The organism is Pantoea sp. Fr+CA_20, assembly GCF_024520835.1.
In the GTDB taxonomy this organism is placed as follows: domain Bacteria; phylum Pseudomonadota; class Gammaproteobacteria; order Enterobacterales; family Enterobacteriaceae; genus Pantoea; species Pantoea allii.
In genome coordinates this window covers 173015-288357 of sequence record NZ_JALNPN010000004.1, presented here as the reverse complement: position 1 = coordinate 288357, position 115343 = coordinate 173015, and the positions used below count along the sequence as shown (strand labels likewise).

Sequence of the window (115343 nt, the reverse complement as noted above, 5' to 3'; positions counted from 1 at the left end):
TGGGGGCTTCGGAACGCATTCTTATCCCCACGGGCCTGCATCACATCCTGAACGAAACCGTGCGCTTCACGCCCATTGGCGGCATGGCTATCGTGGACGGACAGACGATTGTCGGTGCGTTAAACATCTTTAATGCCTCGCTCACCCATCCCGGACTTATCCCGGACGCGACGCTTCGCACCGCCACCCAGTTCCTGGCTCAGGGAAAAATACCGGTCATGATGTTTGGTCTGCCTGCTGCTGCCCTGGCGATTTATCACACCGCGCGGCCTGAACACAAACAGCGCGTCAGGGCGCTGGTGATGGCTGGAGCACTGACGTCATTCACTACTGGCATCACCGAACCGCTGGAGTTTTGCTTTATCTTCGTTTCGCCGGTGCTTTACCTGCTGCATGCATTTTTAACCGGCCTGTCATTTATGCTGATGTCGATGCTGCATTTGATGATTGGAAATGTGCAGGGCGGTGTGATCGATCTGGTGGTCTTTGGCATGCTTGGCGGCAGTAAAACCCACTGGTGGTGGACGCTGGCGCTTGGGGTGATTTACGCCCCGGTTTATTACTATTCTTTCCGCTTTATTATTACGCGTATGCATGTCGAAACGCCGGGACGTGAAACGGATGATGAAAAACCACAGCTGGTTGAAGGCAGCGAGCGCACCAACGTGATCATCAGTGGTTTGGGTGGGGCAGCCAATATAGAGGATGTCGATTGCTGCTTCACGCGTTTACGGGTTCGGGTCAAAGACATGAAAGAAGTGGTGGATCAGACGCTAATGAGCACCGGCGCCAATGGCATCAACCGCGTTAGTGAACATGATGTGCAGGTGATTTACGGCCCACAGGTAGAGAAAATCGCACAAGAGGTGAAAGCGGCCCTGGGCGTCGGATAATCACCATTCACCCAGTAAAGGTACAAGTGGGGGCCAGTCCCTTCAGCAAGTGAGACCGGTCGTTCGATTTTGAGGATAAAACAATTATCGAACGTCCGTCCCAGCCTGTACCTACTGCAGCTCTCTTTAAACGCTCTTGTAATCTCCCCCGTCACCGTCCTGATAAACGTGCAAGGATTCACCCAATAAACGCCCTGGCTTTCAACGTCATCCTAAGCCGCTCTGCGCTTTCGTTTTAAGCCGTATGGCCCACCAGGTTCCTGTCACAGCAGCAAAGATGATTGCGGTTGCAGGTAAGCCGATGAATAAAAGTGCTGCGTTCGCAGACATTTGATCTTCACCCTTTACCGGGCCATTAATGAAGCGGGCAAGTGATGGGAATACAATAATAAAGAGACCCGCGCCAACCGCCAGGCCAGCCAATGACGCCAGACATATTTGCAAAGAACGCTTCATATAATCTTCCAGAACCAGATTTCACGGGAGTTGAAGAAATCGCTGAGCACACCTTCCCAGTGTAGTCCCCACTGAATTCGGAGATAGCTTGATCTTGATGTCACTCGCTCGCCATTCCACAGGTCGATATGGTCTCCTGACCGGTTAGCAAAGCTCTCGCTTCCTCTGCGCCAGTAATCTTTAAAAAAAATGATGCCGGTCTGTCCGCGCAGCGTCTGTTCGAAGTTTTCAGGGTTTACTTTCACCGCACTGAAAACACCCGGAATTGCCGTTTTCTTAAGGGCGTTGGCCAGTTCTTCAGCCCTTAGCACATGACCAGCCTCCTTAGGATGATACCAGCACTGTGCTACTTTCAGGCGGCTTACATCGTATCCGCAGCGGGTTAATGCAGTGCCAATACGGATTGCGCACTGGTCATCAAAGGCTTTATGTCCATCGGGTTTGCGGCATGGATTGACATCGCCTTTTACCTCAGGGTGTGCCTCCCAGAGCTGGGAAAATTTAATGGTCACTTGAAAATCCCTTATCAGTTCGAACCAGAAAAGATATTACCGGGAAGTTGGCTTTAATTACTACTCATACTGTCACGTTATAAAACCCGTCATCGACAGAAAAAAAGTCCCGTAAAAAAGAGCTGGGCAGAATGTGGTGACTGACTTTTTACGGCGTCGATGACTTTAGATATCAGCATGGGTAACACATCGGCTTCGTAAATTTCTTTGAAGGTGGCAACGATTTCACGGATGGTCATGCTTTTGGCATAGAGGGATACGATCCGGCTGTTCAGGTGCGTTACGCACCTTTGATGCGTCTTAATCAACTGCGGTTCGAAGGTGTTTTCACGGTCACGAGGCGTATTCAACTCCATCTCGCCGTCATCACACAACAAGGTAGTTTTGATTTAGCCAGTTCAGCCACAGGGGGTTATGTTTTTTGTTAATAAATTGCCTGTATGGGCAGGGGGAGTGAACACACTAAAACAGGCAATTACACAATATTAATTACAGTCTCCGCAGCTGCCGTGCAGCCGTTCGAAAGCCTGGTGTGTTATCTGCCTTCACCATAATAATCTCCGTCAACGGTCTCTCCTCACGTTTGGTTTCTATGTCTTTAACAAATTCATTACAATACATAAGCAATACTTTATGTTTCATTTTGTGATCAGGACTTGTACTTTACCGGTAACACTCTAAGGTAAGAGGTGAATGTCAAATACACGCAATGAGCAGGGGGTTATTTATGGCTAAACACAGTCTGATTAAAATCTTTGAAATATCAGCAATTGTTATCTTCGCTTTGGTGGTGATCTACTTATTGGTCACGGGCGTCCTCTCTTCCACTGGCGTTGATCACGCCTGGCCTTATCCGCACAAGTAAGCACCTGCAACACCAGGGAAACACCAATAAAAATTACAAATTAACGCGTTTATGAGATCACTAACACCGGTATTCACCTGTGAATGCTGACAACGCTCCCCGATTATCTGACCTGCCATTGTGACAGCCACCTTCATAACCTTATTGCGCTCTGAATATGTTGCGTCTGTTTAAAGCCTTCGCTGTATTGGTTACGGCACTATCTCTGACTGGCATTCTGTTAATCCATCGGCACATAATAGGTATTCATAAAAACGGTGTTACGGCGGGTAAAGAAAATCGACATCAAACAGCTCATCTATCTCTGCAATCTCGAACGCGAGCGCCATTTTGGTCGTGCCGCCGAAGCCAGCTTTGTCAGCCAGCCTACCTTATCGATGCGGTTAAAAAACCTGGAGCGTGAGCTGGGTCTGTCGCTGATCAACCGCAGCAACAATTTTGCGGGTTTTACGCCGGAAGGCGACAGGGTACTGGCCTGGGCGCGGGAAATCGTTTCGGTTTATCAGGGGCTCAAGCTGGAGGTCGAGTCGTTAAAACACGGGGTGAACGGTACGCTTCGTCTTGGTGTTGTCCCGCAGTGCAGCGTTTCGCTGGCGCAATTGTTAAAAGCGGTGCAGGCGCGCTATCCACAGCTGGATTACCGTATTGCCGTATTAAGCGCCGATCAACTGCTGGAGGCGCTGAACAGCCACACGGTCGATGTGGGCATTGGCTTTTTTGAAATGGCGACGTTGCGGGAACTGCATTTTCAGGCATCCCTGCTGCCGGATAGTGGCGTGGAAGCCGTTTTTCATCCCGACCATTTTCAGCACTTATGCGCGCATGAAACACTTGACCTGCCAACGCTGGCACAGCAGCCGCTGTGTCTGGCGGAGCCAACCCGCTATTTTCGCCGCTATCTGGATATGACCTTTCGCGACGTCGCGCTGGTGCCGCGCGTGGTGGTCGAAAGCGCGTCCATCATGCAGTTGTTACAGTGCACCCAGGTCGGTCTTGGCGTGCTGATCTCACCACGAGGACATTTACTGCCCGCCTCATTACATGGACTGGAAAAACGGACCATTGCAATGCCTAAAATGGCGCGCCAGGCGGCGCTGGTTGTCGCCGAACCCGGCCGGGCAACGCCGCTGGCGCAACATTTTTACGATGAAGCGCGCAGTCATCTCGATAGCTAGCGGGCTTCACCGCAGGCATAAAATAAACGGCTGTTCCAGTTGGCCAGCGCGATGGACTGAATCACGCTGAACCGCGCGGCATGTGACCAGCCTGCCTCAGCCAGCGGCTGAAGATCGCGCGCGTTAAAGCGCTCCGGCTGGCGGGTCAACTGCGCGGCCAGGGTCATAATGACTTGCTGTTCACCCGGCCGCTGCGCCGCATCCACCTCATCCAGCAGATTTTTAGCGTCTGCAGCCTGCTGACAGAGCCAGCGGCTGCCCAGAATCCTTGCCGCAGTGGCCTCTACAGATGAGGTCAGTGTATTTTCAAGCTCATGACGCAGGGCAAACCAGCTCTGCAATAACCCGGCAGCGTGCGCCAGCAGCCAGACCGCATCCTGAAGTGCGGGCGAGCCCTGACACTGCGTGACCGCAGCATGTTGCTCCTCGCTGGCATAACGCGGCTCCAGCGGCGTCAGGACCGGCTGCCACTGCCAGGGCTGATCAAACGTCGCTGCCTCGGCATCCGGGGCAGGTGACATCCCCGGCATCCAGCGTACCGGCAATTCCAGCAGAGCATGAATACCGGCAATGACACGCGCCTGATAGCAGACAAAGCCCACTAAATGGTTAAGGGTGACGATATCGGCTTCGCTCAGCCCGGCCGCATGCAGCGCACGAATACTTTCAGCCGTGATTAGCGCAGGCTGCATCGCCAGCAAGCGCGCATATTGCGTAATTTGTGTCAGGCGATTGTTACTTTCACGGGAGGAATCTGGACCCGGCAGGGGATTCAGTCGGGCGGAATAGTGATTACACAGGCGCTGAATGCCTGTCACCTGGGCGACGGTCAGCGCGGTACTTAACCGATCATACAGCGTGAGCGTATGCGTCAGCGTGGTATTCACCTGGTCGGGAAACAGCTGGAGAACGACGTTGTGGGCGATCTGTATCGCGGGCTGGTCTGTCTGGAGTAAAGGCTGAATAACGGAGGCTTCCTGTGCTAACCCCAGTAAAAACCGGTCATCGATATGGGCGGCTTCAGGAAAAAGTGGGGCAGCCTGTACGGTCCGCGGGCGGGTCTGACTTTCGTAAAACCAGTGATCCTGGCCGGGATAGCGGCGTTGTTGCATCATCCGTCCTTTTGCAAAATCTGATGCGGCGCAGGCGGTGATTCAGTCGCAGGCCGCAGGGCTGACTTATCGTCGCCCACGGGCAGGTCAGGGCAAAAGACCAATCGGTGATAAATAATAGCGATAAGGAATAACGAGGCAATCGGGCGGGTACAGCACAGGGCGAGCAAGGCTCGCCCGTGAGGAAACTTATTTCAGTTCCAGTTCGTTCATGGCGGCGATGCTGAAGCCACCGTCAACGTGAACGATTTCACCGGTGATACCACCCGCCAGATCGGAACAAAGGAAGGCAGCGGAGTTACCCACGTCTTCGATAGTTACCGTACGGCGAATAGGGGTTACCGCTTCACAATGGGCCAGCATCTTACGGAAATCTTTAATGCCTGACGCTGCCAGCGTACGAATCGGACCCGCAGAAACGGCATTAACACGCACGCCTTCTGGACCCATCGCGTTAGCCATGTAACGCACGTTAGCTTCCAGAGACGCTTTTGCCAGGCCCATAACGTTGTAGTTAGGGATAGCGCGTTCTGCACCCAGGTAAGACAGGGTCAGCAGAGCAGCGTTCGGGTTCAGCATGGCACGACACTCTTTAGCCATTGCAACAAAGCTGTAGGCGCTGATGTCGTGCGCGATTTTGAAACCTTCGCGGGTTACGGCATTAACGTAATCGCCATCCAACTGGTCGCCAGGCGCGAAACCGATGGAGTGCACGAAACCGTCAAATTTTGGCCAGGTCTTTGCCAGCTCAGTGAACAGGGATTGGATGCTTTCATCTTCTGCAACATCACAAGGCAGCACGATGTCGGAACCCAAATCTTTGGCAAACTCTTCCACACGACCTTTCAGTTTGTCGTTTTGGTAGGTGAAAGCCAGTTCTGCGCCCTGTTTGCGCATCGCCTGTGCAATACCGTAGGCGATGGAAAGTTTACTGGCAACACCAGTAATCAGAATGCGCTTACCGGAAAGAAAACCCATAGCTGTAATCCTTATGGTCATGGTAGTTGGCGGTCGTGTTGTTTAAATAATAGACGACCGACGTTAATCGACGTGCGGATTCTAGCACGTCTGTTTGAAATCAGGAAAAACGCGCAGCGTTTTCCACTATATGCCGCAAAATCAACGCTCCCGCCGCCAGGCTTCAGCCGTTAAGGCCTCACCAAAATGGCTGTTGATCAGACGTTTTGTCATCTCATGCAGTGGCGACGCAAGCACGTCTGCCGTGCCGCCGCGCTCCACCACTTCGCCGTGATGCATGACCAGCACTTTATCGCTGATATGCTTCATCATACCCAGATGCTGGGTCACATAAATGTAAGCGATACCGTGCTTTTCTTGTAGCTCCAGCATCAGATTGACCAGTTGTGAACGCATGGTCATATCCAGCGAGGCAAGGGCCTCATCGGCCACAATCACTTTAGGTTGCAGGATTAACGCACGGGCCAGGCCAAGACGCTGCTTTTGGCCCGGTGCCAACATATGCGGATAATAACCGGCGTGATCGCGCAGCAATCCCACCTGGCGCAGCGTGGTAATAATGCGCTTTTCCCGCGCCTCAGCATCCAGATCGGTATTCAGGCGCAGCGGCAGGTCCAGAATCTGGCTCACGCGCTGGCGTGGATTCAGCGAGGTTGATGGGTCCTGGAAGATCATACGAATGCGCTGGCTGCGATAGCCGTAATCGCCAAAGCTCAGCGGGTGATCGTCGATAATAATCTGGCCGTCGCTGGGAGCAACGGTGCCGCTGAGCATTTTTGCCAGCGTGGATTTGCCTGAACCGTTTTCGCCAATAATCGCCAGAGTCTGCTTTTCACGCAGCGTAAAGCTGACGGATTTCACCGCCTCAACATGCTGACGACGAAACAGGCCGGTGCGGTAACGAAAGGTTTTGCTGAGATTGCGGACTTCCAGCAACGTTTCCATCTTATTGGCCCTCAACGTTGAGCGGGAAGTGGCAGGCATACAGGTGCGATCGCGTGCCGGTGAGCCGTGGCGCTTCTACACATTTGCGTTGTGCGTAGGGGCAGCGCGGCCCCAGACGGCAACCGATAGGCAGGCTTTCCAGCGATGGAATCGCACCGGATAAGGTATTGAGACGGCTCTTATGCGGAAGCGGACGACCAAAGTCAGGCATGGCACGAATCAATGCCTGCGTGTAAGGATGATGCGGTGTGCTCATCAGGTCTTCGCTTTGCGCCGTTTCTACGGTCTGACCGCAGTACATCACGTTAATGCGGTTTGCCCACTGGCTCATGGTTCGCAGGTCATGGCTAATCAGCAAAATGGTGGTGTTATTGTTCTGGTTAAGCCGGCTCAGCAGGCGGAATATCTGCGCCTGCGTGGTCGGCTCCATCGCGTTAGTCGGCTCGTCAGCAATCAGCAGGCGGGGTTGATTCGCCAGGGCGATGGCGATCATCACTTTTTGGCATTCGCCCTCGGTTAACTCGTAAGGAAAACTGCGCATAATGTCGGTGTGATCTTTAATGCCCACCCGATGCAGCAACTCAATAGCCCGGCTTTTACGCCAGAACCAAAAGCGCTTCATCCACGCGCCTTTATAGGTCCAGCGAGGAATCGCCTGCATCAGTTGACGGCCGACGCTTTCCGACGGATCGAGACAGGATTGCGGCTCCTGAAAAATCATCGAAACGTTATGACCCACGATGCGACGTCGCTCGCGCGGGGACAGGCGCAGCAGATCGACGTCATCAAATACCATACGGTCTGCGGTAACACGCCAGTTATCGTTGGTCACGCCACAGATGGCTTTGGCGACCAGACTTTTGCCCGAACCGGACTCACCGACCAGACCGCGGATTTCCCCTTCACTGAGCGACAGGTTAATGCGGTCCACCGCTTTAACCGGGCCATCAGCGGTCATGAACTCAATCGTCAGATTACGAATATCCAGTAACGGCATTATTCTACTCCCGCCTCAACGGCCCGACGAATGCCATCACCAAGCAGGTTAACGACTAATACACTGACCATCAGGGCGGCACCGGGCAGCATTACCGTCCAGGGAGCCACATAAACCAGTTCCAGTGAATCACCCAGCATCGCCCCCCATTCCGGCGAGGGCAACTGGGCACCAAGGTCAAGAAAACCCAGAGCGGCAATATCAAGAATAGCCATGGAGAGCGCGCGCGTAATCTCACTGATCAACATCGGTAATACATTAGGCAAAATCGCGTGCCACATAATATTGATGCTGGTCGCGCCGTCGAGACGGGCCGCCACCACATACTCTTTTTCCAGTTCGTCGTGTACGGCGCTGTAAATTTCGCGCACCAGTCGTGGCATCAGCGCCAGCCAGACCGCCAGCAGCGCATGTTCAAGGCGCGGGCCGAGAAAGGCCACCACAATGATGGCCAGCAGCAGAGAAGGTATCGACAGTAACGTGTCCAGCACGTGGTTCAGCACCGCAGAGCGCACGCCGTGCGTCATACCCGCCACAATACCCAGCACCAGCGCCCAAAAGGTGGCAAACAGCGTCACCAGAATGGCAGAACCTACCGTCGGGGCAACGCCATTGAGTAAACGGCTCAGTAAATCACGCCCCAGGTCGTCAGTGCCGAGAAAGAATGAGACTTCACCATAGCGCGACCAGGAGGGCGGCAGCAGCTGATAACCCAGAAACTGCTGGTCGATGGGATAGGGTGCCAGGAAATGCCCAAACAGGCAGAGCAGCAGCAGTGCGCCAAAACCGTACAGGCCAATCATCGCCGGCATATCGCCATAAAAATGGTGCCAGCTTTGACGAAACGCGCTGGGCAGGCGCTTTTCGGCGTAGATGTTATCGGACGGCATACCATTCCTTATGTTTCAGCGGATTCAGCGCCGCACCGACAATGTCAGAGAGGACGTTCACCACGATCACCACGCCACCGGTCACCATCACACCGGCGGATATTGCCGCATAGTCCTGCTGGCGAATCGCGTTAATCAGCCAGCGCCCCAATCCGGGCCAGTTAAACACCATTTCCGTAATCATCGCCAGGGTTAACATGCTGGAAAACTGTAAGCCAAGACGCGGAATCACAGGGGGAAGCGCGTTGTGTAACACGTGGCGGCGAATCACGGTAAAGCGGGATAATCCGCGAGTGGCGGCCGCCTTCACATAGTTCTTATCGACGACGTCGCTGGTGCTGATGCGCAGCAAACGCACGATCTCGGTGGTGGGGGCCATCGCCAGAACGGTAACCGGTAAAATCAGATGCATCAGTACGCTAATCATCATCTCATGTCGCCATGGCGAGTGACTGAGCCAGGCATCAATCAACGCAAATCCGGTAATGTTTTGAACAGGATACAGCAGGTCATAGCGCCCGGATACGGGCAACCAGCCCAGCGTCAGTGAGAAGAACAGGGTAAACAGCAGCGCGAGCCAGAACACCGGAATAGAAAATCCCAGCAGGGCCAGCGCGCTGATCACCTTATCCTGCCATTTATGCCGCATGGCACCGGCACAAATTCCCAACGGAATGCCGACGATCAGAGCCAGGGTGAACGCCATCAGGCACAGCTCCATCGTAGCGGGGAAGACTTCGCGCAGCTGTACGCCAATCTCCTGACCATTGGTGCTGGACACGCCAAAATCCAGCTGCAGCATGCCTTTAAACCAGAACCACCAGGCGTCAAACAGCGATGCGCCTTCCAGCGGTGCATTCGGCGTGAAATAGCTCAGGCTGAAACTCACCAGGGAAAGAAAAAACAGGGTAATGACCAGCAACACCAGGCGACGCAGAATATAGATGATCACTTAACGATCCTCTCGCTCATCACGATAAACGCCGGCAAACGAAGCGTTACCAAACGGACTTAATACCAGACCTTTAATATCATGCCGATAGGCTTGCAGGCGCAGGGATGAAGCCAGTGGCAGCACGGGCAGCTCGCGCGCCAGAATCTGCTGCGCCTTATCGTAGTTGTCAATGCGGCCAGACAGCTGCTGTGACAGCAAGGCATTTTTTAACGTGTCGTCAAACGCGGGCGAACACCAGTGAGCATAGTTGGTCTGGGAACTGATGGCCGCACAGCTCAGCAGGGGGCGAAAGAAGCTGTCAGGATCGTTACTGTCGGTTGCCCAGCCTGCCAGCGTCAGATCGTGGTTCATCGCCATCAACTGCGCCTCCTGAAAACGGCCTTCAACCGGGACGATAGTGACGCGCACGCCAATTTGCGCAAGGTCAGCCTGAATAAGTTCGGCCGTTTTAAGCGGTGCAGGGTTCCAGGACTGCGAGGCGGAAGGCACAACCAGACGCAGATGAAGATCTTTTACTCCCGCCGCCTCAAGCGCTTCTCTGGCTTTTTTGGGATCGAAACCCGTAATGCTGGCATCGGTATCATAAGCCCAGGACGCGCGAGGTAAAATCGAGGCGGCCGTCTCGGCGGTGCCGTAGTAGATGGATTCCATCAGGCGCTCATTATTGATCGCCAGCGCCAGCGCGTGACGAACGTCTGGCCGGTCGAGCGGCGGTTTGCGGGTGTTAAATGCCAGATAAGCGATGTTCATGCCGGGCCGCAGCGTCATACGCAGCCGGGGATCGTCGCGCAGAATCGAGATTTGGCTGGCGGCGGGATAGGCAAGAACGTCGCATTCGCCCGTGAGCAATTTCGATAACCGTCCTGTTCCCCCGGCACCAAGATCGATAACCACCTGCTGCAGGCGCGGCACGCCCTTCCAGTAATGCGGGTTCCGCGCCAGACGAATATATTGCCCGCTGCGGTATTCGCTCAGCTGGAACGGGCCTGTTCCCACCGGTAGCCGGTCCAGCTCTTCCTGATGGCCCACTTTATCCAGACTGTCGGCGTACTCTTTCGACAGAACGGGCGCGTAATGTGTCGCCAGATGCCAGAGAAACGAGGCGTCCGGGCTGTTAAGGCGGAACTCGACGGTGTCGTTATCGATTTTTTTAATGCTCTGAACCGAATCGGCAAACTGCAGGCTGTCGAAATAGGGGTAATAGCCGCCGTTAACATTATGCCAGGGATGTTTGCGATCAAACATGCGGGCAAAGCTGAAAACGACGTCATCGGCATTCATCGCGCGCGTGGGTGCAAAGTTTGAGGTGTGCTGAAACTGTACCCCGTGGCGCAGGTGAAAACGGTAGGTCGCGCCGTTATCACGCACTTCCCAACTGGCGGCCAGATCGGACTGCAAACGGTAGGTGTAAGGATCGACATCCAACAGGCGGTCATATAACTGGGCAGCCAGCGTATCCACCGTTAAGCCACTGCTGGCCATCTGCGGATTAAACGTGTTCAGCGTGCCATTAACGCAATAGACGAATCCGCTTTGACGAATATCTCCAGCCGGTGTTGGCGCAGACCAGACAGGCGCGCTTAACACGCTGAGACTCAGTAACAGCGAAGGAATTAGTTTTAACATAGAACTCAACGATTCTCAGGCATTAGGCAGAGTGTATCGCAAAGCGGGCGCGGCCCCAAATACGCATCGTCGATTGCCGGTTTTTCGCGCACCTGAGCGTAGAAAGAAGCGGCTAATGCTTCCTGGCCCGATTCCGATGGGGTTGTACCCAGGCGGGTTAGGACAGGTTGGCGGCGTGAAAGACATCACCGTCGTCACCTTGTTAAATTCAATGCAAAGTGAAGCGCGACCAGCCCGTTGCAGCAGGGTAAAGGCGACGGGTGCGTGGTAATAAAGGCGCAGCATTGGTGTGGAAATGAGAAAAATTCTCAACAACCCCTTTACAGATGCGAACAGGAATGATTATTATTCAGTTGCGCTTCGACGGTGGCTCTACCGAAGAAGAGCACGACATTGCTCACATTGCTTCCAGTTGCCCGCTTCGGCGGGCCCTTTTTTCCCGCCCCCATCCTTTTGGCTCCACCCGCCCGGTCTCAGCCGTACAATGATCATTGCTTACCACAGCAACAACCCAGCGTTTATCTGCAATTTAATCCGGTCGATCGTCCGTTATGCCTGGACGTCCCGCGCCTGGATACCGTGCTTTTTCATGATGGCTCTGAGCTGGTGGTAGGTGACGCCAAGTAAGCTGGCAGCGCGGCGTTGATTATACTTCGCCTGTTGCAGACTGATTTCCACCACATCGCGCTCCTGCTGGTTTTGCCACTGGCGCAGGTCGAGCGGCAGAGACGGCAGGGCAGCGGGTGCATCTGGCGTGCTGGCAGGAAGCGGAGCTTCTTCAGGGGCCGTACGACGCGCAAACGGGTTGATGATAATCTCATCCAGCGGTTCATCGCTGGTGTTGTGGCGGTACACCGACCGCTCAACGACGTTTTTAAGTTCACGCACATTACCCGGCCAGTGATGATCAAGTAAGGTGTTTTGCGCCTGCTGTGTAAAGCCTGGAAACAGGGGCAGCCCCAGTTCACGACACATCTGGATGGCGAAATGATCGGCCATGACCAAAATATCGCTACGGCGCTCGCGTAACGGCGGCAGTTGAACGACATCAAACGCCAGGCGGTCCAGCAGGTCTGCGCGAAACTGCCCTGCGGCCGCGAGCGCCGGTAAGTCTTCATTGGTGGCGCAGATCAGGCGCACATTGACCTGAAAGACGTGGTTGCCGCCGACGCGCTCCAGCTGACCATATTCAATGACCCTCAGGAGTTTTTCCTGTACCAGCATTGGTGCGGTAGCCAGCTCATCAAGAAACAGCGTGCCGCCGTCTGCGCGCTCAAAACGGCCCAGATGACGCTTCTGCGCACCGGTAAATGCTCCGGCTTCGTGGCCAAAAAGCTCAGAATCCAGCAAGTTTTCATTCAGCGCAGCGCAGTTGAGTGAGATGAAAGGGCCCTGCCAGCGGTCTGAAAGATAGTGCAGACGGCTGGCGATCAGCTCTTTACCTGTACCGCGTTCGCCCACTACCAACACGGGTTTTTCCAGCGGAGCGAGTTTCGACACCTGTTCCAGTACTTCCAGAAAGTTGTTCGATTCCCCCAGCAGGTTGTCGTTATTAACGGACATGATGAATTTCGCCACGGATTAATCAATTTAACTATCTTAGAACAGTTTAAAAAAACTGCAAAGCCACCAATGCAAATAAAATCAATAAGATAAAAGTTGGCACGCATCTTGAATCAGGTATCACCAGCAAGATGAAACCATGACAAATAAGAGGAACATCATTATGGGTATTTTTTCTCGTTTCACTGACATCGTTAATGCCAACATTAATTCACTGCTTGAGCGTGCAGAAGATCCGCAGAAGCTGGTGCGCCTGATGATTCAGGAAATGGAAGACACGCTGGTTGAAGTCCGCTCCACCTCTGCCCGCGCCCTGGCTGAAAAGAAACAGCTGTCACGCCGAATCGACCAGGCCGAGATTCAGCAGGTGGAATGGCAAGACAAAGCCGAACTGGCCCTGCGTAAAGATAAAGAGGATTTGGCCCGTTCAGCGTTAATCGAAAAACAGAAACTGACCGATCTGATTGCCTCGCTGAAGCAGGAAGTTGCGCAGGTAGAAGAGACGCTGGCGCGTATGAAAGGTGAAATCACTGAGCTGGAGAAAAAGCTGAGCGAAACCCGTGCACGTCAGCAGGCCCTTACGCTGCGTCATCAGGCCGCGTCTTCTTCACGTGATGTGCGTCGCCAACTGGACAGCGGTAAAATTGATGAGGCGATGGCCCGCTTCGAATCATTTGAACGTCGCATCGACCACATGGAAGCGGAAGCAGAGAGCCACGGTTTTGGTAAACCTAAAACGCTGGATCAGCAGTTCACCGACCTGAAAGCGGATGATGAAATCAGTCAACAACTCAACGCGCTGAAAGCCAAAATGAATCGCAGCGAATAATAAGCCGCTTTCTGCTGGAAAGGATTAAGGAGAGTCAATGAGCGCACTATTTTTAGCCATACCTTTAACAATATTTGTGCTGTTTGTGGCACCTGTCTGGCTATGGCTACATTACAGTAACAAGCGCAACGGCGGGGCAGATTTGTCGCAAAGCCAGATGCAGCGCCTGCAACAGGTGACCAAAGATGCACAGCGCATGCGGGATCGTATTGATGCCCTTGAAGCCATCCTTGATGCTGAACATCCTAACTGGAGGCAACCATGATGAAAGGCCGCACGCTATGGCGCAAGCCTGACGACGGGAAACTGATGGGGGTTTGTGCCGGCTTAGCCGAATACCTTGATGTGCCGGTGCGACTGCTTCGTGTCATTGTCGTATTGTCGCTGTTCTTTGGTCTGTTCGTGTTTACGGTGATTGCCTATTTCGTGTTGGGTTTTGTCCTGGACGTCAAACCGGCAGGTGCAGACAACGGGGAACATCAACCCAGCCCCGGCGAATTGCTGGACCAACTGGAAACTGCACTGCAGCAGGACGAACGTAATGTCCGGGACATCGAACGTTACGTCACCTCTGAAACCTTTAGCGTGCGCAGTCGTTTCCGTCAGATTTAACCGTTGTCCTGCGGCGGGCCAGACTGGCCCTCTGCGGACCGTCAGGAGGAAGTGATGACTGTTTCACGCACCGCGGCTTTTCGTCATCGTGCAACACCTGCATTGAAGTCAGCCGCCAAATTTATCATTATCAATGCGGTAACCTATGGTCCTGCTGGCGTGACCGGCTGGGCCGTAAAATCGGTGGCGCGCCGTCCACTTCGTCTTCTGTTAGGACTGGCGCTTGAGCCGCTGCTGAAACGCGTGATGAGCCGGTTTGCATCACGCTTCATCAAGGAGAAAGATGAAAAGACTGCAAACTGAGTTGCTGGCATTGATGAACCGCGGCGTCGATCGACATCTTCGTCTGGCGGTGACGGGACTGAGCCGCAGTGGTAAAACGGCCTTCATTACCTCGCTGGTTAACCAGCTCCTTTCTGTACACAGCGGCGCACGACTGCCGCTGTTTTCTGTGGTGCGCGATGAGCGCCTGTTGGGCGTGAAACGTGTGCCGCAACGGGATATGGGCACCGCCCGTTTCACCTATGATGAAGGACTGGCGCAGCTGTACAGTACGCCGCCCGCCTGGCCCACGCCCACGCGAGGCGTCAGTGAAATGCGTCTGGCGCTCCGTTACCGTCCCAATGATTCATTGCTCCGCCATCTCAAAGATACCGCCACGCTCTATCTTGAAATTGTTGACTACCCAGGTGAGTGGCTGCTCGATCTGCCTATGCTGGCACAGGATTACCTCACCTGGTCGCGGCAGATGAACGGCTTAATGCAGGGCGATCGCGCAGACTGGGCCGCACCCTGGCGCGAACATTGTCAAAAACTCGATCCGCTTGCCCCCGCCGATGAAAACCGCCTGGCCGGGATCGCCGCGGCCTGGACTGATTACCTGCATCGGTGTAAAGCGGAAGGACTGCACTTTATTCAGCCGGGGCGTTTTGTGCTGCCCGGCGAGATGGCGGGCGCGCCAGCGCTGCAGTTTTTTCCGTGGCCGACAGCTGATGAAGCCCAGGCTGCTAAGCTGGCGCAGGCGGACAAAGGCAGTAACTTTGCCATGCTGCAGCAGCGATTTAATTACTACTGCCAGCACGTGGTGAAAGGGTTCTATAAAAATCATTTTCTGCGCTTTGACCGCCAGATCGTACTGGTGGATTGTCTGCAGCCGCTCAACAGCGGGCCGCAGGCGTTTAACGATATGCGCCTGGCGCTAACCCAGTTGATGCAGAGCTTCCACTACGGACAGCGTACGCTGTTCCGGCGGCTGTTTTCACCCGTGATTGATAAGCTGTTATTTGCCGCCACGAAAGCCGATCACATCACCAGCGATCAGCATGGCAATATGGTCTCGCTGTTGCAGCAGCTGGTGCAGGATGCCTGGCAAAACGCGGCATTCGAAGGCATCAGCATGGACTGCATCGGCCTGGCCTCGGTTCAGGCCACGCAAAGCGGGCTGGTCGATCATCGTGGCGAAAAAATTCCGGCACTACGAGGTCATCGCCTGCAGGACGGCGAGGCATTAACCGTTTATCCGGGTGAGGTTCCGCCGCGGCTGCCAGGCAGCGCGTTCTGGCAGCAGCAAGGCTTTCAGTTTGAGCAGTTTCGCCCGCAGCAGCTGGATATCGATCGCCCCGTACCGCATATCCGCATGGATGCGGCACTGGAATTTTTACTGGGAGATAAATTGCGATGAGCGATCCGTTGAAACCGCGCATTGATTTTGCCCGGCCTCTGGACGATAAGCCCGACGCGGTGTTGCGTCCGGCTCAGACGTTTGAAGCCGATTCACAGGCCGCCTTTTTAGCCGTGCAGGATAACGAGGCGGCGGTTGAAGAAGAAAGTGCAGGCGAGCGGGCGGTCGAGGCGGCCTTAAAACCCAAACGCAGCCTGTGGCGTAAAATGGTGGGCGCTGGCCTGGCGCTGTTTGGCGTCAGCGTGGTGGCGCAGGGCGTGCAATGGAGCCACAATGCCTGGCTGGCTCAGGACTGGTTTGCGCTGGGCAGCGGCATGGCGGGCGGGCTGATTGTGCTTGCTGGCGTAGGCGCGCTGACCAGCGAGTGGCGTCGTTTGTATCAGCTTCGTCAGCGGGCCGAAGAGCGCGATCTGGGCCGGGAACTGCTCAACAGTCACGGCATTGGGAAAGGACGTGCCTTTTGTGAAAAGCTGGCACGCCAGGCCGAACTCGATCAGGCGCATCCTGCCTTGCAGCGCTGGCATGCTGCGCGCCATGAAACCCACAATGACGGGGAAACGGTCCGGCTTTATGCCCAGATGGTGCAGCCTGTTCTTGACCGCCAGGCGCGGCGGGAAATCAGCCGTCATGCGGCCGAATCCGCGCTGATGATCGCGGTTAGTCCCCTGGCACTGGTCGATATGGCGTTTATCGCCTGGCGTAACTTACGACTGGTCAACCGGATTGCCGCCATCTACGGCATTGAGCTGGGGTATTTTAGTCGGCTGCGTTTGTTCCGACTGGTGCTGCTGAACATGGCCTTTGCCGGGGCTTCCGAGTTGGTGCGTGAAGTTGGGATGGACTGGATGTCGCAGGACATCGCCGCCAGGCTTTCGACGCGTGCTGCGCAGGGCATCGGCGCGGGATTGCTGACGGCGCGTCTGGGCATTAAAGCGATGGAGCTATGCCGCCCTTTACCCTGGCTCGAAAACGATAAACCGCGCCTGGGTGATTACCGTCGTGAGCTGTTGGGGCAGTTAAAAGACGCGTTACAAAAGGGCGGCGAGAAACGCCAGTAAATGAAACAGGATGACGAGCGCTGTGGCCCAACGGCGCGGTCATGTCATTCTGCGGTACGTGAAAGAAGGCGCATCAGCCGTATTGTGCCATGCCTGCCGGTGCGTGTTCATTCCCAACCAACTCAGCACGCGTAAGGCCGTCATCCTGGCTGATGCCGTTTACGCGTTTAAAAAAACGCGTGTGCGTTAGCGCTGTCAACTTTTCCTGACAGCCCTCTTTCTGCGGGCGGGTTATTTAGCGTATTATCGCCAAATATCAAACGGATTAAGGCCTACGCAATGCGTTTAGAAGTGTTTTGTCAGGACCGTATCGGGCTGGCGCGCGAATTGCTCGACCTGCTGGTAGCGCGCAGCATCGATCTTCGCGGCATTGAAGTCGCCGCCTCAGGCCGCATCTATCTTAATTTCTCTACGCTGGAATTCGAACAGTTTAGTAATCTTATGGCGGAAATCCGCCGTACGCCGGGCGTGACTGATGTTCGCACTGTGCCCTATATGCCTTCCGAACGTGAGCACCGGGTTCTGAGCGCCTTGCTGGTGGCCATGCCGGAGCCGGTATTTTCGGTGGACCTGAGAAGTAAGGTTGAGCTGGCAAACCCGGCGGCACAAAACCTGTTTAATCTTGATGAAAACAAGATCCGCAACGTGACGGCCGACCATCTGATCAACGGCTTCAACTTTATGCGCTGGCTGGAAAGCGACCGCGTTCAGGCTCAGGCACAACATGTGGTGATAGAAGGGCGCGATTTCCTGATGGAAGCGCATCCGATCTACCTGTCAGAAGAAAATGATCAGGCAGAACAGCTTGTCGGTGCGATGGTGATGCTGAAGTCCACCGCTCGCATGGGCCGCCAGTTGCAGAGTCTGGTCGTCACCGACGAAACCGAGTTCGATCATATCGTTGCGGTCACGCCCAAAATGCGTCAGGTCGTGGAACAGGCGCGTAAGCTGGCGATGCATGATGCGCCGCTCCTGATCATCGGTGACACCGGTACGGGCAAAGATATGCTGGCGCGGGCCTGCCACTTACGCAGCGCTCGCGGGAAAATGCCTTTTCTGGCACTCAACTGCGCATCCCTGCCGGATGATGTGGCGGAAAGTGAGCTTTTTGGTCACGCCGCGGGTGCCTATCCTAATGCGCTTGAGGGAAAAAAAGGCTTTTTCGAGCAGGCCAACGGCGGGTCGGTACTGCTGGATGAGATTGGTGAGATGTCGCCGACCATGCAGACCAAACTGCTGCGCTTTCTCAACGACGGCACGTTCCGGCGCGTGGGTGAAGAGCACGAAGTTCACGTCAATGTCCGCGTGATTTGCGCGACCCAGAAGAATCTGTTTGAGCTGGTGCAACGTGGCGAGTTCAGGGAAGACCTTTTTTACCGGCTCAACGTGCTGACGCTAAACCTGCCGCCCCTGCGCGAGCGGGTTCAGGACATTATGCCGTTAACGGACATGTTTGTGGCGCGCTTCGCCGATGAACAGGGCATTCCGCGTCCACGGTTGTCCTCACAGCTGAATGCTTTTCTGATGCGCTATAACTGGCCTGGAAACGTGCGTCAGCTCAAAAACGCGCTGTATCGTGCCTTAACGCAACTGGAAGGCCACGAATTACGGCCTCAGGATATCGTTTTACCTGAACAGGCACTGGATGTGTCACTCGGGGAAGAGGCGATGGAAGGGACGCTGGACCAGATCACCAGCCGCTTTGAGCGGTCAATTCTGACGCGTTTATACCTTTCTTATCCCAGCACGCGCAAACTGGCAAAACGCCTGGGCGTTTCCCATACGGCCATTGCCAATAAATTGCGCGAGTACGGTTTGGGGCAAAAACGCGGCGACAGCGAATAAAACAAACGCAGCGGATAAGTCTGGCTTATCCGCTGTGGTCATTATTTCAGCGCAGCGAGTGCGGAGTCATAATCGGGTTCAGTGGTGATTTCATTCACCAACTGACTGTAAAGCACTTTGTCATGCTCATCCAGAACGATCACTGCACGTGCGGTCAGGCCTTGCAGGGCGCCATCGGCAATTTCCACACCAAAATCACGTTTGAATTCACCCCCGCGCAGCGTGGAGAGCGTAACCACATTGTTCAGGTTGTCCGCGCCACAAAAACGCGACTGGGCAAAGGGCAGATCAGCGGAAATACATAACACCACGGTATTACTCAGTTCACCCGCCAGCTGGTTAAACTTACGTACCGAAGAGGCGCACACGCCGGTATCGACGCTGGGAAAAATATTCAGAATCTTGCGTTTTCCTGCATACTCAGAGAGTGAGACGTTAGCCAGGTTTTTAGCCACCAGAGTAAACGATTTAACGCTGTCGCCCGGCTGCGGGAACTGACCTGCAACCGCGACCGGGTTGCCCTGAAAGTGAACAGTCTGAGACATAAGCATTCCTTCTAATGATGTGATCTGACAAAAATAACGCGTCAGTACAGGTATAGCCATTGTTTATGACATAAATTTTAAGGGTTTACGAGAGCATTTGTTGCCTAAAGTTAAATGACAGTGATGAATCACCAACAATAAGGAGAGGTAATGAGAACGGTAAAATGTTATCCCGAAGCATGGCCGCTGCACACGCCGTTTGTCATTGCTCGTGGCACTCGCACCGAAGCTAAAGTCGTCGTCGTGGAAATTGAAGAAGATGGCGTGAAAGGCATTGGTGAGGCCACACCTTACACGCGCTACGGCGAAAGCGAAGCACTGGTGCTGGAGCAAATTGCTACCGTTATGCCACAACTGCAGCAGGGGTTGTCACGAGATGCCTTACAGAACCTGTTGCCGGCAGGCGCGGCAAGAAATGCCATCGACAGTGCGCTCTGGGATCTTGCTGCACGCCAGCAGCATCGGAGTCTGGAGCAGTTAGTTGGCGTCGAACCGACCCGTTCTGTGATCACTGCCCACACGGTGAGCATTGATACACCGGAGGCGATGGCCAGCAGCGCGCAGGCTTTATGGCAACATGGCGCCACCCTGCTCAAAATCAAAATGGATAATAACTTTATTACCGAGCGGCTGATGGCGATTCGTGCCGCCGTACCAGAGGCGACATTACTCATCGATGCTAATGAATCATGGCACGCTGAGGGCCTGGCCGCGCGTTGCCAGCTATTAGCCGATCTTGAGGTTGCTATGCTCGAACAGCCCTTACCGGCAGGGGAAGACGAGGCGCTGGCCAACTTTATTCATCCTCTCCCCATTTGTGCCGACGAGAGCTGTCACACGCGTGAAAGCCTGCCTGCACTGCGTGGGCGCTATGAGATGGTGAATATTAAACTCGATAAAGCGGGCGGACTGACCGAAGCACTAGCCCTGGCGCATGCTGCGCGACAGCAGGGCTTTACGCTCATGGCGGGCTGTATGATCTGCACATCAAGGGCGATTCGCGCCGCACTGCCGCTGGTGCCGCTGGTGCGTTTTGCCGATTTAGACGGTGCAACCTGGCTGGCTGTCGATGCCGAACCGGCCCTTAAGGTGCAGGACGGTGCGTTGATTACGGCTGCCAGCGCAGCAGAGTGAGCATCGTCTCCAGATAGGTTTCAGTGGCTTCATCCACGGAAATGACAGGCATCTCGGCGGTCACGCACGGCAAACTCAGGTCGTGACACCAACTGCCAAAGGAACCCGGCGTGGCGTAGCCCACGCTGCTGACGCGAGGTAAACCGGTCTGTGCCGCCAGCCAGGCGCCGATTTCCGTCTGATCGGGATCATCAATGCAGGCCAGCGGTTCGTGCCAGGAAACCACCCAGGCCGGTTTAAGCTGATGAATCAGCGCACACAGCGCCTGGGTTTCTGGCTCGGATGCCGGATGTGTGCCCGTCGACAGCGTTACGTCCCGTTCGTCTGCTGCGCTATTCCAGCGATAAACCGTATCCCCTGACTGCCAGTTAGCGGCCGGAAAGTTGCGGTTCAGATCGACACCTTTCGCATTGGCTCGCAAACCCAGCTGACAGCCGTCAGGATTCATCGCCAGCACCACATGATGGCGACGCTGAGCCTCCGGCAACGTCCGCAGTGCAGCGGAAAGGGCCGCTATTGCCGCGTTTTCATCGCCGTGCGTACCGGCCAGAATCAGGCCACTGTCGCTGTCTGCCTGCACGGCCGGAAACCAGAGCAGCGGGGCGCCCAGAACCGATCGGCCATACTGCTGCCAGGAAATAGCCAGTTTGCCGCGTAGCGGTCGCGGGTGAAGGGATGACATAGTGACTTTCTCCTGAGGGTTTATGTCAAAGTAGCGGAAAAGCGGGTCAGGGAAAATAGCTATTTATCAATCAGCGATTTGCGATAAAGTGACCGTTAACAGGCTGAGTCAGTAATATGCTGATTCAGCGCTTCTTTATTATAAAGGGGTGATAATGGTAATCCGCTTTTCGTTGACGCTAACGGCCCTGAGCCTGCTTAGCGCGTCCATGCCGATCTTCGCAGCCGATGTTCCCGCCGGTGCCCAACTTGCCGCTAAACAAGAAATTGTCCGCCATATTAAAGATGAGCCCGCCTCGCTCGATCCCGCTAAAGCCGTAGGTCTGCCTGAAATACAGGTAATGCGCGATCTGTATGAAGGGCTGACCAGCCAGGATGCGCACGGCAAAATTGTGCCCGGCGTGGCACAGAGCTGGAGCAGCAGTGACAACAAAGTCTGGATCGTTACCCTGCGAAACAATGCCCGCTGGTCTGATGGCGAACCGGTGACGGCGCAGGACTTTGTCTACAGTTGGCAGCGCGTCGTCGATCCTAAAACCTCTTCTTCTCAGGCGTCCTTTATTGCGCTGAGCGGCCTGAGCAATGCGGCAGCAATCACCAAAGGCGACATGCCACCGGATAAGCTGGGTGTGACTGCGCTGGATAAAAATCGCCTCAGGATTACGCTGACGCGTCCGGTTCCCTGGTTTCCTGCCATGCTCTCCAGCGTTGCTTTTTATCCTGTGCCGCAAGCTGTGGTTGAAAAAGAGGGTGCGCAGTGGACGTTGCCGGGCAAACTGGTGGGCAACGGCGCTTACCAACTCAGCCAACGGGTTGTGAATGAAAAAATTGTCCTGGAGCGTAATCCGCATTACTGGGACAACGCCCACTCCGTCTTAACCAAAGTGACCTTTGTGCCCATCAATGAAGAGTCCAGCGCCACCAAACGCTATCGTGCCGATGATGTGGATATCACGGAATCTTTCCCTAAGAACATGTATGCGCTGTTGAAAAAGACGCTGCCGGGCCAGGTCTTTACGCCCGATCAGCTGGGAACGTACTATTACGCCTTTAATACCCAGAAAGGGCCAACCGCCGATGTTCGTGTCCGCAAAGCGCTGTCGTGGAGTATCGATCGCGCCGTCATTGCCGAAAAAGTCTTAGGCACGGGGGAAAAACCGGCATGGCATTTCACGCCGGACGTGACGGCAGGCTTTAAACCGCTGCCCACGCTGCAGCAACAGCACAACCAAAAAGAAATGGATGCCCAGGCCAGAGCGTTGCTGGCTGCCGCCGGCTACGGCCCCGGGAAGCCGCTCAAGCTGACGTTGCTGTATAACACCTCTGAAAGCCACCAGAAAATAGCGATTGCGGTGGCCTCAATGTGGAAGAAGAATCTCGGCGTGGACGTGAAGCTGCAAAACCAGGAGTGGAAAACCTACATAGACAGCCGTAACAGTGGCAACTTTGACGTTATTCGCGCCTCCTGGGTAGGGGATTACAATGAACCCTCGACCTTCCTGAATCTGCTTACCTCAGGCAACAGCAGCAATATTCCGCGTTTCAGCAATGCCGAATATGATGCGGTACTTGCAAAAGCGAGCATGGAAACCAGTGAGCAGGCACGTAACGCTGACTACAACCGGGCAGAACAAATCATCGCTGATCAGGCACCCATCGCGCCACTTTATCAGTACACCAATGGTCGTCTGATTAAGCCGTGGGTGAAGGGTTATCCGATTACCAATCCCGAAGACGTTGCCTACAGCCGCGAGCTGTGGATAGAGAAGCATTAAGAGATAGCGGCCAACATGCGGCCGCCTTTTGACATCTTTGTATACAGGCTGAAGATTGCAACTCAATCCCGTCACGCTAGACTGTATCGTATTGATTTTGATAGTGGGGTGACGTTGTGGATGTGATTCAAGGAAAAGCGCTGAAGGTGACCGATGCCATCATTTCCTGCCAGTTGGATGGCAAGGGCGGCATGGTGCCGATTGACGAAACGCAGGTGCTGCACGACGAGCATCCGTGCTGGTTACACCTCAACTATACGCATCCGCGTAGCGCAGAATGGTTGCAGTCAACGCCGCAGATTCCGGATGCCGTGCGCGATGCGCTTGCCGGTGAAAGCATGCGCCCGCGGGTTAACCGCCTGGGCGATGGTTTTATGATCGTTCTGCGCAGCGTGAACCACAACAGTGACGCACGTCCCGACCAGCTGGTGGCGATGCGGGTTTTTATCAACGATCAGCTGATTGTATCTACCCGCCGCCGCAAAGTGTTTGCCGTGGACGAAGTGCTGACCGATCTGCAAAACGGCAACGGGCCGGTTAACTGTGGCAGCTGGCTGGTGGAGGTTTGCGATGCCTTAACCGGTCACACCAGCGAATTTATCGAAGATTTACATGACAAAATCATTGAGCTGGAAGATGCCTTACTGGACCAGCGTATTCCACCGCGCGGTGAGCTGGGCCTGTTACGCAAGCAGCTGATCGTGATGCGACGTTATATGGCACCGCAGCGCGATGTCTTCTCCCGTCTGGCAAGTGAAAAACTGCCCTGGATGGACGACAGCGAACGCCGTCGAATGCAGGAAATTGCCGACAGGCTGGGACGCGGCCTTGACGATCTTGATGCTGGCGTAGCCAGAACCGCCGTACTGGCAGATGAAGTCGCCTCGGTAATGGCAGAATCCATGAATCGCCGAACCTATACCATGTCGCTGATGGCGATGATCTTTCTGCCTGCTACCTTTTTGACCGGCCTGTTTGGTGTCAACCTGGGCGGCATTCCCGGCGGAGCATGGCGCTATGGTTTTAGCGTCTTTTGTCTTTTACTCGTGCTGCTGGCGTTGGGTGTAGCAGGCTATCTGCGTAAGCGACGCTGGCTATAAGGCCGTGGGAAGAGGTGCAGGGGGCGTTGCGCAGGAAAATCACATTAACAGGGCTAAAGCTGATCGACATCAATATCTGCGATGCGCAAAGCGCGCAAAATCACTCCCGCAGGTGAATGCAACGTCAAGCGATGGGCGTTGCGCTCCATATTGTCTTACTTCCTTTTTTAGAATTATTGCATAGCATTTTTAATTCGAAATACGCCGGCTAACTCGCCGGCTTTTTTTTGTCCGCTGGCTGAGATGTCAATTCTTTCCTAAGCTTAAAATCCATTCGCTACAGAGGAGAACGGCATTATGGCGATACACAGCAGCGAGCCAATTCCGACCGATCCGCCCCCCATTCCGCAGCCGCAACCCGATCCGCCACCGGATCCTGAGTTTCCGCCGGTAATGGACCCGCCCCCTCACCGCAACGTATAAAAAAAGGGCACGCGACATGATGCGTGCCCTTTGCCTTTAACGAATAGATAAACGTTACTTAATTTCCAGCACGTTAAGACGTTCGCTGACAGCCGGGGTTTCTTCCTCATCGGCACGCCAGCCAACCGGGTTGACCGGTAGCGTTTCACGATCAAATGCCAGATCGCCACCGTCGACTACCGCGTCACCGTGTTGAATGCCTTTGAAATCAAACAGGTTGATATCGGCAAGGTGAGAGGGCACGACGTTTTGCATGGCGCTGAACATCGTTTCAATACGTCCAGGATAGCGCTTGTCCCAGTCGCGCAGCATATCGGCGATAACCTGGCGTTGCAGATTAGGCTGTGAACCGCAAAGGTTGCACGGGATAATCGGGAACTGACGGGCTTCTGAGAAACGAATGATATCTTTCTCACGGCAGTAAGCCAGAGGACGGATCACGATGTGCTTACCGTCGTCGCTCATCAGTTTCGGCGGCATACCTTTCATCTTGCCACCGTAAAACATGTTCAAAAACAGCGTTTGCAGAATGTCATCACGATGGTGACCTAACGCAATTTTGGTACAACCCAGCTCCGTGGCGGTGCGATACAAAATTCCACGGCGCAGACGTGAGCATAGAGAGCAGGTCGTTTTACCCTCGGGAATTTTATCTTTAACGATAGAGTAGGTGTCTTCTTCAACGATCGTGTACTCAACACCTTGCGCTTCAAGATACTCGGGCAGGATATGACCTGGAAATCCTGGCTGTTTTTGATCCAGATTAACCGCCACCAGGCTGAATTTCACCGGCGCACTTTTTTGCAGGTTACGCAGGATTTCCAGCATGGTGTAGCTGTCTTTGCCGCCCGACAGGCACACCATGATGCGATCGCCTTCCTCAATCATATTAAAATCAGCAATAGCCTCGCCGACGTTACGACGCAAACGCTTCTGAAGTTTGTTGAGGTTGTACTGCTCTTTCTTATTAATTTCCTGATCTTGTTGCATTTTATTCAATCTCTAAAACCAAAAGGGGCATGCAGGGGGCAACGTTTTTAAAGGGCAAGCTGACTGTTGAGCATCTGCACCTGATCGGCGTCCAGTTCATGTATCCACGAAGTATCGACTTCATAAACCCTTAGCGCGTTTTCATGCCCCAGCTGACTCGTAATAAATGATGGATTTGCGCTAGCGGCAGTAAACAGCCTGCAGGCAAAAGTATGCCGCGTATGGTACGGATTCCGGCGACGAATGCCAGCACGTTTTACTGCTGCGTTCCAAAGATGAGCGATGCGTGTTACGCCATAAGTGCGGATGGTCTGAAACAGGAATCGGTTGAGATGGCAGGGGAATGACTGCCTACAGCACTGAAACAGCTGAGGCAGTTCAGACAGACTACATCGTGCCTGTTCGCGATGGCTGGACTCTCCTCAGCCCTGGAACAGACTTTGATAAAGGGAATGGGGCACGTGGGAACGGATAATGAAGCGCAAAAGAAATCGGCCACTTTATGCTGCTTTTTGAAAAACTCAGTAAACACTTTACACAGCCACAACTGCCGCCGACAGACTTACCCACTAAAGCGCTCATGCATAACATTACCATTTTAAATATTTTACAAATATAAACATGATGAATATAGCAAATATACCAACAGGCCATAGAGGCCCATCAGGGAATACCTGAAAAAAAGCAACTGCAAATATTAAAACGCAAATTGGTGGCGCATATAGCGAAAATAGCTGTTGAAACAGCCACAAAAAAGCTTTCTTAATAAATGACATCATGGCTACCTAATCATTCTTTCAATGATTTTAGCAATATCTGCATCTGATGCCCATTGAGCCCGGAACGCGTCGGCACGAATAAATATGGGCTCAACCAGGAAATAAAGCATTTCAAGTTCATTAGCATATAGCGTTGAAAAGAATGTTGGATAGCTAGTTCGAAGACGATCAGCGCTATCTGCGGCCTTCTGCACAATGCCATACATTCCCGCATATGCAACTGCTACTCTCGCTGTACGACCAGCAATAGAACCCATGTTAAGGCTAAGATTCAAGCCGATTGAAACACATGTTGCCGTTGCCAAAGCAAACCCGGATTTAGTTAAAGCGTTTGCAGCAATGTAAATATTAACAGCCATCAGGTTTTTTTTAATGTATTCTAATTGATCTGATGTTTTTTTCTTGAATATTTCTTCAAAATAAATATGCAATATCTCATAAACAATATCTTTGCGCTGTAAGAAATGGTAGAGACCTTTAGTAAATCTTACATCTTCATTCAGCTTTTTTTTACACACGTCTTGGTATTCTTGAGTAAAGCACGATGTATAATAAATTGCACGTTTTGCACCTGCACTAATCGTATCTATCTGGTCTGAAACTAAATCCATGACACCTGTTAACGCACGATCTAATTTAGAAGCCAATATGTTATTGGTTTGCAAATAATTTATTATTTCATCCCTGTAATACATTTTCTTATCCTTTTCGTTGTCCTTAATGTTCGTGCTATCGATCCGCCGTTACTAAATGAAAGCCATAGTAATGAGAAAAATTTAACCATGTATAATTTATGGTTATTGAGTTTTTAAGTAAACAGTAAAATTGCTCATAGAAGAGTATTCACGCTAAAAATTATTGGAATTCATAGGCTCCACAAATCTCTCAACCGTAAAGCTTGATCAAAATCATGAATTGATATTGCAGTATTTATATACAGATAAAATTGGAGCGCAAAAAAATGCACCGTGACTACGAAATCATGATTGCTTTTCGCCAGGCTATTAAGCGCGACTGCAAAGGGCGCTCCACACTCAGCACGATTGATTTTGTTCGGGAACTTGATCGCTTAAACTGGTCTTACACGCTACACGCTACACGCTACACGCTGCAAACAAATGGATTGAAACGCACACTACAACCTTTCGCGATATTTCAACGTTAGCGGGTGAGGAAAGGGTGTTCCAGGTTTTCAACCCTAATGGTGGCGACTGTGGTTCGCCCTGGTTGACGTTAATTCGTTTTATGCCAGCTGTCAGACAGTATCTAGACCAGACCTGCGCAGAAAACCCATAGCTGTACTGAGTCATAACGATGAGTGTGTAATTGCCCGTTCTGCAGAAGCAAAGGCGGTAAAAATCTCAATGAGTGCACCATATTTCAAGCTTGAGAACGAATTGTTAGGGAGTTGCGCGGCAAACCCTGTTTAGAGCTTGAGGAATTCGCACCAACCAAACAGCAGATTATGGGTTCACGGTCAGTTACTGAATCAGCTTTGCCGGTTGCGGATAATAAAAAGCCCGGCATTCCGGGCTGATAGTCATTTGATTTAGTCGTAGCCGCCTTCCTGATATTGCGGGCTATCGCCTGGTCGATCCTTTAACCAAAATACAATCCCTACAGCTATAAGAATGGCCAGAATTATAATTATATAAGTCATCATACATTCCCTCGTGTCAGCAACCATTCAATCTTATAGGCGTACAGTTTGTGTGTGTAATCGTATGTGCAGATCAATTATGCAAAAACGATCGGTAAAAACGATCAATCACAGATGCTTTAACCAAAAAAAATCACTTATACATCATAGAGATTACAATTCTCACAATTGATGTGTATTGATTAATACAGATAATGGCTGATGCTGGGTATCAGTAGAGAAAGAAAGGGATACAGGAAAATGCTCCGTGACTACAAAACGATGATTACCTTTCGTCAGATCTTGAACGCGACAGCGGGGCAATACACCGTCAGCTTTCATTAAAGTAAAAAACCACAAATCAAAAGTTAATATAAGCGAAGATTTTTAACCAAGGTTATGTGAGCGTTAACAGTATCCAGTATTTTTGTTGGAGCCAATCTTAATTTCTGTCAAGTAATTAATTCTTTTCAGGGTGCTGTGATTAATTATTGAGTTTAGTTTTTTTTGCTTTATCTTTCTTCGCTGTAATATACATATGAAGTTGATTAGCTTCCTTGTTGCAACGAACTGAAAACAAATATGGCAAATAGAATAACAGATAAGCAGCATATAAAACTTACTTACATAACACATTTTTATTGCAATCAAGATAATATTGATTCTGTAATAAGCCTTCTCAGGAAATACGAAAAGATGCCTGAAGAAGTATTGCAGGTCACAGAGTTTGTAATAGTAGACGACTGCTCTCCTTTAAAGTATGAAGTACCTGAGTTTAGACTGAATCTGACCTGGCTGTGTATAGACAGTGATATTAAGTGGAATCAGGGTGGCGCAAGAAATTTAGGGGTCACTTATGCCAAATCATACAAAGTATTAATAACTGATCTCGATCATGAGTTACCGGAAAAAACGTTCCGTTATCTCATCAATCATAAAAATCCAGATCGAAATTTTTACAAGATTTATCGAAAAAATCAGCGAGGTTTTTACAAAGACCACAGTAATTTGTTCTTTATTTCTCACGCAAGATTTATGCGTTTTTGGGGTTATGATGAAGAGTTTTCAGGACACTATGGCGCTGAGGATTACAGGTTTGTAAAATTTCATAAATATCATGGTTCACGTCAGCGTTACCTTCCGAAGGCTTATTTTTGTCTTGAGCGGAACCTCGACAGGAATGATTCATATCATTCACTTATCAGGGATTTAAGCACTAACACACCTGTAGACAGCAAGAAACATTACGAGGTTTGCACATATGGCTATGAGCACGGCCACAGTAGATGTTTTCTTAACTTCACATGGCACATTGTAAAATCGACATCAATTCCTGCTCCAGCTTTTAAAAGAGATGTTGTCTGGCAAAAATTGTGGTGGTTTCGTTTCTTATTTAAAGCGCTAGCGAGATAACATTTTATAACTAAGGAAAGCCCGGCAAGCGGGCAATGGCTCAACAGCATCTGCCTAAGTTGCACTCGGGGGAGTACGATTAAACTCTGGTCATACTCCCCCGTTTTGGCTTACGTCATTGGAGTTTTTATCATCTTTTGAAGACAGCGATGAGCTTTCTACAAGCGGCATAGAGTATGAATGAATAAACGAGAAGGACCGCGACCAACGTTGCAAAAGTAATCGGATCTGATCCGCTTTCATAAGTATCTGTTATAAGACCATGAAGGTGCGAATATGACCAGCCGACTATTGTCTGGGTTAACGCGTTCAGAGGCATTTTGTATGCTGAAAGCCAGAAGGCTAATAAGAAGCACACGATAAACAGCGCAGTGTTTTTAATGAATCTGGCATTTTTCAAAATCATATTTCCCTAATACAACTATGCTTCCCTATACAGACAGTGGCAGACTTCGACGATGAATAGTGGTTTTGCGTCCGCCCAGCAGAGAGCGCACATATTGAACCTCATGAGTACTTTCAGAGTCTATCAATCTATGCGACACCTGAGCAAAGTTATCCCGTCAATGTGGCTTGGTCACTCAACGTTGTTTGCACAGGTGTCAAGGGTAATGATCTGATGCCAGCCTACACCGATTACATCATTTCCAGCGACTGCACGCCTTTAACTTCCATAATTTTGTCATACAGATGCGCATCGCTGGATTTGCGGGACAAGGTCACCTGCACGCTTAATTCACACAGGCCGCTTTCTTCATCCCGGTTAATCACCGAAATATTACCGTAGCGAATGCCTTCGCGTTGCATCACCAGCAGAACCAGTGGCACGCTCTTGGCCTTAAGATAAACAATCAGCGTGTGATGTTTGCCAATCAATAAATGGCTCAGGCGGCGGAACACCTCCAGCACCACCAGGGCCAGTACCGTACCGTAAATCCCAATCTCATACATGCCGCTCCCGATTACCAGTCCGATAGCGGCGGTAACCCACAGTCCGGCCGCCGTGGTCAGGCCTTTTACCACCTGTTTTTGAATCAGGATGGTGCCTGCGCCAAGAAAGCCCATCCCGCTCACCACCTGTGCCGCGACGCGGCTGGGATCGAGGGCGACATGATCTTTTATCAACATATCCGCAAAGCCATATTTGGACACCAGCATAAACATGGCGCTGCCGATACCGACCAGGATGTGGGTCCGCAATCCGGCTTCTTTGGCGCGCATCTGGCGTTCCAGGCCAATCAGACCGCCCAGAATCCCAGCCAAGGCGATACGAATCAGCATATCCATTAACATTGTTTTTCTCCGGTAATCATCATGCTTAGATAAGTGCAGTTACGTGACAGTGTGATAACAGGATAATTCTGCTTGCAATTAGCCGTCATATTTTTTGTAAAAAGCTGTTTCTTCTATCGACCCCACGTCGGGCCTGACATATTCTTGCTTAGCCTTTAACTCACCTTCCCGGAGTCTGATTGATGAAAGCCGCTACTTTTCTGCTGGCTGGTGCCGCGTTGCTACTGTCTGCCTGTAGCAGTAACAGCGACGACAACGAGCCACCACAGCAAGCTACTGCCGCCCATGTTCAGCCACACGTGGTGATGTCGTCTATGGCAGAGGCAAACTGTGCCAATGCAGGAGGTACCCTGGCGTTTTCAAGTCAACTGGACGGTTCGCGCATCGGGATGTGCCAGTTAGTTAACGGCCGTCGCTGCAGTGAGCAGGCGTTGATCGGTGGCAACTGCGCACGCTAAATGAAGCAGGCCGGATGGCACCGGCCCACCGCGTCATGCGATAACTTGATTTTGACAGGATTCTCCCCGGTTGAGCTGACTGATATTTTCCAGCGTGGTTTCTGAAATCGCGGTCAGGGCTTCGGCTGTCAGAAAAGCCTGATGGCCGGTAAACAGCACATTGTGACAGGCTGACAGACGGCGGAAAATATCATCCTGAATCACATCATTCGATTTATCTTCAAAAAACAGGTCCCGCTCATTTTCATAAACGTCCATGCCGAGCGCACCAATTTTTTGCTGTTTCAGCGCGTCAATTGCGGCCTGAGAATCAATTAATCCTCCCCGGCTGGTATTGATGATCATCACGCCATCGCGCATCTGTGAAAAAGCCTGCGCATTCAGTAAATGGTGATTTTCCGGCGTGAGTGGACAGTGCAGCGTTATCACGTGCGACTGTGCAAACAGGGTTTTCAGATCGACATACTCCGCGCCGAGCGCTAAAGCCTGCTCGCTCGGATAGGGATCGAAAGCCAGTAAACGCATGCCGAATCCTTTTAATATGCGCAGAGTGGCAATGCCAATTTTGCCGGTGCCGATGATTCCGGCGGTTTTGTTATGCATATTAAAACCGGTCAGGCCATCCAGGGAAAAATTGGCATCGCGGGTGCGTTGGTAAGCGCGATGAATCCGGCGGTTTAGCGTCATCATCAATCCCACCGCATGTTCGGCGACGGCTTCCGGGGAATAAGCCGGTACACGCACGACCTGCAGTCCCAGCGCCGCAGCGGCATCAAGGTCGACGTTATTAAATCCCGCACAGCGCAGTGCAATGTATTTGACGCCAAGCGCGGCCAGCTCTTCCAGTACCGGACGGCTACCGTCATCATTCACAAAGATACAAACCGCATCACAGTCTACAGCCGTCTTCGCTGTGGTTTCGTTGAGTAAAAAATCAAAGAAGACCAATTCGAAACCATACTGTTGGTTGACCTGTTCAAGATACTTCTGGTCATAGTGTTTAGTGCTGTATACGGCGATTTTCATCGTTGTGCTCCTGAAAAGGGGATGCAACAAGAATAACGTTTTCTGTTACTTTTTGCTGATACCTGTTTACCTTAGGGGGTGAAACCTTCACCTTCCCGGCGTTACGTGCCATCATTATTCTCAGGATATTGAGAAAAAAAGGATTCTTGTTTTCATGCCGCGGATTTTCCGTCGACGTCTCGCCGCTGTCCTGGCGCTGATTGTGTTGCTGCTGGGATTATTGCTGACCATTACACAGTGGCTGCCGCGTCTGGTTGGCATTTGGCTGCCTGTCGGCACGCGCGTCGAACTGGAAGGCGCGCCGCGCTGGCGCAACGGACAGGTCGTGTTTCCCCAAATCCATTACCAGGTGGGGGACTGTCGTCTGGCAAGTGTCAACCACGCTGCCCTTGGCTGGCAGCACTCGCGTTGGCAACTTAATGCGGCGCAGGTGACGCTACAGAGCGAATGTCTTCAACGGCTTCCTGAAACGGAAAACGCGACGGACGCGCCCAAAACGCTGGCCCAGTGGCAGGCAATGTTACCGGGCGCTGACATCCATATTGGCAAACTCACGCTCTCTCCCTGGCAGGATTATGCCGGGGGGCTGAATTTGACGCTGGATTCATCCCGCCAACAGTTGCACTACCGCGGCACCAACTTGCAGCTCGATGCCACCTTACAAGGCCAGCAGTTGAATATTAGCCAACTGACCTTGACGCATCCGGCATTACCCGAACCGCTGAGCCTTAATGGTCACTTCGAACTGCCTGAATATGCCAACGGCTTACCCGTTAACGGCGAGATTACCGGCACGCTGGCGTTGGCGGCTTTTCCACAGCCGGTGCAAGCTGCATTAAGCTGGCAGCATCAGCGTGGTGTGCTCAATATTACTACGGCGGGAACTGACCAGCCCTTGCTCCATCTTCCCTGGCAGGCCAGCCGCGATCGCATAACGATTGAACGCGGGGAATATTACTGGCCACTTGCGGCGCAACCGCTGTCTGGCTTTGTGAATCTGACGCTGAACAACTGGCAAGCCGGCCTGGATGCCACCGAGATCAGTGGGCGTCTTAATATGTTAACCCAGGGACGCGGCGGCAAAGGTAATGTGGTACTGGGAATAGGGCCGGGCCATCTCAGCCTCACGCAAAGCCAACTACCTTTACAGCTGACGGGTGAAAGCAAATTCTCTGCGATGCAGCTTTTTGGCACTATTCCTGGCGAGCTGAACGGCTCGTTACTCAACCCGCAACTGACGGTAAAACCCAAAGCGCTTTTACGCCTGCGCGGGCGTTTACTCTCCACGCTGGAAGTCGATGAAGCGCGCTGGCCGCTGGCAGGTATACGTTTATCCTCACAAGGGATCTCCGGACGCCTGCAGGCAATTCTGCGTGCCCACGATCCCAGCTTTGGCCGGTTTACTCTGCATCTTGATGGTGGCGCGCATAACTTTTGGCCCGATTCGGGTGTGTGGAACTGGCGCTATTGGGGTGAGGGCGAAATGCGCCCCTTGCAGGCGAAGTGGGATGTGAACGGCACCGGCGGCTGGCGCGATACGCTGATTCATCTTGATCGCTTGTCTACAGGGTTTAACCAACTTGAATACGGTGGCGTTCGGGTTGAAAAGCCCCGCTTAACGCTGACGGCACCGGTCAACTGGCAGCGTGATGAGCGCCATCCATCATTTAACGGTAAGTTCCAGATGCAGGCAGGGGAAACGCGCTTTAGCTACGGCGGCTGGCTGGCAGATTCCACCCTCGACTTTGCGGCGACAGGCCGCGATCCAGGTCATTTCGTCTGGGGCGGACAGCTGAAAGCGGGCAAGGTCGGACCGGTGCGTGTTAACGGTCGCTGGGACGGCGAGCGTTTACGTGGACAGGCCTGGTGGCCAACCCAGTCGCTGACGGTATTTCAGCCGCTGCTCAGTCCTGAACTGAAAATGAAGATTCAGTCAGGTGAGTTGCGCGCCCAGGTAGCATTTTCTGCCGCGGCTAAGCAGGGCTTTCAGGCTGGCGGACACTGGACCGTGAAAAACGGCAGCGTCTGGACACCCGACAGCCAGGTCAACGGTATCGATTTTTCCCTACCTTTCCGTCTACAACATCAGCAGTGGCATTTTGGACGTCGCGGGCCGGTTTCATTACGTATCGCTGAAGTCAAAAACCAGTTTGCCATGCAGAATATTCGGGTCGATTTACAAGGTGCTTATCCTTGGCGTGAAAGCGATCCGCTATGGTTACAGGATGTCAGCATGGATCTGCTGGACGGCCAGATCACGATGCCGTCATTACGGCTGCCGCAGCACAGCCCGGCGCGCGTTTCTCTGCGAAACATCAGCCTGAGCAAGCTTGTCAGTGCTATTGATCCCAAACAGTTTGCCATGTCAGGAAGCGTGAACGGCGAATTACCGCTGTGGATCAATAATCCTCGCTGGATCGTTGAAAACGGCTGGATAGCCAACAGCGGGCCACTAACCTTCCGCCTGGATAAAGACATGGCCGATGCCATTACCCGTAATAACATCGCCGCTGGTGCGGCAATGGACTGGCTGCGCTATATGGAGATTTCGCGTTCGTGGGCCACCCTTAATCTGGATAATCTCGGGGAGCTAACCATGGAGTCGCAAGTGAAAGGCACCAGCCGTTTCAGTAATCGCACTCAGACCGTGAATTTAAACTATCGTCATCAGGAAAACCTGTTCCAGCTGTGGCGCAGCCTGCGTTTTGGCGATAATTTGCAATCCTGGGTGGAGCAAAACGCCACCTTGCCGTCGAAAAAGGATCAATCACCATGAGCCTCAGGGCTGTACTGCTGATGGTAGCCTGGCTACCGCTAACGGGTTGCGTGCCGCGCATTGAAGTGACCGCACCGAAAGAGCCCATCACCATTAATATGAATGTGAAAATTGAGCATGAGATCCACATTAAAGTGGACAAGGATGTCGAAGCCTTACTGAAAAATCAGAGCGGCCTGTTCTGAGGAGAGCCAGCATGAAACGCATCGGTATTGCACTTTTACTGGCGACGACGATGAGCCAGCCCGCCTGGGCTTTAACGCTTGATGAGGCGCGTCAGTCAGGTCGGGTGGGTGAAACCCTGTCGGGCTATATTGCGCCGCGATCAGACGACAGTGAAACGCTGGCGCTGGTTAAACGCATTAATGACGGACGAAACGCCGAGTACCAACGTCTTGCCGAGCAGAACAACCTGAAAACAGACGACGTGGCCCGAATTGCGGGACAAAAGCTGGTCACGCGTGCGGCTGCGGGTGAATACGTGCGCGGCATTAACGGTCAATGGCTAAAGAAATAACCTGGCCGGGCGATACATTTCAGGCATAAAAAAACCGGGCGGGTGCCCGGTTCTGGATCAAAACAGCATAATTACGCCGTGACGATCTGCTTAATCGCGTCTTTGGCTTCGCTGGTTGCTTTGGTGGCGACTTCAGGGCCGTAAGCGATGCCTTCAGCAAACACGAACTCGACATCGGTGATACCGATAAAGCCCAGGAACAGCTTAACGTAAGGGGTCAGCAGGTCAGATGCGGTGTCTTTGTGAATACCGCCACGGCTGGACAGAATCACAGCACGCTTACCTTTCACCAGGCCTTCAGGGCCCGCTTCGGTATAACGGAACGTAACGCCAGCACGGGCGATCAGATCGAAATAGTTTTTCAGCTGGGTAGGAATGTTGAAGTTGTACATCGGGGCTGCAATCACCACGACGTCGTGCGCCTGCAGTTCTGCAATCAGTTCATCAGACAGCGCCAGTGCATCCTGCTGGCGGGGTGACAGTGGCGCATCAGAAGGGCGTAACGCACCGACTAACTCACCGTCGAGTACCGGAACCGGGTTTGCTGCCAGATCGCGAACGGTGATCTGGTCACCTTTAGCCTGAGCCTGCTCAATGTAGAAGTCAGCCAGCTGGCTTGACTGAGAATATCCCGCAAGAATGCTTGATTTCAGAACTAATACTTTGCTCATGGTAGTTTCCTGTCTGTTATGCGGAAGGCTTTCCGCTCAATGATTTACACTCTACAAACATCAGGCCGAGGGTGAAAGCGCAATATTTCGAGAGCTATATTCGAATTAATTGAACAAGCTGGTTTTGCCGACGGCCACGACGCGAAAGGGAATGTGCTATGCTAGGCGCAATTATTATCGTTAATCAGCCGGTTATCTTAGCGCCGTGCGCTGAGTCCACCCCGTCTGAGTAGGGTACGTCATCACTATGTCTTCTCCGGTTTCATCGCCATTAACGCCGCTCTGGTCGCGGCTTGATGGGTTAATGCTGCGCGACCGTCAACGCTTACAGCGTCGGCTACACGGCGCTAAAAAAATCAAAAATCCTGAGGCACAGCAAAGTCTTGCTGCCGAGCTAGAGCAGGATATCATCGCTGCAGAACAGCGTGTGACACATCGTGTTGCGGCGACGCCGCGTATTACGTTTCCGGAAAACCTGCCGGTCAGCCAGAAGCAGCAGGCCATCGCTGACGCGATTCGTGACCATCAGGTGGTCATCGTGGCGGGTGAAACCGGCTCGGGAAAAACCACCCAGTTACCGAAAATTTGCCTGACGCTGGGGCGCGGTATAACCGGTTTAATCGGTCATACCCAACCGCGTCGGCTGGCGGCACGTACCGTTGCCAACCGCATCGCCGACGAGCTCGAAACGTCGCTCGGTGGCTGTGTGGGTTACAAGGTGCGTTTTAACGACCAGGTCAGCGAAACCACCCAGATTAAACTCATGACAGACGGCATCCTGCTGGCGGAGATCCAGCAGGACCGGTTGCTGATGCAATATGACACCATCATCATTGATGAAGCCCATGAACGCAGCCTGAATATCGACTTCCTGCTGGGCTATTTGCGTGAACTGTTGCCCCGTCGTCCCGATCTCAAAGTTATCATCACCTCAGCGACCATCGATCCACAGCGCTTCTCGCGGCATTTTAATAACGCGCCGGTGATTGAGGTGTCGGGCCGCACCTATCCGGTAGAAGTGCGTTATCGCCCGGTAGTAGAAGAGGCTGAAGATGTTGACCGCGATCAGCTTCAGGCTATCTTCGATGCGGTGGATGAGCTTGGGCGTGAAAGCCGGGGTGACATCCTGATTTTTATGAGCGGGGAGCGTGAAATCCGTGATACCGCCGACGCGCTGATGAAGCGCGATCTGCCCCATACCGAAGTGCTGCCGCTGTATGCCCGTCTTTCTAACAGCGAGCAGAACCGGGTGTTTCAGTCGCACAGCGGGCGGCGTATTGTGCTGGCGACCAATGTCGCTGAAACCTCGCTAACCGTACCGGGGATTAAATACGTTATCGATCCCGGCACCGCGCGTATTAGCCGCTACAGCTACCGGACAAAAGTCCAGCGCTTGCCGATAGAGCCGATTTCTCAGGCATCGGCTAATCAGCGTAAAGGACGGTGCGGGCGCGTATCCGAAGGGATCTGTATCCGGCTTTACGCCGAAGATGATTTTCTCAGCCGCCCGGCATTTACCGATCCTGAAATTCTGCGCACCAATCTGGCGTCCGTTATTTTGCAGATGACGGCGCTGGGGCTGGGGGATATCGCCGCTTTCCCGTTTGTGGAAGCGCCGGATAAACGTCACATCCAGGACGGCGTAAGGCTGCTGGAGGAACTGGGGGCATTAACCCTCAGTGAAGACGGGCAGTATAAGCTTACCGGATCGGGCCGCCAGCTGGCGCAGTTGCCCGTGGACCCGCGCCTGGCACGCATGGTGCTGGCCGCGCAGCAGTATGGCTGCGTCCGGGAAGTGATGATCATCGTCGCTGGTTTATCCATTCAGGACCCCCGCGAACGTCCCGCAGACAAGAAGCAGGCCTCGGATGAAAAACACCGTCGCTTTGCGGATAAAGAGTCGGATTTTGTCGGGTTTGTGAATCTGTGGAACTACCTCGGCGAGCAGCAAAAAGCGCTGTCCAGTAACGTATTCCGTCGCCAGTGCAAAACAGACTTTTTAAACTATCTGCGGGTACGGGAATGGCAGGATATTTATACCCAGCTTCGCCAGGTCGTGCGTGAACTGGGCATTCCCGTTAACAGCGAGCCAGCGGAGTACAGAGAGATTCACTGTGCCTTGCTGACCGGATTGCTGTCACACATCGGTCAGAAAGATGCCGATAAACAGGAGTTTACGGGCGCGCGCAATGCTCGCTTTGCCATCTTCCCAGGGTCCGGTCTGTTTAAAAAGCCGCCTAAGTGGACAATGGTGGCAGAACTGGTTGAAACCAGCCGCCTTTGGGGCCGCATCGCGGCGCGTATCGATCCCGAGTGGATTGAGCCGCTGGCTCAGCACCTGATTAAACGCAGCTACAGTGAACCCCACTGGGAGAAATCGCAGGGCGCCGTGATGGCCAGCGAAAAGATTACCCTGTACGGTTTGCCGATTGTGGCCGCGCGCAAGGTGAACTACGGCACCATCGATCCGACCCTCAGCCGCGAGCTGTTTATTCGCCATGCGTTGGTTGAAGGCGACTGGCAAACGCGCCACGCATTCTTCCGTGCCAATCAGAAACTGCGCAGTGAAGTCGAGGATCTGGAACATAAATCCCGTCGCCGCGATATCCTGGTGGATGACGAAACTCTGTTTGCGTTCTACGACCAGCGCATTGGCAAAGACGTTGTTTCAGCCCGCCATTTTGATAGCTGGTGGAAACAGGCCAGCAAAACCAATCCTGAGCTGCTGAATTTTGACAAGCAGATGCTGATCAAAGAGGGCGCAGATAAGGTTAGTCAGCTCGATTATCCCAACGTCTGGCATCAGGGAAACCTCAAACTTAAACTGAGTTACCAGTTTGAGCCGGGCGCGGATGCTGATGGCGTCACGGTCCATATTCCGTTACCGCTGCTTAACCAGGTGGATGAAGCCGGCTTTGAGTGGCAGATCCCCGGCGTGCGGCGTGAGCTTATCATCGCACTGATCAAATCCTTGCCTAAGCCGCTGCGGCGCAACCTGGTGCCTGCACCTAACTATGCTGAAGCCTTCTTAGGCCGGGTTACTGCAATGGAGATGCCATTGCTCGATGCGCTGTCGCGGGAATTCCGCCGGATGACCGGCGTGACGCTGGAACGGGACAACTGGCAATGGGAACAGGTGCCCGATCATCTGAAAATGACGTTTCGTGTTGTCGATGAACACAACCGCAAACTGCAGGAAGGTAAAGATCTGGCCGCGCTGAAAGTGCTGTTAAAAGGCAAGGTACAGGAAACGCTGTCCCAGGTGGCGGACGATGGCCTGGAGCAGAGCGGTTTACATCTCTGGAGCTTCGGCGATTTACCCCGGAGTTACGAGCAAAAACGCGGCAACTATCAGGTTAAAGCCTGGCCAGCCCTGGTGGACGAGAAGGACAGCGTCGGCATCCGTTTGTTTGACAGTGAGCATGAGCAGCAGAAAATGATGTGGCGCGGTCAGCGTCGTTTACTGTTACTGAATATCCCGTCACCAGTGAAGTATCTGCACGAAAAATTACCCAACAAAGCCAAACTGGGGCTGTATTTTAACCCTTACGGCAAGGTGATGGAGTTGATCGATGACTGCATCGCCTGCGGCGTGGATAAGTTAATCGCAGAGGCCGGTGGTCCGGCATGGGAACAAACGCAGTTTGAAGCGCTGCGTGAGAAAGTGCGCGCCGAGCTGAATGACACCGTGGTCGCGATTGCGAAGCAGGTTGAGCAGATTCTTACAGCGGTGTTTAACATCAATAAGCGTCTTAAAGGACGCGTTGATATGACGCTGGCACTGGCGTTGTCGGATATTAAAGCGCAGATGAATGGCCTGGTTTACCGGGGTTTTGTCACCCAGAACGGCTGGCAGCATCTGGCAGATACGTTACGTTATTTACAGGGCATTGAGCGTCGGCTGGAGAAGGTGCCTGTCGATCCTCACAGCGATCGTGCCCGTATGCTCAAAGTGCAGGCCATTGAGCAAGCATGGCAGGCCTGGCGTAACAAACTGCCGCCACAGCGTCAGGATGATGAAGACGTGCAGCATATCCATTGGATGATAGAAGAGTTACGTATCAGCCAGTTTGCTCAGCAGCTTGGCACGCCTTATCCGATCTCGGATAAACGCATCTTACAGGCGATGGAGCAAATTGCAGGGTAGCTATTGATGCCTGATGTGATGAGCGAAAAAAAGCCCGCACCTTGATGGATGCGGGCTTTTTTATGCGTTCAGAGCGTGTAACCCCTCAGGCAAGCTACTGGGCCAGCGCTTCAAGCCGGTCTTTAAACGAGGTCACGGCAATGGCCCGGTTGTCGGCAAGATAGCGGTCTTTTGCTGCCGGTGCCGAACTCTGTACGGCAATGAGCTGCCAGCCTTTATCGCCTTTCAACAGTAAAGGCGAACCGCTGTCGCCTGGCAAGGTATCACACTGGTGCGATAATACGGCGCGTTGCGCCCAACCTGTTATCAGGCAGTCGCTGTGCGAATACAAGGTGTCCAGATGATCGGCCGGATAGCCAGCCTGCGTGACTTTACGTCCAGCGTCTTTCAGCGCTTCCGTTAAATCACTGCGTGAACCGTCAAACAGGGGAATAGGGGTGATGGCAGAAGGCGGATTACGCAGAATAACCAGACCGTAGTCGAACGGTGCCGCGCTGCTGGGCACGATCCATCCCTCGCCATCGGCCTTCAGTTTGTTAACCAAAGAGGGTTCAACACGGGCATCAATATCATGAATTTCGTAGCGCCACCCTTTTTTGGTGGACATAAAACGCAGCGCAACCGGCTTATCAAACTTGCCCGGTGGCGTCAGTAAACAGTGACCCGCCGTCAGGGCCAGATGGGGAGAGATCAGCGTGGCGGTGCACAGGTTACCGCTTTCGGTTTCCAGTTGGCCTATCGCATCCCAGGGCGCGGAACTGACGTCGGTAATCGCCTGACGGTGATCTTTACCGAAAAACAGCATTTTTATTTCGGCAGGCGTCGGCGAGTCGTCATCATCATCGGCATGAACACAAGCGGTGAAACTGAAAAGTCCAACGATTAACAGGGTAGCCAGGCGCATAGAACTCTCAATAGCGAGAAAAAGAAAACGTTTTTGTTATAGCTGAAGTGACATAACTATAGTCAGTGAGCGGTAAAAAAGGGAGTTTTTTCAGTTAATCAGTACGCTACAGCGACTAAATAAAAAAACTGGCCGCGATAACGCCACATAAGATCATCACAATCAGAATAATTTCGAAGCGATAGCGACGGACCATATTAGCCACTCCAGTAAAGAAACACCCGGCAGAACCGGGTGTTTTTAATGATTAACGCTTACTCGGAACCCTAAGGGGTAGCCTTATTTTTTAGCGGCTTTTTTGTGGTGTTTTTTAGCAGCCTGGGCTTTCTGAGCTGGTTTAGCTTTGTGGTGTTTTTTAGCGGCCTGAGCTTTCTGGGCTGCTTTAGCTTTATGGTGTTTTTTAGCAGCCTGAGCTTTCTGGGCTGGTTTAGCTTTGTGGTGCTTTTTAGCAGCCTGGGCTTTCTGAGCTGGTTTAGCTTTATGGTGTTTTTTAGCAGCCTGCGCTTTCTGAGCGGTATCTTTCTTAGCTACTTTCTTTTTAGCAGCCTGAGCTTTCTGCGCGGTGTCTTTCTTAACGGCTTTCTTCTTAGCAGCCTGTGCTTTCTGTGCAGCTTTGTGATGCTTCTTGTGAGCAGCAGCTTTGTGTTCAGTTTTAGCAGGTGCAGCGGTAGTAGTAGTGGTTGCAGCAGCTGCTGGAGCAGCAGTTGTCTCGGCAGCGAAAGCAACTGAAGACAGACCCATAGCAGCGGCGATTACCAGTGCAAATAATTTTTTCATTGCAAAACCCTCGGACTATTTTTTCATGTGTAGCCCACTGCGGGGCCGGTGAAATGACTATATGAGAAAATAAGCAGCGCGTCCGTGGGTCATTGGTATCGCCGTGTAACCGATTGTACAACATGTGGAAGGGGACAGAGAAAGGCGACCCTCAGGTCGCCTGCTACCTTAACTGTTCAGGTAACGCTGCTCAAGATGTTTGCGGAAATAGTGCGGATTAAGCGCTTCGCCCGTGGCGTTAAGCATCAACTGCTCGGTAGAGAACCGGCTACCGTGTTGCCAGATATTCTGTTGCAGCCAGTTAAAGACGGGCTGTAACTCGCCATGTTGAATCAGCTCGGCCGACTGCGGAATGGCTTTTTGCAAGGCCTGAAACAGCTGTGCGGCGTACATCGCGCCTAACGTGTAGGTCGGGAAATAGCCAAATGCACCGTCAGTCCAGTGAATATCCTGCATACAGCCATTGCGATAGTTTCCGCGCGTATCAATACCAAGGGACTGTTGCATCTTCTCATCCCACAGGGCGGGAATATCCTCAACCTCAATATCGCCTTCGATCAAGGCACGTTCGATTTCATAACGCAGAATAACGTGCGCGGGGTAGCTGAGTTCGTCAGCATCAACGCGTATTAAACCGGGTTTAACCTGTTGAGTCAGGCGCACGAAGTTATCGGCCTGCAGTGCCGGCTGGTCACCCATTTTGCTGATAACCTGCGGCAGGATGCGCTGCAGGAACTGGCTGCTGCGGCCCAGCTGCATTTCCATAAACAGGCTCTGCGACTCGTGGATCGCCGTGGATCGCGCCAGCGCGACCGGCTGGCCACGCCACTGTTTTGGCAGGTTTTGCTCGTAACGGGCATGACCTGTTTCATGAATCACACCCATCATCGCGCTCAGGAACTCATCCTGATTGTAACGCGTAGTAATGCGCACATCTTCCGGTACACCGCCGCAGAACGGATGTGCGCTGATATCGAGCCGACCATGGTTAAAATCGAATCCCAGCTCCGCCATAATGCTAAGCCCCAGCTCGCGCTGCGCATCAATAGCGAACGGTCCCTGAGGTTTTACCACCGGCTGCTGCGCCTGTTTTTTCACGACCTGTTGTAACAGCTGGGGCAACCAGGTTTTTAACTGCCCAAAGGTTTCATCCAGCCGGGCGCTGGTCATCCCCGGCTCAAAAACGTCAAGCAGGGCATCATAACGGGAACAGCCATTGGCCTGCGCACGTAGCTGCGCTTCTTCACGGCTTAAGCGCACCACCTCTTTTAAATTCGGGGCAAAACCCTGCCAGTCATTCGCCGGACGCTGGCTGCGCCAGGCATGTTCGCAACGGGAACCCGCGATGGATTTCGCCTCGACCAGTTCAGCGGGCAGCAAGGTGGCCTGCGTCCAGGCGCGACGCATCTCAAACAGGTTGGCGCGCTCTACATCATTCAGCGGTTGCTGCCCGGCCTGTTCCAGCCACTCGCCCAGACGTTTGTCCGTCAGAATCTGGTGTTGCAAAACACTCATCTCTGCCAGCGCTTCGCCACGTGCGGCGCTGCCACCGGCGGGCATCATGGTTTGCATATCCCATCCGGCGATGGCGCTGACGTGACTGAAGCGCGACAGGCGCTGAAAAGTGGCACAAAGTTGTTGATAAGCTGAAGTCACACAAAGCTCCTGAATGCGTTAATGTCGTGGGAGTTCCCGAAAGGGAAGATCCAGTGGCCAGCAGAGACGGACGCTGGCCCCGCCAAGCGGGCTGGTTTCAATGGAAACCCTGCCGCTGAGCGCGTGGGCGATAGAGTGAACGATGGCAAGGCCAGGTCCACAGCCGCCGGTTGCGCGATCACGGCTCGGGTCGAGCCGCACAAAAGGTTCGAATACGCGTTCACGTTCGTCAAGAGGAATGCCAGGGCCGTCATCCTCAACCTGCAGATTTCCCTGGGCACCATCAAACCACAGGCTGACCCGCAACCGCTGACTGGCATAGCGCAGGGCGTTATTCACCAGATTATCCAGCACACGCTCCATGAGCAAGGTATCTGAAATGGTTGCCAGCTACCTTAACCCTCAGTAAATTATCTGACAACAGCGGAATGTGCAGTATGCTGGCGAAATGGAAGAGGAAGGTCAACAAAGCCACATAACGTAATGACTATTGCATTTAATATTGGGGCAGAGTAATAGAGGTTCGTAAGTAACGCTCACGATTTCTTGATTATTATCACCACTTGTCCTTTTTCTCTTAACAGCCTCCCAAATATCCTGTGATATCTAAGGATATGTCAGCATTATGACTGATGAGCCGTAAAATGAACCCGTTTTTCCCGGGTTTGTGATTTTTGCTGTTAATTTTACCAGCTCACGACCTTTTGACGGTACATTATGAATTGATGAGCCATCCAGGCCTTTTGAATTGTCAGTAACGGCTACTGAACCACCGTTTGAGAGCGCTATAATGCCTCTGTTGGCTTCACTTAAACTGACTTTAGTCGCATCGGTACAGTATATAGAGATATTTTCGCTAAGGGAGGCATTAGCCGATTCGGCTTTAATTACATTGCCAAAATCAAATTTTACCGTAGCGGTTTCTATATGGCAACTCGTTGCAGCGGGGGGTATTTGAGAACAAATTGGTTGCACATTCAGGATTGCTCCGGCTGTTACTGATGACCAGGCATCCTGAATTGTCGAACCAGTGGCTGAGTGTAAAACTCCATTCGATAAGACAATCCCCTGACATTTGTCTACTTCGCCGGAACTACCCCATGAGAGAACGAGACTTCCAGACATTAACCCCGCATTATAAAGACGCTCAACATAGTCTCTGAACGTCTCCCCATTATTCGCTAAGGGAAAAACAGAATATACCCCGTCCCAATTGTCGTCCGACGGCATAACTCCACGATAAGGCTTTCCTATTGTATCAACATACCCTATTCTCAAACCATCTCGCTTTGTCAATTGCTGATTGGCAATACTCTCATCTATATTCATCAATTGAGGCGAATAAGTCGTTTTAGTACTGAGTGACGTTGGCCATATGAGTGATGTAATCACCGGGAGATGGACAACTGCTGCAATGCATCCAGATGAGCATAATAAAAACAACAAGCTAATAAACTGAAAGTTTAGCGTTTTAATTCTCATTTGATGTACCTGAATATTGTTTAGGGAATTGTTTAGCACTACCCATTGAGAAATAGTACAAGTTTATAGCTGACAACCTCTCAGGCAGGAGTTGCGATTTTATATTAATAACCAGATCAATTACACCTAAATATAGAAACAAAGCATTGTACGATATAATCACCTGTCAAATTTTATTTAACGATAAATAATTCGGGTGATAAATAAGCCTGGTGCAGGAAGGCGTTTAACTAATGTTAAAGCCCATAGTTTTATCAGTTCTAAGGGATGGATATTACCCGGAAGCTGGTTGATCTAATATTTGACTCTTTTGAAAGAAATAATTTGGTCAGTGGAACCTATAATCGGACACACCCGATCCTTTTACATGTCCATCGATTGAATTATCTGAAGTTATTTATGGCGAAAGTTTTTCAAGGTAACTAATTAATTTGCTGGAATTTTTTCGAATATCTAATAGCAGTACGGCTTTTATTTGCGGGACGCTAATAAGAATTACTTCTTATGTAAAAAGAGATGCCATGATGGCGTTTTTTTGATTAATTATCAATCGATTATGTTATTGGAAATTGTTAAGAGAAAAAGTTCGGGCAATAATAATCAAGAAATAGCTACGCACCGTGCGGCGCTGCCATCGGCGGGCATCATGGTTTACATATCCCATCCGGCGATGGCGCTGAGATGACTGAAAAGCGACAGGCGCTGGAAGGTCTTCCAAAGGTGTTCACAGGCTTAAGTCATACTAAGTTCCTGAATGCGTTAATGTCGTGGGAGTTCCCGAAAGGGAAGATCCAGTGGCCAGCAGAGACGCACGCTGGCCCCGCCAAGCGGGCTGGTTTCAATGGAAACCCTGCCGCTTAGCGCGTGGGCGATAGAGTGAACGATGGCAAGGCCAAGCCCACAGCCGCCGGTTGCGCGATCACGGCTCGGGTCGAGCCGTACAAAAGGTTCGAATACGCGTTCACGTTCGTCAAGGGGAATGCCTGGGCCGTCATCCTCAACCTGCAGATTTCCCTGGGCACCATCAAACCACAGGCTGACCCGCAACCGCTGACTCGCATAGCGCAGGGCGTTATTCACCAGATTATCCAGCACGCGCTCCATCAGCCGGGTGTCCGAGATGCCGTAGTTTTCACGCTGGGGCAAATCCAGGTCAATTTGCGTCTCCGGGTTGATTGCCCGGAAGTCTTCCATGCGTTCACGTAACCAGTTCGCCAGATCAAGCGATTGCAAATTAAGATCGACGCGCGGCCGGTCAAGGCGAGCATAGGTCAGCAGCTCTTCAATCAGGCTCTCTAACTGACTGACGTCGCGGTTTAATGCCGCCGACTCCGCTTCCGTCAGGTTATCGCTCATCTCCAGGCGATAACGCAGGCGCACCAGCGGGGTACGTAATTCGTGGGCGATACCGTCAATCAGCTGCTTTTTACTGGCGACCAGTGTATTGATGTTCTCTGCCATTTGGTTAAACGCCACCCCAACCCTGAACAGGCTGGAGGTGCTGTCAAAATGGGTTCGGACATCCAACTGCCCCTGGCCGAAACGCTGGGCGGCGTGTTCCAGTCGTAGCATCTCTTTCCAGTGCGGGCGCAGCCAGATAAAGACCGGCAGCCCCAGCGACATGCCGATAAACACCACCAGCGCCATATCCAGCAGGCGCATCTGATGCAGGTAGAAGAGATAAGGGATTGGCCCCACGGTCAGAACGTAGTGACTGCGCGGAATGTGCTGCAGGAAGGTGTACTTATCATCCAGTGCGACGATTTCGCCTGCGCGCAGCCGACGAAGTTCGTTTTCATCCAGTTCAAATTTACTCATTGGCTCGATATGCAGCTCAAACGACAAGCCGAGATCCAGACTTTTAATGGTCTTGTTCCAGTCGCGCGGGGGGATTTCACGCAGCTCACTGCGGATCAGATAGAGCGAACTGGCCATTAAGTCGTTCATCGACTGGCGACCGGCGCGCTCGGCGGTAAATTTGTATACCAGCCCGACCATCAGCGACATCACCAGGAAACAGACAAACAGCAGCAGGTAGAACTGAATAAAAAGTTTTTTCATACCGAACGCGTGTCCCAGGCCTGCGGCGCAAACAGATAGCCTTTGTTACGGATAGTTTTAATACGAAAGGGTTCAGTGGCGCTGTCGTGTAGCTTTTTACGCAGGCGCGAAATCGCCACGTCAATACTGCGATCCATCCCGTCATAGCTGACGCCGCGCAGGGTTTTCAGCAGGGCGTCACGATTCAGAATTTGCCCGGCATGACTTGCCAGTACCCAAAGCAAATCGAAATCCGCCGTAGAGAGGGCAATGTTTTCATCAAACAGCACGACCTGGCGATTGAGCGCATCAATCGTCAGTGAACCAAAGCGCAACATGCGGTTGTTTTTCGCCGGCGCAGGGGCTTCTTCACTCTGCCCCTGTTGGGACTGCCGCAGATGCAGCCGCAGCCGAGCCAGCAACACCGCTGGGGGAGCCGTTTTGAGGATATAATCCTGCGCGCCCATCTCCAGCGCCAGAATATGGTTCATGTCGCTGTCGAGAGAGGTCAGTAGCACAATCGGCCCCTGCCATTCTGCGCGTAAATCACGACAGATGGACATGCCATCCTTACCGGGCAGCATGATATCCAGCATGACCAGGTCGGGTTGCTGTTCGGCAATGGTCGCTTCCGCCCGATCGCCGCGCGTCTCCACAATCACTTCAATATCATGCCGTCCAAGATAAGCGGCAATCAACGAACCGACTTCGGGTTCATCTTCTACGTAAACGATTTTGTGCATGATTCTTTCTAACGTAAAAAGGAGGAGTAAAGCATAACTTTTCCTGGCGCAGAGCTCTATGCAATCACACGAAATATCCTTGAGTAACTGGGATATATTCCGCAAAATATGCAATCATTAACCCTGCGTTTAACGTGAGTTCCGGATTCATTGTGATCACCTTGAGGAGCCAAAGTGTTTGATAAAGAGCTGGCATCAGCGGTATACCGCGATCGCATCTGCTTTAATTACAGTGATTTCCTGTCGGCATCCTGTAAAAAACGATGGAGCTTTGTGGATGCGATCTACGGCGTACTGCCTATATTCGGCATGGTGACACGCAAATCTGCGCACAGCTTGCAGGCGAGTGAAGATCAGCTTAAAGAATTAGCATTACAAATCATTTCAACCCAGGTCAGCGATGAAATTAACATCGCCCGTCTGATCACGCTTGCTGAGCAGCAACAGATTTGCCGCTTCGATATCCAGCTGCCGTATCCGTTGTCGGATAAACAGCTGGAGGCGATTCATGAAGAATACCGCAAGCCTGTTGCGCTGACACAGCAGGATGACCTGCTGTGTGTGGTTCTGGGGCAGTCTCACTAAGCCAGCAATTCCCACATCGCAGGAAGGGTTGCCGCTACGATTAGCATCATGGCAACCCGTTCTACCGGCTTCAACGCCACCTCATGTCCGCCACGTCGCGCAAAAATAAACAGTAAAATACCTGGAGCATACAGCACCACCGACATAAACAGATGCAGTGGGCCTGATGCATACAACAGCCAGATACCATACAGGCTGGCACCGACACCCACGGCCAGTGCCCAGGGCTTTTGCTGTCCTTTAACGACCTTAATCAAATACAGGCCGACCAGCAGATAGGGCACCAGAATCATTTCAGACGCAATGGTTAACAGGGTGTTGTAATCCGCACCGGTCAGGGCGATAAGGATCAGGCAAACCTGAATGCTGCCGTTGGTCAGCCACAATGAGGCGGCAGGCGCGTTACGTGCGTTCTGGCGGGCAATGCTGCGTGGAAACGCACCTTGCTGTGCCGCGATCAGGGGCACTTCAGCCGCCATAATGGTCCAGCTCAGATAGGCACCACAAACAGAAATAATCAGGCCCACCACGATAATGGCGTTGCCCCAGCTCCCCGTCAGCCGCGTCATTAAGCCTGCCATGGAGGGATTGCGCATTTCCGCCAGCTCAGCGCGGGGAACCACACCCAGTGACAGCAGGGTAACCAGTAAATAGACCAGCAGGGCAGCCAGCACGGCCAGCAGCGTGGCGCGTCCGACATCTTTTTTATGACGGGCGCGTGATGACACAACCACCGCACCTTCAACGCCGATAAACACCCACAGGGTAATCAGCATTGTCTGTTTAACCTGTTCCCACAACGGTACGCCCAGACTGAGCCCGGAAAAATCAAACCGGAAGCGGTCATAATTAAAGGCGATCACGGCCAGCACAATAAACAGCAGCAACGGGACCAGTTTGCCCAGGGTCGCCAGCAGATTAATGCTGGCTGCGGTTTGCACGCCGCGCAGCACCAGCCAGTGCACCAGCCACAGCAATACCGATGCGCCCAGCATGGCCTGCCAGGTATTACCATTGCCAAAGAGGATTCTGTCAGGCGTGTCGGTGAAGAAACTCAGCGCAGAAAAAACAATGACTAAATACGAAACGTTAGCGATAACCGCGCACAGCCAATAACCCCAGGCGGAACAAAAACCAGTGAGTTCGCCAAATCCGGCGCGGGCATAGGTAAAAATGCCACCGTCCAGTTCGGGTTTCAGTCGCGTCAGTAACAGCATGGCCAGCGACAGAAAAATAATGCCCGCGCCGGTGATCAGCCAGCCGATTAACAGGGCTGCCGGACCTGCAACTGCCGCCATGTTTTGCGGCAGGCTGAAAACACCGGCTCCCAGCATTGAGCTGAGTACCAGCGCTGTCAGGGCACTGAGGCCTAATTTTTTCTCCAAAACGTTCTTCCTGCTAGTATAAGTGGCTGGATAACCAGCATAAACACAACGTTATATCGTGATTGTGTTACGTATAACGCGTTTAATACTCTGAAAAACAGGCGGAGGATTTTACGGAGTGCGGTGCGGGATGGCAATGCGTGGTTATGCAAAATCGAGCAGGAATTATGCAAACAGACAGCAGGGCGGCGATCGCCGCCCTGGCGCGTGTTACTTAAACAGGTCAGCCGTTACGGTCAGGTTACCACCGCTCTGGTTCTGCCACTGACGCGTCACATGGTAGAATTTAGCCCCTTTCGCGCCTGCGCGCTTGGCGGTTTCCTGTGAGACTTCAGTCGGCGAACCGAAATGTCCACTGAAGGTCACGGTATCAAACGGCTGCATCTGCGCCGCGGTCACCGCATTCACTTCCTGAATTTCCTTGCCGTCCGGCAACGTTACCGTATAACGCTTACCGGTTGAGCTTTGGGTCTCAAAGAAACGGCCCACGGCGTTGCTTGGGGTTTCGGATGAAGCCACGCCCGGAATTTCAACTTTCTTCGCTTCGGCTCCGCCTGCGGCCAGAGCCGCTTTACCTGCCTGAGAGTCGGCCGGGATGGTGTCCGGACTCTGTACCACACGTTGTTTGGCATCGGCCTTATAGATGTAGGCCGTCACAAACTGATTGCCGCCAGTATTGGCATCAACCTGACGCACAATAAAGAAGGAGGCTGCGCCTTTTTCTTTCGCGGCTTTGGAAATGGCTTCATTTACCTCAGGCTGGCTTGGGAAAAAGCCGCTGACGGTAACGGTATCGAAAGGCTCCAGACGATAAGCTTCCGCCTTCGGCAGCTCTTTCAGGCCATTGAACATCCGATAGTCGGTTTCCTGGCTGGCTTTAGGGGCATTAGCCTTGTACAGATCGGCGGTCACACGCCAGTTACCGCTGTTACCGTTGCTGTCGTTAATGCCTTGAATGTAATAGGAATCTGCATTCATTTCATCAGCACGCTTTGATACAGCATCAGCCGCATCGCCAATTGCATTAAAACGACCGGTGATATTAATACGTTCGAATGGCTTCAACGCGGCCGCTTGTTCTGGCGTCAGCTCTTTAGCCGCAAACGCATTTGCTGCCAGCAGAGATAACAGGGTAGATGCCAGAATAGTGTTCTTCAGCTTCATAAAAATGATCCTTCGCCTTACGCAAAATGAGTACGAAAACGTGCTGGACTCTTGATGTATAACAGATTAGCCGCTGATTATTACATGTTATAAACACGCTGTCGCAGCCATTTTTTGCGATATCTCTCTTGTTGTGAACCAGATTATTTAATCACAGCGTCACGCGACGCTATTTTGCCTTACGCTTACGACAATAAGATGAATTGACCAGTAAATGTATCGATAAAGTGGTTAATGCATTGTTAATTTTGGCTTTTTCCAAAAGGAATATCAGGGCGGAACAGGTGATATTTAGCAGATTATCTGCTGCGAGAGTCTTCATGCAGTGCGGACAGGCGGAATTGCCGTGCTTCAACTGGATATTACGGCAAATGTGACAGATGTGGGTCTGTGTAGTAGATCGTCCGTAACAATTTCAGTAGGTTTAGATACGATTAGATTATTGCATTTCATTCACAACGCCTGAAAGCGGGTGTCGTCACGGCATTGTGTACCACAAGGATCATCCTCCTTTAATCGATGAAAGGGAAAACTATGTTAATTGGAATACCCAAAGAGCGATTGGCTAACGAGTCGCGCGTGGCAGCCACGCCCAAGACCGTTGAACAGCTCATCAAGCTGGGTTTCAGCGTGACCATTGAACATGATGCAGGTAAGCGCGCCAGCTTTGATGATGACAGCTACAGGGCCGCTGGCGCTGCGGTGAGTGACAGCCAGCAGGTCTGGCAGGCCGATATCGTGCTAAAGGTCAATGCACCGGATGACGAAGAGATCGCGCTCACCCGCGAGGGCAGTACCCTGGTAAGCTTTATCTGGCCCGCCCAACATCCTGAGCTGCTTGAAAAGCTGGCTGCGCGTCATGTCACCGTCATGGCCATGGATGCGGTGCCGCGTATTTCTCGCGCCCAGTCACTCGACGCGCTCAGTTCCATGGCAAATATTGCCGGTTATCGCGCCATCGTCGAGGCCGCTCATGAGTTTGGCCGCTTCTTTACCGGGCAAATCACGGCGGCGGGGAAAGTCCCACCGGCTAAAGTCATGGTGATTGGTGCAGGCGTTGCCGGCCTGGCGGCGATTGGTGCGGCAGGCAGCCTTGGTGCCATCGTGCGCGCCTTTGATACGCGCCCTGAAGTCAAAGAGCAGGTCCAGAGTATGGGGGCGGAATTTCTCGAACTGGATTTTGCAGAGGAGGCCGGCAGCGGCGATGGCTACGCCAAAGTAATGTCCGATGCCTTTATAAAAGCTGAAATGGCGCTGTTTGCTCAGCAGGCTCAAGAGGTGGATATCATCGTCACTACGGCGCTGATTCCAGGTAAGCCGGCGCCAACGCTGATTACCGAAGAGATGGTTGCCAGCATGAAGCCGGGCAGCGTTATTGTTGACCTCGCGGCGCAAACCGGCGGCAACTGCGCACTCACCGTTGCCGATCGGGTGACGGTCACAAAGAACGGCGTGAAAATTATTGGCTACACCGATTTACCCAGCCGTTTGCCGACCCAGTCCTCACAGCTTTACGGCACCAACCTCGTCAATTTGATGAAGCTGCTGTGTAAAGAGAAAAACGGTGAGATCGATATTGATTTCGATGACGTAGTTATTCGTGGCGTAACGGTCGTGCGTGAAGGCGATGTCACCTGGCCTGCACCACCAATTCAGGTGTCAGCCGCTCCGAAAGCCACCACCGCTGCACCTGTGCAGAAAAAGAGCGAGGCTACGGCCGCATCACCACTGCGTAAGTATCTGCTGCTGGCCGTGTTTATCGTGCTGTTTGGCTGCCTGGCCAATGTGGCACCCAGTGAATTTCTCTCGCATTTTACGGTGTTCGCGCTCGCCTGCGTGGTGGGTTACTACGTGGTGTGGAACGTGAGCCATGCGTTGCATACACCGTTGATGTCAGTCACCAATGCCATTTCCGGCATTATCGTGGTGGGGGCCGTATTGCAAATGGGTCATGGCGGCTGGGTCAGTTTCCTTTCTTTTATTGCCGTATTGATCGCCAGTATCAATATCTTCGGTGGCTTCACCGTCACGCAGCGTATGCTGAAAATGTTTCGTAAGGGGTAACCGATGTCTGGCGGATTAGTGACTGCAGCATACATTGTTGCCGCAATACTTTTTATTATGAGCCTTGCGGGTCTTTCAAAACATGAAAGCTCAAGACAAGGGAATATCTTTGGCATCAGCGGCATGGCAATTGCCTTGTTCGCCTCCATCTTCGGCCCGGACAGCAGCAATGTCGTCTGGATTTTGCTGGCAATGATCATCGGCGGCGCCATCGGCATCCGGCTGGCAAAACGGGTTGAAATGACTGAAATGCCCGAACTGGTCGCAATACTGCACAGTTTTGTCGGCCTGGCCGCGGTGCTGGTGGGGATTAACAGTTATATCGATCATGCGCCCGGTCTGCCTGCGGTGATGGAAAACATCCACCTCAGTGAAGTGTTTATCGGCATTTTTATTGGCGCGGTCACCTTTACCGGTTCCCTGGTCGCCTTCGGTAAGCTGTGTGGCAAACTGTCGTCGCGGCCGCTGATGCTGCCACACCGCCATAAGTTGAATCTGCTGGCGTTGGTGGTGTCGTTCCTGCTGTTGGTCTGGTTCGTTAACACTGACAGTCCCGGCGCGCAGGGATTTGCCCTGTTTGTCATGATGGTCATCGCACTGGCGTTTGGCTGGCATCTGGTCGCTTCCATCGGCGGGGCAGATATGCCGGTGGTGGTGTCCATGCTGAACTCCTATTCCGGGTGGGCGGCGGCGGCGGCTGGTTTTATGCTCAGCAACGATCTGTTGATCGTGACAGGCGCGCTGGTGGGGTCGTCGGGGGCGATTCTCTCTTACATTATGTGTAAGGCCATGAACCGGTCGTTTATTAGCGTGATTGCAGGCGGTTTCGGCAGCGACAGCAGCGCGGTAGCGGACAGTGAAGAGGCTGGAGAGCACCGTGAAATCAGCGCGGAAGACACGGCTGAAATGCTTAAAGCATCCAGTAGCGTCATTATCACGCCCGGCTACGGCATGGCGGTGGCGCAGGCGCAATATCCGGTGGCGGAGATCACGGAAAAGCTGCGTGCCCGTGGCATAAAAGTACGATTTGGTATTCATCCGGTCGCCGGGCGTTTACCCGGTCATATGAATGTGCTGCTGGCAGAGGCAAAAGTGCCTTATGACGTGGTACTGGAGATGGACGAAATCAATGATGATTTCAGCGACACGGATACGGTGCTGGTCATCGGGGCCAACGACACAGTCAATCCCGCCGCTCAGGACGATCCCGGTAGCCCGATTGCCGGTATGCCGGTGCTTGAAGTCTGGAAGGCGCAGAATGTGATTGTGTTTAAGCGCTCAATGAATACCGGCTATGCCGGCGTCCAGAATCCCCTGTTCTTTAAAGAAAACACCCATATGCTGTTTGGTGATGCCAAAGCCAGCGTGGAAAATATCCTGAAAGCGCTGTAATAAAAAAGGGCGACTCACCGGGTCGCCCTTTTTGCAGTAAGAAGGATCAGTCGTTCTCGTCTTCGTCATCCAGCGTAATTGGTGAAACAAAATCATCCGGTTTTATCGCCAGCAGGTCACAGCGCAGATGATCGATGACCTGTTCAGCCGTGTTACCCAGGAAAGCCGCAGACAACCCGGTACGGCCGATAGTGCCTAAGACAACAATTCCCGCGTCCAGATGTAACGATAATTCGGGGATCACTTCTTCCGGTAAGCCTTTTTCAACATGCGTAAATTCTTCACTGATGGAGAATTTCTGCCGCAAGGCTTTCATCGCCACCAGGTGTTGACCGCGGATGGCGTCGTTGTACACGCTGGGATCAAAGTCGGGCAGCTCAATGGCGATATTGATAGGCGTAATGGGATAGGCGCCGACCAGGTGAACTTCGGTATGGTTAACGCTTTCTGCCAGTTTGACGGTTTCGCGGATTAATTTCTGATTCAGTGCATCATGGTGAGGTTCTTCACTGGCAAGGTTAACCGCCACCAGTGCTTTGCCGCCTTCGGGCCAGGGCTGATCTTTAACCATCCACACCGGGCAAGGGCACTTGCGTAACAAATGCCAGTCCGTCGGGGTAAAAATTACCGCCTCCAGCCGATCGTGTTGATGTGCCATCTTAAGCACTAAATCATGCTGGTGCGCCAACACTTCCTGGATAATGGCCTCATAAGGGCGATTGTGCCAGATCACTTTGATATCGATATCCACGCCAGCATCCAGATAGGCTTTGGCCTGTTCACGTATCCACTCTGAGCGCTGGCTGATCACGCCCTGACGCATGGAGGTACGCTCATCCGGTGAGAGCAGGGTGGTCATTTCATATGAGAAGTCGTAGATAGGCAGAAAAGCTTTGATTTTGCCGCCGATAAGCTGGTTGAGATATACCGCACGTCGCAGCGCGGGCTGGTCATCCTGTTGCGGATCGATGGCGACCAGAATATTTTGATACTGGGACATAGGCTACTCTCCTTAAACCAAAGCGACTGGATTAAAGATAGCCTATGTTAAGTGCACTAAGAAAGTGAAAAAGATATAGCCGGATCAATAAAATAAGATTTATTAACCCGGCTTATCTGTCAGGCGGCCTGGTGACTTTGACCCGCCAGACCTTCCAGCATGGCGTGGTTCTCAATGGTGATATATTTGCCTTTCACGGCCAGCATGCCGGATTTCTGAAAGCGGCCCAGTAAACGGCTAATGGTTTCAACGGTTAAACCCAGATAGTTGCCGATATCGCCACGCGTCATGGTCAGACGGAACTCACGCTGGGAGAAACCACGCTGGCCGTAACGGCGGGATAAATTCCAGATAAAGGCCGCCAGGCGCTCCTCTGCGTTTTTCTTCGACAGCAACAGGATCATGTCCTGATCGCCTTTGATTTCGCCACTCATCAAACGCATCATCTGCTGACGCAGAGCAGGCATTTTGCCCGACAAATCATCCAGCGTATCAAAGGGGATTTCACAGACCATCGCCGTTTCCAGCGCCTGGGCAAAGCTGGGATGGCTGGCATTCATAATGGCATCAAAGCCGACCAGATCGCCGGCAAGGTGGAAGCCAGTAATTTGCTCATCGCCCTGTTCGGTAATGGTATAGCTTTTAATGGTGCCGGAACGAATAGCATAAAGCGATCGTAGGTCGTCACCTGCTTTGAACAGCGTATGGCCTTTTTGAATGGGTTTCTTTCGCTCAATAATATTATCAAGCTGGTCCAGCTCATGTTCGTTAAGTGTGAAAGGGATGCATAACTGGCTGATGCTGCAATCCTGGCAGTGAATCGCACAACCGCCTGACTGTATACGTTTTTCAGGGAACATAATGGTTTGCTCGACGATAATTGACTGCGGTCAATTTTACCATTTTTTGGTCGTAAAGGAACTCATCCGAGCAGTTTTTAGGCCTACAGAAAGTGTGGTTTGTTAACGGCAGCTAAAGGCTGTTCTGACGGGCTTTTTTGATGTCAAAGTGTAACCTCCGTAAATAAATGTTTACGCTTTTTTGATCTCAAACAGAATCCATCTTCACTGTCATGCCTGGCGAAAACGTTAAAAACGGGATTAGCGCAGACTTTCCCGATTTTGCTACTATTCGGGTTATATACAATTTTGCGTCATATCATTTAACAGGGGCGAGCCATGAACCTTGACGATGACAATCTGTTCCGTGACGCGATGAATGACGTTACGCCACTGAAGGATGCGGATAATACGCTGTGGAATAATCTCTCCGCCAGCAAGAAAACCCGCCAGCCGCCGCCAGAACAGGAAGATGAAAATTTTTTAACCCGCGGCTATCTGGACATTATTCCGCTTGATCAGCCGCTGGAATACAAAGCTGAAGGTATTCAGCAGGGTGTGCTAGATAAATTACGCAAAGGCCAGTATGCGCTGGACGCCAGCCTTAATTTACTGCGTCAACCCGTGGAAGCCTGCCGGCAGAACCTGTTTACGTTTATTCGGGACGTGCGACAAGCCGGGTTTCGCAACCTGCTAATCATTCATGGTAAAGGGCGCGACAGCGAATCCCACGCCAATATCGTGCGCAGTTATCTTGATCGCTGGCTGCGCGAACTGGATGAGGTACAGACGTTTTGTGTGGCGCAAAAGCAGCATGGCGGGGCGGGCGCGCTTTACGTCGGATTGCGTAAGACCGAAAAAGCGCGCCAGGAAAACTGGGAGCGACATGCAAAACGCAGTCGCTAGCTGTGAAACTTACGAATGGTGCTCATAAGCACTTCAGCGCTCAGGCTTAAAGTATCGCCAGTGCGGGTGATTATACCGACCGGTTCGCCAGGCCCGGGAGAGGTAATCGGCAGCGAGAACAGGGCATTGTGGCTGAGATCTTCCTTAATGGCACCTGAAGGCACAAACCAGATGTAGTCATAGCGCAGCGCCAGCTGGCGTGCCAGTGAGGTTGAGGATGTCTCAACGCAGTGCGGCGGCAAACAACAGCCTTGTTCATCCAGCATCTGCTGCGCAAGACGGCGCGGTGCAGTTCCTTCGGGAGAGATGACCACCGGCCACTGCATCGCGCGCGACAACGTGACATTGTCACTTAACAGAGGATGTTCGGGTCTGACGACCAGCTTTAACGACTCCAGAAACAGAAGCTCATACGTTAAGCCGGTCATCATCTCTTTGTCGGCCATGCGACCAATACCAATGTCAAATTCACCAGCTCTTAGCCCGGCCAGCAACACATTGTTATGTAAGGTGGCAACCTGAATGGTGGTATTGGGGCGCAGCTGATGAAAGCGATCGAGAATCTGTGGCAGCATGCCCATGGCGGCCGTGGTCAGCGCGCCAAGGCGGATAATCACCGGACGCTCATTAATCTGTTCGTTAAAGCTCTGACCGGCATGGTTCAGTGCATCCAGCACTTTTACCGCATGGGTCAGAAACTGCTCCCCCATGGTGGTGAGCTGTGCGCCCAGTCGGCCACGTTCAAACAGCCTGACGCCTGTCAGTTCCTCTAATTCGTTAAGGGTTTTAGAGAGTGCAGGCTGGCTGAGACTCAATGTCTCGGCTGCACGCCCCAGCGTTCCCTGCTGCGCAACGGCAACAAAGGCATGTAAATGACGCAAGCGAATGCGCTGATTGAAAAGGATATTTTTTTCCATTTCCCAAACTTAATGACATTGCCAGGTGACTGGCAACTATTTAAACCGGATTTTGTTAACTTTGCTGCAAATATTTATTAACAAAGTGTACTTTTTAACGGTAATCCCTGTAAGTTATTGATAATAAATACCTGCGCTACGATTCCTTCCGTCATGGCCTGCGCGCAGTCGCTGTAAAATCATCGACTTAATTATTCGCTTGTTGAATGATTATTATTTGCATGCAAAATTCTGCGTTTTATCATTAACGATCGGCTATCATAAGCGCCGTTTTTTCTACCAAAACTGATGGTTTATTTCGTTAAGGAGAGGTTGCCCGTGAGCAGCGTTGAGGCGGTAGATGTTCGCCGGTTAATCAATCAGGGTAGCCTGAGCGGTGGCCAAATTCGATTGATTGTCCTCTGTTTTATCGTGGTCGCCCTTGATGGCATGGATATCGCCATTATGGGATTCATCGCCCCCTCGCTGAAAACGGCCTGGAACGTGACCAATTCGCAGTTGGGCGTGGTGATCAGCGCGGCACTCATCGGCCTGGCGCTGGGCGCAATGGTTGCCGGGCCGCTGGCCGACCGCTTTGGCCGTCGCTTAATGATTATTTTCAGCGTGCTTTTTTTCGGCCTGTGGACGCTGGCCACCGCGTTTTCCCATTCCATTGAACAGATGGTACTGTTCCGCTTTTTGACCGGGCTGGGGCTGGGCGCAGCCATGCCGAACGTCAGCACGCTGGTTGCCGAATATGCCCCTGAACGCCGACGCTCGTTTATTATCACCGTGGTGTTCTGCGGCTTCACCTTTGGTGCAGCCAGTGGCGGATTTGCCGCGTCCTGGCTGTTGCCGCGCTACAACTGGCATTCCGTCCTGTTATTAGGCGGCATTCTGCCGCTGTTGGTGCTGCCGGTGTTAGTAAAGCAGCTTCCTGAATCCGTGCGTTTCCTCATTAGCCGGGGTGCGCCAGCAGAACGCATCCGAACCATTCTGGAACGTATTATCCCCGGCAGCACCCACTCGCATAGCCAGTTTCACGCCTCTGAAGCGGACGCTGCGCTGCCTGAAAAGAATGCCATCACGACGGTGATTTCCCCCCGTTATCGCACCGGCAGCCTAATGCTGTGGGGCGGCTATTTTATGGGGCTGTTTCTGGTCTATCTGATAGGCAGCTGGCTGCCTTCTTTGGTGAGCAAGCAGGGGATGACCGTTACCCAGGCCGCGATTATTACTGCGATGTATCAAGCGGGCGGCACGCTGGGTTCCTTATTTGCCGGATGGTTGATGGACCGGTTCAATGCCAACATGGCGTTGGCCGTCATCTACTTTTGCGGTGGCATTGCCATTGTGGCGTTAGGGTTCTCACCGGCACAGGTCACCATAATGAGCAGCATTGCCTTCTTTAGCGGCTTCTGTTTTAACGGGGCCAACACCGGCATGAATGCCTTATCAGCCAGCTATTATCCCACTCATGCCCGCGCGACCGGCTCCAGCTGGATGCACGGTGTTGGACGACTTGGTGCCATCCTGAGCGCGTTTGTGGGGGCCGAAATGCTGACGCTGGGCTGGTCTTTCAACCTGATCTTTTTACTGCTGGCGATTCCGGCCGTGCTCACGACGATAATGCTGGTGATTAAAAACCGTTATGGTTTTAAGCCGATCACAAATTCATGATATTTTCCGCTGGCGACAACGCGTTGGATTACATTAGCTGCAACGCTCACGCTGTCAGGTGGTTATTATGGATAACTTTTTAAGTGCGGATGCCATCCGTACCGGCTTTTCAAGGGCAATGTCGGACATGTATCAGCAAGAGGTGCCGCTCTACGGCACGCTGATGCAGTTAGTCAAAGAGGTTAATCAGGATACGCTGGCGGCAGATAGTGCATTGCAGCAACGCTTAACCCAGGCTGATGAGATGAGCCGCTTAAACCTGGAACGTCACGGCGCGATTCGCGTCGGCAGTGCTGAAGAGCTGGCCATGTTGCGCCAGATGTTCGCTGTGATGGGCATGTTCCCGGTAGGCTATTACGACCTTTCTCAGGCGGGCGTGCCGGTTCACTCAACCGCTTTTCGTCCCATTGATGACGAGGCACTGCGGCGCAATCCCTTCCGTATCTTCACCTCATTACTGCGACTGGAACTCATCGAGGATCAGGCGCTGCGCGACGACGCCACAACTATCCTGGCTTCGCGGGATATTTTCACCGCAGGCTGCCGCGCGTTGATTAAACAGCATCAGCAGCAGGGCGGACTGACCGAGGCGCAGGCGCAGCAGTTTATCGACGAGGCGTTAGAAACCTTTCGCTGGCACTCACACAGCCTCGTTGAGAGTAAAACCTATCAGGCGCTCAATCAGCAACACCGGTTGATTGCCGACGTGGTGTGTTTCCCTGCCTGTCATATCAACCATCTTACGCCACGCACGCTGGACATTGACCGCGTCCAGGCGTTAATGCCGACACGCGGTATCGATCCCAAAGCGGTTATTGAAGGCCCACCACGGCGCAGCGTCCCCATTTTACTGCGTCAGACCAGTTTTAAAGCGCTGGAAGAACCTGTGGTTTTCAAAGATGGCTATCAGGGCACCCACACTGCACGTTTTGGTGAGATTGAACAGCGCGGAGCCGCCTTAACGCCGCCAGGGCGCGCGCTTTACGATCGGCTGCTGAATGAGGCCGGTAGCGGGGCTGACAATCAACAGCATCAGCAGCAGTTGACCGCCGTATTTCAGGCTTTCCCGGATAACGAAATGCAACTGCGGCAGGCGGGACTCGCCTGGTTTCATTATCGCCTCAGTGACAAGGGGCAGGCGGAACCGCCCCGGCACGGTGAATCACTGGATAGCCTGATCGACCAGGGCCGGGTGCTGGCCGATCCCATTATTTATGAGGATTTTCTGCCGGTGAGTGCGGCAGGTATTTTTCAGTCTAACCTTGGGGATAAAACGCAGGCGCGTTCTGCGGGTCAGGCAAGCCGCAGCAGCTTTGAAACCGCACTGGGCTGTGCCGTACTGGACGAAATGGCGCTGTACGCCGCACGACAACAAGCCTCACTACAGCGGTGTGGCATACAGGCATAACAATATCGGGGCGGCTATCGCCCCGATTTACTCAGCTACTGCAACCGGGAATCGCGTATCAGCGTATATTTCCCCGGGCCCAGCAACATAATGATAAAGGCTCCCAGCAGGAATAGCGCTTCGGTTTCCAGCGCCCAGGCTCCCACGTCCGTGCGGTGCCAGACCGCCCCGGTTTTTACCAGCAGCGTCGCCACCACCATATTTACCGCAATAATAAACGCCGCAGGCCGCGTCATGAATCCCACAATCAGCATGAGCGGAGCAACTATTTCACCCAGCCATGCGCCCCAGGCAAGAAAGCCCGGCAGGCCGTGCTGTCGCAGCAAGTGAGCAATCCAGCCCACGCCGTGTACCAGCTTGAACTCACCGTGAAACAGCAGTAATCCACCTAACGTCAAACGTAACAACAGCTTGCCAAAATCAGGATGATCGGTCATTCGAACAAAAAGTTGATTGATACCACTGAACATTTTCCCTTCCTCTAACGGGTTAAACGATACGCTGTACTAAAAACACGTTCGCGGGTAGCGGTCAACGACGGCGTGCGTAACCGGTGCGTTTTAGGCGTATTTACCGTTCCCCTTTCTGGACAACGGCAAATTGCCTGAAATAATGACAGCGGACGCAGACAAGGAACAACGCATGAAAAATGAAAAGGGCCTGAAGATCACCCTTGCTGACGGAGAGCTGCAGGGCGGCATTGATGAGGGCATCTTCGTGTTTAAAGGCATTCCCTACGCTGCACCGCCAGTGGGGGAACAACGCTGGCGTGCGCCCCAGCCGGTGCTACCCTGGCAGGGCGTACGACGTGCGCTGCACTTTTCTGCCGCGAGCTGGCAGAACCGCGACTATTGTCTTGCCATGGGCGGGGGCGATCCCGGTGATTTCAGCGAGGACTGTCTTTACCTGAATGTCTGGACGCCAGAGCTGCGACCAGAAAAACCCTTGCCGGTGATGGTGTGGCTGCACGGTGGCGGTTTCACGATCGGTTCGGGTGGTCTGGCCCCCTATAATGCCAAACCGCTGGCCTCACGCGGGGCGGTGATCGTCACGATTAACTACCGACTGGGCCATCTGGGCTTTTTTGCGCATCCGGCGATGGAAAAGGAGCAGGCGGCGAGCGGCACACTTCATAATTTTGCCCTGCTGGATCAGATCGCGGCATTAAAATGGGTACAGCAGCACATTCACGCCTTTGGCGGCGATGCCAGTAACGTTACGCTATTCGGTGAATCCTCGGGCGCACGTAGCGTGTTATCACTTTGCTGCTCACCGCTGGCGACCGGTCTTTTCCACAAAGGGATAGTGCAAAGTGCCTACAGCCTGCCTGACGTTCCCCGCGCTGCAGCGCTTAAGAAAGGGGTGAAGGTCGCCACCGGTTTGGGTTTACCCGCTGATGCCAGCATGGAACAGCTCCGCGCGCTGCCTGCCGATGCCTTTTGGGCACTGGACAGCCGCTATGGACTCGGCCCGGTTGCTATCGCGGGCGATACGGTTCTGCCTGCCCCTGTGCTGGAGACCTTTATGGCCGGACGCCAGCATCCTCTGCCGCTGATGGCAGGGAGCAACAGCGACGAGGCCAGCGTGCTGGAGTATTTTGGCGTCGATGCCGCCACCGTGGTAGATCGGATTCGCCGCCAAAACCGGTTGAGCTATCGTGTGCTGAAGTGGATTTACCGTGTTGAGCAGGATGCGCTGCTCGGGCGTGCCGCAGCACGCGATATGACCTTTACGCTTCTTCCCTGGCTGGTAATGCGGGCACAGCAAAAAGTCGCTATGCCTGGCTGGCGTTACTGGTTTGATTACGTCTCTGAAAATGCCCGGGATCTCTATCCGCACGGCACCTGGCACGGTAATGAAATTCCCTACGTGATGAATACCCTTGAGAACATGCCCGTAATCAGTGAAGACCGCTGCTTCACGGCTGCAGATCGCGCCTTTGCGCAGCAGGTTAGCGACTATTGGTTCCGCTTCGCCCGCGACGTTAACAGTAAGACGACGCAGCTTGACGGAGAACGCTCATGGCCCATCTGGCGCGCTGACAATGACGTGACAATGTCACTTGGTGGCGAGGGTAAAGCGTCATTCAGGCTGCTGCGGGGCTTTATGCGTCGCCGCCTGTCTCTGTTTCGCCTGATGATGTCGCGAATGGTGCGACTGTAGGGCCAGATTCGTCAGTGCCGGATGCACTTGCGGCCACCGCCGGGCCTGATTTTCACTGCAGGCTATGATTTCTTGCCACGCAGCCGTGACCGCATAAAAAAGTATAACAATACCGTTACATTTTCGGCTTTTCTGCCGATATATCCCATACGCCCGGTTTTACGGGTTAACGTTTAAGGGATTTCAGTATGGGTATGCTTAAAAATTTCACTATTCGCGCGGTAATGCTGACGATACTCGGGCTGTTTTGCCTGCTGTGGAGCGGTATCGGTCTGTTCAGCATTCATTCACTTACGTCATTAAGTGACGGCAATGATGTCGACCGCCATATCGTTGAGCAGATGACCGCGTTGAGTAAAGGTAACGATCAGTATTTTCGTATGATCACGCGTTTGTCGCGCGTAATGGAGAAAAAAACGGCCGGTGTGGCGCAAAACGATGAGGCTTTTGCGCCCGTACAACAGGCATTAGACAGCATGTCTCAGCAGTTAACCCTGTTTAAACAGCTTTCTCCTGGCCCGATGGACCCTGCCGTTGCCAATGACGTGATTGATAAATGGCAAAAATTGCTCGACCAGGGCGTTACTGTCCAGCTTCAGCGTGCCCGTCAGGATTCGCTGGATGTCTATCGCCAACAGGCGAATGACGTCACGCCCACCCTGAGCCGTGCCTTCGGTGCCAGCACTGAAAACTTCAATAAAGTGGCCAGCGTAAAACTGGGGCAAACGCGCGTCGAAGTCGATCGTCTGACCGCGATGACGAAAACAATGATTTCAGTCACGGTGGTGATTGGCTTGCTGATTCTGCTGTTTACCGACCGTTATCTGGTCAACATGCTGGTCAAGCCGCTGGAAAAAATTCGCGAGCATTTTTCAGTGATTGCCAAAGGCGACCTGAGCAAACCCGTCGAGGATATGGGCCGTAACTGCGTTGGTAAACTGGTGCCGCTGTTGAGCGCCATGCAGGACAGTCTGCGCGAAGCTGTCAGTGCTATTCGCAGCGGTACGGAAAATATTTCACGCGGTGCCGCCGAGATTTCGATTGGTAATAACGATCTGTCATCCCGCACCGAAGAGCAGGCCGCCGCGCTGGAGCAAACCGCTGCCAGTATGGAACAACTGACGGCGACCGTGAAATTCAATGCGGAAAATGCACGCCAGGCCAGCACGCTGACCGAAGCGGCAACGGTAACGGCGAAACAGGGCGGCAGCCTGGTGGGTGAAGTGGTGACCACCATGAACGGCATCTCTGACAGTTCGAAGAAAATTGCAGAGATCACCAATGTCATCAACAGCATTGCTTTCCAGACCAATATTCTGGCGCTCAACGCCGCAGTGGAAGCGGCCCGCGCTGGCGAACAGGGCCGTGGCTTTGCCGTGGTGGCCAGTGAAGTCAGAAACCTGGCGCAACGCAGCGCCGGTGCAGCGAAAGAGATCGCCAGCCTGATTGCCGATTCGGTTGAGCGCGTGGAAAAGGGCGCCCAGTTGGTCAGCACCACCGGCGGCACCATGAGCGGTATCCTGAAGTCGGTTCAGGATGTTGATGCGATCATGAAGCAAATCGCCGAGGCTTCAGAAGAACAAAGCAAAGGCATTTCGCAGGTCGGCACGGCGGTGACCGAAATGGACAGCGTGACGCAGCAAAACGCCGCGCTGGTCGAAGAAGTGTCTGCCGCTGCCAGTGCGCTGGCCCTGCAAACGGAAGCCTTGCAGGCTTCGGTGGCGCAGTTCCGTTTGTCCAGTGATGCGCCAGCGGCACTCGTGACCAGCCGAAAACCGCCATCAACACCGGCCAGCCCATCGGCACCTCTTCAGCCGAAAACCGCCACCGCGGATAACGGCGACTGGGTAACCTTCTAAGCGAAACCTGTGCACCGCCTTCATCGCGAAGGCGGTGTTTTACAACGGCCTTCCTGATGAACTATTCCGCCGCGAGATAGCACAGCTTCTCTGCCACCTGATAGGACTTCACAAACGAGGTGACGGGCAGAAACTCGAAGCGTGAATGAAAGTTATGCGCCCCCGTAAAGAAGTTCGGTGTTAATAATCCTTTGGCAGAAAGCGCTGCACCATCGGTACCGCCACGCATAGGGATCACTTTGGGCGCAATATCCAGTTCGCGCAGGGCAGCAAAAATCAGATCAACGGCCCGACGATCGTCACCAATAGCGTTACTAATGTTGCTGTAAATATCGCGAACGGTCATCTCTACCTTGCCCGTGGGATAGCGTGCGGCGATAAGCTCGACAACCTGTTGAAGCTGCTGTTTTCGTGCCGCAAAACTTGTCAGATCAAAATCGCGAATCGATGCGTTAAGCGTTGCAACACTGGCGTTGGCCTGCATTTCGTTAAACCAGATATAGCCTTCACGGCCCTCTGTATGTTCCGGCGTCGCCTGTCTGTCGAAGTGGCTGATAAAATCGTGGGCCATCAGCAAGGGGTTAACCAGCACGCCTTTCCCCGACATCGGATGCGCCGGTACGCCGGTAAAGCGGATTTCCGCTGCGGCCGCGTTGAAGTTCTCATACACCACTTCGCCCAGTTCACAGCAGTCAATCGTCCAGGCAAAATCCACGTTAAAGCGGGCTTCAAGATCCAGCGCTTTAGCCCCGCGCAGGCCGATCTCCTCGTCGGGGACGAACGCCACCACCACATCGCCGTGTTTGCCCTGTAAATTCTCCATCAGCGTCATGACGACGCTCACCGCCGCTTTATTATCCGCCCCTAATACGCTGGTGCCGTCGCTGAAAATGATCGGCTGACCGGTGTAGGGCGCGATCTCCGGATGCGCATCCCGACGCAGCCAGATGTCCTGTTGCGGGTTCAGGCAGAGATCCTCTCCTTGCCAGGTCAGGATCTGTGGATGGATGTCAGGGGACAGCCCGACGTCAACCGTATCGATGTGCGTAATAAACCCAATGCGAGGCGCGCCGGGGCAGTTGCCCGGTTTTACCGCGGTCACAGTGGCATGTTCATCAATCACAACCTGATCAAGGCCCAGCTCGCGCAATTCGTCCGCCAGGAGCTTCGCCATCGCGTGCTGGCTCGGGGTACTCGGCAATGTGCTCGACCTGGCATCACTTTGGCTGCTTACCGCCAGGTAACGAAAAAAACGCGTGATCAGTTGCGTCTGAAGTTTGTCGGTCATCACTAATCCTTATTAGTTGACGTACTGCGGGGTTCGCTATGGTGGAGATTCATGCTATCTATCAAACATCTAAATAATTCATTTAGATATTCTGACTAACGGAAGTCAACAGAAAGCGAGGACAATAATGAGAAACAGGCTAACGACCCTGGCACTGCTTACTGCGGGTATTGCTCTGGCGAGCGGCGTCAATGCGAAAACGTTGGTGTACTGCTCAGAAGGCTCCCCGGAGAACTTTAATCCGCAACTTTACACCTCGGGAACCAGCGTGGATGCCAGCGCAGTGCCGGTATTCAACCGCCTGGTAGATTTTAAGCCTGGTACAACGGAACTGATTCCGAGCCTGGCAGAGCGGTGGGACATCAGTCCCGACGGTAAGGTTTATACCTTCCATCTGCGTCATAACGTCAAATTCCAGAGTAATAAGCTGTTTACGCCCAGCCGCGCGTTTAACGCGGATGATGTGATCTTCTCTTTTATGCGCCAGATGGACAGTAAAAATCCCTATCATGCGGTATCGGGTGGCAACTATTCCAACTTTGACAGCCTGGAGTTGGCGACGCTCATCACCCACATCGATCGCGTAGATGACCATACCGTGCGTTTTACGCTGGCTCATCCTGAAGCCCCTTTTCTTGCCGATCTGGCCTGGTATTTTGCCTCCATCCACTCTGCTGAATACGCTGACAAAATGCTGAAGGCGGGCACGCCTGAGAAGGTCGATATGGACCCGATCGGTACCGGGCCTTTCCAGTTGGTTCAGTATCAAAAAGACTCACGCATTCTGTACAAGGCGTTTCCTGACTACTGGCAGGGAAAAGCCAAACTTGATCGGCTGATTTTCAGCATCACGCCTGATGCGGCGGTCCGTTATGCCAAGCTGGAAAAAAATGAGTGTCAGGTGATGCCGTTCCCGAATCCGGCCGATCTCGAAAAAATGCGGCAGAACAAGGACATCACCCTGAAGCAGGCGGCAGGATTGAACACGGGGTTCCTGGCGTTTAATACCACCAAAGCGCCGACAGATAATGTAAAAGTCCGCCAGGCGCTGGCTATGGCGATAAACAAGCCGGCCATCATTGAGGCGATTTTTAAAGGCACAGGTACGGTTGCCAAAAACATCCTTCCGCCGGGTGTATGGAGCGCAGACAAGGATCTTAAGGATTATGACTACGATCCAGAAAAGGCAAAAGCACTGCTGGCAGAGGCTGGCGTAAAGCCGGGTACGGAAATCGCGCTGTGGGCAATGCCGGTTCAGCGCCCTTACAATCCCAACGCGCGCAGGATGGCGGAGATGATTCAGGCTGACTGGGCCAAAGTTGGCATTAAAGCCAATATCGTCAGTTATGAATGGGGCGAATACCTTAAACGCGTGCGCAGCGGCGAACATCAGGCCGCGCTGATGGGCTGGACCACTGCGACGGGCGATCCTGATAACTTCTTCGGGCCGCTCTACAGCTGTACCTCGGCGAAAGGCGGTTCAAACTCTTCAAAATGGTGCTATCAGCCGTTTGAAACGCTGATCACCCAGGCGCGGGCCGAACCGGATCAAAGTAAAAGGACCAGCATGTACCTGCAGGCACAGCAGATGATGCATGATCAAATGCCTGCCGTCATGATTGCGCACTCGACCATTTACGAGCCAGTCCGCAATACGGTCAGCGGCTATGAAGTCGATCCTTTTGGCAAACACATCTTTTATCAGGTCGATATTAAGCAGTAACCCATGCTGAGCAGGCTCACAGGGACGTGCGCCGTTTTGCCTGCAAAATATCAGATATGTTGTACATTTAAGAGGTGTTTGATACGAAGTAAGGAAATGGCAATGGCAAACGGTTGGGCTTCAGAAGGGGCGGTACAGGAACAGATCGACAGTACGGTCAACGACGGTATTGAACGCGTGCGTCAGTCGCTTGGTCAGGGAGAAAGCGCCACAGAGTGTGAACTTTGCGGTGAGCCGATTCCTGCTGCGCGTCGTCAGGCACTGAAAGGCGTGCGCTACTGTATCGCCTGTCAGGAAAAAATCGATAAGCAACAAAAAGACAGCAGTCTGTATAACCGTCGCGGCAGTAAAGACAGCCAGCTACGTTAAGCTCAGGAGCCCGGCATGGCCAGGCCACTGCCAATAAACCAGGCGAGAAAACCGATACCGGCCACGATGATAGCGATGGGGAACAACAGACCAATTCTCATGTTTATCCTGTCAGGGTAGTTAGGGATGAATATTCAGGGACCATGTTATTCCGGGGCTACGCCAGCCGTAGCACGGCGCGATGGTTCTTCAGCAACGTAAACAGCTCAAACTGGGTCGCTTCATTAACTGAACGCTGCAGCTCGCCTTTGGTGTACATCATCGTGTGGATATGGCCCAGTTGACGCCACACGACAACGGCAGAGGCGATGAGTGCGCATGAATCCTCTGCCTGAACACATTCTACTGTGGCATGGTGTGTGTCGTCTAAGTCATTAACAAAAATTTTCAACCCATCCGCGGGTAAAATTGCCCGAAAGTCTTCCAGCATCACCTGGCTGACGTTACGCGATAAATAGAGCGTTAACCATTTTCTCGTCATCATGACACCTGACGTTAATTATTTTCTCTGTTATACGGGGTAAACAGATGTAATGGAAGTGTTGAGATTATTGAGGTGATATTAAGTTCTGCGTAGTAACCGACGGACTTTATAACCCGCGGGTTAAATTCTATTGGCCTAAATCAATGCGCGATACGTTCCTTGATCAATGAGCGATGCATTTTAATTCAGCATTTAATACAACACGTTTAAACCTGTTGATCCTACACCGCTGGGCGTAAGAACCATAAAAAAGCTAAGAATATAAGCTTAAGGATTGCAGGTATTTTCAGGGGGCATTTTATCGTTGACTGGCGGGTAAACAGGGCCGGGGACTTACTTCCGCCAGACCGATGTCCGGTACGTCAGGCTGGACGGTGCATGACTGTTCAGCAACTGAGCGTTTTCGGTGAGGCGGAACGTAGCGCTATTTCGCGGGACGTCAGAATGATTCATCCTGATGAGCGGCTATTTAGCAGGGCCTGGAAGGGCGCCGGGGTTTTACGTCGCGCGGTCTGTGATCTTATTTGAGACGAGTGTTACGGGGAGCAGTAAATAACATCAGGCTCCAGATAAAATCTGAAGCCTGTTATTATCAGCCATTAGAACGTAACTGCGGATAACGTTTGAAAATATAGACACACCATAATAGTGCGGCCAGTCCAATCATCGCCCCCACATTACCCACATCAGACAGACTCATATAAGCGCTGACCTGACTGCCTAACAGCGCACCCGCGCCGATGCCTATATTATAAATACCGGACATTAATGACATCGCCACATCCGTGGCATCAGGGGCCAGAGACAGCACGCGGATTTGCATCCCCAGGCCGATCATCATCATGGCCATTCCCCAAATCACGCACAGGGTAATGATAGCCCCAGGGCGGACAGCCGCGAAGATTAACAGCCCCATGCACAGGGTCACCAGGGCGATAGCGGCAATCAGCAGTGCAGAGGGGAATTTTTTACCCAGCGAGCTGAACAACAGGCTGCCGACAATGCCCGCCGAACCAAACAGCAGCAGCAGTAACGTCGTGAACCCCTCGCTGGCGTTGGCGACGAGCTGCATAAAGGGCTCAATATAGCTGTAAGCGGTGTAGTGCGCGGTCACCACCAACGTCACCAGCAGATACATTCCCACCAGCGCCGGACGGCGGAACAGCAGGGGAACGCTGCTGAGCGATCCCGTGTGCTCGCTGGGCAGTCGGGGCAATATGCGGACAAGCATAATCATCAGCACCAATCCAGACAGTCCGATCACGCCGAATGTGGTACGCCAGCCCAATGCCTGGCCCACAATGCGGCCGATAGGCACGCCCAGCACCATCGCCAGCGCAGTCCCGGTCGCCAGCATGCTCAGCGCCTGGGTCTTTTTACCTGCAGGCGCAACGCGAATGGCCAGCGAAGCCGTAATGGACCAGAACACGGCGTGGGATAGCGCAATGCCAATACGTGACACGATCAGGGAGCTAAAGCTCCATGCAAACGTCGAGAGCACATGGCTGGCAATAAAGACGCTAAACAGCACCGTTAACAGTAACCGGCGCTCAAAATTTCGCGTCAACAGCATCAAAGGCAGTGACAACAAGGCCACCACCCAGGCATAGATCGTCAGCATAATGCCCACTTCCGATGTTTTCATCGAAAAGCCTGCAGCAATATCTGAAAGCAATCCCACCGGCACGAACTCGGTAGTATTAAAAACAAAAGCGGCAATGGCCAGCAGCACCACGCGTAGCCAGGCCGTTTTACGGGAAACAGTTGTTGATGGCATGAGAAGTTAAATCAGTCTGTGCGTCAAAAATGGATGAGAGTGCTCACCCCATGAGAGTGACCTGCGTCACAATTTAGCGGTTATTGTGGAGGAATTAAGCGCCGGGTGGAACCACCAGACGCCGATTAAGATGAAATTTTTTAGCCTGACGCCTGCAGGTGGTGTTTATGGCTGGCGATTACGCTGTCCGGGCATCATGCGCCGCAACGTATTATCTTTCAGGGCATAGTGATGAAACAGCGCCGCTGCCACATGCAAGCCAATCAGCCAGTAGCCTAAGGGTGCGAGCGTCTCGTGCCAGTCGGTCAGTGTGTCCGCCAGATCAAAGTCAGGCTCGCCGGCCATCGGCATCGGCATACCAAATAACCACCACTCACGTCCTTTCAGATAACGCGATGCCAGACCCAGCACCGGAAGGGTAATGAAAAGCGCATAAATCAGTGTGTGCGTCAGGTGGGCCAGGCCGGTTTGCCAGCGCGGCACCGGGGGAATAATTGCAGGACTGCGATGACGGATTTTCAGCAACAACCGCGACAACATCACCACCAGAATGGTCGCCCCGGCGCTGAAGTGCGTCACCATCATGGCAAAGCGCTGCCAGGAGCCGCGTTCGACATAGCCGCGCAGTTCCATCGTGGCATAGGCGACGATAAGCAGCAAAACGGTAAGCCAGTGAAGCGCAATTTGAGATGCGGCAAATTTATCACGCATGGTAAATCCCTGTCAGAAAGTAAGGGCTCTAAGATAACGGAAAAAAGCGAAAAAGCTTAACGAATTGACCACTTCTGGCTGGGTTGACGAAAGGATGATTGGCCGCGTCGGGCAGCAGAGAGGGGGCGATATAAAGGGCAACACGGGAGTGGTTGAGGATGGCGGTCAGGAACCGCCATCGTTACGTCAAACGGGCGCGCGTAATCAGAAATCGACGCCGTGCTTAAGCGCCACACTGTCCTGGGCAGGCTGAGGTTTAGCCGCGGTCACCGGGCAACATTCCTCACAGCCTAAAGAGCCGGGATAATATTTGCGCGCCTGCTGAATGGCGGCGGTCGCCGAATAAAACGTGCCAAGAAACAGCCGACCTTCCAGGTCCGGAAGGTATTTACAGCCATTTGCATGCACAACATGATTATTGTTGTAGCCTGATTGTTTGTTGACGTAATAGTAACGCGCCATTAGGTCTCCCCTTTGCTGTGAATTAAAAGATTGCATTAATCTTTGGGATCAAAACGAGTATAGCGGGGAAACGCGTGAAATCAGCAATCACGCTGATAATACGGACAATTCTTGTACAGGAGGCATTCCGGGCAGCAAACCACCCGGAATATTTATTAAGATTTGCTAGAGTTTGCGCCTGTGCAACTGCCAGGCAACCCACAGTGCCACCAGCAGTAAAGCGGAGATGAACAGCGTAATACCGCCCCAGCCAAACTGATGCCAGAAAAAGCCGCCTGCCGTGCCAGCCACGCTGGAGCCCACGTAATAGCTGAACAAATACAGCGAAGAGGCCTGACCTTTTGCCCGGCGGGCGCGAGGGCCAATCCAGCCGCTGGCAACAGCGTGGGCGGCGAAAAAACCAGCGGTAAACAGCATCATACCGACAAACACCAGCACAAGGGCGTTAAAGGCAGTCAGGAGTAAGCCTGTCAGCATAATCAGGGTAGAACCCAACATCACCGGACCGCGACCAAACTTGTTGGTTAATGCCCCGGCCTTCGGCGAACTCCATGAACCCGTCAGATAGACAACCGACAACAATCCCACCACGGCCTGACTTAAATGCCAGGGCGCGCCCAGCAGGCGATAGCCAATGTAGTTGAACAGCGTCACAAAGGCCCCCATCAATAACAAGCCCTCTGCGAACAGCAGCGGTAATCCCGCATCCCGCCAGTGCAGCCGAAAATTGATCGCCAGATGGCGTGGGCGCAGCGAGGCCGGACGGAAATGACGGGATTCCGGTAAGATTTTCCAGAACATCAGGGCGGCGGCCAGGGCAAAGCAGCCAATTGCCGCGATGGCCACGCGCCATGAAAAAAAGTCGGTTAACACGCCACTGATTAAACGGCCGCTCATACCGCCAATCGAGTTTCCGCTGATATACAGCCCCATTGAAAAGGCGATCACGCTGGGATGAATCTCTTCACTCAGGTAGGTCATCCCCACGGCGGCGACACCGCTCAGCGACAGGCCGATTAACGCCCGCATCAGCAAAATGCCGTGCCAGCTGGTCATGGTGGCCGACAGCAGGGTGCAGATTGACGCCAGCATTAATGCCGTCACCATCACGGACTTACGTCCTATCGCGTCCGACAGCGGGCCAGTAACCAGCAACCCCAGGGCCATCATCGCGGTTGAAATGGACAAAGAAATGCTGCTCGCGGCGGGTGAAACGCCAAACTGTGTGGAGAGCACCGGCAGAATAGGCTGTACGCAATAGAGCAAGGCAAAGGTCGCCAGCCCGGCAGAGAACAAGGCGAGCGTAACGCGCATAAACGGGCGTGTGCCGCGCACGATGCCGTCAGACGCAGGAACGTCAGACTGTTCCGGCACGTTTCTGTCCAGCGGCAGCGCAGGTGAGGAGCGATTCACAATGGGTCCTTATGAGTAAAAACATAGCGTTACTCTAGAAAAGGCAGATTAGGTTGTCTAATATATTAATAATCTCAAATAAGATGTTTAACATATGAATATAGAGCTGCGTCATCTGCGTTATTTCATCGCCGTTGCGGAAGAACTTCATTTTGGCCGCGCAGCCCAACGCTTACACATCTCGCAACCGCCGCTGAGTCAGCAAATTATGCAGCTTGAGGCGGAAACAGGCGCGCAGCTCTTTAACCGCACCAATCGCAGCGTGCAGCTCACGCCCGCCGGACAGCAGTTTTTGCAGGACGCGCGGACCATCCTGCTGCAGGTTGATCAGGCAACGCAACGCGCAGCGCGTTTGCATCGCGGTGAAGAGGGGGAGCTGCGCATTGGTTTTACCTCTTCTGCTGCTTTTATCGGCGTGATGTCGGATGCGCTTTATCGGTTTCGTCAGCGCTGGCCTGAGGTGCATGTTCAGATGCAGGAAATTAATACCCGCCAGCAGCTGGCTCCGCTGCATGAAGGGAAACTGGACCTTGGGGTGATGCGTAACACGCCGCTTCCGGCGGATCTGCATCATCAGCTTTTGCTGCGAGAGCCGCTGTGTGCCGTGGTGCATAAAGCGCATCCGCTGGCCGCAGCAGGGCAGATTTCGCTACAGGCACTGGCCAGCGAACCTTTTGTGTTTTTTGATCCCCAGGTGGGGACAGCGCTTTATAGCGAAATTCTTGATCTCCTGCAGCGCTATCAGATCCGGCCCTATATCACTCAGGAAGTCGGTGAAGCGATGACCATATTAGGACTGGTGGCAACCGGGCTGGGCGTTTCCATCCTGCCGCTGTCATTTAGCCACGCGCGCCTCGCGAATGTGGTATGGCTGCCGCTTAAGGAAGCGGATGCGCTCTCAGAGATGTGGCTGGTGTGGTCGGGTGAAAGAGAGATGAGCGCGCAGATGACGCATATGATGGCTTTGCTGCGTCGCTAAAGGGCAGCTATCCCACAATGTCAGAAAAATTATGTGTGATAAATCACATATCTAAGCAAATCTTTGCCGTAACAAGCCAATCTGCCGCACCATAGCGGATATTTATTTAGAAGCGCGAAAATAACCGGAGCAGGGTGTGAGTTCGGACAGTCAACCTGGCCATATTGACCAAATCAAACAAATTAATGCGGGGGTCGTTTACCGGTTAATCGATCAGCATGGGCCCATTTCGCGTATTGAACTGTCAAAACGGGCCCAACTGGCCCCTGCCAGCATCACAAAAATCGTGCGGGAAATGCTTGATGCCCACCTGGTTCAGGAAACCGAGTTTCAGGAGCCGGGTGCCCGTGGACGTCCGGCGATTGGCCTCATCCTTGATACGGATGCCTGGCACTATCTGGCTATCCGTTTGCATCGTGGCATATTGACGCTCACCTTACGCGATCTGAGCAGCAAGGCGCGGGTTGAGGATCATCTGCCTTTGCCCGATGACCCAACACAGCCGTTGCTGACGACCCTGACCGACCATGTCGATGCGTTTTTTATTCGGCACCAGAAGCAGTTAGAAAGGCTCACCGCGATTGCCATCACCTTGCCGGGCTTGATTAATGCCGCCTCCGGCGTGGTGCACCGTTTACCGGGTTACCGTTGTCATGATATGCCTTTGGGCAGCACCCTGGCGGCACGCACCGGTCTGCCGGTATTTATTCAGCATGATATCTCAGCCTGGACGCTGGCTGAGTCGTTGTTTGGGGCGTCTCGTGGCGCACAGGACGTGATACAGATTGTGATCGATGAAACCGTCGGCGCGGGAGTCATCACGGGCGGTCAACTGCTGCACAAAAGCGGACGGGCGCTGGTCGAAGTGGGCCATACTCAGGTCGATCCTTACGGTCAGCAGTGCTACTGCGGCAATCACGGCTGCCTGGAAACAGTTGCCAGCACCGGCAGCCTGCTGGCGCTGGTCGCCCAACGGCTGCCAGGCCAGCCTGACAGCCTGTTACATCATCAGGCGTTAACGCTTTCCGCTCTCTGCGAGGCGGCGCAGGCCGGCGATCGGCTCGCCCGGGATGCGATCGCGACGGTGGGACATCACGTTGGCAGAATCCTGGGCATGATGGTCAACATCTTTAATCCTCAACAAATTCTTATAGGTTCGCCGCTAAATCAGGCGGCAGATATTTTATTTCCCGCCGTACAGAACACGATTCATCAGCAATCTTTACCTGCTTACAGCGCTGAAATTCAGCTAGCACCGACTGAATTTACTGAGCCTGGCACACTTGGCGCTGCCGCCTTGATCAAGGATTCACTCTACAGTGGTTACCTGTTAGTTAAGTTACTGCAAGGTTAAGCATCACTAACCTTGCGCTAACGCAATCTGCCCGGCCTTTTCCTTCCTTAGAATGTGAATTCGCACGAAAGCCTAATCGTCGATTAGCCCATACCGCTTGTGAAGGAGAAGTCGAGTGAAAACGCTATTTATTACTGGAACCGATACCGAAGTGGGAAAAACCGTGGTCTCACGCGCGCTGCTACAAAGTTTTAGTCAGGCGAACGAGCGGGCAGCGGGTTACAAACCTGTTGCCCGCTGCGGGGTCAGGACAGAAGAGGGCCTGAGAAACAAGGACGGTTTATTTTTGCAAAACGCCTCTTCCCTTGCGCTGCCGTATCATGCCGTCAATCCGGTGATTTTTGAGAAAGAGGAGATTTGCGGCTATCCGCCTGAAAAGGTGGACTATGCGCAAATCACCCAAGGGTTGCAGCACCTCAATCAGCTTGTCGACCGCGTGGTGGTCGAAGGCACCGGTGGCTGGCGCAGCCTGATGAACGATACGCAACCGCTTTCGACCTGGGTGGTCGAGCAGCAACTGCCGGTGATCTTAGTCGTCGGTATTAAGTTAGGCTGCATCAGCCATGCGCTGCTGACGGCCGAGGCGATTCTGGCAGACGGTTTACCGCTTGTGGGTTGGGTCGCAAACCGTATTAATCCCGGACTGGCGCACTATGCCGATATCATTGCCGTCCTGCGTGAACAGATTTCCGCGCCCCTTCTGGGTGAGTTGCCTTATTTACCGCGCGCAGAGCAACGCGACCTGTCGCCATATCTTGATATCTCGCGGCTAAACGCGGATAACCTGCATTTTGCCCGTGCAAAAATAGCCTGATATAAACCGCAATATCTGGGTAGTCCGCTAATCAGAACGCTTTATTTTTTCAGACGTGATGTGTCTGAGAGCACCAACAGACAGTGATATGGGATGAGAAGCAAGGTCAATCATAAAAGGGCCGCAATGCGATTGCGGCCCTGATTCGTTACGGGTTCAGACGACGACGTGTCCGCCCTGAGCTGAGATAGTCAGCAATATAATCCTGAGAAATCTCCCCGCTGTAGCGTCCGTCTTCATCCACAATTGGCATCCATACAGTGTTGTGCTCATAGAGTTTTGACAGCACCACACGCAGGTTTTCCTCGGCTTTGCCGGTGACTTTAAAGGTATGCAGCATCTCTTCGCAGCGACCGCTGGCGTTTCGTGCTTCGCGACGTTTCACAAAACCTAATGGCTTACCGTCGTCGTCCACCACGGTAATGGAACGCATGTCGTTGTCGTCCATGGTGCCAAAGGCCTCCGTTAACGGCGTTGAGCGTTTCACCGTGATCGTTGGCTGCTGGTCGGTGACATCGCCGGCCTGAACTAACAGCAGACGCTTCAGGGTACGGTCCTGACCGACGAACGAGCCAACAAACTCGTTTGCTGGCGTTGCCAGCAACTCATCCGGGCTGGCGCACTGGACAATTTTGCCCTGACCGAAGACCGCGATACGATCGCCAAGCTTTAACGCTTCATCAATATCGTGGCTGACCAGCATCACCGTTTTCTTTAACTGGCGCTGCATATCCAGAAACTCGTTCTGAATCACTTCCCGGTTTATCGGGTCTACTGCGCCGAAAGGCTCATCCATCAGCAGCACCGGTGGGTCCGCCGCCAGCGCGCGGATCACCCCGATACGTTGCTGCTGGCCCCCGGACATTTCGCGGGGATAGCGGTGCAGGAACTTGTGCGGATCAAGCGCCACCATGCTCATCAACTCCGTTGCCCGCTCACGGCACTGCTTCTTATCCCAGCCCAGCATGCGTGGCACGACGGTAATGTTCTCTTCAATCGTCATATTGGGGAACAGGCCGATTTGCTGGATCACGTAACCGATATTGCGGCGCAGGGTGGTGGTGTCCTGCGTACTGGTATCTTCGCCGTTAATTAAAATCCGGCCGCTGGTGGCGGGAATCAACCGGTTAATCATTTTCAGCGTGGTGGTTTTACCACAGCCGGAAGGGCCCAGGAGCACACACATTTCCCCGGCGGGAACTTCCAGACTCACATTGTCCACCGCTTTCATCAGCGTGCCATTTTTCTGGCTGAAGGTTTTCGTCAGATTTTCAAGTTTTATCATTATCGAATTCCCTTAGGAGTCAGCGCCAGCTGCAAACGGTGCAGCAGCCAGTCAAGAACAATAGCCAACAGACAAATCATCAGTGCCCCGGCGATCAGCATACGAATATCACTGCCGCTGATACCATCCAGCAACAGCATGCCCAGGCCGCCCGCGCCAATTACGGCAGCGATAGCCATCACGCCGACGTTCATGACCACAGCAGTACGGATACCACCGAAGATCACCGGGAGCGCCATGGGAATCTCCACCCAACGCAGGCGCTGCCAGAACGTCATGCCAATGCCGCGACCGGCTTCACGCAGGCCATCTGGCAGATTCTCCAGCGCGGTGTGAGTATTACGCACGATGGGCAGTAATGAGTAGAGGAACACCGCTGTGATAGCGGGCAAGGCACCAATTCCTTTACCAATAAGGGAGAACAGCGGAATCATCAGGCCAAACAGGGCAATGGTTGGGATGGTCAGTACAATCGTGGCAACCCCAAGCACCGGCGTTGCCAGCCATTTGAACCGCACGATCAAAATGCCAAGCGGCACGCCAATCACAATGGCGCATCCCACCGCGACCAGCACCAGCCAGGTATGTTGCCAGGTGAGCGTGAGCAGGTTATTCCAGTTATCAATGATGTAATGAAGGGTATCCATGATGCCTCCTTACAGCATGTTTTTGGATTGAAGGAAATCGCGCGCCACCTGTTCAGGTGACTGGTGGTCGATGTCCACCCGCTTGTTCATCTCGGTGATGGCCTCGTCGGTAATCAGCGGGGAAAGCTGATTCAGCGCCGCCTCAAGACCGGGATGGCTCTCCAGGACGTCTTTACGCACCACCGGCGTCACGTTGTAGCTGGGGAAGAAGTGTTTATCGTCTTCCAGCACCTTAAGATCGAACCCTTTCACGCGCCCGTCCGTGGTGTAAATCAGCCCGGCATCAACAAAACCATCGCGTACAGCGTTGTAGACCAGGCCCGGGTCCATCTGGCGAATCTGTGGCCTGTCGAGCGTCAGGTTATAGGCCTTCTGCAGGGGCTTCATCCCATCGGAACGTCCATAAAATTCCAGGTCCAGACCAAGACGCCAGTTATGTTTCGGGTCCGTTTTTCGCACCTGTTCCATTTTTGCAACCAGTTGCGACAGGGTGGAAATGCCTTCTTTTTCAGCCCGGGCGCGCTGCATAGCAAAGGCATAGGTGTTGTTCATCGGGGCCGGTTTGAGCCAGATAAGGCCCAGTTTGGCATCCAGATTTTTAACGGTGTTGTAAGCCTCCTCAGAGGACATCGGTTTGTTGATATGGTTGAAGATAATCAGCGAGGTACCCGTGTATTCCCAGGTCATGTCGATCTGCTTATTGATCATGGCATTACGACTGATGGTGGTCGCGATGTTGCGTTTCGGGACAACGTCAAAGCCTTTCTTTTGCAGCCACATCACCGTCATGGCAGACAGAATGTGTTGCTCGGTAAAGCTTTTAGTCGCGAGCACCAGCGGTGTGGCGGCTTGTACGGTCTGGCTGAGTGCCAGCGTGGTCATCAATGCCAGAGTACAGCTCTTAATCCAGCGCGTTAGCATTACAAACCCCTTATTGTTATGCCGCAGCGTGCGGACTGAGATAGCGCCCTAATGACGCCAGTAGCATATCCAGCACCAGTGCAACCAGCGCGGTTGCAACCGCACCCAGAATAAGCACAGGGAAGTCGTTAAGATAAATGCCGGGGAAAATCAGCTCGCCGAAACTGCTGGCGCCAATCAGGAAGGCCAGCGGGGCGGTGCCTACGTTAATGGCCGTGGCGATGCGCACGCCGGCCAGAATCACCGGTAAGGCGTTAGGGATTTCAACCTGACGCAGGCGTTGCCACTTGGTCATACCGATGCCGTTTGCCGCCTCGAGCAGGGAAGGCGGCACTGCGCTGAGTCCGGAATAGGTGTTACGGACAATCGGCAGTAAGGAGGCCAGAAACAGCGCGATCAGGGCAGGCTTGTCACCGATGCCGATGACCACCATGGCAAGCGCCAGTACGGCCAGCGGTGGCAGCGTATTGCCGACGTTAAAGATTTGCATCACGTATTCCGCCCAGCGACGTGCAAAAGGGCGGCTGAGCAGGATACCGCTGGGAATACCGACCAGCAGCGCGAACAGCATTGACCAAAACACCAAAAACAGGTGCTGCTGTCCAAGGTAAATCAGATCGACTCTGCGGGCGACCAGTGTATCCCAGCCAAGCCCCCAGACCAGTGCGCCCAACACTGCTACAACAGCAAGCAGCGCAAGACCGGCACGTTTGGTCAGTGAAGCGTTATGCATATGGATTCTCCCTGTTAACAGATCTGTTGTTATACATACCCAAAACAGCATGACAAAAGCGGCTAAATTGATTGCAGCTTCCAAAACCATGACTGTCGCTAAAGATCGAAAACCGCTGCCATTTTCTGCGTAATTTCAGCAACTGCAGAAAATACAGCTTTATTCCTATAGCAGCGCCAAGCGAAGCGCGCCAGTTTTTATCGGAAAAATCAGGAAGATAGGAATAGCCCAAAAGCGCCTCAGCCCTTATAGCAACTGGTTTAAGAGCGAAACTACCTAAAAACGCATCTATTAGGTGACGGTGTCACATATTGAGCTGAAGTGATTCCTGTCGCGCTGAATTTGCGCTAGCCTTAGAGGACTCAAAAAGGGAGCATCATGACCAACAGCACCTCCGCACCATCGCGCCGTCACTGGATTCTTCTTGCCTGTATGCTGGCGATGTTTATGGCGGCTATTGAAGTCACCATTGTGGCGACCGCGATGCCCACTATTGTGGCTGACCTGGGCGGCTTTTCGCAGTTCGGCTGGGTTTTCTCGGTCTATCTCCTGACGCAGGCGGTAAGCGTGCCGCTCTATGGACGGCTGGCCGACCTGTGGGGACGAAAAAAGATGCTGTTCCTTGGCATCATCCTCTTTCTTATGGGGTCCGTGCTCTGCGGCTTTGCCCAAAGTATGCTTTGGCTGATTATTTTCCGCGCCTTCCAGGGGCTGGGTGCCGGTGCCATCATGCCGCTGAGTTCCACCATCGTGGCCGACGTCTATTCCCCGCGTGAACGGGCCAGCGTGCAGGGGTGGTTGTCCAGCGTGTGGGGCGTCGCCGCCATTATCGGCCCGTTGTCTGGCGCATGGCTGGTTCAGCACTTTAGCTGGTCAGTGATTTTCTGGGTCAACGTACCGATTGGCATGATCAGTATGCTGATGCTGGCGGCGCTGTTGCCCGCTCACCCGCAGAAAGCTCAGCCGTCTCAGTCCCTGAATCTGACCGGCAGCGGCTGGCTGACGTTATGTATCAGCGCCGTACTGATTGCGCTGTTGCAGGCGGAGCAGTTGGGATACTGGCTGTTGCTGTTTTTGCTCATTGGCCTGGTGGCGGGTTGGCAGTTAACCCGCCATGAGCAGCGCACCCGGTCGCCATTGTTTCCGTTAGTCATCTGGAAGAGCCGGCTTATCATCGCAGGAAACTTAGGCAATCTGGTGATTGGTGCGACCATGATGGGCGTCAGCGCTTTTCTGCCAACCTGGATTCAGGGCGTGACGGGAGGATCGCCGCTTCAGGCGGGGACCGCGCTGGCGATGATGTCGATAGGCTGGCCACTGGCAAGCACCCTGAGTGGCCGGTTGATGCTGGTGACATCCTACCGCTTTACCGCGCTGTTGGGCGCGCTGTTGCTGATTAGCGGCAGCGCCTTGCTGCTGCTGTTACACAGAGAAAGCTCGCTGTTTCAGGCCGGATTTACGGCGTTTGTCATCGGCACCGGCATGGGAATGACCAGCACGACGTTTCTGGTGTCCGTGCAGAATCATGCCGATTATGACGTGCGCGGTATCTGTACCGCGTCGGTCATGTTTAGCCGCATGATCGGTTCGGCGTTGGGTACGGCGGTGATGGGTGCCGTGCTGAATCTGAATCTGCAGTGGCGACTGCCGCAGGCGCAGGACCCGGTTCAGCAAATCATGTCACAGGAAACCCGCGATCGGCTGGCCCCCGATGTTCTGCAACATATGCTGCAGGCCATTGCCGCATCGCTGCATTCGGTATTTATCGTGGCGTTGGTGATTGCGTTACTGACGATGTGGGTAGCATGGAAAATGCCGCGCCAACAGCCACAGCAGGCTGAATAAGGCGGGAGCAGCAGTAACGCGTTGCGTGACAGGCGGTCAGCGGGATAGCGCGGCAAAAGAAAGGGCGACAGTTATCGTCGCCCTGAACGTTATTGTGTCGAGGTATCTTGCGAGCTGCCTGCGCTGTCCGGCACAGATGCACCTTCATCGCGGCCCAGCTTTTTATAGACGATTTTCTGGCTGTCGTTGTCGCAATGGCCGACCACCTGACCGCCCGCCTGATCAACCTGATCGTTGGCGACCACGTCAAGGCTAAAGCCAGATTCGGGCACACCGTTTTGAATGATTTTCTGGCTGATATCCGCTTTTACAGATTCGCAGGATGCCTGAGCCAGCAAGGGGAATGCCAAAAACGTCGCGGTCAGTAATGCAGTCTTGATCTTCATAACCCTTTCCTTTTGTCATGCGTCAGTCATTACTATAGCTGAAATTTACGGCAATACCGGGCGGCCTGTGCGGCGATCTAAACAGCGCAGCGTGTTCGGTTCCCAGTAAGCATTCAGGTTAGCACTTTGTTCGCACTTATCCCGTGTGTCGAAGGCGCGATCGGCCTTATCGAACTCTTTTTCCACCCGATTGTTCACTTTATTACGCAGCATATGCGTATCATTCCACTGCTCTTTACTCTGGCGTGCCGCTTCGTTATTTAGCGCGCTGCTGCCGTTTTCAATAATCAGGTGATCGGTAGCTGCACTCACAGACAGGGCGGTCGCAGAAAGCAGGGCCACCATCAGAACCGGAACCAATTTTTTCATCGTAATATCCTTCGATTAACTCTGCTTTTACCTATGGGTAAAACTATTGCATCAAATGAGGATAGTATACCATTGACGATTACTTGCTCACCAGTTGTGTGCATGTTGTTTACCTGTCAGAGAGATTATCGTGCTGCTCAAAACCACCTTCCTGTTTTTTATAACCGCACTGGCGGAAATTATTGGCTGTTTTCTGCCGTGGCTCTGGTTGAAGAAGGGCGCCTCTGTCTGGTTGTTATTTCCTGCCGCATTAAGCCTGGCGCTGTTTGTCTGGCTGCTCACCTTACATCCTGCCGCCAGCGGACGTGTTTATGCGGCTTACGGCGGCGTTTATGTGCTGACGGCGTTGCTGTGGCTGCGCGTGGTCGACGGGGTCAGGCTGAGCGTATGGGACTGGAGTGGCGCACTCATTGCTCTGAGCGGCATGGTAATTATCGTGGTGGGCTGGGGCAAAGCGTAAACGCCAGCCCGGGCGGCTGGCGCTGCGATCAGGGTTTGTGGACTTTCAGTCCCGCCAGGGTCTGACTGACAGGCATCATTTCCAGAGTGTTAATGTTGACGTGCTTCGGCAGTGTCGCCACCCAGTAAACGGCTTCGGTGACATCTTCGGGCGTCAGGGCTGTCGCGCCTTCGTAAACCCGATCGGCCTTGTCATCGTCGCCTTTAAAGCGCACGTTGGAAAACTCGGTACCGCCGACCAGGCCCGGCTCAATATCGGTCACGCGCAGTGCGGTGCCGTGTAAGTCGGTACGTAAGTTGAGGCTGAACTGGCGCACAAATGCCTTGGTTGCCCCATAGACATTGCCCCCGGCATAAGGCCAGCTGCCGGCAATGGAACCAATATTAATAATGTGGCCGACATTACGCTCTACCATGGCAGGCAAGACGGCGCGCGTCATATAGACCAGCCCTTTGGTATTGGTGTCGATCATATTTTCCCAGTCATTCACATCTGCCCGGTGCGCCGGTTCGATGCCCAGCGCCAGGCCAGCGTTATTCACCAGAACATCAATATGACGCCACGCATCAGGCAACTGCGTGATGGCTTCTTCAATGGATGCCCGGTTACGCACATCTAACTGAACGGTATACAGATTGTCGCCCAATTCCGCTTTTAGCGCCTTCAGCCGTTCTGCACGACGTCCACTGGCGATGACCTTATGACCGGTTTCGATGAACCGGCGGGTAATGCTTTGGCCAAATCCTGCGGTGGCCCCCGTAACAAATATAATCATCTCGCTTTTCGCTTATCCCGTTTAGTGGTGTTTGCATCACCTTAGCATGTCAGTTTTGCGTATGCCTGTTGAATTCTGAGGCAATGATGACCGCGACGTTGCGCTGTTTTAGCGCAGGCTGCACTGAAACCGTGCAGTGCCCGACGCTGCCGGTGAAGCATTCAGGCGGCAGATGGCTTAGCAACCGATTGCCTTAAGTGAGCAATCGGTTGCGTGGTGAATTTGTCAGCGTAAATGTTGCGCAACAAATAAATCCATCTATCTTTATGAAAATAAAGGATTTTAATTAAACTGCTGCTGGCACGACTCTTGCAATGTGATTACATATAGACAGTGTTAAAGGAACAGGACGACGAGATGACGCGTCCGGTAAGAGGAAACCCTATGTTTACAAGCCCGGACACAGCGATTCGCGCCAGCTTTTTTGATTTCGTCGACGTGGCAAAAGATCCTGAGGCTATTTTGGCCCAGGCGCGTTATATCGACGATGGCCTGCTCATTTTACGTGAGGGCCGCGTCGTGGCGCTGCATGACTGGCATGAGGTGAGCGACAGCCTGCGTCCAGACGCCGTCATCGATTTGCGCGGTAAGTTGATCATGCCGGGTTTTGTCGACTGCCATATCCACTATCCCCAAACGGAAATGATCGGTGCCTTTGGTGAACAGCTTCTCGAATGGCTGAATCAGTATACGTTCCCGGTAGAAGGCCAGTACCGCTGCCCGGAACATGCCGCGCAAATGTCGGCGTTTTTTCTTCACCAGTTGCTGGCCAACGGCACCACCAGTGCGTTGATTTTTGGCACGGTTCATCCTCAGTCGGTAGAGGCTTTATTCAGCGCGGCTGAAGCGCTGAATATGCGCATCATTGCCGGAAAAGTGATGATGGATCGCAACGCGCCCGATTACCTCGTCGAAACGCCGGAAGAAAGCTATCAGCAAACCCGTGCGCTGATTGAACGCTGGCACCAGCGGGGCCGCCTGGGCTATGCCCTGACGCCGCGTTTTGCGCCAACGTCTTCGCCCGCCTTGCTGGAAAAAGTGCAAACGCTTCGTACGGCCTATCCTGATGTCTGGCTCCATACGCACCTCAGCGAAAACCCGCAGGAGGTGGCCTGGGTGAGAGCGCTGTTCCCCGATCACAATGGCTATCTCGACGTTTACCACCAATACCAGCTGACCGGTCGTCGCAGCGTGTTTGCACACTGCCTGCATCTGGAAAATCATGAATGGCAGTGCCTGCATGATACCGATTCCGCCATTGCCTTTTGCCCGACCTCAAACCTGTTTCTGGGAAGCGGCTTGTTTAATATCAAACGCAGCTGGCAGCAGGGCATCAACGTCGGCATGGGCACCGATGTGGGGGCGGGAACCACCTTTAATATGTTGCAAACGCTGGGGGAAGCCTACAAGGTCGGCCAGCTGCAACAATACAGGCTGAGTGCGGCAGAAGCCTTTTATCATGCCACGCTGGGCGGTGCTCATGCCCTGGATCTTGACCAGCACATTGGTAATTTTTTACCAGGTAAAGAAGCCGATTTTGTCGTGCTGGATATGGCCGTTTCCCCGTTGCAAAAGCTGCGCATGAGTAACTGCAAGGATATCTGGGAGAAACTGTTTGTGCTGATGACCCTGGGCGATGACAGAAACATTGTTCAGACCTGGGTTAACGGTCAGCCAGTCTGGCAATCCGCCACAAGGGAGAATGCCGCATGATTCAGTTCCTGCTTAACGATTTACCGATCACCGAAGAACAGATCGATCCTAATCTGACGGTGCTGTCTTATCTGCGCACCTACAAGCGCCGCTGTGGAACCAAAGAAGGCTGTGCTTCTGGTGATTGTGGTGCCTGCAGCGTGACGCTGGGCAGTGTGGTAGACGGAAAATTACAGTATCAGACCGTTAACAGCTGCCTGATGCTGGTGAGTGGATTACAGGGCAAACAGCTTATTACGGTTGAAGATTTACGTCAGGGCAAAACTCTGCATCCCGCTCAGCAGGCCATGGTGGACTGCCACGGTTCACAGTGTGGCTTCTGCACACCGGGTTTCGTGATGTCGTTGTTCAGTTTGCAGAAAAACAATCATGGCTGGGATCGTCAGCAGGCAGAGCACGCGCTGGCCGGCAACCTGTGCCGCTGCACCGGCTATCGTTCCATCATGGCAGCCGCCGAGCAGGTGGTGACGCAGCCGCAGCCTGACCGCTTTGATCGGCAGGAAGAGACGGTGGTTGAGCGCCTGACCGCGCTGGACAGCCAGGAAGTCCAGGTGGTACAGGACAAAGGCCGCTACTGCTATATCCCCAAAACCGTTGAACAGCTCGCCACGCTTTACGCGGCGCAGCCCGACGCCGCGTTGCTGGCAGGGGGCACCGATCTCAGCCTGCTGATCACCCAGCGTTACCAGAGCATTCCGTTAATGATTGCGCTAGGACAGGTTGATGCGCTGAAAGTGTGCCATGAGGATGACGCGTATTATCGGCTGGGAGCCGCGGCCTCGCTGGAAAAAATCGCCGATTTTATGGCGACGCGCATACCGGGTTTGACCGAGATGCTGACGCGTTTTGCCTCACTGCAAATTCGTCAGCTCGGCACGCTGGGCGGTAATCTTGCGAATGCGTCCCCGATTGGCGATGCTTCACCTACGCTGCTGGCGTTGAATGCTTCCTTGCTTCTGCAGAAAGGCAACACGCAACGCACCTTGTCACTCGACGACTTTTTTACCGATTACCGCCAAACCGTGCTCGAGGCAGGGGAATTTATTCATAGCATCATCATTCCAAAAGTGACGGTGTCACCTGATTTTGTGGCCTGGAAGGTGTCAAAACGTCTGGATGATGATATTTCGGCCGTGTTTGCCGCCTTTAATATCCATACCGAGAACGGCGTTGTCACCGCGGCGCGCATCGCCTTTGGCGGTATGGCAGCAACGCCAGTGCGCGCGGCGGGCTGTGAGCAGGCCATCGTCGGATTACCCTTAACCGCAGAAACGATGGCAAAGGCCTGCCAGGCGCTGGCAGAAACCTTCCAGCCGCTCAGCGACTTCCGCGCCAGTGCCGATTACCGCCTGCAGGTGGCGGGCAACCTGCTGCGCCGTTATTTCTACCGTCTGAATGGATTATCCATTACCGAGGTAAGCCGCTATGTCTCATAACCGTCCGGCATTGCCCGATTCCGCCTTACCCATTGCCCATGCGCGTGACATCAGCAGCGGCGTGGGACGCAGCAATAAACATGAAAGCGCCGATAAACATGTGTCTGGCGAAGCGATGTATATCGATGATAAAGCGGAGCAGCCCGGCCTGCTGCATCTCTGTCCTCGCCTGAGTGAACATGCACATGCCCGCATCACGCAGGTTGACGTGCAGCCGTGCTATGCCATTCCCGGCGTGGTGCGCGTCCTGACCTGGCAAGAGGTGCCCGGGATAAACGACGTCGGGCCACTGCAGCCCGGCGATCCGCTGCTGGCGCAGGAAAAAGTCGAATACGTTGGACAGATCATTCTTGCCGTCCTGGCCGAAACGCCAGACGCGGCCAGGCAGGGCGCGATGGCGGCCATCATCGAGTATGAGGTTCTGCCCGCATTACTGGACGTGGAACAGGCGCTGCAACAGGGCAGCTTTGTCCAGGAACCCCACATTCACCAGCGCGGTGACGTCGAGGCGGCGCTGGCGCGTGCCCCGCACCGCGTTCAGGGCGCATTTCATATCGGCGGACAAGAGCACTTTTATCTGGAAACCCAGACGGCGATGGTCATCCCCGGTGAAGACGATGCGCTGCAGGTCTTTTGCTCCACGCAAAATCCAACGGAAATTCAAAAGCTGGTGGCAGAGGTCATGGGCATCAGCATGAACAAAGTGACGATTGATATGCGGCGCATGGGCGGGGGATTTGGCGGTAAAGAAACCCAGGCGGCGAGCGTTGCCTGCCTGTGTGCTGTTGCGGCGAACCTGACCGGGCGCGCGGTTAAAATGCGCCTGGCCCGACGCGATGACATGCGTATTACCGGCAAACGGCATCCTTTTTATGTGCGTTACGATGTGGGCGTGGACGATGACGGACGGCTGTGCGGTGTAAAAATCGATCTTGCCGGGAACTGCGGCTACTCGCTCGATCTGAGCGGATCGATAGTGGATCGGGCCATGTTTCATGCGGATAACGCCTATTACCTTGGGGATGCGTTGATCACGGGCTACCGTTGTCGCACTAATACCGCATCCAATACGGCTTTTCGCGGCTTCGGCGGTCCGCAGGGCATGGTCGCCATCGAACAAATCATGGACCACATCGCCCGTGAACGGGGGCTGGACCCGCTCACGCTGCGCAAACGTAACTATTACGGCAAACATGAGCGCAATATCACCCATTACCACCAGCAGGTGAAAGACAATCTGCTGGATGAGATCACGGCGCAGCTGGAAACCAGCAGTGACTATTATGCCCGGCGCGAAGCCATCGCAGCGTTTAACGCGACGCATCCCGTGCTGAAACGCGGGCTGGCGCTGACGCCGGTTAAATTCGGTATTTCCTTTACCTCCAGTTTCCTCAATCAGGCCGGGGCGCTGATTCTGATCTATACCGACGGTACGGTGCAGCTCAACCATGGCGGGACGGAAATGGGACAGGGACTCAACACCAAAGTGGCGCAGATTGTCGCCCAGGTGCTGCAAATTGAGGTCGATCGCATTCAAATCACCGCCACCGATACGGGTAAAGTACCCAACACCTCGCCGACGGCGGCGTCCAGTGGCACAGATCTTAACGGCAAAGCGGCACAGAACGCCGCCGAAATCCTGCGTGAGCGCATGACGAACATGTTGTGCACGCTGCACGCGTGCGCGCCAGATGCGGTGAATTTCAGCAACGGCATCGTTCGGGCAGCGGATCACTATTACACCTTTGCTCAGGTCGCCCAGCTTGCCTGGCTGAACCAGGTGCCGCTTTCGGCTACCGGCTACTATCGCGTGCCCGGCATTCATTACGATCGCCAGGCCGGTCGCGGCGAACCTTTTTACTATTTCGCCTACGGTGCGGCCTGCTGTGAGGTGATTATTGATACGCTGACGGGTGAATACCGGCTGCTACGGGCGGATATTCTGCACGATGTGGGCGCGTCGCTGAATCCGGCTATCGACATCGGACAGGTTGAAGGCGGATTTGTACAGGGGCTGGGCTGGCTGACCTGTGAAGAACTGGTCTGGAATGACCAGGGCCAGTTGATGACTGACGGCCCCGCGAGCTACAAAATTCCTGCGATCAGTGATGTACCGGCCGACATGCGCGTCACCCTGGTGGAAAACCGCAAGAACCCGCAGGACACGGTTTTTCATTCGAAAGCCGTGGGCGAACCGCCTTTTATGCTGGGGATTGCCGCCTGGTGTGCATTGCAGGATGCGGTGGCCAGCGTGGCCGGTTATCGCCTGCATCCCGGGCTGGATGCGCCCGCCACGCCGGAGCGGGTATTCTGGGGCGTACAGCGCATGACCGGAGGTGCGGATGATTTATCATGACTGGATTGCCATTCTGCACGACCTGCGCCAGAAGCGGCAACACTGCGTACTGATCACCGTGCTGAAAGACCGAGGCTCGGTACCGCGTGACGGTGGTGCCAAAATGGTGGTGACGGACAGTGAAACTTTTCTCACCATCGGTGGCGGTCACCTGGAGTTTCAGTGTATCGCTCAGGCACGCGCGCTATTAGAAGGTGGAGAGCGGCGTCCCCATACCGAAGAGTTCAGCCTGGGCGCGCGACTGGGGCAGTGCTGCGGCGGAATGACCACGATTCTGTTTGAACCGCTCATGCAGGCGCAGCCAGAAATCCTGGTGTTTGGTGCCGGTCATGTCGGTCAGGCGCTGGTTAGCCTGCTGGCGACGTTACCCTGTCACGTTAACTGGATTGACAGTCGGGATAACCAGTTTGTGTCGGTGCCGCCCGGCGTCAACGTCCAGCAGCCCGACGATCCCCTGGACTGCGTGGCCGGGGCGGCCCCCGGAAGCTATTATATCGTTATGACCCACCATCATCCGCTGGATCTTGCCTTGTGCGAGGCTATCCTGCGGCGGGGTGATTTTCGCTATGCCGGCGTCATCGGTTCGCAAAGCAAAAGTCAGCGCTTTCGCTACCGGCTGGAAGGCAAAGGGATTGGCGAAGACCGGCTGGCGCGCCTGCGCTGTCCCATGGGCTTACCCGATGTCAAAGGGAAGCTGCCCGCCGAAATCGCCGTCGCGATTGCGGGGGAAATTATCGCGGTATATCAACAACCACGCGGGTAGGTTGTTCTGTCAAAGGCAACCTGCCACTATGAGACTCTGTGTTGTTCTCCAGGAGCGCCTATGAACGCCCGTCAAAATCCTTTTTTTAGCGTCAGCAGTTTGCCTTATCACACGCCACCCTTTGATCAGATTCAGGAAACCGACTTTCTCCCTGCGCTGCAGGCCGGTATTGAAGAAAAGCGCCAGGAAGTGCAGGCCATCGCCACCGATCCTGATGCGCCGACCTTTATTAACACCTGCGAGGCGCTGGAGAAAAGCGGCCAACTGCTGACCCGCGTAAGCCTGGTGTTCAATGCGATGACCTCCGCCCATACCAGCCCCTATCTTCAGCAGATTGACGAGGACATCGCGCCACAGCTCACCGCACTAAACGATGAGATCATGCTGAACCGGCCGCTGTTCTCACGCATCGATCAGGTCTATTTGCAGCGCAACCAACTTGATGCCGAATCGAAACGCCTGGTCGACGTGCTATGGCAGCGCTTTCAGCTGGCGGGGGCGAACCTGCCGGAAGCGCAAAAGCAGCAGTTAAAGGCGCTGAACCAGGAAGCGGCCCGGCTCAGCACGCAGTTTACCAACAAGCTGCTGGCTGCCACCAAGGCGGGTGGGTTGGTGGTGAATGATGTCCAGCAACTCGCGGGGCTGAGCCCGTCCGATCTGGCCGTCGCCCAGGCGGCTGCCCGCGCGCGTGGCCTGGAGAATGCCTGGTGGCTGGTGCTGCAAAATACCACGCAACAGCCTGCGCTTCAGTCTCTGGAAGACCGCGCGACGCGGCAGGCCTTGTTCCATGCCGCCATGACGCGCAGTGAGAAAGGCGATGACAACGACACGCGAGCGCTGGTGTTGCGTCTGGCACAGGTGCGCGCTGAGCAGGCGAAGCTACTGGGATTTGCCAGCTTTGCCGCCTGGCAGTTACAGGATCAGATGGCAAAAACCCCGGATGCTGCCTTCGCCTTTATGCGTAATATCGTTCCCGCCGCCCGAGCCCGTGCGGAGCGGGAAGCCTCGGCCATTCAGCAAACCATCGACAGCCAGCAGGGCAACTTCACGCTCAGCGCGTGGGACTGGAATTTTTATGCAGAACAGGTGCGGCGGGCACAGTACGATCTGGATGAAAGCCAGATCAAACCCTATTTTGAACTCAACACGGTGCTCGAAAATGGCGTGTTTTGGGCTGCGACCCAGCTCTATGGTATTCAGTTTGCCCCGCGTCACGATCTGCCGGTTTACCATCCAGACGTACAGGTATATGAAATTTTTGATGTTGACGGCAGTGGGTTGGCGCTGTTTTATACCGATTTCTTCAAGCGTGACAGTAAAGGCGGCGGCGCATGGATGAGCAACTTTGTTAACCAGTCCACGCTGCTCGACGCCAAACCGGTGATCTACAACGTCTGTAACTACACCAAACCCGCCGACGGTGAGCCCGCACTCCTGAGCTGGGATGAGGTTATTACCCTGTTCCATGAGTTCGGTCATACGTTGCATGGCCTGTTTGCCAGTCAGCGTTATCCCAGCCTGTCAGGAACGGAAACGCCGCGTGATTTCGTCGAGTTCCCCTCGCAGATTAACGAGCACTGGGCAAGTGAGCCGCAGGTGTTTCGCCATTTCGCCCGGCATTACCAGACCGGCGAACCCATGCCGGCGGCGCTGCATGAAAAAATCATCAGGGCTGGCAAATTCAACAAAGGTTATGAGATGACCGAGCTGCTGGCTGCCGCACTACTGGACCTTCACTGGCACAGCCTTGACGGTCGAACGCCGGTGCAGTCCGTTGACGGATTCGAGCAGCAGGCGTTACGCAGCGACGATATTGATTTGGCTGCCGTTCCCCCACGCTATCGCTCCAGCTATTTTCAGCATATCTGGGGCGGCGGCTATTCTGCGGGGTATTATGCCTATATCTGGACCCAGATGCTGGCCGACGACGGCTACCAGTGGTTTGTCGAACAGGGCGGCTTGACGCGGGAAAATGGCGATATCTTTCGACAAAAGATTTTGTCACGTGGCAACAGCAGCGATCTTAAAGCGTTGTATGAAGCCTGGCGCGGCGGTGAGCCGCAGCTCGAACCTATGTTGAAAAACCGCGGCTTAGCGGAATAAGCGAGAAGTGAAAGGGCGGTTATGCCGCCCTGTTTTATTAACCCAGCGGGCCGCCTTCAATGGTTTCGCACAACCCAGCCAGTACCCGTTCGCCGGTTTCCGTCTTCAGCGACTGATACCACGCCGAGGTCATCTGGGGATCTTTAGCATGGGTGATGTCACAGCGTTTACGCGCTTTCAACACCAAATCCTTAACGCGCTCGACGCGGCGCATCTGGTAACGCAGTAGCGCATCCTCGATGCCAAGCGAATGCGCAGACAGCGCGGACGCCAGCACAATGGCATCTTCCATGGCCGCACAACCGCCCTGGCCGATATCGGGCGTGGTGCTGTGTGCCGCGTCGCCAAGCAATACCACCCGGCCTTTAACAAAACGCTGAAAAGGTTCAATGTCGTGAATTTCGACCCGGTTGGTGGTGTCCACGTCAATTGCCGAAATAAGCTTTTGCACGGGTTCAGACCAGTCGCTGAAATAGTGGCGCAAATCGTCCCGCATCGTTGAACGATCCTGCTCCAGACCGGCGGGCAGCGGGACATCGAAGAAGAAGTAAAAACGATTACCGCTTACCGGCATCAGTGAAACGCGCTTGCCATCACCCACAAAGGTTGTCCATTGGTCAGCGGGCGCGATGGACTCATCAATCCTGACCAGACCGTTCCAGTTCACATAGCCCGCGTAGCGGCGTGGCAATTTTTCATCCAGTACATAATCGCGGATCACCGAATGCGTTCCGTCTGCCGCGACCAGAAAGTCGCCTTGCGCCTGGCTGTTATCGTCAAAGGTGGCGATAACGCCGCTGGCGTACTGCTCCACCTGGACGATACGTTTGCCAAAATTCACCCGACTGCGGCCATAGGCATCAAGCAGCATCGCCTGAAGCTCCGCACGGGCGATGGGGTAGGGAAATTCGCCCACCTGTTGCACCAGCGGTGACAGGCTAAAGCGGGTCAGCGTGTCACCCGAAAACGCGTCTTGATAGGCCATAAACGCCATGTTACCGCCCAGAGCGCGGACTTTTTCTTTCAGTCCCAGTGCATTAAGGCACTTCACGCCGTTTGGCCAGACAGAAATCGCCGCGCCAACAGGCCGTATCGTTTTGACCGCCTCATAAACTTCAGTTTCGAAACCGGCCTGTTCCAGAGCCAGTGCGGCGGTCATCCCACCCATTCCGCCACCAATGACGATCGCTTTCATATGTTATCTCCTGTGTACATATCAGTAATTTGCAACTTTTGTACCAGAAGCGAAAAGGGCCGGATGCCTCAATCTGTCGGGATAACACAACAGACAACCTCAGTCGATGCACGGTAGCTGTGCAACGATCTGCACCTGGTCGGTGCAGAGAAATCTGTAAACCACAGTAACCCTGCTTTTTTAAGATGTTACCTATAATCCGTTTCATATTTAGCGTGATATAGATCACGTTCGCCCTCACAATGACTTCGGAATCCTCCATGAAAATCGGAATAAGTAACAATCACTATCCGGAGCAGCGCAATATTTTGGTCAATCCGGAAAACGACTATATCAACCTGAAAAAACGTAACGTTTTCTATTTCCTCAATCCGCTGCGTACCCGTTTATTGAAAAAAAATAAAAGCTTTGTCTTTTTACCTGTGCCATTTGCAATGGGGCAGAAGCCCGATATTTTGCATCTGTTTAATGAAGTGGCGATCACCCAGATGAACTGGGTGGCGACATTTGAAACGGAACTGCCGCGCGTGCTGCCGGTGGCGGGGGTTGCCAAACAGGACAACCCAGAATTAAAGCGCCTGATTCCGTATTTACTGAAAGACAACTGTTTCGGCCTGATTGCCATTTCAGAGGCCACGCTTCATATTCAGATGAAGCTGTTTAAACCCGATGTCGCCGCAAAAATTCGTGCCAAAACCCTGGTGATGCATCCGCCGCAAACGTTGTTTACCCCAGAAAAAACTGCACGCCAGAGTGACAACATCCGTCTGGTGTTTGTCGGCAACGAGTTTTATCGTAAAGGCGGCGCAGAAATTGTGCTGGCGCTGAGCGAACTGGTTGAAGCCGGCCAGATTGATGCGTCGCAGCTAGACGTTCAGCTTATTGGTGACCTGAATAAGCGGCATAATGTGGCACACCGTCAGTTCCAGGACGATGACGCCTTTTATCGCACGATTCAGGATCGCATTTCCCGCCTCAGCTTTATTACCCATCACTCTCAGATGGCGAATCCGGAACTGTTGAAACTGTTCCAGCGCAGCGATCTTGGCTTATTACCCACCTGGCAGGAAACCTACGGCTTTTCGGTACTGGAAATGCAGGCGAGCGGGTGCCCGGTATTAACCAGTAATGTGCGCGCGCTGCCGGAAATTAATCCTGCCAGTGCAGGCTGGACGATTGGCGGTACGCTGAATGACGATCGCGAATATCAGGTGAACAGCGAAGCCGATAAACACCGTCTGCGCCGGGCGTTAATTGACGGCCTGAAATCAACACTGCTGGATATCCTGGCGCATCCACAGGTATTAACGGAAAAGGCTGAAGGATCGATTTTACGCATTAAACAGCAGCACGATCCGCGCCAGTATTGCGCGCGCCTTAACGAAATTTATCGTCGTGGCGTCGTCGATGTTGTTGAACATCCACCCGCGATCTCAATTTAGTAAGATTTATCAGACGTTACGCGCCAGAGTCACCATACTTAACTGACGCGTTTCTCTGGAGATCGGTTATGAAATATCTGCTTGCTTTGCTGCTGTCCGGCCTGATGGTCAGCAGCGCATTGTCACAACCCGCACCTACGTTCCCCCCACGCGCGCCGTTACCTCAGTTGACGCCCGTCGCGGCAAAATGTGATCTCTCCAGCTGTCAGACGCGTTGTTATGTTGAGCAATCGCATTGTAATACGCGTAATTCCGGTGCCTGCAGTACCCAGGCACAGCTTTGCGTGCAATCATGCGCGGCTCAATGTAAATAACCTGCCACCTGAATGAGTGCTGATGAAACGATACCTTACTGCATTACTTGTCGCCCTTAGCGCCAGCAGCGGCGCTGCAGATTTATCCTCGCAGGACATTGCCTCGCGGGTGAAGAACATCATTACGCCGCTGATGGAGCAGGAGGGGATACCTGGCATGTCGGTCGCAGTGCTGTATAAAGGCCGCCCGCAGTACCTGAACTTTGGTGTAGCCGATACCGCATCCGATCGACGCGTAACCGAAAACACGTTGTTTGAACTGGGTTCTGTGAGCAAAACGTTTACCGGCGTACTGGCGGGCGTGATGATGCGTAACAGCCAACTTCATCTCAACGACCCGGTACAAAAGTACTGGCCCGCCCTGAAAGGCCCCCAGTGGCAGGCGATTAAAATGGTGCACCTTGCCACCTACAGTGCTGGCGGCATGCCATTACAGCTTCCCGCCAGCGTGACCGACCAGGATACGTTGCTGACTTACCTGCAACAGTGGCAGCCTGACGCCGCGCCCGGCACGCAGCGCCGCTATTCCAATGTCAGCCTGGGGTTGCTGGGATATTTGATGATAAAAGGCGAGTTTGAAGAGGCGATGCAGAAGAACGTCTTTACGCCATTGCGGCTGACGCGCACCTTTTACAGGGTTCCGGCTTCCATGATGTTTGACTATGCGTGGGGGTATAAAGACGGACAGCCGGTGCGCGTCTCGCCCGGTATGCTGTCAGCAGAAACCTATGGCGTGAAGTCTACCGCGCGCGACATGATGACCTTTATGCAGGCCAATGCGAATCCGAACGGATTATCGTCCGGTAATACCGTTTTGCGAAATGGCATGATCACGGCACAGTCGCGCTACTTAACGGCAGGCAAGCTGTCTCAGGGGCTGGGTTGGGAAATCTATCCCTGGCCGATGGCTACCCAAACGATCGTTGACGCCAGCGACAACAACATGGCGCGACAGGCACAACCGGCAACGCTGTTAAACCCGCCCAAACCGGCGGATCGTGCCAGCTGGATTCATAAGACCGGCTCCACAAACGGATTCGGTGCCTACATTGTCTTTATCCCACAGTTGAACAGCGGCGTTGTGATGCTGGCGAATAAAAACTACCCCAACCCGGCGCGGATAAAAGCGGCTGCCGCCATCCTGGAGGCCATTCAGTAACGCAGAGACTAAAAAAATGGCCGCTGTGCGCGGCCATTAGGGGATCAATGCGGATTAGAGCGTACCGGTACCGCCGTCAGAGCACCATACCTGTCCAGATGCAAAGCTGCATTCATCTGAAGCCAGGGTAACGTAGAGCGGGGCGATCTCAACCGGCTGGCCTGGACGGCCTAGCGGTGCATCGGCACCAAACTGCTCCACTTTCTCCTGTGGCTGACCGCCGCTCGGCTGCAGAGGCGTCCAGTAAGGGCCAGGGGCAACCGCGTTAACGCGAATCCCTTCCGGGCCGAGCTGTTTGGCCAGCGCCTTAGTGAAGGCCACGTTACAGGCTTTAGTCTGGGCATAATCCAGCAGGATATCGCTGGGCTTAAAGGCCTGAACAGAAGAGGTATTAATAATAGACGCACCGCGCGGCAGATAAGCCAGTGCCGCTTTCGTTACCCAGAATGGCGCATAGACATTGGTTTTAAACGTGGCATCAAAGTCTTCTGTGCTCAGCGTCCGAATGGATTCGTTAAACTGCTGACGTCCGGCGTTGTTAACCAGAATATCCAGCCCGCCCAGTTTCTCAGCCGCTTCTTTAACCAGCTTCTGACAAAAAGCTTCGGAACGCAGATCGCCGGGAATCGCCACCGCTTTACGGCCTTCGGCCTCGATCAGTTTAACCACCTCCACCGCATCTGACTCTTCTTCCGGCAGATAGTTAATGGCTACGTCCGCCCCTTCACGTGCATAGGCAATGGCGACGGCGCGACCAATACCTGAATCGCCGCCGGTAATCAGCGCTTTACGTCCGGCAAGACGACCGTGGCCACGATAGCTTTTTTCACCATGATCGGGAGCAGGGTCCATTTCACTGGCCAGTCCGGGTGCCTGTTGCGGCTGCTGCCTGAATGGCGGCTTCGGAAAGCGATCTGGGTCGAGAATTGCGTTATTTGACGTCGTCATAGTGAGCTCCTTGAACTGTTGTCAGGAACTTAAGCCTGGCACAGATGTGATGTTTGTCACATTCAACTGCTTATTTAATGCACGAAGCCAGTTAAAAAGGACTTTATCAGACAAATTCCCCGACATAATGTCCGCTAAGCGCAGCGGTAATAGCAGAATATATCGATTATGTGTTTTGGCGGCAGGCGCAGGCACGAAACGGAAGAGAACAGCAGCGACGAATAATCGCGGGTTGCTTACGCTAAGCTATTGAGAACAGGGCAGTTATGACGAGTATGAATAAGCGATTGTATTAAAGGAGATTAAGGAGGAGAATAAAGCAATGCGCAGTGATGTTAAATGTTTGTGCAAATGTTTCTAAGATGTTACTATGAGTGTCCCGGCCAGCACCACTTTATAGTTTGTGACGTCTGGCCGGAAAGTTTTTCCCTGGTGTTGGCTGTTTTAGCGACCTGGCCTTGCAGGTCAGGTTTTTTTTTACCGCTAAACAACTTGAAGCCATTGTAACCTCTGGATGAATCATTGTAAGTTATTCTTAAGTATTATCTTACCTGTACTAAAGTGCAGGTTATGTCATCATTAAGTAAAAGAAGCAGCATGGAGCCTGAATGTTTTCTTTTTTTCTTGAAAATCAAACAATAATGGATACGCTTCAGACTTACATACAGAGAAAGTTATCTCCGCTTGGCAGTCCTGAGTACGCTTACACGGTTGTGAGCAAAAAAAATCCTTCAAATGTTCTGATTATTTCCAGTTATCCTGACGAATGGGTCAGGTTATACCGTGCCAACAATTTTCAGTTAACCGATCCGGTCATCCTCACCGCCTTCAAACGGACCTCGCCGTTTGCCTGGGATGAAAACATTACCCTGATGTCCGATCTGCGGTTTACCAAAATTTTCTCATTATCAAAGCAGTACAACATCGTTAATGGCTTTACCTACGTGCTCCATGACCATATGAACAACCTCGCGTTGCTCTCCGTCATTATTAAGGGCAACGATCAGGCAGCCCTGGAGCAGCGCCTTGCGTCTGAGCAGGGCACCATGCAGATGCTGTTGATTGATTTTAATGAGCAGATGTATCGACTGGCCGGGACAGAAGCCGAAAGGGCACCGACGGTGAATCAGAACGCCGACAAAACGATTTTTTCGTCGCGTGAAAATGAAGTGTTGTACTGGGCGAGCATGGGTAAAACCTATTCTGAAATTGCCGCCATTACCGGTATTTCCGTCAGCACCGTGAAGTTCCACATCAAAAACGTCGTGGTTAAATTGGGCGTCAGTAACGCCCGACAGGCTATAAGACTGGGTGTGGAGTTAGACCTTATCAGACCGGCAGCGTCAGCGGCCAGGTAGTTACCGCGACGGGCGCACAGCCCGTACGTGAGACAATATCGCCACCCAGTTGTTGTTTATCCTCTTCTCCGGCTGGCAGAGTCAGCAGATAAATTCGTTCCTTTTCAGTCAGAAAAGCCTCTTTGACGACGCTGATTTGCCATCCGGACCGTTTCAAAATTTTCAGCATTGCCCGGCTGACTATCGTATAGATATGGTTGTACGCGTTATCCTGCGCCCAGTTCACCATCGCTAAAAACAATACCTGACTAATAGGATAGTGTTCACCCAGCAGTTCGCGTGCGCGTGCTTTATCGACGAAAAAGCGGCTTGACTCCGTGCCACAGGCGGGCAGGGGGACGTCGTTAAAACAGTGCTGGAAGGTGTGAGTGATCATATTGGGCCGATCCAGACGGGTAAAGCGCACGCTGCACACTAATTGCCCTTCACAGATCCCCAGAATATAGCGCGTCCCTGGCCCATCAAACTCATCCGACTCCATGCCCTGGCTGCATACCACTTCCCATCCCAGGCGGTCGCTAAAAGTTTTTTTTCTGAGCTTATAAAGTTCTTCTGAACGTGTGGTTTGCAGCTCTTCGTAACTGACGTCAAACAGTTCAAGCATTCCATTTCCTCTAAAAAGTTACTGCGGCCCTCACGGCTATCCTGTACTGATTTTACTAACTTTTCGCGCTGACGTTCAGCTAAATAACACTTTATTCGACTGAAATAGGGATTCTCTGTCTGTCAGTGGGCAGGATAACGCATCTCAAGCGGTAAAATTCTCCCTGAGGGGATATTATTTGCCATAACGCAACAGAAAACAATACAAATAGTCACCGCCCTGTACTATTTCAATAGTGCATATTCCCGTGTCATACCAATTTTATATGGGACGCCTGCCGGTTTTTAACAAAGTAACCCCGCCGAATGTCATAAATATGTCGCTCAACATTAATTGATTTGTTGGTTATCTATATGGCCTGCATCACAAAGCGGTAAAAAAACCAAATATCATAAATTGGCTGTTAATTTCTGGAATTGTTGGCACAGGGCCGTATTACTAATACTTGAGCCGGACCTGCCTGTCCATACAGGCCGTGGATAGCTGACTGATCAAGGTGTTTACCTAATTATAAGGCTCATAACAATGACTATATCCTCTGTGCTTAAAACAAAAGATAAAATTGGTTACGGCATCGGTGATGCCGCCAGTTCCATGGTATGGCAAACCGCTACCTTGTTTCTGGCCTACTTCTATACGGATGTATTTGGTTTACCCGCCGCGATTATGGGGACGATGTTTTTGATGGTTCGTCTGGCGGATGCCTTTGTCGATCCCTGTATCGGGGCGTTAGTTGACCGCACCCGAACCCGACATGGACGTTTTCGCCCCTGGCTAATGTGGTTCGCGATTCCGTTTGGCGTGAGTTGCCTGATAACCTTCTATGTACCTGATGTGGGTCCGACCGCGAAAATCGTCTATGCCTGTGTCACCTATACCATCCTCAGCTTCATATACTCTGCAGTAAATGTCCCTTATTGCGCCATGCCCGGTGCGCTGACGCTCGATCCACGGGAACGCCATTCTCTGCAATCCTGGCGTTTTGCCTGTGCCTTTATCGGCGGACTGGTGGTCACGGTCATCGGGCTGCCGCTGGTGGATCTGTTAGGTCAGGGCGACAAGGCGAAAGGGTACCTTTTTGCCATGGGGTTCATGGGTTTTTTAGGGGTGATTTTAATCTACTGTTGCTTCTTTATGACCCGGGAACGTTATTTACCGCGCGGTGATAGTGCAAGTTCGATGTGGTCCGACCTGAAGCTGTTAAGTAAAAACAGCCAGTGGCTCATCATTGTTATTTTCAACATCCTGTTGCTGACTGCGGTAGTGACGCGTGGCTCGTCCACAATATATTACATGAACTATGTTTTATTGCGGCCTGACCTGGTATTCACCTTTATTATTACCGGCATGATAGCGGCATTGTGCGGTGCATTTTTTTCAGAGCGGTTATTGGGGAAATTTGATCGCGTGCGTGCTTATCAGATTTGCCTGGTCAGTTTTGTTTTTTTCGTCACGACCATTTATTTTATTCCGCCTTCACAGGTTTGGCTGATCATCGGCATAAATATCGTTTTTGGCTTTGTTCAAAATCTGACCACGCCCATTCAGTGGAATATGTTCTCCGATGTCGTGGATTTCGAAGAACACCGCAGCGGGAGAAGGCTGGACGGCCTGGTCTTCTCCACCGCCTTGTTTGCCATCAAATTTGGCCTCGCCATGGGCGGTGCCGTCGTGGGCTGGATTCTGGGGCTGGTGCACTACCAGCCTGGCGTGGCGGCTCAAACGCCTCACGTGATTACCACTATCAATCTGATGCACAACCTTATTCCCGGCGTTTTATTTATTGCCATGCTGCTGCTGCTTTGCCTCTACAAGCTTAACAGCACGCGCGTCAATGCGATTGCCCTTGAGCTGGCCGCAAAGCGTGCCGCTGAAGAGAAAATGGACGCCCAAAACGCTATCTGAAATCAGTACGAAGGAGTGAAGAAACATGACCGTAATCTACAAGGACCCTCAGCGTTCTGTTAGTGAACGTGTTGCCGACCTGTTGCCACGCATGACGGCAGAGGAAAAGTTTGCGCAGATGCATGCTTACTGGCTTATCCTGGATGAAAAGGGCAACCATCAGGAACGGACAGATTTAAGCGACACCTTTACCGGTGTGAGTGCCCAGAATGCCCTTAAAGAGAGATTAACCCGCGGCATCGGCCAGATTACCCGCCCGTTGGGAACACATATTGTTGACGCCGCAACCGGCGTACGGGCGGCGAATCGCCTGCAACGTGATGTGATGGAAGGATCGCGCCTGGGGATTCCAGCGCTGTTTCACGAAGAGTGCCTGGTCGGCCTGCTGTGCAAAGGGGCAACGCTTTTTCCCTCATCGCTGAATTACGGATCAACCTGGGCGCCTGAACTGATCAGGCGGGCGGCTCAGCACATTGGCGACGAAGCCCGCTCAATTGGCTGCAAACAGGGACTGGCCCCCGTGCTGGATGTTTCCCGCGATGTCCGCTGGGGCCGGACAGAAGAAACCTTTGGCGAAGATCCCTGGCTGGTGGGGGTGATGGCAACCGCCTATGTCGAAGGCCTGCAAGGCGATAAGCGCGATCTGCTGGCCACGCTTAAGCATTACGTCGGTCACTCATTCAGCGAAGGCGCACGAAATCACGCGCCCGTTCATCTCGGCTTCAGCGAATTAAACGATATCTTTCTGCTGCCGTTTGAAATGGCGGTAAAGCTGGCGAACGCAGGATCGGTGATGCCGGCCTACCATGACATTGATAATCAACCCGGCCACAGCGATCGCTTTTTGCTGACCGAGGTGTTGCGTGAACAGTGGGGATTTGACGGCATCATCGTGGCTGATTATGGCGGTGTCAGTCTGCTTCACCAGCATCATGGCGTGGCGCAGGATGCGGCAACGTCGGCTGCGCTGGCGTTTAATGCCGGGCTGGACGTGGAGTTGCCGAAGGATGACTGCGCTCGCCATCTGGCCGACGCCGTGTCGCGTAATCTGCTGTCGATGGATAAGGTTGACGAGATCGTGGCACGCATCCTGACCGAGAAGTTCCGCCTGGGCTTATTTGAGCATCCTTATATCAATGAAGCGGCGATTTCTCTTCAGGACGATGCCACCCGTCAGGTTGCACGTGATGTGGCAACCCAGTCGATCACCTTACTGGAAAATAACGGTATTCTGCCGCTGAAAACCGGCGGGCGCGTTGCGGTAGTGGGGCCCTGTGCGGACGATCCGCTTGCGCTACTGAGCGGTTACAGCTTTCCCGTTCACCTGATTATCAGCGATATGCTGGAGGAAACGTCGCAGGTCACCACGCCGCTCGCCGCGCTGCAACATTACCTGGGGCAGGAAAACGTCGGCTATGCCAAAGGCTGTCATATTATTGAGAAACGCACTGCAGGTGCCCCTGTGTTCCCCGGCGACAGTGCGGCGAAACCCATGCAGCAATCGCCTGTGTCACAGGATACGCACCTGATTGCCGATGCCGTTCGCGTGGCGCAAGACAGCGATGTTGTGATTGCCTGCGTGGGCGATCTGGCGGGCCTGTTCCAGAGCGGCACTGTGGGTGAGGGTTCTGACACCGACAGCCTGAATTTGCCCGGCGTACAACAAGCATTGCTTGAGGCCCTTGCCGCAACCGGAAAACCCTTGATCGTCGTGATGACCGGGGGACGGCCTTATAGCCTGCAAGGTCTGGAAGACAAGGTTGCCGCCTTTATGCTGGCCTGGGCACCGGGGCAGGAGGGCGGCTGGGCGATAGCGGATATTCTGACCGGCCGCGCGGAACCCCAGGGCCGCCTGGTGGTGAGCGTACCGAAAAACGTCGGTGCGATGCCGTTTTATTACAATCACAAACTGAAAAGCGGCGGTACGCCGATCGCCTTCCATTTTGGCGCGCGCTATCCGTTTGGGTTTGGCCGCGGCTGGACGACCTTTGACTGGGGCCAGCCGCAGCCAGAACAGGACAACGTGGCGATTGATGGGGAGATTCGACTCCGGGTCACGCTCACCAACACCGGCGAACGACAGGGCAGTGAAGTGGTGCAGCTTTATATCCGGGACAAGGTGGCCAGCATGGTGCGACCGCTTCAGGAGCTTAAAGCTTTCCAGCGCGTCACGCTGCAGCCGGGTAAAACCGCCGAACTGTGCTTTAGGCTTCCGGTGGATATGCTCAACTTTACGCGTCGCGATGGTCAGCGCATCGTAGAACCCGGCGAATTTGAGCTGCAGGTCGGTTCTTCCTGTCGCGATATCCACGGCGTCAGTACAGTAACGGTGACGGGTGAAACACGCGTTCTGCCTTGCCACTGGCGCATGTTAAGCGACTGCACAATAAAGATTTCCTGACCTTTAACCCTGCCTATCATGGAATGGGCAGGGCATCATCCTTGTGCTTTTCATGGCTAATATAGTCCGTTCACCTTGTTTAACGCGCGCGTCAGATAATGAGGCGGTATGTCAACATTGGGGAAATCCGTCAGTGACATCTGCAATACATAAGCAGAAGGGCAACGCCTGAAAACTGAAGCTATCTGGCAGGGCACCACGGCCATCCGCCGCGATAGCTGTTCTGCTGCCTGAACCCAGCGTTGATCCAGGCCTGAACCGCAGGGATTTGCTGCCCAGCGAAACGCAATACACCGCCCGTTTCCTTTTTGGCTGCCAGTCAGCCCGACCCGTAATTTCCCCTGTTTATCGCGGCAACATCCCGCCAGCTGGCGATATGTCGCGGTATCGATAAACGGATTATGGTCAGCGCGCCGCCCGGCGAGCAAATCCTGCCTGTCCTGCTCTGTACTGTAATACGTTACCCTCAGAGAGAAACGCGTGCGGAGAAAGCGGGGCGATGTTTTCTCTCAAATATCCGCTATAGGGGATATTTTTGCTTTTCAGGTTATATTGCAGTTAGTCTGATAATATCCTCTGGCGGGGATAAAACTCACTTATTACGGAGCGTGCCACATGATCTACAGCCCCAGGCAGTTGGCGAACCAGGTAAAGCTATTGCGTCAACAAGATGGCTTGACGCAGGCTGAACTGGCGAAGACCGTGGGCCTTAAACAGGCAACCTTGTCCCACTTCGAAAACAACCCGGAGACGACGTCGCTGGCTACCCTGTTCAAAATCTTGCAGGCGCTCAATCTCGCCGTCGTGCTTCAGGGGAATCCACCCGCGTCAGCCTCATCTGAGGATGCCTGGTAATGGCGAAGCTGATTGCCTGGATGAACGGGGCGCGAACGGGCACGCTGACGCTGCATCACAGCGGCGCACTCCGTTTCCAGTATGACGAGGAGTGGCTCAGGCACCCGCTTGCCAGGCCGCTGTCGCTTTCATTGCCCTTGCAGCATGCCGCGATACATTCTGCGAAGGTGGCTTACTTTTTTGAAAACCTTCTCTCACCCAGCACGTTGATTAAAAGCGATATTTACGCTGAGCGCCCGATAAAATCCTGCGATGTCTTTGCACTGTTGCAAAAAGTGGGACACCAACTGCCCGGCGCGATCACGCTGCTGCCGGTGAAGCAGCAACCCCTTGCGCCGGATAACGCGGCCTACCGCGTGGTCAGCGCTGCAGACGAGGCACAGCAGTCTTATATCGACAATGCCTATCTGTGTATGGCCCTTGCCCGCGAGCTAAGGCTCCCGGTAGCGGATGCCAGGCTGTTTCATGAGGATGGCCGCCGGAAATTACGCATCGAAAGCTATGATCGCCGCTGGAGCCGCGACGGAAAACATCTTTATTATCTTCCTGAAGAGGAGGTGTGCCAGGCGCTGGGATTACCGGCGTCAAGCCGTTATGAACAGCAGGGTGGACCGGGGCTTCAGGATGTGATGGCCTTGCTGATGGGGTCGAGCAGCGCCATGAAAGACCGTGAGGAGTTGATGCGCTATCTGGTTTTTCAGTGGCTGATTGGGGCTACCGGCGGGCACGCCAAACAGATCCGGATACTCATCGCCCGTGGCGGCAGTTTCCGACTGGCCCCCTTTAGCCCGATCCTGTCTGCCTGTCCCGGGCTTTCACTGCGCAGGACAGACAGGCAAGATTTTCAGCTGGCGATGGGCGTGCCCGGCCCTGAGGGGAAACGGCATAACATTGACGCGATCTGGCCAGCGCATTTTGTCGCCAGCGCGGGCAGCGTCGGATTGAGCCAGGCGAAGATGCAGCAGATCCTGACGGCCTTTATTGCGGGCTTACCGGCTGCGATCGTTAAGCTGCGCGACAGCCTGCCCAACGATTATCCTCTGGCGATGGCTGACGCGGTGTTCAGCCATGCGATGATCATGCTGGAAAGGGTACGCCAGCCTGACTGGCTTTGACGGACTGACCGTCAGGGCTTTTCTGCCACATAGTGGAGATAACCGGCCACACCGCCTTTACCGCCATCTTTGGGATGATGATTACCATCTGTCACAGGAATGGAGGCAAAATCGAAAGGAGAAACCCCCGCCAGACAGGCGGCATTCACGCCGTACTGTTCAGGGTTGGAACGGCTCTGGTGAAAGGTATAAATGCCGCAGACAGAGCAAAAGTAATGAACCGCCTCACCCGTATTAAACCGATACTCGCTTAGCTTGTCCTTACCTTTGACCACCTCAAGCCCGGAGACGGGGGCGAATACCACGACCGCACCGCGCATACGACAAAACGAACAGTTACAGCGCCGGGCGGTTTTCAGGCCATCCAGCAGTTCAACGTTAAACGCAACAGCGCCGCAGTGGCACTGACCCGATGTAGCATCAGACATGGCTTGCTCCTTTTTTCATCCTGCAACCTTGCGTCGCGCGACAGGGATGAAATGTTAGTGGCATCAACAAAACAGGTGAACCGGTAAGGTTATTGTGAAGGGTTAACGTCAAAGACACCAGCATGTCACCCGAAGTGTGCAGCGATTTTCTTTAGCATGACGCGCCCGTCAGGGTGAAAGGCGTCAGCATGCCGATGAATCATGAGCCGCTTGTGCCGTCCCCAAACAGGATGCTCGCCGTGTGTCAGTCCGGCCTGATGGGCAATAACCCACGGCTTCCCGAAGACAAGAAACAGAGACGGCTGCACGGCATTATGGCGCAGCGCTAAAACTGGCGAACTCAGCAGAAAGTGAAAACCAGCGCAACGAAAGGTTTTTTAGCCACGAGAAGAGCAAACCTGTCCCTGGGCCGACTTTGCACAGCCTGCGCTGACCTGTTTGACGCAGTTTCAGCCTGCGAGTTTGAAAAAAGCCTGACGAGGCGCAGCGAAGGATTGTGGGCTGGCAGCAGAAGGTTGAACGCGGTGCGCTGGCAGTTAAGATTCATCACGCAAGCGGAAAGCGGCAAAGCCCCTCAGGGACTCTGCCGCAATCCCTTATCAGAACTCTTTTTGCCCACCCAGTTCAATCACCCGATTGGCCGGTATCCTGAACTGTTCATGCGCGCGTAATGCATTACGCTGGAAGAAGTGGAATATCGCCCCTTTAGCATGGGCCAGGCCGCGACGTTTTTTCATTACCAGCGTGTCGTGAGAGGTAAAAAACGACGCTTCATTTAAGGTACAGCCAAATCCTTCCAGCCCGCAAAGGTGCAGCACATCCTTCATTGACGGGCGTTCATGCCAGCCGTACGCGGCGGTAACCTGCCAGAACGAAGGCGACAGCTGGCGCAGCGCGATGCGTTTCTGATTGTGCACGCGGGGCAGATCGACCGTTTTGATGTGCAGTAACACGGTACGCTCGTGCAGCACCCGGTTGTGTTTCAGGTTATGCAGCAGGGCCTGCGGGATTTCATACTCTTTGCGCGTCAGGAAGATGGCTGTTCCCCCCACGCGCATGGGCGGAGAGGCTTCCAGAGAGCTGATTAACGCTTTCAGCCTGACTGGATCGTCGGTGAGACGGCGGATAAGCCGGGAGCGTTCACTGCTCCAGATAAGCATCAGCACCAGCATCGTCATCGCCAGCAGCACCGGCACCCAACCTCCCGACAGCAGCTTCATCAGGTTTGCCGCAAACAGCGGTACATCGATTAACAACATGCAGAGCAGGAAAAACAGCGCAACAGGTAATGGCCACTTCCAGTTTTTAAAGGCAACAATACCGGCCAGGCAGGCCGTCAGCACCATGGTTCCCGTCACCACAATACCGTAAGCAGAAGAGAGCGCCGAAGACTGACGGAAAGCCAGGATTACCACCGTAACAGCCGCAAACAGAAGCCAGTTTACGACCGGAATATAAATCTGCCCCGATTCTGTAGCAGACGTAAATATCACACGCATCGGAGGCAGAAAGCCCTGGCGGATAGCCTGGTGCGTCAGCGTATACACGCCGCTGATAATCGACTGGGCAGCGATAACCGTGGCCAGCGTTGACAGCACAATCAGGGGAATCTGTGCCCAGACCGGGGCCAGGATATAAAACGGATTTTTGACTGCGCTGGGGTCGGCCAGCACCAGCGCACCCTGACCAAAATAGTTCAGCACCAGTGCGGGAAGGGCAATGATCAGCCAGGCGAGGCGGATAGGGGTTTTGCCTAAATGTCCCATATCCGCATACAGGGCTTCAGCCCCGGTAACGGCCAGCACCACCATGCCTAAGGCAGCAAAGGACAGGGCTTCATGATTGAGTAAAAAGGTCAGGGCAAACGCCGGATTAAGCGCATGTAAAACGTGGGGATTCATAATAATGCCGCGTACCCCAAGGACTGCCAGGGTAATAAACCACACCAGCATGATTGGCCCAAAGATGCGGCTGACGCGCTCAGTACCGTGCTTTTGAATCACAAACAGCAACGTCAGGATCACCACGGACAGCGGCACGATATAACGATCCAGGGCCGGGGCCACCACCTCAATCCCCTCAACCGCGGAAAGCACAGAAATAGCGGGAGTAATAATGCCGTCACCGTAAAAAAAGGCCCCGCCCGTCAGGCCAGCAAGGACGATAATGCGACTGAGCCGTGCGCCAACATTTTGTCGGGCCAGCGACATTAACGTCAGTATTCCGCCTTCGCCATCGTGGTCTGCGCGCATGATAAAGATGACGTATTTAACCGTCACAATCAGCGTCAGCCCCCAGAATATCAGGGACAGAAAACCCATCACGGCTTCTTCTGTCACCGCCCCAGAGGGAAGAATAGAAAGACACTCTTTTAAGGTATAGAGCGGGCTGGTACCGATATCACCAAATACGATCCCCGCTGCCGCCAACATACCTGCAGGCAGGGACTGCTTTTCAGACTGCGCCATTTAATATCCTGTTTTGCTTCGCGTAATCACCAACGTCCGCCGGGTCATTATCCCGGTCAGAGGTGAGGATGAGATTACGCGGTTTAGCGTGCGTTAGGGAGTAGGTGGTGAAGTTATGAACTACATTTTTACAGGTTTGTGCCTTTTTTTTACGGCATTTTTACACGGTTGTCGATTAACTCATCACTTCTTTTGCGCCCTTGACCGGGTTATTCCGTTACAGCCTAAAACGGCCTGTAAAATAATGATGCACTAAGGCAAATTCCCGACGGCTTCACCACATCAGGGCCGCGCAATGCGCGAGATGAAGCAAGCCAGATAAGTTGCCAAACGGCACTACCGGGCTGACGCAGAACAGCGTCATCCTGACTGACACCTACTGTCTGCATGTAAGCAATATCACAGAAGCAGATAACCGGTTTTTTGGAAGACGTGACACAAAAAATGAAAATATTTTAAAAATAGTCCTTACTAATGATTAATTCGCTCGTCATTTTATGCGGTTAATTTATTTCAAAGATGTTGGCAAAGATATCGTCCTTCTGCACGCCGTCAGGAACGATATTTAACTAACCTTAACCGAACTTTCATGCATTAACGGCACATGCTTTTTTTAAAAAGCGTATTCCGCCATCAACAATGATAAATTCCACTTTGCTCTATCCATTAATTATTTTTATTTTTTTTAGATAAGGTAAGGTTGTCAATTTCTTTATCCATTCAACACACTAATACTTTTTGTCCCGATTATACCCACTATCTCCGTTATTCCCCGCAATGATCATTGGGCGCATTAATGCTTATTCCCGCTCTGTCGATACCTGAATAGCGAATGTCATTCAGTACGGTGTACAGACTGGCGAACCTATTATTTTGGGAAATTTACATGACTATTACTCAGCGGCTTTTCCTGACGTTTTCATTACTCTCAGCATCAATGATTGCTATGGTTGTGATCGTCATCATGGTATTAGGCGGCTTTCAGTCGCGCTTCCAGTACGTGCAAACCAACACACTGCCCTCGATTGTTGACCTGGATAAAATGGTTAACGGCAGTAACCGACTTAACGTAGCGCTCTATCGGCATCAAAGTGCAAAAGCCCTTGATAAACAGGCCGAATTTGAAAAGGAAATTTTCACGCGTATTGAAGCGCTTAAAGCACTGACTGAATTTTACCTCAAGAACGAAACCACTAACGATCAGGATACGAAGCTCAGTGAAAATGCCTTAGCGCTGATTAAACAAATGGAAGTGCGCCTGCCGGCTTTTCTGACAAATTCGCGAACACATAATGATACCGCCCTGGTGGATTTGCAGGGAAATAGCGGCGTCGGTCAGACTATTCGTGATTTAATTGAAAGTTATCAGAAACAACTCCAGCTCAATGTAGAGGTCGGCGCGGTATTTGAAAAAGAGAATAACCGGGTTTACCGGCAAACACTCTGGTCGTTAATTGCCGGTTCAGTCGCGATTATCCTGTTGCTCGGGGCTTTTTCCATCATGACGATTCTGGGCATCCGTAAAAACCTTAACGGTATGCGAGCGGCTATGGAACGCGCCAGTGAGCGGCTTGATCTTACGCTGCGTGCCGATGATTCGCGCAAGGATGAAATTGGTCTGACGGCTAAAGCCTTTAATCATCTTATCGGGAATGTCGCGAACTCGCTTTCATCGGTTGAACGGTCGGCCCATTCGGTCAGTTCAGCCTCCTCGCAAATTTCCGCGGGCAATGAAGATCTCTCTTCCCGCACCGAGCAGCAGGCGGCTTCGCTGGAACAAACGGCCGCCAGCATGTCAGAGCTGAGTGAAACCGTCCGTCAGACGGCAGAAAACACCCGACTTGCCAGTCAACTGTCGAAAAACGCCCGTGAAATTTCCGATGACAGCTCCACGAAAGTCCATACGATGCTCGGCACCATGACTGACATTAAACACAGCTCTGAAAAGATCACCGCCATAATCACCCTGATAGAAGGCGTGGCTTTCCAGACCAATATTCTGGCGCTCAATGCCGCCGTAGAAGCGGCGCGGGCAGGTGAGCAGGGACGGGGATTCGCGGTCGTAGCCGGAGAAGTTCGCAATCTGGCGCAGCGATCTTCGGCTTCGGCGCGCGAAATTAAAGAGCTTATCGAATCCTCCATGCGTTATGTGGAAACCGGTGTGAATCAGGCGGAGCAGGTGGGTGAGAACATGGGGCGCATGAATGAGGCGATCCGTCAGGTGACCGATCTTGTGGATGAAATTGCCGTCGCGTCTCAGGAGCAGTCACTCGGTATTGGTCAGGTGCATCAGGCGGTCAATCAGATGGATGATGTGACACAGCAGAATGCGGCGCTGGTGGAGGAAGCCTCGTCGGCCTCTCGCTCACTGATGGATCAGGCTACGGCCCTGAACGAACTTGTCGCGGCATTTGTGCTGGTGGAGCACGCGCCGGTTGTCCAGCCCAGCCCTGCCGCCGTTTCTCCGGCCTTTGTTCAGGCTCGTGCGGCCTATGCTAAGCAGGAAGATAACTGGCAACGTTTTTAGTGGATAGTGGATAGTGGATGTCGCCCAGGGTGGTCGCGCTGATAGTGACCACCCTGGGGGCGCTATAAGGCTCGAAAGGGGTTTTTTTCACTCGAATATGCCCAGGGTCTGCATCACGTGTCGTATCGCATTTCGATATTATATTTTGCCACTGTAGAGCACCGGACCGGTGGGCTGACCTGTTGGTGAACCGCCCTCCGGTTCAAGGCTAATCGCGATAACCCCGTTTTTTACCGCATCACGTCCCGCGAGTTTAAGCTCGGTGGTGTCCCGCGCGTGGAGCAGTCCCAGAGAAACCGGCTGATGGCCGGCAGGAATCAGCCACAGTTGCAGACTGTTGTTGGCGGCTACCGTCGCGGTCTGCAACGGCGTGACGCGCAATTGTGTGAGCGTCTTGTCTGCACTGACGACCCATTGCCCCTGGTGCTGGGCGTCATTCATCACGGTAAGCGGCGTAAATTCTGGGGCCTTGATGGCCTGATAAGACACCAGCGTCAGGGCGGCAAGGGCGGCGGCAACCATCCAGCCAATATAGGCGCGAGCAGCGCGGGGCCTTTTCCTGGCCGGCAGACTTAACGCAATTTTCTTCCAGACATACGCCGGTGGCACCTGCGGCATGACGTGAAGATCCAGCCCGGACAGCAGGTTTTGCCAGTTGGCGACCTGTTCAGCGAGTCCAGGCTCGGTCTGCAGACGCTTCTGAAAACGTAATCGCGCGCCACCGCGTAGCGTACCAAGCGCATATTCAGCAGAGAGTGCATCGTCACGTTGGTGTTGTTTATTCATAGTCCGACACACTCCCGAAGGTGCGCCATCGCCCGGCGGATCCAGCTTTTTACCGATCCGACCGGCTGCTGGAGCCAGTGAGCAATATCGCTGTGAGACATGCCCTGATAGTAGGCAAGCGTAATGCTCTGACGCTGCTCACTGCTGAGGTTTCCCAGACAGCGCTGTAAACGAGCGGCTTGTGCATCATCCTGTCTGTTATGCAGTTCGTCATGTTCAGCAACCAGAAGCGCATCATTATGCGCCTCTTCCGAACTGGCCATTCGCGCCTGTCCGCTGCGTAGCCAGTCAATACAGCGATTACGGACAATATGGGTCATCCAGGTCAATGGGGAGCTCAGCTCGGCATTATAGGTTTCCGCCTTGCTCCAGATGGTGATATAGCAATCATGCAGCACCTCCTCTGCCCAGGGGCGGTGCTGCAACATGCGCAACGCGATGGCAAACAGGTGTGGCGATGTCAGCCGGTAAAGGTGTTCAAATGCCCGGCGATCGCCGTCGACGACTGCCTTCATCAGTTTTACCTGCTCCACTGCCTGCACCTTGTCCATAAGCGTCCCGGATAATCTGTTTCCGTTCGAGTATAAATAATTACTTCGGCATTAATACGGTATCAATCACATCTATCACGCCATTTTTTTGGTTGACGTCATAGGTGCTGATATTGGCTACGTTGCCCTGACCGTCTTTCAGCTGAATGTTATGGGGGCCATTATTCATGATCCACAACGGCTGACCGTTAACGGTTTTCAACTCAGCATGACCGCCGCCTTGTTTAATTTTGGCTTCCAGCGCCTTCATATCATACTTACCTGCAACCACGTGATAGGTCAGTACGCTGGTCAGCATGGCCTTATTTTCTGGCTTCAACAAATTGTCCACGGTGCCGGCTGGCAGCTTAGCAAACGCCGCGTTGGTGGGGGCAAACACGGTAAAAGGGCCTTTACCTTCTAAGGTATCGACCAAACCGGCCGCTTTAACCGCCGCCACTAAGGTGGTGTGATCTTTGGAATTGACCGCGTTCTCAACAATATTTTTCTGAGGGAACATAGCCGCGCCGCCCACCATAACAGAATCCGAGGTCATAGCGGCCATGGATGCGGTGGTAAACAGCAATGCACTTGATACAACGGTAACAGCAATTAGCTTTTTCATCGTAAATCCTCATTAGAGCGTGGAGTAAGTGGCTTTCAATGAGATATACGAGAGCGGGATACAAACTGGATGCAGAAAAAAAATAATTTTTTTCAACGTGGCGTGTTGCTATCACGCTCAGTCGCAAAGCCTGGCCTTTTCAACCGGCGTTCTCCTGCCCGTATGGGCGCGACAGGTCGGATGGTGGGCGACAGAAGACCTGCTCCCATCCGTTCTTCACGTTCCCGTATATGGCTCAGCGCCGAGGGGGAAAGACGCAGTATTGCAGCGGTACGCATGAAACTTTTTTGCTGCCGCCACGCAAAAAGCAATCAGCGCGTTAACCTTCTCTTTCAGCACCTGAGGTTTTGTCTGTGAAAAAGCGAGAAGGGTATTCCTGTTTTTCACGCATAAACTGTATCGATCCCATTCATCAGAGGTAAAGCCATCATGAAAATCATCAAAAATGCATCCGTTCCCTCAGCCAAAGGGCCTGAGGCGTATTTCACCGGTCAGGTCCGCATTGACGCCCCGTTCAGCACAACCTCACCAGCCCGGGTCGGGGGCGCTACCGTCACCTTTGAGCCAGGTGCCCGGACGGCATGGCACACGCATCCCCTGGGCCAGACGTTGATAGTCACCGCCGGTCAGGGCTGGATTCAGTGTGAAGGTGAAGAGAAGCACACAATCAATCAGGGCGATATGGTGTGGATACCGCAAGACGTACGTCACTGGCACGGGGCGACTGCCAACACCGCTATGACACATATTGCGATTGCCGAATCCCTTAACGGCAGTCCGGTGACCTGGCTTGAGAAAGTCACAGAGGCAGAATTTTTATCCTGACCCACCGCTGGCGGGGGGATGAGAGAAAACCTACCCGGCTTCCCACTGCGGCGAGCTGAAGGTTTTTTTCATTAATTCGATAAAGCCCTGGGTGCGGGGAAGCCGTTTTTTCTCCTGCAGGCTGGTCAGGGCGACGATATCCGCCGCCGGCAGGGTGAACGCGGGCAGCAGGGGGATAAGCAACCCCTGACGAATCTCACTGCGGATATCCCAGGCCGAACGCACCATGATCCCTTTCCCGCCCAGTGCCCATTTTTTGATGATGCGGCCATCGTTGCTGGCCAGGCGCGGCGTAATTCTGACGATGGTTTCGTCACCGTTATGGGTAAATATCCAGCGCGTGACATCCTCGGCATTCTCCCTGATCACCAGACAGTGGTGGCGATGAAGCGCATCAGGATGTGTCGGTGTGCCATAGTGCTGCAGGTAAGCGGGCGAGGCGCAGAGAATACGCGGATTGGCGGCGAGCCACGTGCTGTAAAGCGTTGAGTCACGCAGATGACCAATATAGATCACCACATCCCACTTATCGGCCTGCATCCAGTCGGGGTTATCGGAGAGCGTCAGATCGATACTGAGATCCTCGTGGCTGTCCGCGTAATCGGCCAGTAAGGGCGCAATATATTCAGAGCCAAAGCCCAGCGGGGCCAGCACTCTCAGCGTACCGCTGATACGGTTTCGCGTCTGGTCAATCACGTCCTGCAACTGGTCTATCTCATGCAAAATCACGCGCGCCCGCTCAAGCAAGGCTTCGCCTTCATCGGTCAGGATGATGCGTTTTGCCGGGCGCAGAATCAGCTTAACCCCAATTTTATTTTCAATGCTTTGCAGACGCTGCGTCACCGAGGGCGGGGTGATGTCCAAATAGCGTGCGGCAGCGGCAAGGGTTTGATGTGAGGCGATGACCTGAAAAAAACGTAAATCTTCACTGTTGATCATTAGGTTCAAACCTAATCATTAATTGGGCATGACCGCATTTTAAACAGATTTAAACGATGAGAGCATCAACTAAACCTCTACAGGAATGCCGACGATGCTCAATCATTTAACCCTGACGACACCTTATCTCCTGTTAGATAAAGTTAAGTTCGAACGCAATATCAATCGGTTATACCAGCGGATTGAAGGACAGCACTGTCAGATTCGCCCGCATCTCAAAACACTTCGTACCCTCCAGGCGGCCCCCTGTTTGCTGCAGGATCTGTCTTCGCCTGCCACCGTTTCTACCCTGGCCGAAGCCGAGGCCTTTACCGCCGCCGGCTATAGCAATGTGCTTTACGCGGTGGGCATTGCGCCCGGTAAGTTACCCCGCGTTGCCGCCCTGCGCCGCAACGGGAAACAGGTGCATGTGTTGCTGGACAGCATGGCGCAGGCGCAGGCCGTCAGCGAC

The 115343-nt window shown here is 53.4% G+C and carries 102 protein-coding genes and 7 pseudogenes (2 of these 109 running past the window's edge); 53 read left to right on the top strand and 56 right to left on the bottom strand.

The genetic code is table 11. The features are described from left to right. Positions 1–893 carry the 3' portion of a PTS transporter subunit EIIC gene (locus NR177_RS08250; RefSeq protein WP_063879753.1) on the top strand. Its footprint begins 694 nt before the window's first position, so the window shows 893 of its 1587 coding nt (coding positions 695–1587); its start codon lies off the left edge, out of view; it ends in the stop codon at positions 891–893. A 207-nt stretch (positions 894–1100) separates the two neighbouring features. Here the strand turns inward: NR177_RS08250 and NR177_RS08245 are convergent, their stop codons facing one another. The 3 genes and pseudogenes from NR177_RS08245 to NR177_RS08235 all read right to left on the bottom strand — a co-directional run. Continuing rightward, positions 1101–1349 (bottom strand): hypothetical protein, encoded by a 249-nt coding sequence (locus tag NR177_RS08245; RefSeq protein ID WP_082875201.1) that lies wholly within the window; start codon positions 1347–1349, stop codon positions 1101–1103. Continuing rightward, the gene (locus NR177_RS08240) at positions 1346–1861 is read right to left on the bottom strand and encodes a T6SS effector amidase Tae4 family protein (protein ID WP_256852639.1); all 516 of its coding nucleotides are present in this window, start codon (positions 1859–1861) and stop codon (positions 1346–1348) included. Before NR177_RS08240 ends, NR177_RS08245 begins: the two co-directional genes overlap by 4 nt. 140 nt (positions 1862–2001) lie before the next feature. Next, positions 2002–2241: pseudogene (locus NR177_RS08235) on the bottom strand (transposase); the annotation flags it as partial. 347 nt (positions 2242–2588) lie between these two features. Between NR177_RS08235 and NR177_RS08230 the strand changes: the two are divergent. After that, a complete protein-coding gene (locus NR177_RS08230; protein WP_256852638.1) occupies positions 2589–2726 on the top strand; it encodes a hypothetical protein in 138 nt (45 codons plus the stop codon). 278 nt (positions 2727–3004) lie between these two features. After that, positions 3005–3901, top strand: coding sequence for a LysR family transcriptional regulator (locus tag NR177_RS08225; RefSeq protein WP_063881185.1), 897 nt, complete (start codon positions 3005–3007; stop codon positions 3899–3901). On the opposite strand, the gene NR177_RS08220 is transcribed toward NR177_RS08225, so the two are convergent. The 8 genes from NR177_RS08220 to pspF form a co-directional block, all read right to left on the bottom strand. Continuing rightward, entirely contained in the window at positions 3898–5013 is a 1116-nt protein-coding gene (locus NR177_RS08220; RefSeq protein WP_256852651.1) for an oxidoreductase, read from the bottom strand. The genes NR177_RS08225 and NR177_RS08220 overlap by 4 nt on opposite strands. Positions 5014–5202: 189 nt before the next feature. Then, positions 5203–5991: an enoyl-ACP reductase FabI gene (fabI, locus tag NR177_RS08215; protein ID WP_063879751.1), complete on the bottom strand. Its 789-nt coding sequence runs from the start codon at positions 5989–5991 to the stop codon at positions 5203–5205. 141 nt (positions 5992–6132) lie between these two features. Beyond that, complete coding sequence (sapF, locus tag NR177_RS08210) at positions 6133–6936, bottom strand: putrescine export ABC transporter ATP-binding protein SapF (protein ID WP_063879750.1); 804 nt, start codon at positions 6934–6936, stop codon at positions 6133–6135. 1 nt (position 6937) lies between these two features. Next, positions 6938–7933, bottom strand: coding sequence for a putrescine export ABC transporter ATP-binding protein SapD (gene sapD, locus NR177_RS08205; RefSeq protein ID WP_063879749.1), 996 nt, complete (start codon positions 7931–7933; stop codon positions 6938–6940). Next, the gene (gene sapC, locus NR177_RS08200) at positions 7933–8823 is read right to left on the bottom strand and encodes a putrescine export ABC transporter permease SapC (protein WP_256852637.1); all 891 of its coding nucleotides are present in this window, start codon (positions 8821–8823) and stop codon (positions 7933–7935) included. Before sapC ends, sapD begins: the two co-directional genes overlap by 1 nt. After that, positions 8810–9775, bottom strand: coding sequence for a putrescine export ABC transporter permease SapB (gene sapB, locus NR177_RS08195; RefSeq protein ID WP_145393169.1), 966 nt, complete (start codon positions 9773–9775; stop codon positions 8810–8812). Before sapB ends, sapC begins: the two co-directional genes overlap by 14 nt. Next, positions 9776–11404: an ABC transporter substrate-binding protein SapA gene (sapA, locus tag NR177_RS08190; protein WP_145393170.1), complete on the bottom strand. Its 1629-nt coding sequence runs from the start codon at positions 11402–11404 to the stop codon at positions 9776–9778. It abuts the gene before it with no gap. 549 nt (positions 11405–11953) lie between these two features. Further along, positions 11954–12967 (bottom strand): phage shock protein operon transcriptional activator, encoded by a 1014-nt coding sequence (pspF, locus tag NR177_RS08185; protein WP_063879745.1) that lies wholly within the window; start codon positions 12965–12967, stop codon positions 11954–11956. A 163-nt stretch (positions 12968–13130) separates the two neighbouring features. Here pspF and pspA point away from each other — a divergent pair, with 163 nt between their 5' ends. The 7 genes from pspA (at position 13131) to tyrR (ending at position 18992) form a co-directional block, all read left to right on the top strand. Then, complete coding sequence (gene pspA, locus NR177_RS08180; RefSeq protein ID WP_256852636.1) at positions 13131–13796, top strand: phage shock protein PspA; 666 nt, start codon at positions 13131–13133, stop codon at positions 13794–13796. A gap of 37 nt (positions 13797–13833) precedes the next feature. Beyond that, positions 13834–14061, top strand: coding sequence for an envelope stress response membrane protein PspB (gene pspB / locus NR177_RS08175; RefSeq protein WP_063879743.1), 228 nt, complete (start codon positions 13834–13836; stop codon positions 14059–14061). Further along, complete coding sequence (gene pspC / locus NR177_RS08170) at positions 14058–14408, top strand: envelope stress response membrane protein PspC (RefSeq protein ID WP_145393171.1); 351 nt, start codon at positions 14058–14060, stop codon at positions 14406–14408. Before pspB ends, pspC begins: the two co-directional genes overlap by 4 nt. Positions 14409–14462: 54 nt before the next feature. Beyond that, positions 14463–14711 carry a phage shock protein PspD gene (gene pspD / locus NR177_RS08165; protein WP_256852635.1) on the top strand — a complete coding sequence of 83 codons (249 nt, stop codon included), beginning with the start codon at positions 14463–14465 and terminating at the stop codon, positions 14709–14711. Beyond that, the gene (locus NR177_RS08160; RefSeq protein ID WP_109716406.1) at positions 14692–16089 is read left to right on the top strand and encodes a YcjX family protein; all 1398 of its coding nucleotides are present in this window, start codon (positions 14692–14694) and stop codon (positions 16087–16089) included. The genes pspD and NR177_RS08160 overlap by 20 nt, the downstream gene beginning before the upstream one ends. Beyond that, entirely contained in the window at positions 16086–17147 is a 1062-nt protein-coding gene (locus tag NR177_RS08155) for a YcjF family protein (RefSeq protein ID WP_109716405.1), read from the top strand. The genes NR177_RS08160 and NR177_RS08155 overlap by 4 nt, the downstream gene beginning before the upstream one ends. A 279-nt stretch (positions 17148–17426) precedes the next feature. After that, entirely contained in the window at positions 17427–18992 is a 1566-nt protein-coding gene (gene tyrR, locus NR177_RS08150; RefSeq protein ID WP_063879738.1) for a transcriptional regulator TyrR, read from the top strand. 41 nt (positions 18993–19033) lie between these two features. Here tyrR and tpx read toward each other — a convergent pair whose 3' ends face one another. After that, positions 19034–19537: a thiol peroxidase gene (tpx, locus tag NR177_RS08145; protein ID WP_063879737.1), complete on the bottom strand. Its 504-nt coding sequence runs from the start codon at positions 19535–19537 to the stop codon at positions 19034–19036. 150 nt (positions 19538–19687) lie between these two features. Here tpx and ycjG point away from each other — a divergent pair, with 150 nt between their 5' ends. Continuing rightward, positions 19688–20671 (top strand): L-Ala-D/L-Glu epimerase, encoded by a 984-nt coding sequence (ycjG, locus tag NR177_RS08140; RefSeq protein ID WP_145393173.1) that lies wholly within the window; start codon positions 19688–19690, stop codon positions 20669–20671. On the opposite strand, the gene mpaA is transcribed toward ycjG, so the two are convergent. Continuing rightward, positions 20646–21353 (bottom strand): murein tripeptide amidase MpaA, encoded by a 708-nt coding sequence (mpaA, locus tag NR177_RS08135; RefSeq protein ID WP_063879735.1) that lies wholly within the window; start codon positions 21351–21353, stop codon positions 20646–20648. The genes ycjG and mpaA overlap by 26 nt on opposite strands. Before the next feature lie 154 nt (positions 21354–21507). On the opposite strand from mpaA, the gene NR177_RS08130 reads away from it, so the two are divergent. Together NR177_RS08130 and zntB are read left to right on the top strand one after the other, a co-directional pair. Then, a complete protein-coding gene (locus NR177_RS08130; RefSeq protein WP_063879734.1) occupies positions 21508–23127 on the top strand; it encodes an ABC transporter substrate-binding protein in 1620 nt (539 codons plus the stop codon). 116 nt (positions 23128–23243) lie between these two features. Beyond that, the gene (gene zntB, locus NR177_RS08125) at positions 23244–24227 is read left to right on the top strand and encodes a zinc transporter ZntB (protein WP_256852634.1); all 984 of its coding nucleotides are present in this window, start codon (positions 23244–23246) and stop codon (positions 24225–24227) included. 477 nt (positions 24228–24704) lie between these two features. On the opposite strand, the gene ttcA is transcribed toward zntB, so the two are convergent. From ttcA to NR177_RS08110, 3 genes and pseudogenes are all read right to left on the bottom strand, one after another. After that, complete coding sequence (gene ttcA, locus NR177_RS08120) at positions 24705–25640, bottom strand: tRNA 2-thiocytidine(32) synthetase TtcA (protein WP_256852633.1); 936 nt, start codon at positions 25638–25640, stop codon at positions 24705–24707. A gap of 47 nt (positions 25641–25687) precedes the next feature. After that, positions 25688–25939: pseudogene (locus NR177_RS08115) on the bottom strand (site-specific integrase); the annotation flags it as partial. 482 nt (positions 25940–26421) lie between these two features. Continuing rightward, positions 26422–27114 (bottom strand): hypothetical protein, encoded by a 693-nt coding sequence (locus NR177_RS08110; protein ID WP_256852632.1) that lies wholly within the window; start codon positions 27112–27114, stop codon positions 26422–26424. A 266-nt stretch (positions 27115–27380) separates the two neighbouring features. Here NR177_RS08110 and NR177_RS08105 point away from each other — a divergent pair. From NR177_RS08105 to NR177_RS08095, 4 genes and pseudogenes are all read left to right on the top strand, one after another. Further along, positions 27381–27628, top strand: a pseudogene (locus NR177_RS08105) (hypothetical protein); the annotation flags it as partial. A gap of 2 nt (positions 27629–27630) precedes the next feature. Continuing rightward, positions 27631–27831 (top strand): annotated as a pseudogene (locus NR177_RS08100) (DNA polymerase V subunit UmuC); the annotation flags it as partial. Further along, a pseudogene (locus tag NR177_RS23970) lies at positions 27810–27908 on the top strand (hypothetical protein); the annotation flags it as partial. The pseudogenes NR177_RS08100 and NR177_RS23970, both read left to right, overlap by 22 nt. A gap of 732 nt (positions 27909–28640) precedes the next feature. Then, positions 28641–29471 carry a glycosyltransferase gene (locus tag NR177_RS08095; protein ID WP_256852631.1) on the top strand — a complete coding sequence of 277 codons (831 nt, stop codon included), beginning with the start codon at positions 28641–28643 and terminating at the stop codon, positions 29469–29471. Positions 29472–30107: 636 nt separating this feature from the next. On the opposite strand, the gene NR177_RS08090 is transcribed toward NR177_RS08095, so the two are convergent. Next, a complete protein-coding gene (locus tag NR177_RS08090) occupies positions 30108–30764 on the bottom strand; it encodes an MgtC/SapB family protein (protein WP_256852630.1) in 657 nt (218 codons plus the stop codon). A 182-nt stretch (positions 30765–30946) separates the two neighbouring features. On the opposite strand from NR177_RS08090, the gene NR177_RS08085 reads away from it, so the two are divergent. Then, positions 30947–31222 carry a DUF333 domain-containing protein gene (locus NR177_RS08085; protein WP_063879729.1) on the top strand — a complete coding sequence of 92 codons (276 nt, stop codon included), beginning with the start codon at positions 30947–30949 and terminating at the stop codon, positions 31220–31222. Positions 31223–31255: 33 nt separating this feature from the next. Here NR177_RS08085 and NR177_RS08080 read toward each other — a convergent pair whose 3' ends face one another. Then, positions 31256–32248: a 2-hydroxyacid dehydrogenase gene (locus tag NR177_RS08080; protein ID WP_256852629.1), complete on the bottom strand. Its 993-nt coding sequence runs from the start codon at positions 32246–32248 to the stop codon at positions 31256–31258. Positions 32249–32402: 154 nt separating this feature from the next. Here NR177_RS08080 and NR177_RS08075 point away from each other — a divergent pair, with 154 nt between their 5' ends. Genes NR177_RS08075 through NR177_RS08065 form a run of 3 tightly spaced genes read left to right on the top strand, consistent with a single transcriptional unit; the run spans position 32403 to position 35541 of the window. Next, positions 32403–35024: a YdbH family protein gene (locus tag NR177_RS08075; protein WP_256852628.1), complete on the top strand. Its 2622-nt coding sequence runs from the start codon at positions 32403–32405 to the stop codon at positions 35022–35024. Further along, on the top strand, positions 35021–35209 hold the full coding sequence (locus tag NR177_RS08070; RefSeq protein ID WP_063879726.1) for a YnbE family lipoprotein: 189 nt from the start codon (positions 35021–35023) through the stop codon (positions 35207–35209). Before NR177_RS08075 ends, NR177_RS08070 begins: the two co-directional genes overlap by 4 nt. An 11-nt stretch (positions 35210–35220) precedes the next feature. Then, complete coding sequence (locus NR177_RS08065; RefSeq protein ID WP_096010553.1) at positions 35221–35541, top strand: YdbL family protein; 321 nt, start codon at positions 35221–35223, stop codon at positions 35539–35541. 71 nt (positions 35542–35612) lie between these two features. Here the strand turns inward: NR177_RS08065 and azoR are convergent, their stop codons facing one another. Then, the gene (gene azoR, locus NR177_RS08060; RefSeq protein ID WP_063879724.1) at positions 35613–36212 is read right to left on the bottom strand and encodes an FMN-dependent NADH-azoreductase; all 600 of its coding nucleotides are present in this window, start codon (positions 36210–36212) and stop codon (positions 35613–35615) included. Positions 36213–36459: 247 nt separating this feature from the next. Here azoR and hrpA point away from each other — a divergent pair, with 247 nt between their 5' ends. After that, positions 36460–40359: an ATP-dependent RNA helicase HrpA gene (hrpA, locus tag NR177_RS08055; protein ID WP_256852627.1), complete on the top strand. Its 3900-nt coding sequence runs from the start codon at positions 36460–36462 to the stop codon at positions 40357–40359. Between the two features lie 94 nt (positions 40360–40453). On the opposite strand, the gene NR177_RS08050 is transcribed toward hrpA, so the two are convergent. From NR177_RS08050 to rstA, 8 genes and pseudogenes are all read right to left on the bottom strand, one after another. Beyond that, the gene (locus tag NR177_RS08050) at positions 40454–41263 is read right to left on the bottom strand and encodes a serine protease (RefSeq protein WP_096010555.1); all 810 of its coding nucleotides are present in this window, start codon (positions 41261–41263) and stop codon (positions 40454–40456) included. A gap of 279 nt (positions 41264–41542) precedes the next feature. Continuing rightward, positions 41543–42040, bottom strand: a complete 498-nt coding sequence (gene asr / locus NR177_RS08045; RefSeq protein WP_013025879.1) for an acid resistance repetitive basic protein Asr — start codon at positions 42038–42040, stop codon at positions 41543–41545. A 168-nt stretch (positions 42041–42208) separates the two neighbouring features. Beyond that, on the bottom strand, positions 42209–43696 hold the full coding sequence (locus NR177_RS08040; RefSeq protein WP_256852626.1) for a carboxypeptidase M32: 1488 nt from the start codon (positions 43694–43696) through the stop codon (positions 42209–42211). Between the two features lie 18 nt (positions 43697–43714). Next, a pseudogene (locus NR177_RS08035) lies at positions 43715–44077 on the bottom strand (ATP-binding protein); the annotation flags it as partial. 225 nt (positions 44078–44302) lie between these two features. Continuing rightward, positions 44303–45178, bottom strand: a complete 876-nt coding sequence (locus tag NR177_RS08030; protein ID WP_256852625.1) for a hypothetical protein — start codon at positions 45176–45178, stop codon at positions 44303–44305. 654 nt (positions 45179–45832) lie between these two features. After that, positions 45833–45904 (bottom strand): annotated as a pseudogene (locus NR177_RS23965) (hypothetical protein); the annotation flags it as partial. A gap of 33 nt (positions 45905–45937) precedes the next feature. Beyond that, on the bottom strand, positions 45938–47239 hold the full coding sequence (gene rstB / locus NR177_RS08025) for a two-component system sensor histidine kinase RstB (protein WP_063879720.1): 1302 nt from the start codon (positions 47237–47239) through the stop codon (positions 45938–45940). Next, positions 47236–47961: a two-component system response regulator RstA gene (rstA, locus tag NR177_RS08020; RefSeq protein WP_063879719.1), complete on the bottom strand. Its 726-nt coding sequence runs from the start codon at positions 47959–47961 to the stop codon at positions 47236–47238. Before rstA ends, rstB begins: the two co-directional genes overlap by 4 nt. A gap of 174 nt (positions 47962–48135) precedes the next feature. On the opposite strand from rstA, the gene NR177_RS08015 reads away from it, so the two are divergent. Continuing rightward, the gene (locus NR177_RS08015) at positions 48136–48546 is read left to right on the top strand and encodes a hypothetical protein (protein ID WP_063879718.1); all 411 of its coding nucleotides are present in this window, start codon (positions 48136–48138) and stop codon (positions 48544–48546) included. On the opposite strand, the gene NR177_RS08010 is transcribed toward NR177_RS08015, so the two are convergent. Both NR177_RS08010 and ydgH read right to left on the bottom strand, forming a co-directional pair. After that, the gene (locus NR177_RS08010; protein WP_109716395.1) at positions 48543–49931 is read right to left on the bottom strand and encodes a basic amino acid/polyamine antiporter; all 1389 of its coding nucleotides are present in this window, start codon (positions 49929–49931) and stop codon (positions 48543–48545) included. The genes NR177_RS08015 and NR177_RS08010 overlap by 4 nt on opposite strands. Positions 49932–50141: 210 nt before the next feature. Next, positions 50142–51095 carry a DUF1471 family protein YdgH gene (gene ydgH, locus NR177_RS08005; protein WP_256852624.1) on the bottom strand — a complete coding sequence of 318 codons (954 nt, stop codon included), beginning with the start codon at positions 51093–51095 and terminating at the stop codon, positions 50142–50144. Between the two features lie 534 nt (positions 51096–51629). Between ydgH and pntA the strand changes: the two genes are divergently transcribed. Both pntA and pntB read left to right on the top strand, forming a co-directional pair. After that, entirely contained in the window at positions 51630–53159 is a 1530-nt protein-coding gene (pntA, locus tag NR177_RS08000; RefSeq protein WP_256852623.1) for a Re/Si-specific NAD(P)(+) transhydrogenase subunit alpha, read from the top strand. 3 nt (positions 53160–53162) lie between these two features. Beyond that, complete coding sequence (pntB, locus tag NR177_RS07995) at positions 53163–54551, top strand: Re/Si-specific NAD(P)(+) transhydrogenase subunit beta (RefSeq protein ID WP_145393185.1); 1389 nt, start codon at positions 53163–53165, stop codon at positions 54549–54551. A gap of 46 nt (positions 54552–54597) precedes the next feature. Here pntB and uspE read toward each other — a convergent pair whose 3' ends face one another. Both uspE and NR177_RS07985 read right to left on the bottom strand, forming a co-directional pair. Next, positions 54598–55551 (bottom strand): universal stress protein UspE, encoded by a 954-nt coding sequence (uspE, locus tag NR177_RS07990; RefSeq protein ID WP_063879713.1) that lies wholly within the window; start codon positions 55549–55551, stop codon positions 54598–54600. 119 nt (positions 55552–55670) lie between these two features. Then, positions 55671–56411, bottom strand: a complete 741-nt coding sequence (locus NR177_RS07985) for an FNR family transcription factor (RefSeq protein ID WP_013025869.1) — start codon at positions 56409–56411, stop codon at positions 55671–55673. 318 nt (positions 56412–56729) lie between these two features. Between NR177_RS07985 and smrA the strand changes: the two genes are divergently transcribed. After that, positions 56730–57296, top strand: a complete 567-nt coding sequence (gene smrA / locus NR177_RS07980) for a DNA endonuclease SmrA (RefSeq protein ID WP_063879712.1) — start codon at positions 56730–56732, stop codon at positions 57294–57296. On the opposite strand, the gene NR177_RS07975 is transcribed toward smrA, so the two are convergent. After that, a complete protein-coding gene (locus NR177_RS07975; RefSeq protein WP_063879711.1) occupies positions 57293–58213 on the bottom strand; it encodes a LysR substrate-binding domain-containing protein in 921 nt (306 codons plus the stop codon). The two genes, smrA and NR177_RS07975, sit on opposite strands and share 4 nt — an antisense overlap. Before the next feature lie 318 nt (positions 58214–58531). Here NR177_RS07975 and NR177_RS07970 point away from each other — a divergent pair, with 318 nt between their 5' ends. Beyond that, entirely contained in the window at positions 58532–59872 is a 1341-nt protein-coding gene (locus NR177_RS07970; RefSeq protein ID WP_256852622.1) for an aromatic acid/H+ symport family MFS transporter, read from the top strand. A 67-nt stretch (positions 59873–59939) separates the two neighbouring features. Next, complete coding sequence (locus NR177_RS07965) at positions 59940–61280, top strand: VOC family protein (RefSeq protein ID WP_256852621.1); 1341 nt, start codon at positions 59940–59942, stop codon at positions 61278–61280. Positions 61281–61315: 35 nt separating this feature from the next. On the opposite strand, the gene NR177_RS07960 is transcribed toward NR177_RS07965, so the two are convergent. Beyond that, positions 61316–61750, bottom strand: coding sequence for a DoxX family protein (locus NR177_RS07960; RefSeq protein ID WP_096010560.1), 435 nt, complete (start codon positions 61748–61750; stop codon positions 61316–61318). Positions 61751–61922: 172 nt separating this feature from the next. On the opposite strand from NR177_RS07960, the gene NR177_RS07955 reads away from it, so the two are divergent. Together NR177_RS07955 and NR177_RS07950 are read left to right on the top strand one after the other, a co-directional pair. Continuing rightward, positions 61923–63443, top strand: a complete 1521-nt coding sequence (locus NR177_RS07955; RefSeq protein ID WP_256852620.1) for a carboxylesterase/lipase family protein — start codon at positions 61923–61925, stop codon at positions 63441–63443. 188 nt (positions 63444–63631) lie between these two features. Beyond that, a complete protein-coding gene (locus tag NR177_RS07950; protein WP_256852619.1) occupies positions 63632–65302 on the top strand; it encodes a methyl-accepting chemotaxis protein in 1671 nt (556 codons plus the stop codon). A 61-nt stretch (positions 65303–65363) separates the two neighbouring features. Here NR177_RS07950 and pepT read toward each other — a convergent pair whose 3' ends face one another. Next, a complete protein-coding gene (gene pepT, locus NR177_RS07945; protein WP_256852618.1) occupies positions 65364–66590 on the bottom strand; it encodes a peptidase T in 1227 nt (408 codons plus the stop codon). 127 nt (positions 66591–66717) lie between these two features. Between pepT and NR177_RS07940 the strand changes: the two genes are divergently transcribed. Next, positions 66718–68313, top strand: coding sequence for an ABC transporter substrate-binding protein (locus NR177_RS07940; RefSeq protein WP_063879704.1), 1596 nt, complete (start codon positions 66718–66720; stop codon positions 68311–68313). A 102-nt stretch (positions 68314–68415) separates the two neighbouring features. Further along, entirely contained in the window at positions 68416–68682 is a 267-nt protein-coding gene (locus NR177_RS07935; RefSeq protein WP_256852617.1) for a DksA/TraR family C4-type zinc finger protein, read from the top strand. A 2-nt stretch (positions 68683–68684) separates the two neighbouring features. On the opposite strand, the gene NR177_RS07930 is transcribed toward NR177_RS07935, so the two are convergent. From NR177_RS07930 to NR177_RS07905, 6 genes are all read right to left on the bottom strand, one after another. Further along, the gene (locus tag NR177_RS07930) at positions 68685–68783 is read right to left on the bottom strand and encodes a YoaK family small membrane protein (RefSeq protein ID WP_015700245.1); all 99 of its coding nucleotides are present in this window, start codon (positions 68781–68783) and stop codon (positions 68685–68687) included. Between the two features lie 56 nt (positions 68784–68839). Further along, entirely contained in the window at positions 68840–69163 is a 324-nt protein-coding gene (locus NR177_RS07925) for a hypothetical protein (protein WP_063879702.1), read from the bottom strand. 595 nt (positions 69164–69758) lie between these two features. Further along, positions 69759–70943 carry a sugar transporter gene (locus NR177_RS07920; RefSeq protein ID WP_063879701.1) on the bottom strand — a complete coding sequence of 395 codons (1185 nt, stop codon included), beginning with the start codon at positions 70941–70943 and terminating at the stop codon, positions 69759–69761. Between the two features lie 165 nt (positions 70944–71108). Then, complete coding sequence (gene cybB / locus NR177_RS07915) at positions 71109–71654, bottom strand: cytochrome b561 (protein WP_256852616.1); 546 nt, start codon at positions 71652–71654, stop codon at positions 71109–71111. A gap of 204 nt (positions 71655–71858) precedes the next feature. Beyond that, the gene (locus NR177_RS07910; RefSeq protein ID WP_096010563.1) at positions 71859–72116 is read right to left on the bottom strand and encodes a hypothetical protein; all 258 of its coding nucleotides are present in this window, start codon (positions 72114–72116) and stop codon (positions 71859–71861) included. Positions 72117–72281: 165 nt separating this feature from the next. Beyond that, the gene (locus tag NR177_RS07905; protein WP_109716383.1) at positions 72282–73529 is read right to left on the bottom strand and encodes an MFS transporter; all 1248 of its coding nucleotides are present in this window, start codon (positions 73527–73529) and stop codon (positions 72282–72284) included. Positions 73530–73623: 94 nt separating this feature from the next. On the opposite strand from NR177_RS07905, the gene NR177_RS07900 reads away from it, so the two are divergent. From NR177_RS07900 to bioD, 3 genes are all read left to right on the top strand, one after another. Then, entirely contained in the window at positions 73624–74508 is an 885-nt protein-coding gene (locus tag NR177_RS07900) for a LysR family transcriptional regulator (protein ID WP_256852615.1), read from the top strand. Positions 74509–74644: 136 nt separating this feature from the next. Beyond that, positions 74645–75862, top strand: a complete 1218-nt coding sequence (locus tag NR177_RS07895) for an ROK family transcriptional regulator (RefSeq protein ID WP_256852614.1) — start codon at positions 74645–74647, stop codon at positions 75860–75862. Between the two features lie 115 nt (positions 75863–75977). Beyond that, complete coding sequence (bioD, locus tag NR177_RS07890) at positions 75978–76676, top strand: dethiobiotin synthase (RefSeq protein ID WP_063879695.1); 699 nt, start codon at positions 75978–75980, stop codon at positions 76674–76676. Positions 76677–76824: 148 nt separating this feature from the next. Here bioD and osmV read toward each other — a convergent pair whose 3' ends face one another. Genes osmV through NR177_RS07870 form a run of 4 tightly spaced genes read right to left on the bottom strand, consistent with a single transcriptional unit; the run spans position 76825 to position 80262 of the window. Continuing rightward, positions 76825–77961, bottom strand: a complete 1137-nt coding sequence (gene osmV / locus NR177_RS07885) for an osmoprotectant ABC transporter ATP-binding protein OsmV (RefSeq protein ID WP_063879694.1) — start codon at positions 77959–77961, stop codon at positions 76825–76827. Continuing rightward, positions 77961–78608 (bottom strand): osmoprotectant ABC transporter permease OsmW, encoded by a 648-nt coding sequence (osmW, locus tag NR177_RS07880; protein ID WP_096010567.1) that lies wholly within the window; start codon positions 78606–78608, stop codon positions 77961–77963. The genes osmV and osmW overlap by 1 nt, the downstream gene beginning before the upstream one ends. Before the next feature lie 9 nt (positions 78609–78617). Next, positions 78618–79529, bottom strand: coding sequence for a glycine betaine ABC transporter substrate-binding protein (locus NR177_RS07875; RefSeq protein ID WP_063879692.1), 912 nt, complete (start codon positions 79527–79529; stop codon positions 78618–78620). A 16-nt stretch (positions 79530–79545) separates the two neighbouring features. After that, positions 79546–80262 (bottom strand): ABC transporter permease, encoded by a 717-nt coding sequence (locus tag NR177_RS07870; RefSeq protein ID WP_256852613.1) that lies wholly within the window; start codon positions 80260–80262, stop codon positions 79546–79548. A 378-nt stretch (positions 80263–80640) separates the two neighbouring features. Between NR177_RS07870 and NR177_RS07865 the strand changes: the two genes are divergently transcribed. After that, positions 80641–82107, top strand: coding sequence for an MDR family MFS transporter (locus tag NR177_RS07865; protein ID WP_063879690.1), 1467 nt, complete (start codon positions 80641–80643; stop codon positions 82105–82107). 89 nt (positions 82108–82196) lie between these two features. Here NR177_RS07865 and NR177_RS07860 read toward each other — a convergent pair whose 3' ends face one another. Further along, complete coding sequence (locus tag NR177_RS07860) at positions 82197–82493, bottom strand: DUF1161 domain-containing protein (RefSeq protein ID WP_063879689.1); 297 nt, start codon at positions 82491–82493, stop codon at positions 82197–82199. Between the two features lie 45 nt (positions 82494–82538). After that, positions 82539–82862, bottom strand: coding sequence for a DUF1283 family protein (locus NR177_RS07855; protein ID WP_063879688.1), 324 nt, complete (start codon positions 82860–82862; stop codon positions 82539–82541). 133 nt (positions 82863–82995) lie between these two features. Between NR177_RS07855 and NR177_RS07850 the strand changes: the two genes are divergently transcribed. Beyond that, complete coding sequence (locus NR177_RS07850) at positions 82996–83322, top strand: YnfA family protein (RefSeq protein ID WP_063881184.1); 327 nt, start codon at positions 82996–82998, stop codon at positions 83320–83322. A gap of 28 nt (positions 83323–83350) precedes the next feature. Here the strand turns inward: NR177_RS07850 and ydfG are convergent, their stop codons facing one another. Next, the gene (ydfG, locus tag NR177_RS07845) at positions 83351–84097 is read right to left on the bottom strand and encodes a bifunctional NADP-dependent 3-hydroxy acid dehydrogenase/3-hydroxypropionate dehydrogenase YdfG (protein WP_063879687.1); all 747 of its coding nucleotides are present in this window, start codon (positions 84095–84097) and stop codon (positions 83351–83353) included. 384 nt (positions 84098–84481) lie between these two features. Between ydfG and guaD the strand changes: the two genes are divergently transcribed. Genes guaD through dcp form a run of 5 tightly spaced genes read left to right on the top strand, consistent with a single transcriptional unit; the run spans position 84482 to position 92468 of the window. After that, positions 84482–85810, top strand: a complete 1329-nt coding sequence (gene guaD / locus NR177_RS07840) for a guanine deaminase (protein ID WP_096010568.1) — start codon at positions 84482–84484, stop codon at positions 85808–85810. After that, complete coding sequence (xdhA, locus tag NR177_RS07835; RefSeq protein ID WP_256852612.1) at positions 85807–87246, top strand: xanthine dehydrogenase small subunit; 1440 nt, start codon at positions 85807–85809, stop codon at positions 87244–87246. The genes guaD and xdhA overlap by 4 nt, the downstream gene beginning before the upstream one ends. Then, on the top strand, positions 87236–89602 hold the full coding sequence (gene xdhB, locus NR177_RS07830) for a xanthine dehydrogenase molybdopterin binding subunit (protein ID WP_256852611.1): 2367 nt from the start codon (positions 87236–87238) through the stop codon (positions 89600–89602). Before xdhA ends, xdhB begins: the two co-directional genes overlap by 11 nt. Then, on the top strand, positions 89589–90365 hold the full coding sequence (gene xdhC, locus NR177_RS07825) for a xanthine dehydrogenase accessory protein XdhC (protein WP_145393193.1): 777 nt from the start codon (positions 89589–89591) through the stop codon (positions 90363–90365). The genes xdhB and xdhC overlap by 14 nt, the downstream gene beginning before the upstream one ends. Positions 90366–90425: 60 nt before the next feature. Then, positions 90426–92468, top strand: coding sequence for a peptidyl-dipeptidase Dcp (gene dcp, locus NR177_RS07820; protein WP_256852610.1), 2043 nt, complete (start codon positions 90426–90428; stop codon positions 92466–92468). 37 nt (positions 92469–92505) lie between these two features. Here the strand turns inward: dcp and hpxO are convergent, their stop codons facing one another. Next, positions 92506–93663, bottom strand: a complete 1158-nt coding sequence (hpxO, locus tag NR177_RS07815) for an FAD-dependent urate hydroxylase HpxO (RefSeq protein ID WP_241567863.1) — start codon at positions 93661–93663, stop codon at positions 92506–92508. 260 nt (positions 93664–93923) lie between these two features. Here hpxO and NR177_RS07810 point away from each other — a divergent pair, with 260 nt between their 5' ends. Both NR177_RS07810 and ampC read left to right on the top strand, forming a co-directional pair. Next, positions 93924–95105, top strand: coding sequence for a glycosyltransferase (locus NR177_RS07810; RefSeq protein WP_256852609.1), 1182 nt, complete (start codon positions 93924–93926; stop codon positions 95103–95105). 333 nt (positions 95106–95438) lie between these two features. Further along, positions 95439–96578, top strand: coding sequence for a class C beta-lactamase (gene ampC, locus NR177_RS07805; protein WP_306278001.1), 1140 nt, complete (start codon positions 95439–95441; stop codon positions 96576–96578). A gap of 54 nt (positions 96579–96632) precedes the next feature. Here ampC and NR177_RS07800 read toward each other — a convergent pair whose 3' ends face one another. After that, entirely contained in the window at positions 96633–97526 is an 894-nt protein-coding gene (locus NR177_RS07800) for an SDR family oxidoreductase (RefSeq protein WP_096010577.1), read from the bottom strand. A gap of 608 nt (positions 97527–98134) precedes the next feature. Between NR177_RS07800 and NR177_RS07795 the strand changes: the two genes are divergently transcribed. Next, positions 98135–98884: a LuxR family transcriptional regulator gene (locus tag NR177_RS07795; RefSeq protein WP_109716372.1), complete on the top strand. Its 750-nt coding sequence runs from the start codon at positions 98135–98137 to the stop codon at positions 98882–98884. Here the strand turns inward: NR177_RS07795 and NR177_RS07790 are convergent. Next, positions 98856–99488, bottom strand: a complete 633-nt coding sequence (locus NR177_RS07790; protein ID WP_063879676.1) for an acyl-homoserine-lactone synthase — start codon at positions 99486–99488, stop codon at positions 98856–98858. The two genes, NR177_RS07795 and NR177_RS07790, sit on opposite strands and share 29 nt — an antisense overlap. A 525-nt stretch (positions 99489–100013) precedes the next feature. Here NR177_RS07790 and NR177_RS07785 point away from each other — a divergent pair. The 4 genes from NR177_RS07785 to NR177_RS07770 all read left to right on the top strand — a co-directional run bounded on the left by NR177_RS07785 (position 100014) and on the right by NR177_RS07770 (position 105764). Then, a complete protein-coding gene (locus tag NR177_RS07785; protein WP_063879675.1) occupies positions 100014–101393 on the top strand; it encodes an MFS transporter in 1380 nt (459 codons plus the stop codon). Between the two features lie 25 nt (positions 101394–101418). Beyond that, complete coding sequence (locus NR177_RS07780) at positions 101419–103794, top strand: glycoside hydrolase family 3 N-terminal domain-containing protein (protein ID WP_256852607.1); 2376 nt, start codon at positions 101419–101421, stop codon at positions 103792–103794. 615 nt (positions 103795–104409) lie between these two features. Next, positions 104410–104649: a type II toxin-antitoxin system antitoxin HipB gene (gene hipB / locus NR177_RS07775; RefSeq protein WP_063879673.1), complete on the top strand. Its 240-nt coding sequence runs from the start codon at positions 104410–104412 to the stop codon at positions 104647–104649. After that, positions 104649–105764 carry a HipA domain-containing protein gene (locus NR177_RS07770; protein ID WP_256852606.1) on the top strand — a complete coding sequence of 372 codons (1116 nt, stop codon included), beginning with the start codon at positions 104649–104651 and terminating at the stop codon, positions 105762–105764. The genes hipB and NR177_RS07770 overlap by 1 nt, the downstream gene beginning before the upstream one ends. 11 nt (positions 105765–105775) lie before the next feature. On the opposite strand, the gene NR177_RS07765 is transcribed toward NR177_RS07770, so the two are convergent. Further along, positions 105776–106192, bottom strand: coding sequence for a GFA family protein (locus tag NR177_RS07765; RefSeq protein ID WP_096010582.1), 417 nt, complete (start codon positions 106190–106192; stop codon positions 105776–105778). A 188-nt stretch (positions 106193–106380) separates the two neighbouring features. On the opposite strand from NR177_RS07765, the gene NR177_RS07760 reads away from it, so the two are divergent. Continuing rightward, positions 106381–106521 (top strand): hypothetical protein, encoded by a 141-nt coding sequence (locus tag NR177_RS07760; protein ID WP_256852605.1) that lies wholly within the window; start codon positions 106381–106383, stop codon positions 106519–106521. 270 nt (positions 106522–106791) lie between these two features. Here NR177_RS07760 and kup read toward each other — a convergent pair whose 3' ends face one another. Next, a complete protein-coding gene (gene kup, locus NR177_RS07755) occupies positions 106792–108660 on the bottom strand; it encodes a low affinity potassium transporter Kup (RefSeq protein WP_241567858.1) in 1869 nt (622 codons plus the stop codon). 886 nt (positions 108661–109546) lie between these two features. On the opposite strand from kup, the gene NR177_RS07750 reads away from it, so the two are divergent. Next, positions 109547–111187: a methyl-accepting chemotaxis protein gene (locus NR177_RS07750; RefSeq protein ID WP_256852604.1), complete on the top strand. Its 1641-nt coding sequence runs from the start codon at positions 109547–109549 to the stop codon at positions 111185–111187. Between the two features lie 138 nt (positions 111188–111325). On the opposite strand, the gene NR177_RS07745 is transcribed toward NR177_RS07750, so the two are convergent. The 3 genes from NR177_RS07745 to NR177_RS07735 are packed head-to-tail and all read right to left on the bottom strand — an operon-like array spanning position 111326 to position 113128. Next, positions 111326–111973, bottom strand: coding sequence for an anti-sigma factor domain-containing protein (locus tag NR177_RS07745; protein WP_256852603.1), 648 nt, complete (start codon positions 111971–111973; stop codon positions 111326–111328). Continuing rightward, positions 111970–112524 (bottom strand): RNA polymerase sigma factor, encoded by a 555-nt coding sequence (locus NR177_RS07740; RefSeq protein ID WP_063879668.1) that lies wholly within the window; start codon positions 112522–112524, stop codon positions 111970–111972. The genes NR177_RS07745 and NR177_RS07740 overlap by 4 nt, the downstream gene beginning before the upstream one ends. Before the next feature lie 40 nt (positions 112525–112564). Continuing rightward, positions 112565–113128: a fasciclin domain-containing protein gene (locus NR177_RS07735; RefSeq protein ID WP_063879667.1), complete on the bottom strand. Its 564-nt coding sequence runs from the start codon at positions 113126–113128 to the stop codon at positions 112565–112567. Positions 113129–113557: 429 nt separating this feature from the next. On the opposite strand from NR177_RS07735, the gene NR177_RS07730 reads away from it, so the two are divergent. Continuing rightward, complete coding sequence (locus NR177_RS07730) at positions 113558–113953, top strand: cupin domain-containing protein (protein WP_156506673.1); 396 nt, start codon at positions 113558–113560, stop codon at positions 113951–113953. A gap of 30 nt (positions 113954–113983) precedes the next feature. Here NR177_RS07730 and NR177_RS07725 read toward each other — a convergent pair whose 3' ends face one another. Next, positions 113984–114892: a LysR family transcriptional regulator gene (locus tag NR177_RS07725; RefSeq protein ID WP_063879665.1), complete on the bottom strand. Its 909-nt coding sequence runs from the start codon at positions 114890–114892 to the stop codon at positions 113984–113986. 94 nt (positions 114893–114986) lie between these two features. Here NR177_RS07725 and NR177_RS07720 point away from each other — a divergent pair, with 94 nt between their 5' ends. Beyond that, a protein-coding gene (locus NR177_RS07720; protein WP_256852602.1) for an alanine racemase crosses the window boundary here: on the top strand, positions 114987–115343 show its 5' portion. Its footprint extends 774 nt past the window's final position; the window shows 357 of its 1131 coding nt (coding positions 1–357); its start codon is at positions 114987–114989; its stop codon lies beyond the right edge, outside the window.

Excerpts from the sequence above, each read along its gene's own strand:
- NR177_RS07735 (WP_063879667.1), bottom strand. The coding sequence starts at position 113,128 with ATGAAAAAGCTAATTGCTGTTACCGTTGTATCAAGTGCATTGCTGTTT.
- sapF (WP_063879750.1), bottom strand. The coding sequence starts at position 6,936 with ATGGAAACGTTGCTGGAAGTCCGCAATCTCAGCAAAACCTTTCGTTAC.
- NR177_RS08245 (WP_082875201.1), bottom strand. The coding sequence starts at position 1,349 with ATGAAGCGTTCTTTGCAAATATGTCTGGCGTCATTGGCTGGCCTGGCG.
- NR177_RS08110 (WP_256852632.1), bottom strand. The coding sequence starts at position 27,114 with ATGTATTACAGGGATGAAATAATAAATTATTTGCAAACCAATAACATA.
- NR177_RS07750 (WP_256852604.1), top strand. The coding sequence starts at position 109,547 with ATGACTATTACTCAGCGGCTTTTCCTGACGTTTTCATTACTCTCAGCA.
- NR177_RS08155 (WP_109716405.1), top strand. The coding sequence starts at position 16,086 with ATGAGCGATCCGTTGAAACCGCGCATTGATTTTGCCCGGCCTCTGGAC.
- NR177_RS07950 (WP_256852619.1), top strand. The coding sequence starts at position 63,632 with ATGGGTATGCTTAAAAATTTCACTATTCGCGCGGTAATGCTGACGATA.
- NR177_RS07745 (WP_256852603.1), bottom strand. The coding sequence starts at position 111,973 with ATGAATAAACAACACCAACGTGACGATGCACTCTCTGCTGAATATGCG.
- azoR (WP_063879724.1), bottom strand. The coding sequence starts at position 36,212 with ATGAGCAAAGTATTAGTTCTGAAATCAAGCATTCTTGCGGGATATTCT.
- NR177_RS08030 (WP_256852625.1), bottom strand. The coding sequence starts at position 45,178 with ATGAGAATTAAAACGCTAAACTTTCAGTTTATTAGCTTGTTGTTTTTA.
- NR177_RS08090 (WP_256852630.1), bottom strand. The coding sequence starts at position 30,764 with ATGTTAATGGATATGCTGATTCGTATCGCCTTGGCTGGGATTCTGGGC.
- NR177_RS07920 (WP_063879701.1), bottom strand. The coding sequence starts at position 70,943 with ATGCCATCAACAACTGTTTCCCGTAAAACGGCCTGGCTACGCGTGGTG.
- NR177_RS08075 (WP_256852628.1), top strand. The coding sequence starts at position 32,403 with ATGCCGCGGATTTTCCGTCGACGTCTCGCCGCTGTCCTGGCGCTGATT.
- NR177_RS07910 (WP_096010563.1), bottom strand. The coding sequence starts at position 72,116 with ATGGCGCGTTACTATTACGTCAACAAACAATCAGGCTACAACAATAAT.
- rstA (WP_063879719.1), bottom strand. The coding sequence starts at position 47,961 with ATGCACAAAATCGTTTACGTAGAAGATGAACCCGAAGTCGGTTCGTTG.
- rstB (WP_063879720.1), bottom strand. The coding sequence starts at position 47,239 with ATGAAAAAACTTTTTATTCAGTTCTACCTGCTGCTGTTTGTCTGTTTC.
- NR177_RS07800 (WP_096010577.1), bottom strand. The coding sequence starts at position 97,526 with ATGACGACGTCAAATAACGCAATTCTCGACCCAGATCGCTTTCCGAAG.
- NR177_RS07985 (WP_013025869.1), bottom strand. The coding sequence starts at position 56,411 with ATGTTCCCTGAAAAACGTATACAGTCAGGCGGTTGTGCGATTCACTGC.
- xdhA (WP_256852612.1), top strand. The coding sequence starts at position 85,807 with ATGATTCAGTTCCTGCTTAACGATTTACCGATCACCGAAGAACAGATC.
- tpx (WP_063879737.1), bottom strand. The coding sequence starts at position 19,537 with ATGTCTCAGACTGTTCACTTTCAGGGCAACCCGGTCGCGGTTGCAGGT.
- hpxO (WP_241567863.1), bottom strand. The coding sequence starts at position 93,663 with ATGAAAGCGATCGTCATTGGTGGCGGAATGGGTGGGATGACCGCCGCA.
- ydgH (WP_256852624.1), bottom strand. The coding sequence starts at position 51,095 with ATGAAGCTGAAGAACACTATTCTGGCATCTACCCTGTTATCTCTGCTG.
- guaD (WP_096010568.1), top strand. The coding sequence starts at position 84,482 with ATGTTTACAAGCCCGGACACAGCGATTCGCGCCAGCTTTTTTGATTTC.
- ydfG (WP_063879687.1), bottom strand. The coding sequence starts at position 84,097 with ATGATTATATTTGTTACGGGGGCCACCGCAGGATTTGGCCAAAGCATT.
- NR177_RS07765 (WP_096010582.1), bottom strand. The coding sequence starts at position 106,192 with ATGTCTGATGCTACATCGGGTCAGTGCCACTGCGGCGCTGTTGCGTTT.
- fabI (WP_063879751.1), bottom strand. The coding sequence starts at position 5,991 with ATGGGTTTTCTTTCCGGTAAGCGCATTCTGATTACTGGTGTTGCCAGT.
- hipB (WP_063879673.1), top strand. The coding sequence starts at position 104,410 with ATGATCTACAGCCCCAGGCAGTTGGCGAACCAGGTAAAGCTATTGCGT.
- NR177_RS08095 (WP_256852631.1), top strand. The coding sequence starts at position 28,641 with ATGGCAAATAGAATAACAGATAAGCAGCATATAAAACTTACTTACATA.
- uspE (WP_063879713.1), bottom strand. The coding sequence starts at position 55,551 with ATGTCCCAGTATCAAAATATTCTGGTCGCCATCGATCCGCAACAGGAT.
- xdhC (WP_145393193.1), top strand. The coding sequence starts at position 89,589 with ATGATTTATCATGACTGGATTGCCATTCTGCACGACCTGCGCCAGAAG.
- NR177_RS07940 (WP_063879704.1), top strand. The coding sequence starts at position 66,718 with ATGAGAAACAGGCTAACGACCCTGGCACTGCTTACTGCGGGTATTGCT.
- ycjG (WP_145393173.1), top strand. The coding sequence starts at position 19,688 with ATGAGAACGGTAAAATGTTATCCCGAAGCATGGCCGCTGCACACGCCG.
- NR177_RS07875 (WP_063879692.1), bottom strand. The coding sequence starts at position 79,529 with ATGCTAACGCGCTGGATTAAGAGCTGTACTCTGGCATTGATGACCACG.
- hrpA (WP_256852627.1), top strand. The coding sequence starts at position 36,460 with ATGTCTTCTCCGGTTTCATCGCCATTAACGCCGCTCTGGTCGCGGCTT.
- NR177_RS07770 (WP_256852606.1), top strand. The coding sequence starts at position 104,649 with ATGGCGAAGCTGATTGCCTGGATGAACGGGGCGCGAACGGGCACGCTG.
- NR177_RS08130 (WP_063879734.1), top strand. The coding sequence starts at position 21,508 with ATGGTAATCCGCTTTTCGTTGACGCTAACGGCCCTGAGCCTGCTTAGC.
- NR177_RS07790 (WP_063879676.1), bottom strand. The coding sequence starts at position 99,488 with ATGCTTGAACTGTTTGACGTCAGTTACGAAGAGCTGCAAACCACACGT.
- NR177_RS08070 (WP_063879726.1), top strand. The coding sequence starts at position 35,021 with ATGAGCCTCAGGGCTGTACTGCTGATGGTAGCCTGGCTACCGCTAACG.
- sapA (WP_145393170.1), bottom strand. The coding sequence starts at position 11,404 with ATGTTAAAACTAATTCCTTCGCTGTTACTGAGTCTCAGCGTGTTAAGC.
- NR177_RS07865 (WP_063879690.1), top strand. The coding sequence starts at position 80,641 with ATGACCAACAGCACCTCCGCACCATCGCGCCGTCACTGGATTCTTCTT.
- NR177_RS08230 (WP_256852638.1), top strand. The coding sequence starts at position 2,589 with ATGGCTAAACACAGTCTGATTAAAATCTTTGAAATATCAGCAATTGTT.
- ttcA (WP_256852633.1), bottom strand. The coding sequence starts at position 25,640 with ATGCAACAAGATCAGGAAATTAATAAGAAAGAGCAGTACAACCTCAAC.
- xdhB (WP_256852611.1), top strand. The coding sequence starts at position 87,236 with ATGTCTCATAACCGTCCGGCATTGCCCGATTCCGCCTTACCCATTGCC.
- NR177_RS07725 (WP_063879665.1), bottom strand. The coding sequence starts at position 114,892 with ATGATCAACAGTGAAGATTTACGTTTTTTTCAGGTCATCGCCTCACAT.
- pspD (WP_256852635.1), top strand. The coding sequence starts at position 14,463 with ATGACTGTTTCACGCACCGCGGCTTTTCGTCATCGTGCAACACCTGCA.
- NR177_RS08220 (WP_256852651.1), bottom strand. The coding sequence starts at position 5,013 with ATGCAACAACGCCGCTATCCCGGCCAGGATCACTGGTTTTACGAAAGT.
- pntB (WP_145393185.1), top strand. The coding sequence starts at position 53,163 with ATGTCTGGCGGATTAGTGACTGCAGCATACATTGTTGCCGCAATACTT.
- NR177_RS07955 (WP_256852620.1), top strand. The coding sequence starts at position 61,923 with ATGAAAAATGAAAAGGGCCTGAAGATCACCCTTGCTGACGGAGAGCTG.
- sapC (WP_256852637.1), bottom strand. The coding sequence starts at position 8,823 with ATGCCGTCCGATAACATCTACGCCGAAAAGCGCCTGCCCAGCGCGTTT.
- osmV (WP_063879694.1), bottom strand. The coding sequence starts at position 77,961 with ATGATAAAACTTGAAAATCTGACGAAAACCTTCAGCCAGAAAAATGGC.
- NR177_RS07975 (WP_063879711.1), bottom strand. The coding sequence starts at position 58,213 with ATGGAAAAAAATATCCTTTTCAATCAGCGCATTCGCTTGCGTCATTTA.
- NR177_RS07810 (WP_256852609.1), top strand. The coding sequence starts at position 93,924 with ATGAAAATCGGAATAAGTAACAATCACTATCCGGAGCAGCGCAATATT.
- cybB (WP_256852616.1), bottom strand. The coding sequence starts at position 71,654 with ATGCGTGATAAATTTGCCGCATCTCAAATTGCGCTTCACTGGCTTACC.
- NR177_RS08080 (WP_256852629.1), bottom strand. The coding sequence starts at position 32,248 with ATGAAAATCGCCGTATACAGCACTAAACACTATGACCAGAAGTATCTT.
- NR177_RS07795 (WP_109716372.1), top strand. The coding sequence starts at position 98,135 with ATGTTTTCTTTTTTTCTTGAAAATCAAACAATAATGGATACGCTTCAG.
- pepT (WP_256852618.1), bottom strand. The coding sequence starts at position 66,590 with ATGACCGACAAACTTCAGACGCAACTGATCACGCGTTTTTTTCGTTAC.
- NR177_RS07870 (WP_256852613.1), bottom strand. The coding sequence starts at position 80,262 with ATGCATAACGCTTCACTGACCAAACGTGCCGGTCTTGCGCTGCTTGCT.
- NR177_RS07965 (WP_256852621.1), top strand. The coding sequence starts at position 59,940 with ATGGATAACTTTTTAAGTGCGGATGCCATCCGTACCGGCTTTTCAAGG.
- NR177_RS07855 (WP_063879688.1), bottom strand. The coding sequence starts at position 82,862 with ATGAAAAAATTGGTTCCGGTTCTGATGGTGGCCCTGCTTTCTGCGACC.
- tyrR (WP_063879738.1), top strand. The coding sequence starts at position 17,427 with ATGCGTTTAGAAGTGTTTTGTCAGGACCGTATCGGGCTGGCGCGCGAA.
- pntA (WP_256852623.1), top strand. The coding sequence starts at position 51,630 with ATGTTAATTGGAATACCCAAAGAGCGATTGGCTAACGAGTCGCGCGTG.
- pspC (WP_145393171.1), top strand. The coding sequence starts at position 14,058 with ATGATGAAAGGCCGCACGCTATGGCGCAAGCCTGACGACGGGAAACTG.
- pspA (WP_256852636.1), top strand. The coding sequence starts at position 13,131 with ATGGGTATTTTTTCTCGTTTCACTGACATCGTTAATGCCAACATTAAT.
- NR177_RS07730 (WP_156506673.1), top strand. The coding sequence starts at position 113,558 with ATGAAAATCATCAAAAATGCATCCGTTCCCTCAGCCAAAGGGCCTGAG.
- pspB (WP_063879743.1), top strand. The coding sequence starts at position 13,834 with ATGAGCGCACTATTTTTAGCCATACCTTTAACAATATTTGTGCTGTTT.
- NR177_RS07900 (WP_256852615.1), top strand. The coding sequence starts at position 73,624 with ATGAATATAGAGCTGCGTCATCTGCGTTATTTCATCGCCGTTGCGGAA.
- asr (WP_013025879.1), bottom strand. The coding sequence starts at position 42,040 with ATGAAAAAATTATTTGCACTGGTAATCGCCGCTGCTATGGGTCTGTCT.
- NR177_RS07760 (WP_256852605.1), top strand. The coding sequence starts at position 106,381 with ATGCCGATGAATCATGAGCCGCTTGTGCCGTCCCCAAACAGGATGCTC.
- dcp (WP_256852610.1), top strand. The coding sequence starts at position 90,426 with ATGAACGCCCGTCAAAATCCTTTTTTTAGCGTCAGCAGTTTGCCTTAT.
- kup (WP_241567858.1), bottom strand. The coding sequence starts at position 108,660 with ATGGCGCAGTCTGAAAAGCAGTCCCTGCCTGCAGGTATGTTGGCGGCA.
- NR177_RS08050 (WP_096010555.1), bottom strand. The coding sequence starts at position 41,263 with ATGCGCCTGGCTACCCTGTTAATCGTTGGACTTTTCAGTTTCACCGCT.
- NR177_RS07930 (WP_015700245.1), bottom strand. The coding sequence starts at position 68,783 with ATGAGAATTGGTCTGTTGTTCCCCATCGCTATCATCGTGGCCGGTATC.
- NR177_RS07925 (WP_063879702.1), bottom strand. The coding sequence starts at position 69,163 with ATGACGAGAAAATGGTTAACGCTCTATTTATCGCGTAACGTCAGCCAG.
- osmW (WP_096010567.1), bottom strand. The coding sequence starts at position 78,608 with ATGGATACCCTTCATTACATCATTGATAACTGGAATAACCTGCTCACG.
- NR177_RS08085 (WP_063879729.1), top strand. The coding sequence starts at position 30,947 with ATGAAAGCCGCTACTTTTCTGCTGGCTGGTGCCGCGTTGCTACTGTCT.
- sapD (WP_063879749.1), bottom strand. The coding sequence starts at position 7,933 with ATGCCGTTACTGGATATTCGTAATCTGACGATTGAGTTCATGACCGCT.
- NR177_RS07780 (WP_256852607.1), top strand. The coding sequence starts at position 101,419 with ATGACCGTAATCTACAAGGACCCTCAGCGTTCTGTTAGTGAACGTGTT.
- smrA (WP_063879712.1), top strand. The coding sequence starts at position 56,730 with ATGAACCTTGACGATGACAATCTGTTCCGTGACGCGATGAATGACGTT.
- NR177_RS07860 (WP_063879689.1), bottom strand. The coding sequence starts at position 82,493 with ATGAAGATCAAGACTGCATTACTGACCGCGACGTTTTTGGCATTCCCC.
- NR177_RS07785 (WP_063879675.1), top strand. The coding sequence starts at position 100,014 with ATGACTATATCCTCTGTGCTTAAAACAAAAGATAAAATTGGTTACGGC.
- NR177_RS07960 (WP_096010560.1), bottom strand. The coding sequence starts at position 61,750 with ATGTTCAGTGGTATCAATCAACTTTTTGTTCGAATGACCGATCATCCT.
- pspF (WP_063879745.1), bottom strand. The coding sequence starts at position 12,967 with ATGTCCGTTAATAACGACAACCTGCTGGGGGAATCGAACAACTTTCTG.
- NR177_RS07740 (WP_063879668.1), bottom strand. The coding sequence starts at position 112,524 with ATGGACAAGGTGCAGGCAGTGGAGCAGGTAAAACTGATGAAGGCAGTC.
- mpaA (WP_063879735.1), bottom strand. The coding sequence starts at position 21,353 with ATGTCATCCCTTCACCCGCGACCGCTACGCGGCAAACTGGCTATTTCC.
- NR177_RS08065 (WP_096010553.1), top strand. The coding sequence starts at position 35,221 with ATGAAACGCATCGGTATTGCACTTTTACTGGCGACGACGATGAGCCAG.
- NR177_RS08160 (WP_109716406.1), top strand. The coding sequence starts at position 14,692 with ATGAAAAGACTGCAAACTGAGTTGCTGGCATTGATGAACCGCGGCGTC.
- NR177_RS07935 (WP_256852617.1), top strand. The coding sequence starts at position 68,416 with ATGGCAAACGGTTGGGCTTCAGAAGGGGCGGTACAGGAACAGATCGAC.